General features: G+C 69.3%; 101 protein-coding genes and 3 pseudogenes (1 of these 104 cut by a window edge). 52 read left to right on the top strand and 52 right to left on the bottom strand.

Annotated features, from left to right (window positions below; genetic code table 11):
- Positions 1 to 654: the 5' portion of a GNAT family N-acetyltransferase gene (locus tag ACZ6SA_RS36760; protein WP_465833426.1), read on the bottom strand. It extends 93 nt beyond the left edge of the window; only the first 654 of its 747 coding nucleotides appear in the window; it begins with the start codon at positions 652 to 654; its stop codon lies off the left edge, out of view.
- Between the two features lie 248 nt (positions 655 to 902).
- Here ACZ6SA_RS36760 and ACZ6SA_RS36755 point away from each other — a divergent pair, with 248 nt between their 5' ends.
- The 4 genes from ACZ6SA_RS36755 to ACZ6SA_RS36740 all read left to right on the top strand — a co-directional run bounded on the left by ACZ6SA_RS36755 (position 903) and on the right by ACZ6SA_RS36740 (position 5,215).
- Entirely contained in the window at positions 903 to 2,105 is a 1,203-nt protein-coding gene (locus tag ACZ6SA_RS36755) for a M20/M25/M40 family metallo-hydrolase (RefSeq protein ID WP_465833424.1), read from the top strand.
- Between the two features lie 125 nt (positions 2,106 to 2,230).
- On the top strand, positions 2,231 to 2,674 hold the full coding sequence (locus ACZ6SA_RS36750; protein ID WP_465833422.1) for an Rrf2 family transcriptional regulator: 444 nt from the start codon (positions 2,231 to 2,233) through the stop codon (positions 2,672 to 2,674).
- 92 nt (positions 2,675 to 2,766) lie between these two features.
- Positions 2,767 to 4,224: an MFS transporter gene (locus ACZ6SA_RS36745; protein WP_465833420.1), complete on the top strand. Its 1,458-nt coding sequence runs from the start codon at positions 2,767 to 2,769 to the stop codon at positions 4,222 to 4,224.
- A gap of 595 nt (positions 4,225 to 4,819) precedes the next feature.
- Positions 4,820 to 5,215, top strand: a complete 396-nt coding sequence (locus tag ACZ6SA_RS36740) for a spore-associated protein A (RefSeq protein WP_465833418.1) — start codon at positions 4,820 to 4,822, stop codon at positions 5,213 to 5,215.
- A 297-nt stretch (positions 5,216 to 5,512) separates the two neighbouring features.
- Here ACZ6SA_RS36740 and ACZ6SA_RS36735 read toward each other — a convergent pair whose 3' ends face one another.
- Positions 5,513 to 6,106, bottom strand: coding sequence for a TetR/AcrR family transcriptional regulator (locus ACZ6SA_RS36735; RefSeq protein ID WP_465833416.1), 594 nt, complete (start codon positions 6,104 to 6,106; stop codon positions 5,513 to 5,515).
- A gap of 95 nt (positions 6,107 to 6,201) precedes the next feature.
- Here ACZ6SA_RS36735 and ACZ6SA_RS36730 point away from each other — a divergent pair, with 95 nt between their 5' ends.
- From ACZ6SA_RS36730 to nadE, 3 genes are all read left to right on the top strand, one after another.
- Complete coding sequence (locus ACZ6SA_RS36730; RefSeq protein WP_465833414.1) at positions 6,202 to 7,089, top strand: SDR family oxidoreductase; 888 nt, start codon at positions 6,202 to 6,204, stop codon at positions 7,087 to 7,089.
- Positions 7,090 to 7,120: 31 nt separating this feature from the next.
- The gene (locus ACZ6SA_RS36725) at positions 7,121 to 7,849 is read left to right on the top strand and encodes a GlxA family transcriptional regulator (RefSeq protein ID WP_465833412.1); all 729 of its coding nucleotides are present in this window, start codon (positions 7,121 to 7,123) and stop codon (positions 7,847 to 7,849) included.
- A 175-nt stretch (positions 7,850 to 8,024) separates the two neighbouring features.
- Complete coding sequence (gene nadE, locus ACZ6SA_RS36720; protein ID WP_465833409.1) at positions 8,025 to 8,855, top strand: ammonia-dependent NAD(+) synthetase; 831 nt, start codon at positions 8,025 to 8,027, stop codon at positions 8,853 to 8,855.
- Here nadE and ACZ6SA_RS36715 read toward each other — a convergent pair.
- Positions 8,810 to 9,337 carry a hypothetical protein gene (locus tag ACZ6SA_RS36715; RefSeq protein ID WP_465833407.1) on the bottom strand — a complete coding sequence of 176 codons (528 nt, stop codon included), beginning with the start codon at positions 9,335 to 9,337 and terminating at the stop codon, positions 8,810 to 8,812. The two genes, nadE and ACZ6SA_RS36715, sit on opposite strands and share 46 nt — an antisense overlap.
- A 544-nt stretch (positions 9,338 to 9,881) precedes the next feature.
- On the opposite strand from ACZ6SA_RS36715, the gene ACZ6SA_RS36710 reads away from it, so the two are divergent.
- Positions 9,882 to 10,532 carry a hypothetical protein gene (locus ACZ6SA_RS36710; RefSeq protein ID WP_347648720.1) on the top strand — a complete coding sequence of 217 codons (651 nt, stop codon included), beginning with the start codon at positions 9,882 to 9,884 and terminating at the stop codon, positions 10,530 to 10,532.
- A 2-nt stretch (positions 10,533 to 10,534) separates the two neighbouring features.
- Here the strand turns inward: ACZ6SA_RS36710 and ACZ6SA_RS36705 are convergent, their stop codons facing one another.
- On the bottom strand, positions 10,535 to 11,176 hold the full coding sequence (locus ACZ6SA_RS36705; protein ID WP_347648719.1) for a TetR/AcrR family transcriptional regulator: 642 nt from the start codon (positions 11,174 to 11,176) through the stop codon (positions 10,535 to 10,537).
- Positions 11,177 to 11,242: 66 nt separating this feature from the next.
- Here ACZ6SA_RS36705 and ACZ6SA_RS36700 point away from each other — a divergent pair, with 66 nt between their 5' ends.
- The 3 genes from ACZ6SA_RS36700 (at position 11,243) to ACZ6SA_RS36690 (ending at position 13,307) form a co-directional block, all read left to right on the top strand.
- Entirely contained in the window at positions 11,243 to 11,896 is a 654-nt protein-coding gene (locus ACZ6SA_RS36700; protein ID WP_347648718.1) for a hypothetical protein, read from the top strand.
- Positions 11,897 to 11,911: 15 nt separating this feature from the next.
- The gene (locus ACZ6SA_RS36695) at positions 11,912 to 12,739 is read left to right on the top strand and encodes an NmrA family NAD(P)-binding protein (RefSeq protein ID WP_347648717.1); all 828 of its coding nucleotides are present in this window, start codon (positions 11,912 to 11,914) and stop codon (positions 12,737 to 12,739) included.
- 79 nt (positions 12,740 to 12,818) lie between these two features.
- Positions 12,819 to 13,307 (top strand): nitroreductase family deazaflavin-dependent oxidoreductase, encoded by a 489-nt coding sequence (locus ACZ6SA_RS36690; protein ID WP_347648716.1) that lies wholly within the window; start codon positions 12,819 to 12,821, stop codon positions 13,305 to 13,307.
- Positions 13,308 to 13,499: 192 nt separating this feature from the next.
- Here ACZ6SA_RS36690 and ACZ6SA_RS36685 read toward each other — a convergent pair whose 3' ends face one another.
- The 4 genes from ACZ6SA_RS36685 to ACZ6SA_RS36670 all read right to left on the bottom strand — a co-directional run bounded on the left by ACZ6SA_RS36685 (position 13,500) and on the right by ACZ6SA_RS36670 (position 18,465).
- Entirely contained in the window at positions 13,500 to 14,753 is a 1,254-nt protein-coding gene (locus tag ACZ6SA_RS36685; RefSeq protein WP_465833404.1) for a glycoside hydrolase family protein, read from the bottom strand.
- 42 nt (positions 14,754 to 14,795) lie between these two features.
- On the bottom strand, positions 14,796 to 16,472 hold the full coding sequence (locus ACZ6SA_RS36680; protein ID WP_347648714.1) for an extracellular solute-binding protein: 1,677 nt from the start codon (positions 16,470 to 16,472) through the stop codon (positions 14,796 to 14,798).
- A gap of 65 nt (positions 16,473 to 16,537) precedes the next feature.
- On the bottom strand, positions 16,538 to 17,425 hold the full coding sequence (locus tag ACZ6SA_RS36675; RefSeq protein ID WP_347648713.1) for a carbohydrate ABC transporter permease: 888 nt from the start codon (positions 17,423 to 17,425) through the stop codon (positions 16,538 to 16,540).
- Positions 17,425 to 18,465 carry an ABC transporter permease gene (locus tag ACZ6SA_RS36670; RefSeq protein ID WP_347648712.1) on the bottom strand — a complete coding sequence of 347 codons (1,041 nt, stop codon included), beginning with the start codon at positions 18,463 to 18,465 and terminating at the stop codon, positions 17,425 to 17,427. The genes ACZ6SA_RS36675 and ACZ6SA_RS36670 overlap by 1 nt, the downstream gene beginning before the upstream one ends.
- A gap of 94 nt (positions 18,466 to 18,559) precedes the next feature.
- Between ACZ6SA_RS36670 and ACZ6SA_RS36665 the strand changes: the two genes are divergently transcribed.
- From ACZ6SA_RS36665 to ACZ6SA_RS36655, 3 genes are all read left to right on the top strand, one after another.
- Entirely contained in the window at positions 18,560 to 19,585 is a 1,026-nt protein-coding gene (locus ACZ6SA_RS36665; RefSeq protein ID WP_465833401.1) for a glycoside hydrolase family protein, read from the top strand.
- An 8-nt stretch (positions 19,586 to 19,593) separates the two neighbouring features.
- Entirely contained in the window at positions 19,594 to 20,598 is a 1,005-nt protein-coding gene (locus ACZ6SA_RS36660; RefSeq protein WP_465833399.1) for a LacI family DNA-binding transcriptional regulator, read from the top strand.
- Positions 20,599 to 20,764: 166 nt separating this feature from the next.
- The gene (locus ACZ6SA_RS36655) at positions 20,765 to 22,111 is read left to right on the top strand and encodes an HAD-IIIA family hydrolase (RefSeq protein ID WP_465833397.1); all 1,347 of its coding nucleotides are present in this window, start codon (positions 20,765 to 20,767) and stop codon (positions 22,109 to 22,111) included.
- 155 nt (positions 22,112 to 22,266) lie between these two features.
- Here ACZ6SA_RS36655 and ACZ6SA_RS36650 read toward each other — a convergent pair whose 3' ends face one another.
- The 6 genes from ACZ6SA_RS36650 to ACZ6SA_RS36625 all read right to left on the bottom strand — a co-directional run bounded on the left by ACZ6SA_RS36650 (position 22,267) and on the right by ACZ6SA_RS36625 (position 31,446).
- Positions 22,267 to 25,749: a lectin gene (locus tag ACZ6SA_RS36650; RefSeq protein ID WP_465833395.1), complete on the bottom strand. Its 3,483-nt coding sequence runs from the start codon at positions 25,747 to 25,749 to the stop codon at positions 22,267 to 22,269.
- 253 nt (positions 25,750 to 26,002) lie between these two features.
- Positions 26,003 to 26,836 (bottom strand): sugar phosphate isomerase/epimerase family protein, encoded by an 834-nt coding sequence (locus ACZ6SA_RS36645; protein ID WP_347648707.1) that lies wholly within the window; start codon positions 26,834 to 26,836, stop codon positions 26,003 to 26,005.
- A 38-nt stretch (positions 26,837 to 26,874) separates the two neighbouring features.
- A complete protein-coding gene (locus ACZ6SA_RS36640) occupies positions 26,875 to 28,071 on the bottom strand; it encodes an ABC transporter substrate-binding protein (protein ID WP_347648706.1) in 1,197 nt (398 codons plus the stop codon).
- Positions 28,058 to 29,008 (bottom strand): ABC transporter permease, encoded by a 951-nt coding sequence (locus tag ACZ6SA_RS36635; protein WP_347648705.1) that lies wholly within the window; start codon positions 29,006 to 29,008, stop codon positions 28,058 to 28,060. The genes ACZ6SA_RS36640 and ACZ6SA_RS36635 overlap by 14 nt, the downstream gene beginning before the upstream one ends.
- The gene (locus ACZ6SA_RS36630) at positions 29,005 to 30,006 is read right to left on the bottom strand and encodes an ABC transporter permease (RefSeq protein WP_465833392.1); all 1,002 of its coding nucleotides are present in this window, start codon (positions 30,004 to 30,006) and stop codon (positions 29,005 to 29,007) included. Before ACZ6SA_RS36630 ends, ACZ6SA_RS36635 begins: the two co-directional genes overlap by 4 nt.
- Positions 30,007 to 31,446 (bottom strand): sugar ABC transporter ATP-binding protein, encoded by a 1,440-nt coding sequence (locus tag ACZ6SA_RS36625; RefSeq protein WP_465833390.1) that lies wholly within the window; start codon positions 31,444 to 31,446, stop codon positions 30,007 to 30,009.
- 390 nt (positions 31,447 to 31,836) lie between these two features.
- Here ACZ6SA_RS36625 and ACZ6SA_RS36620 point away from each other — a divergent pair, with 390 nt between their 5' ends.
- The 6 genes from ACZ6SA_RS36620 to eboE are packed head-to-tail and all read left to right on the top strand — an operon-like array spanning position 31,837 to position 37,102.
- Positions 31,837 to 32,970 carry an inositol-3-phosphate synthase gene (locus ACZ6SA_RS36620; RefSeq protein ID WP_347648702.1) on the top strand — a complete coding sequence of 378 codons (1,134 nt, stop codon included), beginning with the start codon at positions 31,837 to 31,839 and terminating at the stop codon, positions 32,968 to 32,970.
- Positions 32,967 to 33,812, top strand: coding sequence for an SCO3242 family prenyltransferase (locus ACZ6SA_RS36615; RefSeq protein WP_347648701.1), 846 nt, complete (start codon positions 32,967 to 32,969; stop codon positions 33,810 to 33,812). Before ACZ6SA_RS36620 ends, ACZ6SA_RS36615 begins: the two co-directional genes overlap by 4 nt.
- A complete protein-coding gene (locus ACZ6SA_RS36610) occupies positions 33,809 to 34,675 on the top strand; it encodes a sugar phosphate isomerase/epimerase family protein (RefSeq protein ID WP_347648700.1) in 867 nt (288 codons plus the stop codon). Before ACZ6SA_RS36615 ends, ACZ6SA_RS36610 begins: the two co-directional genes overlap by 4 nt.
- Entirely contained in the window at positions 34,620 to 35,126 is a 507-nt protein-coding gene (locus ACZ6SA_RS36605; protein WP_347648699.1) for an EboA domain-containing protein, read from the top strand. Before ACZ6SA_RS36610 ends, ACZ6SA_RS36605 begins: the two co-directional genes overlap by 56 nt.
- Positions 35,127 to 35,984, top strand: a complete 858-nt coding sequence (locus ACZ6SA_RS36600; RefSeq protein WP_347648698.1) for a TatD family hydrolase — start codon at positions 35,127 to 35,129, stop codon at positions 35,982 to 35,984.
- A 2-nt stretch (positions 35,985 to 35,986) separates the two neighbouring features.
- Positions 35,987 to 37,102, top strand: coding sequence for a metabolite traffic protein EboE (eboE, locus tag ACZ6SA_RS36595; protein ID WP_465833386.1), 1,116 nt, complete (start codon positions 35,987 to 35,989; stop codon positions 37,100 to 37,102).
- 32 nt (positions 37,103 to 37,134) lie between these two features.
- On the opposite strand, the gene ACZ6SA_RS36590 is transcribed toward eboE, so the two are convergent.
- A complete protein-coding gene (locus ACZ6SA_RS36590; RefSeq protein ID WP_465833384.1) occupies positions 37,135 to 38,319 on the bottom strand; it encodes an RNA-guided endonuclease InsQ/TnpB family protein in 1,185 nt (394 codons plus the stop codon).
- 181 nt (positions 38,320 to 38,500) lie between these two features.
- Here ACZ6SA_RS36590 and ACZ6SA_RS36585 point away from each other — a divergent pair, with 181 nt between their 5' ends.
- On the top strand, positions 38,501 to 39,835 hold the full coding sequence (locus tag ACZ6SA_RS36585) for an alkaline phosphatase family protein (RefSeq protein WP_347648695.1): 1,335 nt from the start codon (positions 38,501 to 38,503) through the stop codon (positions 39,833 to 39,835).
- A gap of 89 nt (positions 39,836 to 39,924) precedes the next feature.
- Here the strand turns inward: ACZ6SA_RS36585 and ACZ6SA_RS36580 are convergent, their stop codons facing one another.
- The 3 genes from ACZ6SA_RS36580 to ACZ6SA_RS36570 all read right to left on the bottom strand — a co-directional run bounded on the left by ACZ6SA_RS36580 (position 39,925) and on the right by ACZ6SA_RS36570 (position 46,985).
- The gene (locus ACZ6SA_RS36580) at positions 39,925 to 41,673 is read right to left on the bottom strand and encodes a ThuA domain-containing protein (RefSeq protein WP_347648694.1); all 1,749 of its coding nucleotides are present in this window, start codon (positions 41,671 to 41,673) and stop codon (positions 39,925 to 39,927) included.
- A gap of 11 nt (positions 41,674 to 41,684) precedes the next feature.
- Positions 41,685 to 44,504, bottom strand: coding sequence for a carbohydrate-binding protein (locus ACZ6SA_RS36575; RefSeq protein ID WP_347648693.1), 2,820 nt, complete (start codon positions 44,502 to 44,504; stop codon positions 41,685 to 41,687).
- A gap of 123 nt (positions 44,505 to 44,627) precedes the next feature.
- Complete coding sequence (locus tag ACZ6SA_RS36570; protein ID WP_465833381.1) at positions 44,628 to 46,985, bottom strand: RICIN domain-containing protein; 2,358 nt, start codon at positions 46,983 to 46,985, stop codon at positions 44,628 to 44,630.
- 378 nt (positions 46,986 to 47,363) lie between these two features.
- On the opposite strand from ACZ6SA_RS36570, the gene ACZ6SA_RS36565 reads away from it, so the two are divergent.
- The 3 genes from ACZ6SA_RS36565 to ACZ6SA_RS36555 all read left to right on the top strand — a co-directional run bounded on the left by ACZ6SA_RS36565 (position 47,364) and on the right by ACZ6SA_RS36555 (position 50,565).
- Positions 47,364 to 48,104 carry a FadR/GntR family transcriptional regulator gene (locus ACZ6SA_RS36565; protein ID WP_347623412.1) on the top strand — a complete coding sequence of 247 codons (741 nt, stop codon included), beginning with the start codon at positions 47,364 to 47,366 and terminating at the stop codon, positions 48,102 to 48,104.
- A gap of 450 nt (positions 48,105 to 48,554) precedes the next feature.
- Positions 48,555 to 49,886, top strand: a complete 1,332-nt coding sequence (locus ACZ6SA_RS36560) for an RICIN domain-containing protein (protein ID WP_465833378.1) — start codon at positions 48,555 to 48,557, stop codon at positions 49,884 to 49,886.
- A gap of 115 nt (positions 49,887 to 50,001) precedes the next feature.
- Positions 50,002 to 50,565 carry a DJ-1/PfpI family protein gene (locus ACZ6SA_RS36555; RefSeq protein ID WP_347648690.1) on the top strand — a complete coding sequence of 188 codons (564 nt, stop codon included), beginning with the start codon at positions 50,002 to 50,004 and terminating at the stop codon, positions 50,563 to 50,565.
- Positions 50,566 to 50,725: 160 nt separating this feature from the next.
- Here ACZ6SA_RS36555 and ACZ6SA_RS36550 read toward each other — a convergent pair whose 3' ends face one another.
- The 5 genes from ACZ6SA_RS36550 to ACZ6SA_RS36530 form a co-directional block, all read right to left on the bottom strand.
- The gene (locus ACZ6SA_RS36550; RefSeq protein WP_465833375.1) at positions 50,726 to 51,124 is read right to left on the bottom strand and encodes a DMT family transporter; all 399 of its coding nucleotides are present in this window, start codon (positions 51,122 to 51,124) and stop codon (positions 50,726 to 50,728) included.
- Positions 51,125 to 51,164: 40 nt separating this feature from the next.
- Positions 51,165 to 51,485, bottom strand: a complete 321-nt coding sequence (locus ACZ6SA_RS36545; RefSeq protein WP_465833373.1) for a DMT family transporter — start codon at positions 51,483 to 51,485, stop codon at positions 51,165 to 51,167.
- Positions 51,482 to 52,012, bottom strand: a complete 531-nt coding sequence (locus ACZ6SA_RS36540) for a nucleoside deaminase (protein WP_347648687.1) — start codon at positions 52,010 to 52,012, stop codon at positions 51,482 to 51,484. Before ACZ6SA_RS36540 ends, ACZ6SA_RS36545 begins: the two co-directional genes overlap by 4 nt.
- On the bottom strand, positions 52,009 to 52,644 hold the full coding sequence (locus ACZ6SA_RS36535) for a DsbA family oxidoreductase (protein ID WP_465833371.1): 636 nt from the start codon (positions 52,642 to 52,644) through the stop codon (positions 52,009 to 52,011). The genes ACZ6SA_RS36540 and ACZ6SA_RS36535 overlap by 4 nt, the downstream gene beginning before the upstream one ends.
- A gap of 82 nt (positions 52,645 to 52,726) precedes the next feature.
- A complete protein-coding gene (locus ACZ6SA_RS36530) occupies positions 52,727 to 53,161 on the bottom strand; it encodes a MarR family winged helix-turn-helix transcriptional regulator (RefSeq protein WP_347648685.1) in 435 nt (144 codons plus the stop codon).
- Positions 53,162 to 53,351: 190 nt separating this feature from the next.
- Between ACZ6SA_RS36530 and ACZ6SA_RS36525 the strand changes: the two genes are divergently transcribed.
- The 3 genes from ACZ6SA_RS36525 (at position 53,352) to ACZ6SA_RS36515 (ending at position 55,856) form a co-directional block, all read left to right on the top strand.
- Positions 53,352 to 53,930, top strand: a complete 579-nt coding sequence (locus tag ACZ6SA_RS36525; protein ID WP_347648684.1) for a hypothetical protein — start codon at positions 53,352 to 53,354, stop codon at positions 53,928 to 53,930.
- 249 nt (positions 53,931 to 54,179) lie between these two features.
- Positions 54,180 to 55,016, top strand: a complete 837-nt coding sequence (locus ACZ6SA_RS36520; protein WP_465833368.1) for an alpha/beta fold hydrolase — start codon at positions 54,180 to 54,182, stop codon at positions 55,014 to 55,016.
- Between the two features lie 138 nt (positions 55,017 to 55,154).
- Positions 55,155 to 55,856 (top strand): TetR/AcrR family transcriptional regulator, encoded by a 702-nt coding sequence (locus tag ACZ6SA_RS36515; protein WP_465833366.1) that lies wholly within the window; start codon positions 55,155 to 55,157, stop codon positions 55,854 to 55,856.
- A 40-nt stretch (positions 55,857 to 55,896) separates the two neighbouring features.
- On the opposite strand, the gene ACZ6SA_RS36510 is transcribed toward ACZ6SA_RS36515, so the two are convergent.
- The 9 genes and pseudogenes from ACZ6SA_RS36510 to ACZ6SA_RS36470 all read right to left on the bottom strand — a co-directional run bounded on the left by ACZ6SA_RS36510 (position 55,897) and on the right by ACZ6SA_RS36470 (position 67,810).
- Positions 55,897 to 58,074, bottom strand: coding sequence for a xanthine dehydrogenase family protein molybdopterin-binding subunit (locus ACZ6SA_RS36510; protein WP_465833364.1), 2,178 nt, complete (start codon positions 58,072 to 58,074; stop codon positions 55,897 to 55,899).
- Positions 58,071 to 59,054, bottom strand: coding sequence for an FAD binding domain-containing protein (locus tag ACZ6SA_RS36505; RefSeq protein WP_465833362.1), 984 nt, complete (start codon positions 59,052 to 59,054; stop codon positions 58,071 to 58,073). Before ACZ6SA_RS36505 ends, ACZ6SA_RS36510 begins: the two co-directional genes overlap by 4 nt.
- On the bottom strand, positions 59,051 to 59,515 hold the full coding sequence (locus ACZ6SA_RS36500; RefSeq protein WP_443155866.1) for a (2Fe-2S)-binding protein: 465 nt from the start codon (positions 59,513 to 59,515) through the stop codon (positions 59,051 to 59,053). The genes ACZ6SA_RS36505 and ACZ6SA_RS36500 overlap by 4 nt, the downstream gene beginning before the upstream one ends.
- Before the next feature lie 246 nt (positions 59,516 to 59,761).
- Positions 59,762 to 60,025, bottom strand: a pseudogene (locus ACZ6SA_RS36495) (Dabb family protein); the annotation flags it as partial.
- A 229-nt stretch (positions 60,026 to 60,254) separates the two neighbouring features.
- The gene (locus tag ACZ6SA_RS36490) at positions 60,255 to 62,366 is read right to left on the bottom strand and encodes an FtsX-like permease family protein (protein ID WP_465833360.1); all 2,112 of its coding nucleotides are present in this window, start codon (positions 62,364 to 62,366) and stop codon (positions 60,255 to 60,257) included.
- Positions 62,363 to 65,533: an FtsX-like permease family protein gene (locus ACZ6SA_RS36485; RefSeq protein ID WP_465833358.1), complete on the bottom strand. Its 3,171-nt coding sequence runs from the start codon at positions 65,531 to 65,533 to the stop codon at positions 62,363 to 62,365. The genes ACZ6SA_RS36490 and ACZ6SA_RS36485 overlap by 4 nt, the downstream gene beginning before the upstream one ends.
- A gap of 16 nt (positions 65,534 to 65,549) precedes the next feature.
- On the bottom strand, positions 65,550 to 66,266 hold the full coding sequence (locus tag ACZ6SA_RS36480) for an ABC transporter ATP-binding protein (protein WP_465833356.1): 717 nt from the start codon (positions 66,264 to 66,266) through the stop codon (positions 65,550 to 65,552).
- A 20-nt stretch (positions 66,267 to 66,286) separates the two neighbouring features.
- Positions 66,287 to 67,219: an ABC transporter ATP-binding protein gene (locus tag ACZ6SA_RS36475; RefSeq protein WP_347648675.1), complete on the bottom strand. Its 933-nt coding sequence runs from the start codon at positions 67,217 to 67,219 to the stop codon at positions 66,287 to 66,289.
- A 72-nt stretch (positions 67,220 to 67,291) separates the two neighbouring features.
- Positions 67,292 to 67,810, bottom strand: a complete 519-nt coding sequence (locus ACZ6SA_RS36470) for a MarR family winged helix-turn-helix transcriptional regulator (protein WP_347648674.1) — start codon at positions 67,808 to 67,810, stop codon at positions 67,292 to 67,294.
- Positions 67,811 to 68,053: 243 nt separating this feature from the next.
- Between ACZ6SA_RS36470 and ACZ6SA_RS36465 the strand changes: the two genes are divergently transcribed.
- The 3 genes from ACZ6SA_RS36465 to ACZ6SA_RS36455 all read left to right on the top strand — a co-directional run bounded on the left by ACZ6SA_RS36465 (position 68,054) and on the right by ACZ6SA_RS36455 (position 71,390).
- On the top strand, positions 68,054 to 69,607 hold the full coding sequence (locus ACZ6SA_RS36465; protein ID WP_465833353.1) for an extracellular catalytic domain type 1 short-chain-length polyhydroxyalkanoate depolymerase: 1,554 nt from the start codon (positions 68,054 to 68,056) through the stop codon (positions 69,605 to 69,607).
- A gap of 292 nt (positions 69,608 to 69,899) precedes the next feature.
- Positions 69,900 to 70,364, top strand: coding sequence for a cupin domain-containing protein (locus ACZ6SA_RS36460; RefSeq protein WP_347648672.1), 465 nt, complete (start codon positions 69,900 to 69,902; stop codon positions 70,362 to 70,364).
- A gap of 333 nt (positions 70,365 to 70,697) precedes the next feature.
- Positions 70,698 to 71,390 (top strand): hypothetical protein, encoded by a 693-nt coding sequence (locus tag ACZ6SA_RS36455; protein WP_465833351.1) that lies wholly within the window; start codon positions 70,698 to 70,700, stop codon positions 71,388 to 71,390.
- A 415-nt stretch (positions 71,391 to 71,805) separates the two neighbouring features.
- On the opposite strand, the gene ACZ6SA_RS36450 is transcribed toward ACZ6SA_RS36455, so the two are convergent.
- From ACZ6SA_RS36450 to ACZ6SA_RS36420, 7 genes are all read right to left on the bottom strand, one after another.
- Entirely contained in the window at positions 71,806 to 72,201 is a 396-nt protein-coding gene (locus ACZ6SA_RS36450) for a dihydrofolate reductase family protein (protein WP_465833349.1), read from the bottom strand.
- A 217-nt stretch (positions 72,202 to 72,418) separates the two neighbouring features.
- Positions 72,419 to 74,596, bottom strand: coding sequence for an NHL repeat-containing protein (locus ACZ6SA_RS36445; RefSeq protein ID WP_465833347.1), 2,178 nt, complete (start codon positions 74,594 to 74,596; stop codon positions 72,419 to 72,421).
- Between the two features lie 121 nt (positions 74,597 to 74,717).
- Complete coding sequence (locus tag ACZ6SA_RS36440; protein WP_465833539.1) at positions 74,718 to 75,251, bottom strand: alpha/beta hydrolase; 534 nt, start codon at positions 75,249 to 75,251, stop codon at positions 74,718 to 74,720.
- Between the two features lie 69 nt (positions 75,252 to 75,320).
- A complete protein-coding gene (locus tag ACZ6SA_RS36435) occupies positions 75,321 to 75,932 on the bottom strand; it encodes a GOLPH3/VPS74 family protein (RefSeq protein WP_465833536.1) in 612 nt (203 codons plus the stop codon).
- A 54-nt stretch (positions 75,933 to 75,986) separates the two neighbouring features.
- Positions 75,987 to 76,376 carry a hypothetical protein gene (locus ACZ6SA_RS36430; protein WP_465833345.1) on the bottom strand — a complete coding sequence of 130 codons (390 nt, stop codon included), beginning with the start codon at positions 76,374 to 76,376 and terminating at the stop codon, positions 75,987 to 75,989.
- A complete protein-coding gene (locus ACZ6SA_RS36425; RefSeq protein ID WP_465833343.1) occupies positions 76,306 to 76,518 on the bottom strand; it encodes a MerR family DNA-binding transcriptional regulator in 213 nt (70 codons plus the stop codon). The genes ACZ6SA_RS36430 and ACZ6SA_RS36425 overlap by 71 nt, the downstream gene beginning before the upstream one ends.
- A 121-nt stretch (positions 76,519 to 76,639) precedes the next feature.
- Positions 76,640 to 77,458 carry a GNAT family N-acetyltransferase gene (locus ACZ6SA_RS36420; RefSeq protein ID WP_465833341.1) on the bottom strand — a complete coding sequence of 273 codons (819 nt, stop codon included), beginning with the start codon at positions 77,456 to 77,458 and terminating at the stop codon, positions 76,640 to 76,642.
- 217 nt (positions 77,459 to 77,675) lie between these two features.
- Here ACZ6SA_RS36420 and ACZ6SA_RS36415 point away from each other — a divergent pair, with 217 nt between their 5' ends.
- The 3 genes from ACZ6SA_RS36415 (at position 77,676) to ACZ6SA_RS36405 (ending at position 79,248) form a co-directional block, all read left to right on the top strand.
- Complete coding sequence (locus tag ACZ6SA_RS36415; protein WP_465833339.1) at positions 77,676 to 78,299, top strand: hypothetical protein; 624 nt, start codon at positions 77,676 to 77,678, stop codon at positions 78,297 to 78,299.
- A gap of 130 nt (positions 78,300 to 78,429) precedes the next feature.
- Entirely contained in the window at positions 78,430 to 78,840 is a 411-nt protein-coding gene (locus ACZ6SA_RS36410) for a hypothetical protein (protein WP_465833337.1), read from the top strand.
- Positions 78,841 to 78,888: 48 nt separating this feature from the next.
- Positions 78,889 to 79,248 carry a hypothetical protein gene (locus tag ACZ6SA_RS36405; protein ID WP_465833335.1) on the top strand — a complete coding sequence of 120 codons (360 nt, stop codon included), beginning with the start codon at positions 78,889 to 78,891 and terminating at the stop codon, positions 79,246 to 79,248.
- Positions 79,249 to 79,342: 94 nt separating this feature from the next.
- Here ACZ6SA_RS36405 and ACZ6SA_RS36400 read toward each other — a convergent pair whose 3' ends face one another.
- Positions 79,343 to 79,723 (bottom strand): winged helix-turn-helix transcriptional regulator, encoded by a 381-nt coding sequence (locus ACZ6SA_RS36400; RefSeq protein ID WP_347650786.1) that lies wholly within the window; start codon positions 79,721 to 79,723, stop codon positions 79,343 to 79,345.
- Between the two features lie 81 nt (positions 79,724 to 79,804).
- On the opposite strand from ACZ6SA_RS36400, the gene ACZ6SA_RS36395 reads away from it, so the two are divergent.
- The 5 genes from ACZ6SA_RS36395 to ACZ6SA_RS36375 all read left to right on the top strand — a co-directional run bounded on the left by ACZ6SA_RS36395 (position 79,805) and on the right by ACZ6SA_RS36375 (position 82,923).
- A complete protein-coding gene (locus ACZ6SA_RS36395) occupies positions 79,805 to 80,215 on the top strand; it encodes a RidA family protein (RefSeq protein WP_465833333.1) in 411 nt (136 codons plus the stop codon).
- A gap of 331 nt (positions 80,216 to 80,546) precedes the next feature.
- Entirely contained in the window at positions 80,547 to 80,789 is a 243-nt protein-coding gene (locus ACZ6SA_RS36390; RefSeq protein ID WP_347650788.1) for a hypothetical protein, read from the top strand.
- Positions 80,790 to 80,853: 64 nt separating this feature from the next.
- Positions 80,854 to 81,450, top strand: a complete 597-nt coding sequence (locus ACZ6SA_RS36385) for a TetR/AcrR family transcriptional regulator (RefSeq protein ID WP_347650789.1) — start codon at positions 80,854 to 80,856, stop codon at positions 81,448 to 81,450.
- Positions 81,447 to 82,625: an FAD-dependent monooxygenase gene (locus tag ACZ6SA_RS36380; protein WP_465833330.1), complete on the top strand. Its 1,179-nt coding sequence runs from the start codon at positions 81,447 to 81,449 to the stop codon at positions 82,623 to 82,625. Before ACZ6SA_RS36385 ends, ACZ6SA_RS36380 begins: the two co-directional genes overlap by 4 nt.
- A 112-nt stretch (positions 82,626 to 82,737) precedes the next feature.
- On the top strand, positions 82,738 to 82,923 hold the full coding sequence (locus ACZ6SA_RS36375) for a PNPOx family protein (RefSeq protein WP_465833328.1): 186 nt from the start codon (positions 82,738 to 82,740) through the stop codon (positions 82,921 to 82,923).
- A 6-nt stretch (positions 82,924 to 82,929) separates the two neighbouring features.
- Here ACZ6SA_RS36375 and ACZ6SA_RS36370 read toward each other — a convergent pair whose 3' ends face one another.
- The 3 genes and pseudogenes from ACZ6SA_RS36370 to ACZ6SA_RS36360 all read right to left on the bottom strand — a co-directional run bounded on the left by ACZ6SA_RS36370 (position 82,930) and on the right by ACZ6SA_RS36360 (position 85,310).
- On the bottom strand, positions 82,930 to 83,997 hold the full coding sequence (locus tag ACZ6SA_RS36370) for an ABC transporter permease (protein WP_465833559.1): 1,068 nt from the start codon (positions 83,995 to 83,997) through the stop codon (positions 82,930 to 82,932).
- A 58-nt stretch (positions 83,998 to 84,055) separates the two neighbouring features.
- Positions 84,056 to 84,226, bottom strand: a pseudogene (locus tag ACZ6SA_RS36365) (sporulation protein); the annotation flags it as partial.
- Positions 84,227 to 84,431: 205 nt separating this feature from the next.
- The gene (locus tag ACZ6SA_RS36360) at positions 84,432 to 85,310 is read right to left on the bottom strand and encodes an ion transporter (protein ID WP_465833326.1); all 879 of its coding nucleotides are present in this window, start codon (positions 85,308 to 85,310) and stop codon (positions 84,432 to 84,434) included.
- 368 nt (positions 85,311 to 85,678) lie between these two features.
- Between ACZ6SA_RS36360 and ACZ6SA_RS36355 the strand changes: the two genes are divergently transcribed.
- The 5 genes from ACZ6SA_RS36355 to ACZ6SA_RS36335 all read left to right on the top strand — a co-directional run bounded on the left by ACZ6SA_RS36355 (position 85,679) and on the right by ACZ6SA_RS36335 (position 90,411).
- Entirely contained in the window at positions 85,679 to 87,058 is a 1,380-nt protein-coding gene (locus ACZ6SA_RS36355; RefSeq protein WP_347650793.1) for a hemolysin family protein, read from the top strand.
- The gene (locus ACZ6SA_RS36350; RefSeq protein WP_347650795.1) at positions 87,055 to 88,068 is read left to right on the top strand and encodes a hemolysin family protein; all 1,014 of its coding nucleotides are present in this window, start codon (positions 87,055 to 87,057) and stop codon (positions 88,066 to 88,068) included. The genes ACZ6SA_RS36355 and ACZ6SA_RS36350 overlap by 4 nt, the downstream gene beginning before the upstream one ends.
- 323 nt (positions 88,069 to 88,391) lie before the next feature.
- Positions 88,392 to 88,742 (top strand): hypothetical protein, encoded by a 351-nt coding sequence (locus ACZ6SA_RS36345; protein WP_465833323.1) that lies wholly within the window; start codon positions 88,392 to 88,394, stop codon positions 88,740 to 88,742.
- Between the two features lie 455 nt (positions 88,743 to 89,197).
- Positions 89,198 to 89,824, top strand: coding sequence for a ClpP family protease (locus ACZ6SA_RS36340; protein WP_347650798.1), 627 nt, complete (start codon positions 89,198 to 89,200; stop codon positions 89,822 to 89,824).
- A complete protein-coding gene (locus ACZ6SA_RS36335; RefSeq protein ID WP_185101837.1) occupies positions 89,821 to 90,411 on the top strand; it encodes a ClpP family protease in 591 nt (196 codons plus the stop codon). Before ACZ6SA_RS36340 ends, ACZ6SA_RS36335 begins: the two co-directional genes overlap by 4 nt.
- 27 nt (positions 90,412 to 90,438) lie before the next feature.
- Here ACZ6SA_RS36335 and ACZ6SA_RS36330 read toward each other — a convergent pair whose 3' ends face one another.
- The 6 genes from ACZ6SA_RS36330 to ACZ6SA_RS36305 form a co-directional block, all read right to left on the bottom strand.
- Positions 90,439 to 90,792, bottom strand: a complete 354-nt coding sequence (locus ACZ6SA_RS36330; RefSeq protein WP_347650799.1) for a helix-turn-helix domain-containing protein — start codon at positions 90,790 to 90,792, stop codon at positions 90,439 to 90,441.
- Between the two features lie 386 nt (positions 90,793 to 91,178).
- Positions 91,179 to 94,595, bottom strand: a complete 3,417-nt coding sequence (locus tag ACZ6SA_RS36325) for an alginate lyase family protein (RefSeq protein WP_465833320.1) — start codon at positions 94,593 to 94,595, stop codon at positions 91,179 to 91,181.
- Between the two features lie 102 nt (positions 94,596 to 94,697).
- A complete protein-coding gene (locus tag ACZ6SA_RS36320) occupies positions 94,698 to 96,320 on the bottom strand; it encodes an extracellular solute-binding protein (protein ID WP_347650803.1) in 1,623 nt (540 codons plus the stop codon).
- A 33-nt stretch (positions 96,321 to 96,353) separates the two neighbouring features.
- A complete protein-coding gene (locus ACZ6SA_RS36315; protein WP_347650804.1) occupies positions 96,354 to 97,325 on the bottom strand; it encodes a carbohydrate ABC transporter permease in 972 nt (323 codons plus the stop codon).
- Positions 97,322 to 98,233: an ABC transporter permease gene (locus tag ACZ6SA_RS36310; protein ID WP_347650805.1), complete on the bottom strand. Its 912-nt coding sequence runs from the start codon at positions 98,231 to 98,233 to the stop codon at positions 97,322 to 97,324. Before ACZ6SA_RS36310 ends, ACZ6SA_RS36315 begins: the two co-directional genes overlap by 4 nt.
- Complete coding sequence (locus tag ACZ6SA_RS36305) at positions 98,226 to 99,515, bottom strand: polysaccharide pyruvyl transferase family protein (protein ID WP_347650806.1); 1,290 nt, start codon at positions 99,513 to 99,515, stop codon at positions 98,226 to 98,228. Before ACZ6SA_RS36305 ends, ACZ6SA_RS36310 begins: the two co-directional genes overlap by 8 nt.
- 79 nt (positions 99,516 to 99,594) lie before the next feature.
- On the opposite strand from ACZ6SA_RS36305, the gene ACZ6SA_RS36300 reads away from it, so the two are divergent.
- Positions 99,595 to 100,596, top strand: coding sequence for a LacI family DNA-binding transcriptional regulator (locus tag ACZ6SA_RS36300; protein ID WP_347650807.1), 1,002 nt, complete (start codon positions 99,595 to 99,597; stop codon positions 100,594 to 100,596).
- Between the two features lie 130 nt (positions 100,597 to 100,726).
- Here ACZ6SA_RS36300 and ACZ6SA_RS36295 read toward each other — a convergent pair whose 3' ends face one another.
- From ACZ6SA_RS36295 to ACZ6SA_RS36285, 3 genes are read right to left on the bottom strand one after another with little or no spacing between them, the layout of a single operon-like run.
- A complete protein-coding gene (locus ACZ6SA_RS36295) occupies positions 100,727 to 101,218 on the bottom strand; it encodes an SRPBCC family protein (protein ID WP_465833316.1) in 492 nt (163 codons plus the stop codon).
- Positions 101,215 to 101,865, bottom strand: a complete 651-nt coding sequence (locus ACZ6SA_RS36290; protein WP_347650809.1) for an SRPBCC domain-containing protein — start codon at positions 101,863 to 101,865, stop codon at positions 101,215 to 101,217. The genes ACZ6SA_RS36295 and ACZ6SA_RS36290 overlap by 4 nt, the downstream gene beginning before the upstream one ends.
- A gap of 34 nt (positions 101,866 to 101,899) precedes the next feature.
- Positions 101,900 to 102,277, bottom strand: coding sequence for an ArsR/SmtB family transcription factor (locus ACZ6SA_RS36285; RefSeq protein WP_347650810.1), 378 nt, complete (start codon positions 102,275 to 102,277; stop codon positions 101,900 to 101,902).
- 558 nt (positions 102,278 to 102,835) lie between these two features.
- Here ACZ6SA_RS36285 and ACZ6SA_RS36280 point away from each other — a divergent pair.
- The 8 genes and pseudogenes from ACZ6SA_RS36280 to ACZ6SA_RS36245 form a co-directional block, all read left to right on the top strand.
- A pseudogene (locus ACZ6SA_RS36280) lies at positions 102,836 to 102,979 on the top strand (IS256 family transposase); the annotation flags it as partial.
- Positions 102,979 to 103,335: a hypothetical protein gene (locus ACZ6SA_RS36275; RefSeq protein ID WP_465833557.1), complete on the top strand. Its 357-nt coding sequence runs from the start codon at positions 102,979 to 102,981 to the stop codon at positions 103,333 to 103,335. The pseudogene ACZ6SA_RS36280 and the gene ACZ6SA_RS36275, both read left to right, overlap by 1 nt.
- A 255-nt stretch (positions 103,336 to 103,590) precedes the next feature.
- Complete coding sequence (locus ACZ6SA_RS36270) at positions 103,591 to 105,123, top strand: TIGR02677 family protein (RefSeq protein ID WP_465833313.1); 1,533 nt, start codon at positions 103,591 to 103,593, stop codon at positions 105,121 to 105,123.
- Positions 105,120 to 106,271: a TIGR02678 family protein gene (locus ACZ6SA_RS36265; RefSeq protein WP_465833311.1), complete on the top strand. Its 1,152-nt coding sequence runs from the start codon at positions 105,120 to 105,122 to the stop codon at positions 106,269 to 106,271. The genes ACZ6SA_RS36270 and ACZ6SA_RS36265 overlap by 4 nt, the downstream gene beginning before the upstream one ends.
- Complete coding sequence (locus ACZ6SA_RS36260; RefSeq protein ID WP_465833309.1) at positions 106,271 to 110,401, top strand: TIGR02680 family protein; 4,131 nt, start codon at positions 106,271 to 106,273, stop codon at positions 110,399 to 110,401. The genes ACZ6SA_RS36265 and ACZ6SA_RS36260 overlap by 1 nt, the downstream gene beginning before the upstream one ends.
- Entirely contained in the window at positions 110,398 to 111,681 is a 1,284-nt protein-coding gene (locus ACZ6SA_RS36255) for a TIGR02679 family protein (RefSeq protein WP_465833307.1), read from the top strand. The genes ACZ6SA_RS36260 and ACZ6SA_RS36255 overlap by 4 nt, the downstream gene beginning before the upstream one ends.
- Before the next feature lie 17 nt (positions 111,682 to 111,698).
- Complete coding sequence (locus tag ACZ6SA_RS36250) at positions 111,699 to 112,112, top strand: hypothetical protein (protein WP_465833305.1); 414 nt, start codon at positions 111,699 to 111,701, stop codon at positions 112,110 to 112,112.
- Positions 112,109 to 112,927, top strand: a complete 819-nt coding sequence (locus ACZ6SA_RS36245; protein ID WP_465833303.1) for a hypothetical protein — start codon at positions 112,109 to 112,111, stop codon at positions 112,925 to 112,927. The genes ACZ6SA_RS36250 and ACZ6SA_RS36245 overlap by 4 nt, the downstream gene beginning before the upstream one ends.
- The last annotated feature ends 513 nt before the right edge of the window (positions 112,928 to 113,440 follow it).

Raw genomic sequence — 113,440 nt, 5'->3', positions numbered from 1 at the left:
TACGGCTGCCAGATCGGTGCGCACCCGTGCCGCGTGGAGCGGGTCTCGCTTGGCGAGGGCGGTGAAGTCGGACGGGATCGGCAACCAGATCCGGTCGCCGTCGGGGACAGGGCGGGCCCAGTCGCCCAGGTCAGCGGGGGGATCCTGGGCGGGTACGCGGGCTCCCGGAGCGATGCCGAGATCCCAGTCGACGAGGAGGCGGTCGGAGCCGTCGTCGTAGAAGCCGCCGTGGAACCAGCGTGCGACCGCGCCCAGCACATCCAGGTTGAAGTGCGCGTTACGCGCGATCAGGGGGTCGTAGGTCCAACGCATCCGGGTGACGCCCCAGCCCAGCGCGACCTCGCGCTGGGCCGACTTGAGCGCCCGGCCCAGGCCGCAACCCTGGTGGCTGGGGTGGACCACGGCCGCCTGGGAGTAGTGGTAGGAGCTGGTCCCGTCGGTGGCCTGGAAGCCGAAGGCGAAGGCGATGACGCGGTCGCCGTCACGCGCGCCGACGACGGAGCCGCCGTTGTCGCGCAGGGCGGTGAGCAGCCGCGGGCTGGCGCCCTGGCGCAGGTCGGTGTAGCCGAACACGTCCCGGTAGAGCGTGGTCGCCTGACCGAGCTCGTCCGGGGTGGTGAGGGTCCTGACCACGGGCGTTGTGGTTGACGTCATGAGGACGGGGTGCTCCTGCAGCGAACGAGGGTGATGTCGGGGATTCGTACCTTAAAGTCGCATCTAGAGTAGGTATCAAGATGCCGTCAATGCTGTCAATGTTGTCTGAGCTGCGAATAATCGCGAAATAGACGCTGAAGCCACACCCCAGCCGGGCCATCGCGACGGATATACGTCACGTATCATGCTCTGCAACGCAGGGGCGGCCCGCGCCGGGTCGCCTGCCCTCCAACCCCCGAGGACAGCAGATGATCAGCGTCGGATCCCCCCACGACGGTGCGGCGGGCACCCCGGTCACCGGGCTTCGTGAGGCGGCCCGGGCGCGCGCGGCGGAGATGGCGGAACGGGTGCGCCGCTACGTGGAGCACGAGACCCCCACCGGCGACGCCGAGGCGCTCAACGCGCTCGCCGACCTGCTGGTGGCCCGCTACACCGAGCTCGGCGGCGTCGCCCGCCGGGTCGCCGAGCCCACCGGCGACCACGTCACGGCCGACTTCCCCGGCTCCCCCGGACGAGCGGACGAGGCTCCGCTGCTGTTCATCGGCCACCACGACACCGTGTGGCCGAAAGGCCATCTGGCAGGGCCGATGCCGTGGCAGGTGACGGAGTCGGCCGAGCACGGCACCCTCGCGCACGGGCCCGGCGCCTTCGACATGAAGAGCGGCCTGGTGGTCATGGAGACGGCCCTGGAAGTGGCCGCGCGCACCGGCGTCCGGCACCGGCCGGTACGCGTGGTCGTGGTGGCCGACGAGGAGATCGGCTCCCCCACGTCCAGCGCCCTGGTCAGGGAACGCGCGGAGGGCGCGTTCGCCGCACTCGGCTTCGAGTCCCCGCACCCCGGCGGCGCGCTCAAGCGCGGGCGGCGCGGCAGTACCCGGCTGCGGCTGAGCGTGCACGGGCGCGCGGCGCACGCCGCGCTCGACCCCGAGAAGGGGATCTCGGCGATCGACGAGCTGGTCGACCAGCTCGTCAGGGTGCGCGAGGTCGTCGGCAGGCATTCCCAAGGAGTCCTGTGCAACGTCGGCGCGCTGTCGGGCGGCGGCAAGACCAACGTGGTGGCCGAACGCGCCTCGGCCGACATCGGGCTGCGCTTCGCCGACGCCGCCGTGGAAAGCGCGGTGCTCGCCGAGCTGACCGCCCTCGCGCCGGTGCGCGAGGGGGCGCGGGTCCGGGCGGAGATCCTGTCCAGCAGGCCCACCTGGACCTCCGACGGCCCCGACGACCCCTTCAGCGCCGCCGTACGCACGGCGGGGCAGCGGCTGGGCCAGGACATCGCCGCCGAACCCGCCGCGGGGGCCGCCGACACGAACACGGCCGGCTCGCTGGGCCTGCCCACACTCGACGGGTTCGGTCCCCTCGGGGCGGGCGCGCACGCGCTGCACGAGCGGATCGTGCTGTCCACCCTGCCCGAGCGCGCGGCCCTGGTCGCGGGAATCCTCGCCGAGCTCTGACCACCTCCCCGGCACGCGCGCGGTGAGCATCCACGCCGACGCACCTTCTGGATTGACGAGCGATCAAACTGCAACTAGCCTCATTACAGTTCAATCCGCATGCAGCGGAGCGCGAAGGGGTGCGGGTGAGTCTCAGCAGCAGGAGCGCGGTCGCGATTCACGCGCTCACGATGTTGGCGCGCTGGGAACGCTCACTGACCTCCGCGGAGATCGCGGACAGCCTGGCGAGCAATCCGGTTCTCGTGCGGCGCATCCTCGGCAGCCTGCGGGACGCCGGCTTGGTATGGTCCACCGAGGGGCGTGGCGGCGGCTGGTCCCTTGCCCGCGCCCCGCGCGAGATCACGCTCCACGACGCCTACGGCGCCGTCGAGGAGGGGCCGATCCTGTCGCGGCACGCCCATCCGGCCAGCGATGCATGCGAGGTCGGGCGCCACATGCAAAACCTGCTCGAGGTGGAGTTCCGGGACGCGGAACAGGCCATGAAGGAACGGCTCGGCCGGACGACCATCGCCCACCTGGTCGAGCAGGTGCTGGCCGCCGAGCGTGAGCTCGCACCACCGAATCGCTAGCCGAGCACTGGCGGAGGCACGCCCTCCGCCCTTCTTTCTGCCCTAACTGTAACTGCTTCAGTGGCAGTATTGCCGCACGGAGGACGCGTCGCATGACACCCACGTCGACCGCAACCGAACGAACCGGCTCAGGGCCGGCCCTGCTGGCAGTGCTCCTGCCGGCGATGCTCGCCACGGTCATCGCCAGCGACATGGTCAATCTCGTGCTCCCGTCGATCGGAGCGGAGTTCGGGGCTTCCGAGGCGGAGCTCGCGTGGGTCGTCACCGGGTTTCTGCTGACGTTCTCGGTCGGCATCCCCTTCTACGGCCGCATCTCCGACCGGGTGAGCCTGCGGCGTCTCTTCGCTTTCGCCCTGCTGGCATACGCCGCCGGCAGCCTGATCTGCGCGCTCGCCCCGGATCTCCTCGTGCTCGTGCTCGGGCGGATCGTGATGGGGGTGGGCGCGGCCGCGATCCCGGTGCTCTCCATCATCGCCGTCACCAGGTTGATGCCGGAGGACAAGCGGGGGATGGGGATCGGCGTCGTTTCCGCGGCCGCGGGCATCGGCACCGCCGCCGGACCGGCTGTCGGTGGCGGGATCGGCCAGTTCCTCGGCTGGCCCGCGCTGTTCTGGCTCATGCTCGCGGTCGCGTGCGTGCTGCTTCCCGTGACGCTGCGGGTGCTACCGGGCGGGGCCCCGGCCGGGGCGGAGCGGTTCGATCTTCCCGGCGGCATCCTCCTGGGCCTCGGCGCCGGCCTGATCCTTTTCGGCATCACCCAGGCACAGGTCGCCGGCCTGACCGCACCCACGTCCTGGGGCAGCCTCGTGGTGGCGATCGTGGCCATCGCGCTCTTCGGGTGGCGCACCGCCCGCAGCGCGCAGCCGTTCATCCCGCCCGCGCTGTTCACCCATCAGATCTACCGGGCCGGGGTCGTCGTCGCGTTCCTCGCCATGATCATCAACCTCGGCGGCCTGGTCTTCGTGCCGCTCCTGGTGGTTGACGTCAACGGTCTCGAACCGGGGGCCGGGGCCCTGGTCATGATCCCGGCCGGGGTGGCCGTCGCCATCGTCTCTCCGTTGATCGGCCGCCTCGCCGATCGCATCGGCACCCGGCTCCTGGTGCTTACGGGCCTCGCAGCCGTCGGAGTGTTCGCGCTGTTCCTGTCGACCTTCGCGGGAGGCACGTCGGCGATCCCCGCTGGAGTCGGGATATTCGGGCTCAGCGTCGGGTTCGTCTGCGTGATGACACCGATCATCAGCGCCGTGGCAAGCGCGCTGCCGGCCGACCAGGTCGGCGCCGGCCTCGGGATCCTGCAAGGAGCCCAGTTTCTTGGCGCGGGTACCGGCCCCGCCCTGTTCGGTGTGCTGGTGACCGCAAGACAGCAGAGCGGCAGCGGCGCCATCAACCCCCTGCACTCCGGGCACGAAGGCGCTGCCTTCTCCGACGCCTTCCTGGCCATGGCCGTGGTCGTCATCCCGGCGTTGATCATCGCGTTCCGGATGCATTCCACCCCGGCGCCGGCGGGGCCACCCCGCACCGCCGACTCATCAGCGTGCCCGCCCGGATGAACGCCTTCGCCGCCATCCATGATCCACCCCGCGTGACGGACGGCTTGACCGGCCCTTCATGGAAATGGACCGGAGAACGATCACCTGGAATCATGCCGTGGATTTCAGGCTCAGGGCCGCGGCTGGGCGGGGCCTGCCGCTGCATTCGTTCGATAATTTCGCCCCAGGGCTACGGCTGACTTCTGACTCCATGCCTGACTCGCGGCCGCTCACGAGAAAACAATCCAATCATGGAGACGGCCGACGAAAGAGGAGTCCACGGCGGCGTGGCCGAATAGGTGGGCTACGCGTCCTTCGCTCAGGATGTATGGTCGGTTCTCGTCCGACGCAACGTCGATCATCTGGCCGCGCGTGAACTCGCCTAAGGTTCGGCCGCTCGGATGGGATCCTTTTCTGTTGATTGACCGTCACATGCCGGGTGTGCTAGAACCTTTTTCGCTAAATAACCAACCAGCCGACATTGGCGTGCGCTCTGTCCAGCCATTTTCCGCGAGGCCACGGTGCCATGGGACGCGCGTGTACATCAATGCCCGACCCGTCGGCAGGCGACCTGCAGAGCATCACGTTTATCGGACGATCTATCAGGAGTATTTCTGTGCGCACATGGAAGAAAGGCGCTGCGGTCGCGTTCGCGACCGTGGCGGCGCTTGCCGGAACCCTCGCCGCCGGCAGTCCGGCGATGGCGGCCTCGTCACCGGTCGCGGCCTGCGGCGGCGGTTCCTATCACGTGATCGACAAGCATGACCTGGGCCGCGCCACCGTCTACCTGATGTACAACGGTTCCACTAACTGCGTGGTCACCTGGAAGGACAGCCCCAATAACACCTACGTCGACGCCGTCATCAGGGTGGGAGATGTGTGGCGCAACGACCCGGGCCACTACTCGACTTACGCCGGCCCCGTGAAAATGTCTGCGGCCGGCAAATGCATCAGGTGGGGCGGCGATTACGGTAGCACGCAGTACACCTCGCCATGGGAGCACTGCGGCTGACGCCGATCCGGGCTGCGGCCGGCCGCGGAGGGCGAGATCTCTCCCGGCCCCAACGCACCCGGCAGGGCCGGCCTCCCGAGGGAAACCGGCCCTCTCGGATCTCCCGGCGACAAGGAGTCTGCTGCGCCCGACCAACTATCCTGAAGTACGTCGAAAAGCCGACGTACTTCACCATGCACTTGATGTCAGCTCAGCTTCTCGCGCGGACCGCGACTTCCCTTCACGGCGGGGCGGGCAACACGATCGTCGGCGTGCTCGTCCGCGGCCAGATGCGGGGACCCGGCTGCTGCATTCGTCTCAGTGGCGGTCCACGCGGAAACCCCTCTCCAGGGCTGTCAGGGTCTTGTCCAGCAAGTCGCCCAGCGGCTCCGCGTAGTTCGTGGTGTGCCAGTGCCGGAGCGTCCCGATTATCCCGCCGTACAGTGCCCCGCACATGATCTGAACCTCCAGATCATGTACGGGACGGCCCATCTGCCTGGCGAGATAATCCGCAACCGCCGAGGTGTCGCTGAAGAACCGATGAGCCACCGCCGCCTGGACGGACGGCACCTCCATCAGGTAACGCACCCTCCGCCGGTCGACCGTGTCACCGGCCGAGGTGGCGACGAACAACGCGACCGTACGGCGTAGCGCCTCGATCATCGGGCGGCCCTCGGCTGACAGCTCTCGCAGTTCGCTGACCAGACCCTCGTCGGGACCGGACAGGATGATCCCTTCCTTGGTGCCGAAGTAGCGGTAGACCGAGCTTGGTGAAACGTCGGCCGCCGCCGCGACCTGCTCGATCGTGACGGCGGCGAAACCATGCTCGTCGAACAGGTCCAGCGCCACCGCCTGGACATGGCGCATCGCTGCTCGACGCTTCCGCTCTCGCAGCCGGGGCTCCTCAGACATGGCAACAGCCTAGCCGAAATTTGGGAGTGACTTTCAGATGACAGTTACATGCACTACAGTAAAAGTGAGAGTCACTGTCACGAGCAGGAGGCGCCATGAAGGATCTAGCAGGCCGAACCGTGTTCATCACCGGAGGCGCCCAAGGCATCGGGCTCGGCATGGCCCGCGCGTTCGCCAGGGCAGGCGCCCGTCTCGCGCTGGCCGACCTCGATGAGGAGCGACTGCAGTCGGCGAAGCGGGAACTGCTGGCGCTCGCGGGCGACGGTTCGGCCGTGGCGGTCTTCCCGCTCGACGTCCGCGATCGGGACGCGTTCACCCGCGTCGTCGACGCCGCGGAGAACCGGCTCGGCCCGATCGCCGTGCTCTGCAACAACGCCGGGCTCGGCTTCCTCACACCGATCAGGGCTCTGCGCTACGAGCAGTGGGACCATGTGCTTGACGTCAACCTCGGCGGCGTGATCAACGGCGTGCAGACCGTGCTGCCACGCATGCTGGACCGAAGCGGGCCGGGGCACATCGTCAACACCGCCTCCGGGGCAGGGCTGATCGCCACCACCAACGTCACGTACGTGACGTCGAAATTCGCCGTGGTCGGCATGTCGGAGTCGCTGCGAATCCAGCCAGAGCTCATAGCGAACGGCATCGGGGTGACGGTCGTGTGCCCAGGACTCGTGCGAACGAACGTCACCCTCAACAGCGCTCGAGCCGAGGAGCGGCAGGACCCGTCCGCCGAGGAGGGGCACGCCCTTCTCCAACGCTACGGGCTCGACCCGGACGTGGTCGGGGACCAGGTGCTGGAGGCGATTCTGGCGGACAAGCTGTACGTGCACACCGACCGCTACGTGGCACCGCTGATCGAGGAGCGCATGCGGTCACTCATGGAGGCGCTGCCGGCCGAAACCGAGCGAGACCGGGAACTGGCACCGCTGCTGCGGGCCCGGCTGGCCGCTCAGAGCGAGCGGGTCCAGGTACACGACGGCTGATCAGACATGTTGTGAAGTGCGGGGGTGGGTGATGCGCGATGTCATCGACGTGCCCGGCGGCGGGTACCGGGTGTGGCTGGCCTCGGCCGGTGGGCGTGATGTGCGGACCTCGTGCGGGATGCGCATGGGGGTGGATGTGGATGTGGCGGATGTCGCGGGTCCGTTGGACACGCTCATGGTGGCCGGAGGGCTGAGTCGCCGGCGGGCGATGCTGGAGCGTGAGCTGGTCGAGCATGTCCGGCGTCTGTCGCATCAGGCCAGGCGGGTGGGGGCGATGTGCACGGGCGCGTTCGTGCTGGCCGAGGGCGGCCTGCTGGACGGGCGTCACGTCACCACGCACTGGCGTTTTCGCGAGGAGCTGGCCGCCGCCTATCCCGCCGTCACGGTCGAGGCTGATGCGATCTTCGTCCAGGACCCGCCGATCGTGACCGCGGCGGGCGTGAGCGCCGGGGTGGATCTGGCCTTGTCCCTCATCGAGCAGGACCACGGGGCGGAGCTCGCGCCCGCCCGACTGGCCACCAGCACCCGCACCTTCACCCGGATCTTCAGCCGCGAAGTCGGGCTCAGCCCCGGCAAGGACGTCGAACGCGCCCGCGTCGAAGCCGCCCGCCTGCTGCTGGAAACCACAACCGAGGGCCTGGAAGTCGTGGCCCGTCACAGCGGGTTCGGCACCGAAGAAACCATGCGCCGCGCCTTCATGCGGCAGATCGGCGTCCCACCCGGCGCCCACCGTCGGCGCTCCCGCCCGATCCCGGCATGAGGTGCGTGTTCGCTGTGGATCCGGAGCCGGTCGGTGCATCCGCGGTCGGGTGTCAGGTGATAACCGTCGTGACGCTGGGCGGGGGCGCCGCCCACGAGAACATCCCCTTGTGGCCCGTGATCGCGCCGCAGCGGCCCATGCGGGCCATGCCCACGAGTCCAGACGGAGGAGCACCATGACCGACCAGGTTTCCATGTCCCTGCAGCAGGAGATCGCCCGAGATCTCCAGGTGAGCGCGTCCTTTGATGTACGGCAGGAGATCGAGCGCCGTGTGGCTTTCCTCACCGACCAGTTGATCTCCACGAGACGGAGCTCGTTGGTCCTGAGCATCAGCGGCGGTCTGGACTCCATGACCGCAGGCCGGCTGTGTCAGCTCGCGGTCGAGCGGGTCCGGTACGCCGGGCGCGACTCGACCTTTCTGGCGATGCGGCTGCCGTACGGAGTCCAGGCTGATGAGCAGGATGCACAGCTCGCCCTCGAGTTCATCCAGCCCGACCGGGTGCTGACCGTCGATGTGCAGCCCGCCAGTGACGCAGCGCTGGAGGCGGTGCTGGCCGGCGGCATGGTGTTCCGGGACGCGCACCACCAGGACTTCCTGCACGGCAACATCAAGGCCCGGCAGCGCATGATTGCTCAATACGCGGTGGCGGGAGCACACGAAGGCTTGGTGGCGGGCACCGATCACGCTGCCGAGGCGGTCTCTGGCTTCTTCACCAAGTTCGGCGATGGCGCGGCCGATGTGGTCCCGCTCACCGGCCTCACCAAGCGCCGCGTACGGGCCATGTCACAGGCGCTCGGTGCGCCGCCCACGCTGATCGACAAGACCCCGACCGCAGACCTGGAGACGCTGAACCCGGGCAGGCCCGATGAGGAGGTGCTCGGCGTCACCTACGACGACATCGACGATTTTCTGGAAGGCAAGCCGGTCGATGAGGCCACTTTCGAGGTCATCGTCCGCCGCTACGAGCTCACCGAGCACAAGAGACAGTTGCCAACCGCCCCCTGATCTCTCGCCGCCGTGGGCTCCTCCCCCGTCAACGCAGGGATCCGGTACGGACGGCGTTCAACTCGATCCCGTGCCACCACTTGGTCGTTGATCAATAACGTCGCCTCGCGCGAGTTCGCCGCCGCGACGCTGACGAACGAATCGGGGTAGGTCGGCTCCGGCGAGTGCTGGTTCGTGTCCTTGTAGTACGTCTGTGGCTTGACCGCTATGTCGGAGGTGAAGGTCTGCACCGACTGGCTGGAGGGCAGGTGGTACATCTCGGTGTTGTTCATCGAGCTCGACGATGCGCCCTGGAGGACGTACGAGTTCAGCACCAGCTGAATCGGCCACTTCGAGGAGTCGTTAAGCATGAAGAAGTTCCGCATCACCACCACGTTGAAGGCGGACGCCAGCACGGGGATGATCAGCGACCAGTAGGAGTCGAGCAGTCCGAACGCCTTCACCACCAGGTAGTTCGGAATGATGTCGGCCCTGAAGATCATTGTGAGCAGGACCCAGATAGAGGGCCGGCCGGACCCCCAGGACCTGCCGGGTCCTGGTGAGCGCGTAGGCGAGGGTTGCGGTGACGGCCAATGACAGCGCGGTACCGACCAGCGCGATCAGAATCGAGACGATCAACGTCTCGGGGTTCGCCATCACGTTGACGCTGCCGGCCCCAACTGCTGGAACAGGTCGGCCAAGGCTCCGTACACATCGAAGCGCCAACCGCGCCCAGGACCACGCGGCACAACTGGAACTGCTCAATGCAGCCGACTGTCGTCGGTGGCCATCGGGGGGGTTCCACCGGGTTCGGAAACAGCGCGGTTGGCCGGCGATCACAACCACCTCGACCAAGCGCGGCCGGCGGACCATGCTTTTCGGCTCGACGCGGACGCACGACGACCGCTGGATCACACTCCGCCTGAATCGTGCGCTCCATCCACGACCGCCTGCGCAGAACCATCCACCGACGTCCGTTATGGTCGCCCGCCGACCTTACCTGTGTAATATTCAATAGAGGAGACGTAAAATCAATAGGAGGTGGCGATGGCCATCACTACCTTGGCGGCCACGAGCGGTGTCGGGTTCGTTCTGATGCTGATCGTCCTCAACTTCGCCTACATCCGTGTCGGTCTCCCGGCGCCGGCAGCGGGTCAGTCAATGGAGGTGATCACCGACTCCCTCGCCACGATCGGCGGCCGCCTCAAGAGGCTCTCCGTGGTCGTGCCCGTCGCCTGGGCGTTCACCACGACCTTCGCCGCCGGGCTGCTGTCGACGTTGTGGCGCGGCGACATGGAGACAGATGCATGGGCCCTGGTCGGCTTCGCGGGCGTCCTGATGCAGAACGTCGTCTTCACCACGGCGGAGGCCCTCAGGTTCGGGATGACCTCGGCCGCCGTCCATGACCGCGGCTCGGTAATGGGCCTGTGGAGGCTGACCGATGCGCTGATCTGCTTCAACCAGATCTTCCTGGCCACTGCGATACTGGGCTTCACCGTCGCCGGAACGAGCCTCGGGATCATCCCCGCCTGGCACACCTGGCTGGGATATCTGACCGCCGGACTGATGATCGTCTTCTCCTCGCTGACTCCGTACACCATCGGCGGCGCCAGCCGCTTCGCGCTGGCCGGCTTGATCGCCGCGTTCGGGTGGGGGGCCTGGATCCTCTCCTACAGCATCGCCCTGCTGAGCATCTGATCTCATGGGGTGCCGGTCGGACGGCTCAGCAGTTCGCGGGCCAGCGCCTCACCCCACCAGCACTCGATCCGGTCGGGCGACCAGGAGCGTTCGACGCGGAGGGTGGTGTAGACGTCGATGTTGCACAGGGCGGCGTAGATGTCGATGGCGGTGGGGACGTCCAGGCCGCGGCGGAGCGTGCCGTCCGGCCAGGAGGAGAACACCTGAGTGCGGTGCTCGCCGACCTGCCTCCGGCTCCGCAGATAGAAGTCCGCGAAATCGGGCTCGGTACGGCCCGCGTCACGTATCAGAACGATGAGATCGCCCGCGCGCTCGAAAAGACGCCGGTCGTAGCCGGCCATCGCGGCCAGATGCCGCCGGGGGTCAGAGGTGGCCTCCAGTTCGTCGATCATCTGGGGCACGCCCGCGGCCAGGTCCGCGGCGTCGGCCAGCGCCCAGACCAGCCCCGCCTTGTTCTGGTACGCCGCGTACACGGTCGGAACGGCGACCCCCGCCTCCCGGGCGACGTCGCGCACGGTGGTCGCCGCCCATCCCTGGGACAGGAACAGCCGGCGCGCGGCGTCGGCGATCTCCGCTCGCGTCTGCTTCGCCTGCGCCACGCGGCGCAGTGAGTTGTAGCGGCGCCGCCCTGTCTCGTTCTCCATGATTGCACCCCGTCTTTCCGTGACTTATATTCAATATATGCTTCGTCAACTCAACTGGTGGTCACCGTGACCACCACCAGTCTGGCGGGTGTCGCAGGCATCGGATTCGTCCTGCTCGCGATCATCATCAACGTCATCTACGTCCGCGCCGGACTCCCGCAGCCCACCTCCGGCCAATCCCTGGACGCGGTCACCGACGCGCTGGCCGGCGTCGGCAAGCGGATCAACGCGCCCTCGGTCTTCGTCCCGGCCTCCTGGCTGTTCACCACCGTGTTCGCCGCCGGGCTGCTCGCGGCGCTCTGGCGAGGCGATCAGACCGGCGGCAACGCCTGGGCCCTGGTCGGCTTCGCGGGCGTCCTCATGCAGAACGCCACCTTCATGGTGGTCGAATCGCTGCGGTTCGGGGCGGCCGCGGCCGCCCGGCATCACCGCGGCTCGGTGGCCGGACTGTGGGCGTTCGGCAACGTCCTGTTCGGGTTCAACCAGGTCTTCCTGGCCATCGCGGTGCTCGGCTTCACCGCCGCCGGAGCGAGCCTCGCGTTCATCCCCTCCTGGCACGCGTGGCTGGGCTGGATCAGCGCGGCCCTGCTGTTCATCTCCTCCACGGCCGCCCCGTACAACGCCGACGGCACCAACCGCATCGCGGTGACCGGCCTGCTCGGCTGGCTCGGCTGGGCCGCCTGGATCGTCGCCTACAGCATCGCCCTGCTGAACATCTGAGGAAGGAACAGGAACGTGATACTTGTAACCGGGGCCACCGGCCGGATAGGCGGCCGGGTCGTTCACGAACTGACCGCGGCAGGCGCCACCGTGCGGGCGCTCACCAGACGTCCCGACGAGGTTCAGCTGCCCGGCGGTGCCGTGGCCATGCTCGGCGATCTCCGGGTGGCGGCGTCCGTCGAGCCGGCGTTCGAGGGTGTGGATGTGGCCTACCTGCTCCCCGTGCCCGGGTGGCCCGTCGCCGACCTGCTGGCGCTCGCGCGCGAGGCCGGCGTACGCCGGATCGTCCTGCTGTCCTCTGCGACGCTCCCCGGCGGGCCCAGCCTGATCGAGCGGCAGCATCGAGCCAATGAGGACGCCGTACGCGCCTCCGGCATGCTCTGCACGTTCGTCCGGCCGACCGCGTTCATGGCCAACGACCTGTCATGGGCGCCCTCGATCCGTGCCGGGGACACGGTGTACAACGCCTTCCCTGACGCCTCGCTGGCACCGGTCGACGAACACGACATCGCCGCGGTTGTCGCCGCCGCGTTGCTGGACGACGACCGCGCGGGCCACACGTACGAACTGTCCGGGCCGGAACCCCTGACCACCGTCGAACGGGTTGAGATCCTCGGCGAGGTTCTCGGGCGGCCCCTCCGCTTCGCCGAGCTGTCTCCGGAGGAACTCCGTACAGCCCTCGTCGCCCACCATCCACCCGCGGTCGCGGATGCCATGATCGGCGTTCTGGCCGCCGCCTCCGGCACGACCGCCCCGATCCTCCCGGGGGTACACCAGGCCACCGGCGGCCCGCCGAACACGTATGCCGAGTGGGCCGGCAGACACGCTGATCGCTTCCGGTGAAGCCGAAGCGAGCAGACGACGATGCCGATGGCCGCTCTGTAAGCCGCCCCCATGACACGACCGATGAAAGGTGCATGACATGGCCGCCAGCCACTCCGGCAGGGCCGCCGGGCCGACAAAACCGTACCCTGCGGGCCGGATCGTCCGGGCGGGCAACACGATCGTCGGTGTGCTCATCCGCGCGGGCCTGATCCCCCGTGGCTATCTCCTGACCACCCGGGGCCGCAAGAGCGGCCGCCTGCGCACCCAGCCGGTGGCACTCGTCGAACACGAGGGCAGGCGCTGGTTGGTCGCCCCCTATGGGGCGGTTTCCTGGGTGCTCAACGCTCGCGCCGCCGGAAAGGTGATCTTGCGCCGCCGGTTCACCACACGCGCCTACACCATCCGGGAACTCGCGCCCATGGAGGCCGGACCCGTCCTGAAGCGCTATGTGGGCTTCTCGGCCCCCGCCCGACCGTATTTCCAGGCCACCAGGGACTCTCCGGTGGAGGACTTCATCGCCGAGGCCGGCCGCCACCCGGTGTTCGAGCTCACCCCGCTCGACGGCGACCCCTGGTCGGCCATGTGACGTCTGGGGCCTGTCCGGCTCGGGCAGGCGTCGCAGGCACGTGCCCGGCGGCGGTGCGTGCCGAACAGGGTCCGGCACCAGGTCCCTCTTCTCATATGGGGAGCTGAGATCTGGCCCTGGTCGGTGCGGGAGACCGAAGACGAGATACACGACGATGGACGGTCCTGCCAGGCTCGCCGCCGTCGTGTGACATCACCGTTGCGGCTCGCGCCTGAAGGTGACGTTCGCGCTGTAGCTGAACCCACCACCTCGGACCGTGTTCGCGTAGACCGCGACGTCGCTGACCGGCAGCTGGGCGTTGGTGGCGTTCACGCCGACCGCGGGACGGGTCGACCCGTCGACCAGCGTGATGTCGTTGCCCATGATGTCGACCGTTTCGTTCGGATTCGGGCTGATCGACTTCACATAGACGCCGCCCCAGCTCGACCTGATCGTGTTCTCTCGGATGACGACCCGGGAGGTGTTCATCGGTCCGATCGCGTCCCACTTCGCGTTCTCGATCAGGTTGCGTTCGATCCATATGTCGCTGTGCACCGCGTCGGGGGCGCCGGTGTGCGAGCCGATGATCTTGCCCCAGCCCGGATAGTCCTGCGATGCACCGCAGTAGTTGTCGGTGATCCGGATGTCGGTGGTCGGAGTGTTGTCGGCGACTCCGCCCCAGGTGGTGCCGGCGGTCGCCACGTCGAGTTGGACCGCCTCACCGTGCCACAGCCCGGCCGTCGGCGCCTCGACCCAGCCTTCGAGCCGGCATTCGCTGACGGTCGCGGTACGGACGGCGTTCAACTCGATCCCGTGCCACCACTTGACGTTGCGTACGGTGACCCCGGACAGCTCGACGTGGTGCGTGTGTTCGAAGGTGATCGCGTTCATCGGCGGCGCGGCCGTCGCCCGAGCGCGATCATCACCGGCCGCGTTCCGAACGAAGTGCGCCGTCGGGTCCCAAATGCCGCCCTCCACCCGGATGTTGCCGGGCGCCTGGTAGCCGGTGCAGTCGTCGCGAACGTCGTTGATCAATAACGTCGCCTCACGCGAGTTCACCGCCGCGACACTGACGAACGAATCGGGGTAGGTCGGCTCCGGCGAGTGCTGGTTCGTGTCCTTGTAGTACGTCTGTGGCTTGACCGCCATGTCGGAGGTGAAGGTCGCACCGTGCGCCCGCAGCGTGGTGTTCCCGCCGATCACCAGGGGCCGCTTCAGCACGTGGACGCCCGTCGGGGCGACCACGACGCAACGCCCACCGGCGTCACGTTGCAGGCTCCGGTCGCCGCGGGCGGCAAGGTCGAGCAGTCGGCGCAGCTTGCGGACGCTGTCCGACTCACCCGCGACCGACGGATTCTGGCCGCGCCCGCTCGATGCGGCCTGCGCCGCCGAGGCGCCGCCGGCCGTCAACACCGCGGCGCCGCTCAGCACACCGGCTGTAAGCGCGGCCCGTCGACTCACTGTCATGTCGTTTCCCTTCTGAGGTGAAAGAGGTGGAGAGAGTGAGGGTCAACTCCCCTTCAGCCGCACTTCGAACTCGCGGCGAATCTGGTCGCCTCCCTGGCTGCGCCAGGCCTGGCGGTACTTCTCGATGTCGCTCAGCGGCCGGGAGCCGACCACGATCTGATTGACGTAGGTGGCGAAGAGTTGATCGAGCTGGGCGCCGCGCGCGTCCTGGGTGTCCGACTGAAGTCCTTCGACCGGGCTGGCGACCGACTGGCGGACCATCTGGGAGTTGGTCTCCACACACTCCTTGGCGGTCGGGAAGATCCAGCTCTGCGGTGTCAGTCCGTAGCCGATGGCTCCCTTGTCCGCATCGAGGTTGGTGCCCTCGACCGCGACCGGCTCCCCATCGGCCCCACGGGTGAAGTAGTCGCGGTCGGCTCCCCAGCCCTGGTAGTACCACTCTTCGCTGCCCACGGGTCCGCGCCGCCAGTTGAACAGCCGGAGGATCTCGGCCAGTCGATCCTTGTCCTCGGCGGCCTTGGCCGAGATCGCGTTGATGCCGAAGACTCCTGCCGACTTCCGGAAGACCGCCTTGCTCGACCCGTCATGACCAGGAGGAATGAACGCGGCGAAGGCCCCGTCCAGCTTGGCGACCACCTTGCCGTACTGGGAGTTCGGGCGGTGGAAGTTCGCTGCCGAGTCCACCGCCATGCCGACCTGGCCCTGTACGACGAAGGCCCGGTAACGGTCGGTCTGGCTTCCCAGCGCCAGCGCGTCCGGATGCATTCCGCCGTTCTTCCACAGCTTGACCAGCCAGCCGATCGCCGCCTCGAACTGCGGAGTCTCGATGGCGTGGGTGAGCGTGCCGCCCTCGTACCTCCAGTTGTTGGGTACGCCGAACATGCCGTAGGCCAGTTCAAGGGCCATCCCTGGAAATGCCGTCAGCCCCCAGGTCTTCTTGGACCCCTCCGGGTTCCCCTTCGTCATCGCGACCAGGAGCTCGGCCGTCTCGTCGGCGTCGGCCGGCGGCTTGGCGAAGCCGAGCTTCTCCGCCCAGTCCTTGCGGTACCGGAACTCGAGCAGCTCGACGGGCACGTCGATCGGCACGCCCCACAACCCGCCGTTGATGGTGCAGGCCTGCCACTGCTCGGTACGGACGTTGGCCAGGTTGGGGAATTCCAGCACCTTGTCGCCGGACAGGGTTTCGCTCAGATCGGCGAACGCGCCCTGCTTGATGGCCTTCAGGCAGCCCGCGGAGAAGGTCAGCTGCACGACCTCGGGAAGATCGCCTCCGGCCAGCATGGTGGCGAACTTCGCGTCGTAGTTGCCGGCCGACACCTCCGTCACCTTGAAGTCGATGCCGAGACGTTCGTTGAGCCCCTGCCACCACCGATTGTCGGCGAGCGGGGTCGCCGGTGGACCCCAGGTCAGGTGGAAATGCCGGACGGCGCCGCCGCGGCCCGGTATCTCGGCAACGGTCCTGGTCAGCTTCTTCGGCATCGAGGGATAGGCCGTCGGGACGCCGGGCACGTCCGGAACGACGGCCCCGGGATACACCGGCGGTGCGACGTACGTCGGCGGCGGCGCCGCGGCCTTCTTCGTGCCGGACGAATTCGCGCCACCGGATCCGCAGCCGGTCAGGGCCGCCCCGACGGCGCCGAGCCCGAGGCCGAGTACGGCCCGCCGGCTCATCGTGGGGACGCCGCCTGCGGCGCGCGGAAACGTGAACTGTGCGGACATGCTGAACTCCCAACCCCTTGGTCAAGGGCGTGAACTGGTGAAAGGTGGCAGTGGCGCCGCGCGGGTCAGCCCTTGATGGCGCCGGTCAGCACACCCTTGGTGAAGTACTTCTGCAGGAACGGGTAGACGATCAGGATCGGGACCGTGGCCATCACCACAACGGCCATCTGCACCGACTGGCTGGAGGGCAGGTTGTACATCTCGGTGTTGTTCATCGAGCTCATCGACGCGCCCTGGAGGACGTACGAGTTCAGCACCAGCTGAATCGGCCACTTCGAGGAGTCGTTGAGGTAGAGCATCGCGTTGAAGAACGAGTTCCAGTACGACACCGCGTAGAACAGGCCGATCACCGCCAGCACCGCCTTGGACAGCGGCAGCACGATCTTGATGAAGATGCTCAACTCCCCGGCGCCGTCCATCCGCGCGGCCTCGAAGAGTTCCCGCGGCAACTGCATGAAGAAGTTCCGCATCACCACCACGTTGAAGGCCGACGCCAGCACGGGGATGATCAGCGACCAGTAGGAGTCGAGCAGTCCGAACGCCTTCACCACCAGGTAATTCGGAATGATTCCTGCACTGAAGATCATCGTGAGCAGGACCAGATAGAGGGCCGGCCGGACCCCCGGGACCTGCCGGGTCCTGGTGAGCGCGTAGGCGAGGGTTGCGGTGACGGCCAATGACAGCGCGGTACCGACCAGCGTGATCAGAATCGAGACGATCAACGACCGCTGCACGATTCCACCCTTGAAGATCGTGCTGTACGCCGAGAAGCTCCACTCGCTCGGGATCAGCCCGGCTGTCGTGGTGGCCTCCGGGCTGGCGAACGAGTTCAGGATCACGTACGCCAAGGGATAGATCATGATCAGCAGGATCAGAGCGATCAGGATCCCCTTGGTCGTCGTCACGACACGGTTCGGCGGTTCGACCCAGACCGGCCGACGGGATGACGTCATCAGAACAGTCCTTCACTGCCGGCGCGGCGCGCGATCCGATTCGCGGCGACGATCAACAGGGTGCCGATGGCGCCTTTGAGTAGGCCGGCGGCCGCGCCGCTACCCCAATCGCCGCCGAGCACACCGCGGAAATAGACGAATGTGTCCAGCACCTGCGCCGCTTCGGCTCCGACGGAGGGCTGTTGCAACAGGATCTGCTCGAAACCGACGGACAGAACGTTGCCCAGTCTGAGGATGAGCAGCAGCACCATCACGGGCAGGATCCCCGGAAGGGTGATGTGCCAGGTGCGTCGCAGGGATCCCGCCCCGTCCACCGCAGCCGACTCGTACAACTGGGTGGGAATCGACGCTATGGCGGCGAAGAAGATGATCGTTCCCCACCCCACGTCCTTCCAGATCACCTGTGAGGTCAGCAGAATCTTGAACGTCTCGGCGTTCGCCATCACGTTGACGCTGCCGAACCCCAACTGCTGGAACAGGTCGGCCAAGGCGCCCGCACCGCCCAGAACCTGTTGCCAGACGGCGATCACGATCACCCAGGACAAGAAGTGCGGCAGGTAGACGACGGTCTGCACCATGCGCTTCACCCGCTCGCTGAGCAGCGAGTTGAGCAGCAGGGCCAGCAGGATCGGAGCGGGAAACGCGAACGCGATCTGCAGAAACGAAATGACCAAAGTGTTGCGGACGGTACTGGCGAATTCCGGATCGCCGAACAGCTTGGCGAAGTTGTCCAGTCCGGACCACGTCGAGCCGCTCAGCCCCAGGAACGGCGAGTAGTCCATGAAGGCGATCGAGACGCCGGCCAAGGGAACGTAGTGAAACGCCAGGAAGTAGAGCATGCCCGGCAACAGCAGGAGATAGATCACCTTGTGCTGTCGCAGTGCATGCGCAAGTCGTCGCATCCGTCCGGAGGGCGGGGATGACTGCGAGCCCGGACGGCTCAAGGTCGTCGCGTCGGGATGAGTGACGACGACCTCACGGCCCGTCGTGTCCCTCCTCTGAACGGACGTCACGGCATCATCCTCTGTCTCGACCACCACGAACTTCAACGTTACAGTTGGCACGTTAACACCGGCGGGACGAGCCGTAAATAACAGTTTCGGCAAGACGGAGGCGTACGTGACAGGTCGGGCCGTGGTCGAAGTCGTTCGACAGAGCGGAGTGCAGGACGAGCGCGCGTTGCAGCAGGCACTGGACGAAGTGGCCGAGTCCGCCGGTGGGCGGGTGATCGTCGGTCCCGGGGAGTGGCAGCTCCGCGAGGCGCCGTTGCGGGTGCACGCCGGCACTCGTCTGACGCTCACGCCCGCGACGCGCGTCGTGCGGACAGGAGCGATCCAGACCATGTTGATCAACGGTCCCTACGGCGCCGGACGAACCGTCGGCGCTCATGACGGCCCCGGAAACATCATGGTCGAGGGCGGCATCTGGGATGTGAACGGCTTCGAGAATCCCCGGCCGTCCTTCGGCATGGTGTTCAACCATGCACGGGATGTTCAGGTTCGTGATCTCGAGATCCGGAACATGCCCGAGTGGCACGCCATCGAGACGAACTCGACCTACAACGTGACGATCTCCGGATGTCGCTTCGTCACCGGCATCGCTCGCGAACCGCACGCCTACCAGACCGAGGCGGTCAGCCTCGACCTGGCCGCACCGGGGTTGACGGCGTGGGGTGCCGAGGACAACACCCACAGCAGCCACGTCCGCGTGATCGACAACTTCTGCTCCGGCTATCCGACCTTCGTCGGCTGTCACACGGGGCATCCGAGCCTCCAGCACAGTTCGGTCGTGATCGCGAACAACACCGCCACCGACCTGTCGTGCTGGGCGGTCAACCTGACGAACACCAGCGCGGCTTCGATCACTGCGAACACCTTCTCCGGTACCGCCGCAGGAATCCGGATCAGGACCGGCGGTGACCGGCAGGTGACAGACGTCGCGATCACCGGCAACGTGGTGGCCTGCACCAGCGGACCCGCGGTCCACCTGGACGCCGCCGTCGGCGGGGAGATCGCGGCGACCGTCGTCAGCGGCAATTCGCTCAGCTCTCCGACGCTGCCGATCATCGAGCGAAGTGGCACAATAGATGCCGTGCTGGGGCCCAACGCGGGATACTTGTACGCCAAGGATGGCGAGCCGATGGCGAGCCGGGGCGTCTGATGCCGAGGATGTCCAGCGGTCCGACCCTCAAAGGGCTGGCGGCGATCATCGGCATCAGTCCGACCGCGGTCAGCATGGCCCTGAACGGTCGCCCTGGGGTGAGTGACGAGCTTCGGGAGCGCGTGCGAGCGGTTGCCGAAGAGCAGGGCTACCGTCCGAACTTCGCCGCACGCGCGCTCCGGGTCGAGCGCTCCAACATGCTCGGACTGATCAGCCGTAACCTGAGCAACCCCGGCTACCTGCGCCTGATCGACGGCTTCAGCGGTGCTGCCGAGGAGCGCGGCTACCAGGTCCTGGTCGGCACCTCGGATCTTGACCGGTCGCGCGAGACCAGCATGATCAAGGCCATGGCGAACCGGCAGCTCGACGGGCTGGCGATCGCGCCGATCGACGGCGAGGCCGTGCTGGCGACCTGGCGGGGCGAATCCGATCGTCCCGTGGTGCTGGTCAACTCGGCGCGCAGCGCGAGGTCATCGGCTGTGATGAGCATCCGCGGTAACGCGGCTCAAGCGGTCCGGTCGGCCGTTGACCATCTTCTCGAGCTCGGGCATCGCCGGATCGGCCTGCTCACCAATCCGGGGCTGTCGTCGGCATCGGAACGGGTGTCCTTGTTCCGCCGGCTGATGAAGGCCGCGGGGCTTCCGTCTCGGGTCATCTCCGGCAGCACTGCCGACGAAACGGTCGAGCGAGTGGTTCGCGCACTCTCCAGAGAGGATCGTCCGACCGCCATCATGACCGACAGCGACCTGCTGGCGCACCATGTCTACGATGCCGCGATCGAAGCCGGGCTCCGGATTCCCCGCGACCTCAGCGTCGTCGGTCATGACGATCTTCCGACATCGCACCTGCTCGGCCCGGCACTGACGACGATCGCGGTCGATCGCTTCGAGATCGGACGGCAGGCGGCGACGATGCTGATCGGCGCCCTGAACGGGGAAGAGATCGAGAGGCCTCATCGGGAGCTTCCCGTCGAGCTCAAGGTACGAAAGTCAACGGCCCAGCCGGCCGGGTGATCTCACCGGCTCGATCCGGTGCCAGGAGAGAGCCGGCCATCAGCACGTCCGGCTTGCTCTCACCGGACAGACCATTCCCCACTGCACCAGCCAGTGCCGACCGACGTCACGCCACGGACGCCGGCTGTTCGAGTCACGCGCCGGCACGACAGGAGAAGCATCCTCGATGCGCATCGCCCATATCACCGACATACACCTCCGAAGCCATATCCCTGGACACTCCACACTGCCGGTCCGGCGTAGTCGTACGGCTCCCGAGTTGCTGGCAGCCGCGCTCGACGACGCCCGCCGTCGTGGCGCCCATCTGATCGTGATCACCGGTGACGTGGTGGACGTTCCGGGATACCTGTTCGAACGCGAGCGTGATGCCGCCCGGGACCGGCTGGTCTGGCAACGGGTACGAGCGGACTATCGCCTCGTGCGACGGATGCTGGACGATTGCGGCATCGAGTGGATCGCCGTTCCCGGCAATCACGACAGCTATCGCATCCACGCCGAGGAACTGGGATCCGGACCATTCGTCCGTGACGTCGGAGGGCTACGCTTCGTCAGCTTCTGGGATCGCGAGTCGACCGGCAACGTGCCTCGTCGCACGCTGACCGAACGGGAGCGGTTCGACTCGTCCTTGCTCGACCCGGACACACGTCCGCAGGTCCATCTGCAGCATTTCGTCATCACGCCACGGTTGGACGAGGGCTATCCGCACACCTACGCGGAAGGTGAGGAGCTCCAGCAGCGGACCAGCGACTCCGGCCGGGTCGTGCTGTCCCTGTCCGGGCACTACCATCCGGGGGCCGAGCCGACCACGATCGGGTCGGCCACCTTCAGTGTCACGCCGGCACTTGTCGAGCACCCCCACCCGTACCGGATCTTCGACATCGCGCTCGACGGCGATCGAGCCGGCACCGTCCGGCATGCACAGGTCGATCTCGCAGGTGACGCACCCGCCCGGAAGGCGGTGTTCCTCGATCGAGACGGCTGCATCAACACGCTTGCGACCTACAGGCACGGCCCAGAGGCGATGCACCTGCTTCCGGCTGCCGCACCCGCGCTCCGGCTCCTGCGTGACCACGGTTACGCCCTGATCGTCGTGACGAATCAGTCCTGCGTCGGCCTCGGTTACGCGGAGCCGGCAACCCTGGACGAAGTGCATGATCGAATGTCTGAGCTGCTGGCCGACGAAGGCGTCACCCTCGATGCGATCTACAGCAGTCCGGTAGCCGGGGAACGTGCCGTTTCCGATCGGTACAACGTGGGTGACGCACCGAAGCCCAGCCCGGCCATGATCAGACGTGCGGCTGCCGAGCTGAACCTCGACCTGCCCAAGAGCTATCTGATCGGCGACCGGTCATCGGACATCGCGGCCGCACAGGCCGCCGGCGTCCGGCCGATTCTGGTTCGCACCGGCGACGGGCGGGCCGCAGAGCAAGCCTGGGGCGGCACTCCTGCCTGCTCCGTCGTCGATGATCTTGTAGCCGCGGCAGTCGAGGTGGTCGGCGGCCGACGATCTTGACGTGGGAGCACGCAGAAGAACGGCATGTTCACGTTCGGAGACACGCCGCCGGCGCCGGGCACGGCCGTCAGCCCTCTGAGGCCGCTTGATCGCGCAGGACGCTGGAGCCGGCCGGCGAAGGCGGGCCGGCTCCAGGGGGCGGGCGTCACATGGGATCAGACGCGGGTCCACTTCTGGTTGTTCGCGCCGTTACATGACCAGATGTGCACTGTGGTGCCGTTGGCGGTGCCGGCGCCGCTGACGTCCAGGCACTTGTTCGCCCCGACCGCGGTGATGCTGCCGTCGGCGTCGATGCGCCACTTCTGGTTGTCCTGGCCGTTGCAGTCCCAGATGATCACCGCGGTGCCGTCCGCCGTCCCGGCCCCGTTCACGTCCAGGCACTTGCCGCCATAAACCCGCAGCTCACCCGCGCTGGTCGAAGTCCACTGCTGGTTGGCCTGCCCGTTGCAGTCCCATATCTGCGCCTGCGCGCCGTTGGCCTGGGAAGCGCCGTTGACGTCCAGGCACCGGCCCGACCCCGCGCCCCGCAGCGCGCTCGTGCTGCCGGGGGACGAGCCGTCACCGTGCCCGACGCCCCTGCCGTTGAAGGTGATGGAGTCCACGTCGAACGAGTTCGCCGACGGCGCCTTGAACACGACGTGGACGTCGCGGGTCCCACCGGGGTCGGTGACCTGCACCGCGGGCAGCGACACGTAGGTGTTCCATCCCCCGGTCGCCGGTACGGGGCTGGAGGCGAGGAGGGGCCCGGTCGGCGAGTCGGCGTGCAGCTCGATGGACGCCCCGGTGTTGGACGGTGCCGAGACGCGGAAGGACACCGTGTCGATCCCGGACAGGTTGACCGGGCTGAAGGAGATCCAGTCATTGTTGGAGATGTCGCCGATGCGCCTACCGCCTTCGGCTCCGGACTCGTCGATGACGCGGATTCCGGACGAGCCGGTGAAGTGCTCGGCCTGCTTGTGTTTCGGCTGCAGGGTGAGGCCGGTGGAGCCCTTCAGGCCGCCGCTGTCGGTGTAGTCGGCGGACAGGACGTAGTAGACGTTGGAGGCCTCGTCATGGCCGGAGGCGGTGGTCGTGACCGTCCCGGAGCAACCGGTGTACTGGCCGGTGTCGTGGGCGTGCTGGTCATGGCCCAGTGCTGTGGTCACGTTGACCTTGCTGCAGTCGGCGGCGCCGTCCTCGGGGTCGGTGGCGTTCACCGCGTAGTCCACCTCGTCGCCGAAGTCGATGAAGCCGCCGTCGGGTGGTGCCGAGAAGGTCACCTCGGGGCGGGTGTTGCCGACGACGATCGGCAACGTGACGCTGCCGGTCTTCCCGCCGGAGTCCCGTACGGTCAGCCTGGCCGTGTAGGTCCCGTTGGCGGTGTAGGTGTGGGAGGGGTTGGCGCCGGCAGAGGTCCCGCCGTCGCCGAACTCCCACGCGTAGGTGATCGCGTCGCCGTCGGGGTCGGACGAACCGGCCGAGGAGAACGCCACCGTCAGCGGCGCCGTGCCCGAGTCGGGGTTGGCGCTCGCCTTGGCCAGGGGCGCGCGGTTCCCGGCCACGTAGTCGATCCGGTAGACGCTGTCGTCGGTGTTCGCGTGGCCGAAGCCGTTGCCCCAGTCGGCCATGTACAGGGCGCCGTCCGGACCGAACTTCATGTCGATCGGCGCATGCGGGGCCAGCTGTGCCGCCAGGGGGTTGATCTTCAGAAGGTTGCCCGAGGAGTCCAGCGGGAGTTCCTTGACGAAGTTGCGGCTCCATTCGTAGAGGAACGGCGTGCCGTCGAAATACTCGGGGAACTTGCGGTCGGAGTCGCTGGCGTCGTCGTAGCGGTAGAAGGGGCCGCCCATCGGGGCGGCGCCGCCGCAGCAGTCGATCTCGGGGAACTCGGCCGAGGCGTGGTAGTCGTACCACACGGTCGCGGGCTTGGCCGCGGGCAGATCGGTCAGGCCGGTGTTGTTGGGCGAGTCGTTGACCGGCGCCGAGCAGTTGAACTTCGCGCCGGAGGTGTTGGTGGCGAAGTTGTAGTCGTTGAACGGGATGTTGTCACCGACGCAGTACGGCCAGCCGTAGAAGCCAGGCTCCTTGATCAGGTTCCACTCGACGGTGCCCTCCGGACCGCGGTTGGGGTTCGCCGCGCCGGCGTCTGGGCCATAGTCACCCAGCGAGATCCACCCCGTCACCTGGTCGACCGAGAAGCGGAACGGGTTGCGGAAGCCCATCGCGTAGATCTCCGGCCGCGTCCTGGCGGTGCCGGGCGCGAACAGGTTGCCGGACGGAATCGTGTACGTGCCATCGGATTCGGGGTGGATACGCAGGATCTTGCCGCGCAGGTCATCGGTGTTGGCCGAGGACCGCTGGGCGTCGTAATGTTCCCGGCCCTGCCGCTCGTCGATCGGGCTGTAGCCGCTGGACCCGTTCGGATTGGTGTCGTCACCCGGGCCGATGTACAGGTTCCCGCCCGGACCGAACGCGAGGTAGCCGCCGGTGTGGCCGGGCTCGTCGACGTGGCGGTACGCCGGAACCTCGATCAACTTCTTCTCACTCGACAGGTCGAGGCTGGTGCCGTCGAAGGTGAACCTCGACACCCGGTTGACCTCGCCGCCGCCGGACGGCGAGTAGTTGACGTAGATCCAGCCGTTGGTCGTGAAGTCCGGATCCAGCGCCAGCCCGATGCCGCCGTCCTCGCCGCCGTCGTACACCGAGAGGGTGGCGATGACGCGCGTGCCCCCGCCGTCGGTGGGGATCAGGTTGACCTTGCCCGAGCGCGAGATGTAGAAGACCCTGCCGTCGGCGGCCACGTCGAGTTCCATCGGCTGGTCCGGCGCGCCGTCGAGGGTCACCTTCTGGTACCGGTCCGCGACGGTGCCGCCGCAGTCGCCCGGCGCCGCGCCCGCCGCCCACTTCACCCCGCCCAGCAGGTGCTGCTGGAAGAGCGACTCAGCATAGGAGGACGTCTGGTGGCCCATCGCGGTGGCCCACACCCGGCCGCCCTCCGGGTTGTGGCACCAGGAGATCGGGTGGTCGGCGCCCATCGCGTTCGGCCCCGCGTCATAGGTGGTCTCGTCCGCGGTCACCAGGACGTGCACCGAGCCCCGCATGTTCTTGTCGAAGTTGTACCACTCCTCCGGGCGCACCCACCGGTCCGGCAGCCCCTCCGTGGAGGGGTGGGCCTTGTCGGCCACCTTGGCGGTGCCCTGCAGGATCGCCGAATGAGCGGTCATGTGGGCGCCGGCCAGGACGACCTGGTCCCACCAGGGAAACTGCGACTCGATGTTCATGTCGGTGGCGTTGTGGATCGCGACGACGCCGTGGCCACTGCGCACGTAGGCCTGGAAGGCCTGACGCTGGGCGTCGTTGTCCCACACCATGCCGCTGGTCTGGAACATGATCACCGCGTCGTAGGTGTTCAGCGTCGTGGTCGTGAAGACGGCGGAGTCCTCGCTGTGATCGAGCTCGAAGTCGTGGTCGATCGCCAGCTGCTCGAACATCGCGACGCCCGCGGGGATGGAGTCATGCCGGTAGGCGCCGCTCGCCGTCTCGGTGAACAGCAGCACCCTGAACTGAGGTTCGGCCGCGTGCGCCACGTGCGGGGACAACGACATCACGAGCCCCGATAAGGCTGCGACCAGGGCGGTGAACAGGCGTGATCTTCGCATGAAGGATCTCCTGAGGGGGTGTCGGCAGCGGTCCGAGCCGGAGGGCTACGAGGGAGGACATGCGTCGTCTCGGCTCGCAAACGTACCCTTAAGCATGCTTATTTAGGGCTTTGATTCTCATCTTTTCGCATCTACTCCGCAGGCGCTTGGGCGGCGATCGGGAAACCGACAGGTGGAAGGCAGTGACGGCGATCCCGAAGCCGTCTCGATGCCCCCGTCTCGGCGGGATAAGTATGAAACTTTCAGCTCGCTGTCAGAGGGCGCGTAGGTAGGCGAGGCCGTCCACGGCCAGCGCGTCCTGGCTCTCCGCGAGGGGCCGCCAGATGGAGGCCGCGGTGGCGATGCTCAGGTTGTGCGCGGTGAACGACTCGATGACGAGCGGCCCCTGATAGCCGGTGTCGCGCAGGGCCCGGACGAAGCCCGGCCAGTCGAAACGGTCGGCCCCCGGCGTGCCGCGGTCGGTGCCGCACACCTGCACGTGCGCGATGCGGTCCGCCGCGTCCCGCACCGCCTGGGCGGGATCCTTCTCCTCGATGTTCATGTGGTAGACGTCGAGTGCCAGGTGGCAGTCCTCGGGCAACGCCTCGAGCGCCTGCTCGACGGTGTTGAGAAGGCTGGTCTCGTACCGGTTGAGCGGCTCGACCGCGAGTTTCACCCCGCGCTCGGCCGCATGGTCCAGAACGGGCCGCAGATGCTCGCGCAACTCGGCGTAGACCCTCCCGCGTTCGTCCGGCGAGAGCCGCCACGTACGGCCGACCGAGGCGTACGCCGGCCCTCCGATCACCGGGGAGCCGACGGCCACCGCCACGTCGACGCAGTGCCGCAGATAGTCCTGGGTGTCGCGGACGGTCTCCGGGGAGGCGGCCACGAGCTCCCGCCCCGGCGGCATGACCAGCACCACGGACGCGGCCAGCCCGTGTTCGGCCAGCACCGCCGCGGCCCTGTCCGGGTTCCAGTCGCCGGGTCGCTCGACCGGCAGCTCGATGACGTCGAAACCCCACCGGGCGATGCGGGGCGCGAGCCGCGCCAGGTCGTCGTCGGTCAGCGGGGAGACCCAGACCCAGGTGTTCACTCCGATGGAGAACATGGCGTACCTCTTCGTCGTCGGTTCGCGAAAGGAGCCGATCAGCTCTTCTTCCCGCCCCAGACCTCGGGGAAGCCGGGCAGGTCCTCACAACCGCACAGCGCGTAGTGCAGCGGCGGCATGTCGGGCTTGAGGTAGGCCGACAGGTTCTCGCTGGTGACCTTCGGCTGCGGCAGGTTCCACATCTCGGGCACCTCCTCGCCCTTGAGGATCTTCAGAGCGGCGATGATCGGGGTCCGCCACTGGTAGGTCGGGTACGTGGGCGCGACGGCGGTGAGGTCGGCGTCCTTCCACTTCTGCAGGAAGTCCTGCTGGTCCTCCCCGTTGATCGGCGGCACCGGCAGGCCGGCGTCCTCGAACGCCTCGATCGCGGCCACCGCCGTGGCACCGGCGTCCATCCAGACGCCGTCGATCTTGCCGTGCCGCTGGATGTAGTCGCTGACGATGCTCTTGGTCCTGGCGGCGTCACCGTCGGTGAACTCCACCCCCACCACCTGGAGGCGGCTCTTGTCGAACACCACCTTCGCCGCCGACCAGCGGGTCTCCAGGACGTCGACACCGGGCAGGATGCGCAGCGCCAGCACCTTCCCGCCCGCCGGCACCTTCTCGGCCAGGAACTCGGCGGCGTCGGCGCCGAAGGCGTAGCCGCCGATGGGCTTGATGAACGTCACCGGGCAGTCGGTCTCCACACCCCGGTCGAACACGATGACCGGCACCTTCGCGCAGGCGGCCGTCACGGCGGGGGTGAGCGTCGCCGTGGTGTTCGGCGAGACGATCAGGGCGTCGCAGCCCTTGGCCTGCAGCTCGGCGATGTCCGAGATCTGCTTGTCGTCCTTGCCCTCGGCATCCAGCGCGGTGAACTCCTCGATCTCCTCGTGCAGGCCCGCCTCCGCCTGCATCGTCTTCCACCCGACCTGGCGCCAGGGGTTGTTGACCGCCGCGTTGGAGAAGCACAGGTGGTACGGCCCGTCCTTCTTGTACTGTGCCGTGTCGATCATCTTCGGGTCGATGGCCTGCTCCCAGGGCTTGGCCGCGGGGCCCTGAGGCGTCTGGGAACGCATGGCCAGCTGGGCGTCGAAGTCCGCCTGCACGAAGAACTTCGACTGCGCTCCTGTGCCCGAGTTCCCGGCGCTCGTGGCGGGCGGCGCGGGTCGGGTGGTGTCCGTCGGCTTGTCGGTGGTGCAGCCGGCGAGGACGAGCACGGCTGACAGGGCGATTGCGGCCTCAAGGCGCGGCATGAGCGTCTCCTCTTCGGGGGGTGGACTTCCAGGGAAGTCGGATGGCTCCCGCCGCGACCGCGGCGATGATGATGACGCCCTGGACGGTGGACTCCAGCGCCCCCGAGATTCCGTACAGGTTGAGCAGGGTGAACAGCGCCTCCAGCGTGACGGCCCCGGCCATGGCGGCCGGCACGGAGCCGCGGCCGCCGCCGAGCACCACGCCGCCGAGAACGACCGCCGTGATGGCGGAGAACTCCAGTCCCTGGCCCGCCTGCGCCGAGACCCCGGCGAAGCCGCCGAGCAGGATCGCCGCGACGGCCGCGGACAGGCCGGAGAGCATGAAGGCGAGGATCCTGACCCGGTCGACCCGGACCCCGGACAGTGCCGCGGCACGCTCGTTGTCACCGGTGGCCATGAGGGTCCGGCCGAAGTCGGCGCGCATGAGCCAGATCGCCGCCCCGCCCACGGCCAGCAGGATCAGCACCGACCACGGCAGCGGCCCGAGGGCGCCGCGGCCGAACATCCGGAAGCCCTCCGACAGCGCGCCGCGTGGCGCGCCACCGGTCCAGAGGAAGACCGCGCCGCTGAGGACGAGCAGCATGCCGAGCGTCACGATGAACGACGGCACCCGCAGCTTGGTGGTGCCCACGCCGTTGACCAGCCCGACGAGCAGCCCGACGACGACCAGCAGGGCGAGGACCGGCCAGGTGGCGGACTCGTCGCCGTCGATGAGCCGCGCGGCGATCACCACCTCGGCCGTCACCAGCGAGCCGACCGACAGGTCGAACTCGCCGGAGACGATGACGAAGTACTGTCCCGCGGCGAGGATCACCAGCGGCGCGGCCCGCTTGAGGAACGCCAGGAACCCGGCGGGTTCCAGGAAGTGGGGATTGGCGACCGCGATCGCGGCCAGCAGCACCACGAGGACCGCGAGGATGGGTAGTGCGCGCTTCATGCCGACCGCCTCGCTCGGCGCCGGGCGTAGACGGCCACCGCGATGACGATGACCACGCCGCGGACCACGTCCTTGACGAAGGAGTTGACCTCGAGCTGGTTGAAGAGGGTGTCCAGGACGGCCAGCAGCAGGACCCCGCCCACGGTTCCGGCGACCCCGCCCTTGCCTCCGGCCAGCGCGGTCCCGCCGAGCACGACCGCGGCGATGGACTCCAGGTCATAGCCGCCATCGGTGCCCACCGTGGGCGCCCCCGCCCCGAGTCTGGCGGCCAGCAGCAGACCCGCGATGCCGGCGCAGACCGAGCACAGCACGTGGGTGATCACGATGACGCGGGCCGTACGGATCCCGGACAGCCGGGCGACCTCCTCGTCGCCGCCCACCGCGTAGATCCGGTATCCCAGCCGGGTCCTGCTCAGCAGGAACCAGGCCGCGACGGCCACGCCTGCCCAGAGCATGGCGGAGACGGGTACCGGCCCGACGCGGGAGTACCCGAGAAGCTGGAACGACTCGGGCACCCTGCCCGCCGGGCCGTCGTACAGGTGGTCGACGATGCCCTTGATGATCAGAGCGACGCCGAGTGTGGCGATGAAGGCGTGGACCTGGAGCCTGGTGATGACCAGCCCGTTGACCAGCCCCACGAGCGAGCTGATGACCAGCACCGCGGCGACCGCCGGCCCGATGTTGCCGTCCTGGCCCGCCATGATCTCCGCCGCGACCAGCGAGGACAGGCTGATCAGGTACGCCACGGACAGGTCGAGCGACCCGGCCAGGATCGCCAGCGTCTGCCCGATCGCCACGATGCCGAGTGCGGCGGACCGCTGCTGGATCCCGACGATGCTTTCCATGGTGAGGAACTGGCCGCCGTCGAGCGCGACGAGGGCCCAGCCGACCGCGACCAGGCCGAGCAGCGCGAGGAACACGACCTGCGAGGGTTCGCGCAGGTGAGCCGCCAGACCGCCGTGCGCCTGGCCGCGGCGGGCGCGCGTGAGCAGGTGCATTCATGCCACCTCTCCCGCGGCCAGGCGCATGATGGCCTCCTCGGAGGCCCCGGCCGGCAGCGCGCCCGCGACACGGCCGTCGCGCAGGACGACCACCCGATCGCTCATGCCGATGAGCTCGGGCAGTTCGGAAGAGATCATCATGATGGCCATGCCGTCGTTCGCCAGTTCGCGCATCAGGTCGTGGATGGCGGCCTTGGCCCCGACGTCGACTCCCCGGGTCGGCTCGTCGAACAGCAGCACCCGGGGCGCCATCGTCATCCATTTGACGAGCACGACCTTCTGCTGGTTGCCGCCGGACAGGTAGCGGACCTCCTGGTCCTGGCGCGCGGGCGAGAGGCGTACCCGTTCGAGCAGGTCGCGGACGCCGTCGCGGTTGCGTGGGCCCACCGCGCGGGCGACGAGCAGGACGTTGTCGCGCACGGACTGGCGCAGCGCGAGCCCTTCGGCCTTGCGGTCCTCGGTCACGAGCCCGATGCCCATGGCCACGGCTTCCCGGACCGAGCGCGGGCGCTTCGGGATCATCTCGCCCGTGGTGAACGGCTCCGCCCCGAAGATCGCTTTGGCGAGCTCCGATCTGCCGGATCCCTGCAGGCCCGCGATGCCGACGATCTCCCCGGCACGCAGTTCCAGGTCTATGTCGTGGAGCTTGTGGTTGCCGGCCGCGCGCAGGCTGAGCCGTACCTCGCCGGCACCTTCCGAGCGGGGCGGGAAGTAGGTGCCGAGGTCACGGCCCACCATCAGGCGGATCAACGCGTCGGGGGTCACCTCGCCGATCGGGAGCGTGGTGACGCGCGAGCCGTCCTTGAGCACGGTGACCCGGTCGGCGAGATCGAACACCTCGCGTAATCGGTGGGAGATGTACACGACGGCGACGCCGCGTTCCCTCAACCGCCCGATCAGCCGGTAGAGCAACTCGACCTCGTGCTCAGCGAGCGCCGCGCTGGGCTCGTCCATGACGACGAGCCGCGCGTTCACCGACAACGCCTTGACGATCTCGACGATCTGCTGCTGGGCGACCGACAGGCGCTTGACGGCGTCGCGGGGGCCGAAGGGATCCTCGCCCAGCTCGCCGAGGAGCCGCGCGGTCGCCTCCTCCATGGCGGCGCGGTCGACCAGGCCGCGTCTGACGGGCTCGCGCCCGAGGAACACGTTCTCAGCGACGGTGCGCTCGGGCAGCAGGTTGAACTCCTGGTAGATGATCGCGATGCCGGAGCGCTGCGCCTCGAGCGGATGGCCGAAGGAGACGGGCCGGCCGTCGATCTCGATCGTGCCCTCGTCCGGCGTGTGAACCCCGCAGATGATTTTCATCAGGGTGGATTTGCCCGCGCCGTTCTCGCCGACGACGGCGTGAACCTCGCCGGCCGTCACATCGAGGTCCACCCCGGACAGCACCCGCACGCCGAGGAAGCTCTTGCCGATGCCGCGCATGCTCAGCATCCGGTCAGCCTCCCCGCCCCCGGTGACCCCCGGGCGTGCACGGCAGGCAGCGAGGAGTAGGCGCCGTCCCTGCTCGGGGGCCATCGGCAGGTTTCAGGCCCATATCCGTCATGTTGCGGGATGCTAAGCGGGCTTATGTCGATGGTCAAGCAAAAGTCGGCCGCCAGCGCGACATAATTATGGAGCCGCGACGGGTGGCGTCCCCATGAAGAGCGGGTGTCGAGTACGCCCGACACGGCGGACCGGCGGCGATGGCCGTGGGCGGCAGATGATAAGACAGCAATAAGCCTACTTATGCTTGACCATCGACAAAAATAGCTTTTACCATCGCGGAGACTTACCTACTGGATGCCTTCGCATGCGGGGTAGTCCCGGCACGATGGAGCTTTCATGGACAAGCTCGGTGTGTGGCTTATCGGGGCACGAGGATCCGTGGCGACCACTGCCATCGTGGGCGCCGCGGCCATCAAGGCGGGAGCGGCGTCCCCCCGTGGATGCGTGAGCGAGTCCGCCGGCTTCCCCGGGCGGCTGGTTCCGCTGACCGACCTGATCTTCGGCGGCCATGACGTCGCCGGGACCTCCTTACGCAAGCGCGCCGAACAGCTGGGCAGAGCAGAGGTCATATCGCCGGACTTACCGGGATTGCTCGCGCCCGATCTGGACGCCGCCGACGCCGAGATCCGGCCGGGCTACGTCCCCGGTGACGGCGGCCGGGCCGCGACCCGGCTGATCGACGACATCGCCGGCTTCCGCGCCCGGCACGGGCTGGCCCGGGTGGTCGTCGTCAACGTGTCGTCGACCGAACCCCCGGCGGATCCGCGCCCCGAGTTCGGAAGGCTGGCCGATCTCGAGGAGCGGCTCGCCGTAGGGGACGACGTCCTGCCGCCGAGTTCGCTGTACGCCTATGCGGCGTTCCACGCGGGGTGCGGCTATGTGGAGTTCACCCCCTCCACCGGGCCGACCCTGCCCGCCCTGGCGGAACTCGCCGCCCAGCGGCGCGTGCCGTACGCGGGACGCGATGGAAAGACCGGCGAGACCCTGGTCAAGAGCGCCCTGGCGCCCATGTTCGCCGACCGGGCGCTGCGCGTCCGCTCCTGGTCCGGGCTCAACCTGCTCGGCGGCGGCGACGGGGCGACACTCGCCGATCCTGCCGCCAGGTCCAGCAAGCGGCTCTCCAAGGACCAGGTCGTCGCGCAGGTCCTGGGAGGACCCGTGGAGGGTGAGACGCACATCGACTACGTCCCGGACCTCGGAGAGTGGAAGACCGCCTGGGACCACGTGAGCTTCGAGGGCTTTCTCGGCGTCCGGATGACGCTGCAGTTCACCTGGCAGGGCTGCGATTCGGCGCTGGCCGCTCCGCTCGTCCTGGACCTGGCCCGGCTGGTCGCCCGCGCGCACGAGAAGGGGCGGCACGGCGTCCAGCCCGAGCTCGGGTACTTCTTCAAGAGCCCGCTGGGGACGGGCGAGCACGCCCTGGCGGCCCAGTACGCCCGGCTGCGCGCCTTCGCCGAGGAGCTGTCATGAGGGCGCTGCTCGAACTGGTCCGCGCGCCCGCCGCGCTGTCGGTGCCGGGGGACACCATGGCGGGAGCCGCCGCCGCGGGGCGGCGCCCGGCACCCGGCCTGGCCCTGGCGTCGGTGCTCGTGTACTGGTCGGGAATGGCGCTCAACGACTGGGCGGACCGTGAGGCGGACGCCGTCGAGCGTCCCGAGCGCCCGATCCCGTCGGGCCGGGTCCGCCCGGGCGTCGCGCTCGGGCTCGCGGCCGCCCTGACCGGCGCGGGCCTGTCCACCGCCGCCCTCGCCGGCGGCCGTCGCGGTCTCGCCGTCGCCGGCCTGCTGGCCGGCGCGGTGTGGGCCTACGACCTGCGCCTCAAACGGACGGTGGCGGGACCGGCGGCGATGGCGGCCTGCCGCGTGCTCGACGTGCTTCTGGGCGCGGGCGAGCAGGCGAGGTCCGCGGTGCCGGCAGCGCTGGCGATAGGCGCGCACACCTACGGGATCAGCGTCCTCGGCCGCGCCGAGGTGACGGGGGCGACCCGCGGGACCGCCGAGCGCGCGCTCGTGGCCAGCACCGTGGCGGCCGGGCTCGCGGCCGCCTCGTGCGTGCGGGGCGGAGCCACCGCCCGGACCGGAGCGGGCGTCCTCATCGCCGGCTATCTCGCCTCCACCCTTCCGGTCCAGGCCGGGTTACGGACCCTTCCCGACCCCGAGAACGTGCGGCAGGCCGTCCGCCTGAGCATTCTCGGCCTGATCCCGCTCCAGGCGGCGGCGGTCGCCGGTGGCGGACGGTTCGCGATGGCGGGCGCGCTGCTGTGTTCGCTCCCCGTGGGAAGGTGGCTCTCATCCCGGCTGGCGACATCGTGAGGTGGGCCTACTGCACCAACGGCTTCTCCGGCCACCGGCTTCCCGAGGCGCTCGCGGTCCTGGCCGACCTGGGGTACACCGGTGCGGCCATCACGCTCGACCACGGTCATCTCGACCCCCACTCCCCCGGGCTGGCCGCGGAGGTGTCCAGGATCGCCGGGATCCTCGATCGCCTCGGCCTCGCTGCCGTCGTCGAGACGGGCGGGCGCTACACCCTCGATCCCCTGCGCAAACACCATCCGACCCTCATCAGCGACGGCGCCGGGCGCAGAGCGGAGTTTCTCATCACGGCGATGCGCGTCGCCGCCGACCTGGGCGCTCCCGTGGTGCACCTGTGGAGCGGCGTCCGGCCCGACGGCGTGCCGGAGGAGGAGGCGTACACGCGGCTGGCCCGCCAGTGCGCACGACTGCTCGACGAGGCCGATCAGGTGGGCGTCACGCTGGGATTCGAACCCGAACCCGGGATGCTCGTCGCCGACCTGGACGGCTTCGAGCGGCTGCGCGCGATGCTCGGCGCCCCTACCCGGTTCGGTCTCACCCTCGACATCGGGCACTGTCACTGCATCGAGCGGGAGGACCTGGACACCTGTGTCCGGCGGGCGCTGCCGTACGCCGTGCACGTGCAGATCGAGGACATGCGCCGGGGGGTCCACGAGCACCTGGAATTCGGCGAGGGTGAGATCGACTTCGCGCCGGTGCTCGCCGCTCTGCACGGCTACCCGGGTTTGGTGGCCGTGGAGCTGGCCCGGCACAGCCATGCGGCCCCGCAGGTCGCCCGCCGATCGATCGACTTCTTGAGGAGGGCACATGAAGGAGCCGGCACAGGAGTGGCTGGCCCAGGCCGCCCGGCAGGTCAAAGCTGACCCGCAGGCGATCCACCGGCTCTTTCCGCAGGCCGAACGGCGGGGCGGCCCGGGCGCCCGGCACGCGCTGCTCGGCGCGCTGCGCGGCCGCCACGCGGTGATCCGGAGCCTGTACGAGGCCGGCGACAGCGGTGAGCGGCTGGCGATTCTGACCGTCCTGCACGAGCTCGACCTGGAAGGCACGGCGGTCGCGCTGGTGGAGGACGCGCTTCGCAGCAATGACGCGCGGCTGGTCGCCGCGGCCCTCGGCCCGTACGGCTCGGCGTGGCTGGGCGACCACTCCTTCCGGCAAGGGGTGCTCAAGTGCGTCTTCATGTCGATCCCCCTGGTGGCGGTGGCCGAGCTGGACCGCCGTTTCGACGCCGAGCTGGCCCGGATGTTGTCGGAGTACGCGGCGGAGTTGCGGGCGGCCGGCCGGCCCGTCCCGCGCGACGTCCTGGAGAGGATCTGAATGCGCATCTTCGACCCCCACGTCCACATGACCTCCCGGACCACCGACGACTACCAGCGCATGCACGCCGCGGGGGTCCGGGCCGTCGTCGAACCCGCCTTCTGGCTGGGGCAGCCCCGTACCCATGTGGGCAGCTTCCTCGACTACTTCGACGCGCTGCTCGGCTGGGAGCCCTATCGCGCCGCGCAGTACGGCATCCGCCACCACTGCGCGCTCGCGCTCAACCCGAAGGAGGCGAACGATCCGCGATGCGCGGCGGTGCTGGCCGAGTTGCCGCGATACCTGCTGAAGGACTCCGTCGTCGCGGTCGGCGAGGTCGGCTACGACTCGATGACGGCAGAGGAGGAACGGGCGTTCGAGGCGCAGCTCGCCCTGGCACAGGAGAATGATCTTCCGGTACTCGTGCACACCCCGCATCGGGACAAGGCCGGGGGCACCCGCCGGACGCTCGACGTGGTGCGGGCGGCCGGGACGCCCCCCGCGCGGGTGCTCATCGACCACCTCAACGAGGTGACCGTCGGCATGGTCGCGGACTCGGGCTGCTGGATGGGGTTCTCCATCTACCCGGACACCAAGATGGACCCGGACCGGATGGTGACCCTGCTCAAGGAGTACGGCACGGACAGGATGCTGGTGAACTCGGCCGCCGACTGGGGGCGCAGCGATCCGCTGAAGACGCGCGAGGTGGCCGACGTCATGCTCGCGGCCGGCTTCGGCGAGGACGACGTGGATCGGGTGCTGTGGCGCAATCCGGTCGCCTTCTACGGGCAGAGTGGCCGGCTTGACCTCGAGAGCGGCCCCGTAGCAGGCCCTGTAGCCGGCCCTGACTACGCCGGCAACACGATCAAGCGGGGCTGAGCATGCGGCTGCGCCATGCGGGCGGCTCGACGGTGCACCTGTCCTACTGCACCAATGTCCACGCCGCGGAGGATCTCCCCGGCATCCACGGTCAGCTGTCCGGCGTCGCGGCGCGGGTCAGGCGCCTGCTCGGCGTCGAACGGCTCGGGCTCGGGCTGTGGCTGTCCCGGCACGCCGCCGCGGACCTCACCGCCCGGCCCGGGGAACTCGCGGCGCTGCGCGAGCGGCTGACCGCGCTCGGGCTGGAGGTCGTGACCCTCAACGGGTTCCCCTACCGCGGCTTCCACGACGAGATCGTGAAGTACCGCGTCTACACCCCTGACTGGGCCGACGCGGAGCGGCTGCGCCACACGCTCGGGCTCGCCGGGATCCTCGCCTCGCTGCTGCCGGACGACGTCACCGAGGGCACGATCTCGACCCTGCCTCTCGCCTGGCGGACCGGGTGGACGAGAGAGAAGGCGGCGGCGGTGATGGCCAATCTCGACGCGGTCGCCGAGGGCCTGCGCGCGCTGGCCGGCCGTACCGGCAAGGTGATCCGGCTGGGCTTCGAGCCGGAGCCCGGCTGCATCGTCGAGACGACGTCCCAGGCGGGCGCCCTGCTGAGTGACGTGGACCACGACCACCTCGGTCTCTGTCTGGACGCCTGCCACATGGCCGTGGGTTTCGAGGAGCCTGACGCGGGCGCCGCCTGCGGGTTGCCGATCGTGAAGCTCCAGGCGTCGTGCGCGTTGGTGGCGCCGCCGCGGGCGCAGCGGGCCCTGGCCGCGTTCGACGAGCCCCGCTTCCTCCACCAGACGCGCTCGGCCAGCGGATACACCGACGACCTGGGCGAGGCCCTGGCCGGTGGCCTGCCCGCGGACGAGAGCTGGCGGGTGCACTTCCACGTCCCGCTGCACGACGCGCCGCCCCCTCCGCTCGCCACCAGCGCCCCCTACCTGCGGGACCTGCTGGAGGCACTCCTCGGCAGGGAGCGTCCGCTGACCAGGCACGTCGAGGTGGAGACCTACACGTGGAACGTGCTTCCCGGCGCGCCGGCCGACATCGCGCACGGCATCGCCGCCGAGCTCCACTGGATGCGGGCGCAGCTGGCCGCCCTCGGGCTGAAGGAGACGTGGTGACTCCTCCGCTCCCTGAAGGGAGCGGCTTCTCGCTAAGCCGCTTGCGCAGCCTGGCGAAGGGCAAGCCCTGCCCTCACGATGTTGACCGCCGCGTTGACGTCGGCGTGCGCGGTATGACCGCACGCCGTGCAGGCGAACGCGGCTTGGGTGACGCGGTTCTCCTTCGCGCTGTGCCCGCAGCGGGCGCAGGTGCGGGAGGTGCCGGCGGGGTTCACCGCGATCAGCTCTCGACCGGCGCTTTCAGCCTTGTACGCGAGGATCGTCAGGAACACCCCCCAACCCGCGTCCAGAATGCTCCGGTTGAGGCCGGACTTGGCCGCGACGTTGCGGCCGAGGGCTTCGATCGTGCCCGCCGCCGAGCGGGTCATGTGCGCGATCCGCAGGTCCTCGTGCACGATCACATCATAGGCGCGGACCAGGGCGAGCGCGGCCTTGTGCGCGCCGTCCAGACGTTGCCTGCGCACCCTGGCGTGCAGCGCGGCCACGCGGGCCACCGCCTTACGCCGCCGCTTGGAGCCCCGTTCCTTCCGGGCCAGAACCCGCTGCGCGTCCGCCAGCCGGTCAGCGGACGCGGCCAGGTGACGGGGGTTGCTCAGATGCTGTCCGTCGCTGGTCGTGACGAGGGACGCCACGCCCATGTCGATCCCCGCGACCGCGCCGGTGGCGGGCAGCGGTCCGGCGGGCACGTCGTCGCACGACAGCACCACGAACCACCGGCTGCCTTCCCGCTTCACCGCGATCGTCTTCACCCGGCCCTTGACCGCGCGGTGCCGGTGGACGCGGACATGCCCGACCCCCTGAAGGCGCACGTAGGTGACGGTCGGGTGCTCGGGCTGGGAGTCCCACCGGCAGCCGTCGCCGTCCTTCGGCCACTCGACCGTGTCGAACCGGCCGCGCCCCTTGAACCGCGGAAAGCCCGGCGCGCGACCCTCGCCGACCCGCTTGAAGAACGCGCGAAACGCCTTGTCGAGCCGTCGCAGCGTGGCCTGCTGGTAAGAGAACGACCAACGCCCCTGCCCGTCCGCATCATCGGCGCGGATGTGTTTCAGCTCGGCCGACTGCTCGCCGTACCGGACACTCACCCCCGCCCTGGCATAGGCGGTACGGCGGTGCTCCAAAGCGGCGTTGTACAGCGTGCGGTGATCCTCCACACACGCCGCCAGCGCCGCCGCCTGCCGGGCGGTGGGGCGCAGCAGGAACTTGAACGACCTGCGCACACCCCACCCCCCCATCACGTTCGGTAACAACACCGCCACGATATCGGCTGGCGCCGACAAAACCAGGAAGGACATCCGTGATGCGCGGACCCGACAAGTCAGGGCACGCTCGGGCCTTGACGGCCCTCCCGCTCCCGATTCACCCGTCGCCCCAAGACGACGGTCCCCTCGGGAGACTCTGATGGCACCGCTGATCGTGATCAATGTGGTCGGGCTCACCCCGCGCCTTCTCGCGCACATGCCGAACGTGGCGAAGGTGGGCTCGGCGGCCGCGCTGCGGCCCGTGCTGCCCGCCGTCACCTGCTCGATGCAGGCCACCCTGCTGACCGGTTCGATGCCCCGCGACCACGGCATCGTGGGAAACGGGTGGTATTTCCGGGATCTCGGCGAGGTGCTGCTGTGGCGCCAGCACAACGCGCTCATCCAGGGCGACCAGCTGTGGACCGCCGCGACCGGCCTGCGCACCGCCAACGTCTGCTGGTGGTACGCGATGGGCGCGCCGACCGACCTGCTCGTCACCCCGCGTCCCGTCTACCACGCCGACGGCCGCAAGTCTCCCGACTGCTACACCCGCCCGCCCGCACTCCACGACGACCTCGAGGCCGCGCTGGGGCCGTTCCCCCTGTTCACCTACTGGGGACCCAACGCGGGGATCGCCTCCTCCGAATGGATCATCGCCGCGGCCCGCCGCATCCTGGCCCGCGAACGGCCGGATCTGCTGCTGGTCTACGTGCCGCACCTCGACTACGACCTCCAGCGGTACGGCCCCGCCGGTCCCGAGGCGATCGCGGCCGCCCGCGCCGTCGACGCCGCGCTGGCTCCGCTCCTGGCCGAGGACGCCGAGGTGGTCGTGCTCTCCGAATACGGCATCACCCCGGTGTCCCGCCCGGTGGACGTCAACCGGGCGCTGCGCACCGCTGGTCTCCTGGAGGTCTACGTCCAGGCCGGGATGGAGTACCTCGACCCGTGGACGTCCCGGGCCTTCGCCGTCGCCGACCACCAGGTGGCCCACGTGTACGTGCGCGACCCCGGCGACCTCGACCGCACCCGGGCCGTCATCGCCGAACTGGCCGGCGTGGACGAGGTGCTCGACCAGGCGGGGAAGGCGAAGTACGGGCTCGACCACGAGCGCGCCGGCGAGCTCGTCGCGGTGGCGGAGCCCGACGCCTGGTTCACCTATTACTACTGGCTCTCCGACGACCGCGCTCCGGATTTCGCCAGGCTCGTGGACATCCACCGCAAACCCGGCTACGACCCCGCCGAGTTGTTCATGGACCCGCGCGATCCGTTCGTCAAGCTGCGCGCGGGGGCGGCGCTCGCCAGGAAGAAGCTGGGGTTCCGGTACACGATGCGGGTGGTGCCGCTCGACCCGGCTCCGGTGCGGGGCAGCCATGGCCGGCTGCCGGATCTCCCCGACGACGGACCGCTGATCATCGCTCCCTTCGACCGTGACTCGTACGAGGCGACCGAGGTCAAGGGAGTCCTGGCCTCCCTGGCCGCCCGGGCAGGACGCTGACCGCGCACCGGCACCGCGGTCGCGGTCGCTGCGCCCCGTGGCTCGCGCGGCCCCGGTCGAAGGGCCGCGCGAGGGTGTGGCCGAGAGCCTCAGACGCGGGTCCAGCGCTGGTTGGCTCCTCCGGTGCAGGCCCAGATGCGCGCCCTGGTGCCGTTGGCGGTGCCGCTGACGTCCAGGCACTTGTTCGCCCCGACCGCGGTGATGCTGCCGTCGGCGTTGACGCGCCACTTCTGGTTGTCCTGGCCGTTGCAGTCCCAGATGATCACCGCAGTGCCGTCCGCCGTCCCGGCCCCGTTCACGTCCAGGCACTTGCCGCCATAAACCCGCAGCTCACCCGCGCTGGTCGAAGTCCACTGCTGGTTCGCCTGGCCATGGCAGTCCCAGATCTGCGCCTGCGCGCCGTTGGCCCGCGAGGCGCCGCTGACGTCCAGGCACCGGTTCGACCCCGCACCCCGCAGCACGCTCGTGCCGCCCGGCGTGCCGGCCAGTTCCTTGATGCGGATGTTGCGGAAGGACACCACGTCTCCGGACCCGTGGTTCTGGATGCCGATGTGGCCCTGCTGGAGCGAGCGGACCGGATCCGTGTTGGTGAAATCGTTGATTCTGCTGCCGTTCAGGAACACCTGCAGCCGCTCACCCTCCACCAGCAGCTCGTAGGTGTTCCACTCCCCCGGAGGGTTCAGCGCCGCGTCGCGGGCGGCGAGGTCGGCGGCCTGGATACCGTAGATCGCCCCGGTCGTCCTGTCCGCGGTGTCGGTCGCGTCGATCTGCACCTCGTATCCGGTGTCGAGCGCCGCGTCGGGGTCGCCGGTGGCCGGGAACCCGACGATCACGCCGGAGTTGGAGTCGCCGGTCATCTTCCAGTCGAGCTTGAGGGAGTAGGAGCTGAACTCCTTGGAGTCGTACCACAACATCCCCATGCCGCCCTGGGAGGTCAGCGTGGCGTCACTGTTGGCGAACGACCCCGGCCCCGCCTGCGACCAGCCCGTCGTCGAGCCGTTGTACAACGTCGTGTACCCGGTCTCCGGGCGGCAGTCGGCGTTGGCGGCCCCGGCCGCGTACCGGATTCCGCCGAGCAGCAGCGTGCGGAAGCTCGGATCGGCGTACGACTCCTGGGTGTGTCCCAGGCCGGTGTAGAACGCGCGGCCCGAGGACTGTGGCCGGCACCACGTGATCGGGTGATCGCCCATGCCGCCGCCGCTGTAGCTGCCCTCGTCCAGGCTCTGCAGCACCCGGACGTTCGGGCGCGGGTTGGAGCGGTAGTTGTACCACTCGTCGGTGCGTGACCAGGCCGCCCCGAGGTGGGCGGTCGCGGCGTGTGCCCGGTCCTCGTTCCGTACGGTGGCCTGCTGGATCGCCGGGTGGTTGCTGAACCAAGCTCCCATGAGCTGCCCGTAGTACGGCCAGTCGTACTCGGTGTCCGCGGCCGCATGCACCCCGACGTAACCGCCTCCGCCGTTCACGTACGTCTGGAAGGCGGCCTGCTGGGTGTCGTTCAGCACGTCACCGGTCGTGTTGAGGAACACCACCGCCTGGTACTGGGCCAGGTTGGCCGCGCTGAAGGCGCCCGAGTCCTCCGTCGCGTCGACGGCGAAGTCGTCGGCGGCCCCCAGGTCGCGGATGGCCTGGATCCCGGTGGGGATCGAGTCGTGCCGGAACCCGGCCGTCTTGGAGAACACCAGCACCTTGAAGGCGGCGGCCTGGGCGGGGATGGCGGGGATCACCGTCGCGGCGGCGATGATCGCCACCACCGCCACGGACAGCCGTCGCAGCACGGAGGGCGTTCGGTCGCTCCCCGCGGTGCGCCCGGGCGCGGAGGGGGTCGGATGTCGCAGCATGGTTGTCCCTTTCAGAGGCGGGTCCAGCGCTGGTTGGTTCCTCCTGTGCAGGTCCAGATGCGCGCCCTGGTGCCGTTGGCGGTGCCGCTGACGTCCAGGCACTTGTTCGCCCCGACCGCGGTGATGCTGCCGTCGGCGTTGACGCGCCACTTCTGGTTGTCCTGGCCGTTGCAGTCCCAGATGATCACCGCGGTGCCGTCCGCCGTCCCGGCCCCGTTCACGTCCAGGCACTTGGTGCCGTAGACGCGCAGCTCACCCGCGCTGGTCGAGGTCCACTGCTGGTTGGCCTGCCCGTTGCAGTCCCAGATCTGCGCCTGCGCGCCGTTGGCCTGCGAGGCGCCGTTGACGTCCAGGCACCGGCCCGACCCCACACCCTCCAAGGCACTCGTGCTTCCCGAGGGCGGGGTGCCGGTGTCGAGGGTGAAGGCGTCCACGTCGAACAGGTAACCCTGTCCGGTCGGACCGCGGAAGACCAGATACAGCGTCGTCGTGCCGGCCGGCGCGCCACTGAGGTTCGCCGAGACGTCGGTGAAGGTGTCCCAGCCGCCGGTGCTCGCCACGTCCGCCGTTCCCAGCAGCGTGCCCGTCGCCGAGCCCGCCCGCACCTCGATCCTGCCGCCCGCACCGGCCGAGGACACCCGGGCCGTGATGCTCGTCGCGTTCGCCAGGTTGTACGGCTGGAAGGAGATCCAGTCGCCGTCGTCGGTGAAGCCGACCGTCTCGCCGCCTTCCGCGGTGGCGTGCTCGGCCGTCTGGATGCCCTGCTGGGCGCCGAAGTGCTCAGCCTGCCGGTGCCGCGGCTGGAGCGTACGGGCGCTGGTGGAGGTCAGATCGCCCTTGTCGGTGTAGGAGGCCTCGAAGACGCCGTAGATGTTGGCCGCGGCGTCGTGCTCACCGTCGACCGGCACCGCGATGGAGCCCGAACAGCCGGTCCTGGAGGTGATCTGGTGGCGGTGGCTGTCGTGGCCGAGGAAGTAGGCGACGGTGACCTCGTCGCAGTCGATCGTGCCGTCCTCCGGGTCGCTGACGGTGACCTGGAAGGGCACGGTGTCTCCGAAGGAGAACAGTTGCCCGTCGGCAGGGGTGGTGAGGCTGACCGTCGGCGCGGTGTTGCCGACGGTCACGATCACGCTCGCCGTGCCGGTGAGACCCTGCGGATCCCGGACCGTGAGCGTCACCGTGTAGGTGCCGTTCGTGGTGTAGGTCTTGCTCGGATTCGCCGCCGTGGAGGTGGTGCCGTCACCGAAGTCCCACGAGAAGCTCAGCGCGCCGCCCTCCGGATCCGAGCTGCCCGCCGAGGAGAAGGTCACCGCCAGCGGAGCCGGTCCCGACGTCTTGTCGGCGGACACCTTGGCGATCGGATTGCGGTCGGCGCTGCCGATGTACTCGATGCGGTACAGCGCCTGGTTGTTGTTCCCGGTGCCGTAGTCGAGGACGTACAGGGCCCCGTCGGGGCCGAAGGCCATGTCCATCACCTGCGTCCCCGACCAGGGGAACGCCGAGATCTCCCCGTAGGCGCCGTCCGACCTGACCTCGATCGCCTTGATCCACCGCCGGCCGTACTCACCGGCGAAATACCGCCCGTCGAGCGCCTGGGGGAACTTGACGGCCGAATTCAGGTTGGGGTCGTAACGGTAGACCGGGCCACCCATCGGCGACTCCGACCCGGAGCCGAACTCCGGCGGGCTTCCGGCGTCCCCCGCGTACCGGATCCAGGCCGGCTTCGCCGGGGGCAGCGCGGTCAGGCCGGTGTTGCGGAAGGAGTTGTTGGCGGGGCCGCCCGCGCAGTCGTACTTCGGACCGGTGCTGTTGGTGGCGAAGTTCCACTCGTTGTAGGTCTCGCTGGTGGTGTTCGTGCCCGTGCAGTACGGCCATCCGTAGTTGCCGGGCCCGGTGATGCGATCGAACTCCACCTGCCCGCTCGGCCCGCGGCTGGAGTTGGTCACGCCCGCGTCGGGCCCGTAGTCGCCGAGATAGACGACGCCGGTCGCCTTGTCCACGCTCATCCGGAACGGGTTGCGGAAGCCCATCGCGTAGATCTCCGGCCGGGTCTTCGCCGTCCCCGGCGGGAACAGGTTGCCGCCGGGGATCGTGTAGCTGCCGTCGGGCTGCGGTTTGATGCGCAGGAGCTTGCCACGCAGGTCGTTGGTGTTGGCGGACGAGCGCTGGGCGTCGTACTGCGGGTTGCGGTTGGTCCGCTCGTCCAGCGGGGAGTAGCCGCTCGACTCGAACGGGTTGGTGTCGTCGCCGGTGGTCAGGTACAGGTTGCCGGCGGCGTCGAAGTCGATGTCCCCGCCCACGTGGCAGCACTGGCCACGGTCGTTCTGCACCCGGAGGACCACCTTCTCGCTGCTCATGTCGAGGGTGCCGTCCGTCTTGAGGGTGAACCGGGACAGGTAGAGCTCGCCCTTCCACTGGTCGAACTGGTCCTGCGTGCCGGTGCTCGGCGCATCGCCGTTCGGCGTGCTCAGCCGCGGGGAGTAGTAGAGCCAGAGGTGCCGGTTCGACGCGAAGCCGGGGTCGACCGCCACTCCCTGGAGGCCCTCCTCGTCGTGGGTGTAGACGTTGAGCCTGCCGGCCACCGTCGTGTCGCCGTCGACGTCGGTGACCCGGACCGTGCCGTCGCGCGCCGTGTGCACCACCGACCGGTTCGGCATCACGGCCAGCGACATCGCCTCACCCAGTTCCGCGCCACCCGACGCGAGGGACACCTGCTGGTAGTCGGACGCCGGGATGTCGAGGGCGTTCGCAGGGCAGGCGTTGAGCGCGAGCGCTCCGGGCATGATGAGCGCCATCGTGGTCAGCAGGGTGAGCCACGGACGTCGGGACATGAGTGTTCCCTCCTGCAGCAGGAAGACCGGTCAGGGCGAGGTGCCCGGGATTCTGCTCCGTGGCCGGAGGAGTGCCCCCTCCGGCCACGTCGGGAGACGAGGATCGTCGTCAGGCGGACGGTGTCAGGGGCTGGTCCACTTCTGGTTGGCGCCGCCGTGACAGCTCCAGATGTGCACTTCGGTGCCGTTGGCGGTGCCGGCGCCGCTGACGTCGAGGCACTTGTTCGCCCCGACCGCGGTGATGCTGCCGTCGGCGTTGACGCGCCACTTCTGGTTGTCCTGGCCGTTGCAGTCCCAGATGATCACCGCGGTGCCGTCCGCCGTGCCCGCCGCGTTCACGTCCAGGCACTTGGTGCCGTAGACGCGCAGCTCACCGGCGCTGGTCGAGGTCCACTGCTGGTTGGGCTGCCCGTTGCAGTCCCAGATCTGCGCCTGCGCGCCGTTGGCCTGGGAAGCGCCGTTGACGTCCAGGCAGCGGCCCGACCCCACCCCCTTGTACGCGCTCGTGCTCCCCGGAGGCCGGTCCTGGGGCCCGGCGGACGCCATCACGGCCTGGGCGCCGGCCGGCCAGGCGCCGTTGGTGACGGTGACGTTGTTGTTCACCACGTTGCCGCGGTCGCCGTTGGTGACGTTGGTGCTGCCGTTGGTCGACCAGTTGCCGGTGACGGTGAAGTCGCCCATGTTCTCGCCGTACCAGTAGTTGGCGGTGGCCCAGGTGCCGGTGTTCGACAGCACGTTGTTCCTGACGGTGTAGTGCCGCGAGCCCTCGTCGAAGTAGATGCCGAACCAGCCGTTGGTGCGCAGGCAGTGGTTGTCGCTGATCACCGCGCCCGGGTTCCACGACAGCGTGTAGATGCAGCCGCCGTCGGTCATCTGCTGCATGACGTCGTGCACGTAGTTGCCGATGAGCCGGTTGCCGGAGGCGGTGGTGGCCGTGGTGTAGCGCGGCTGGAAGTCGTACAGGCCGCGGTCGGCGTAGTGGGTGCTGCCGCCCGGCTCGTTGGCGCCCCAGCCGTACCCGATCGACATGCCGGTGTACGGCATGTTGTAGACCTCGTTGTGGGACACGTCGGTGCCGGTGACGTAGGTGGTCAGGACCGAGACGACGCCCCGGTGGTCCAGGCCGAGGTCGTGGATGGTGTTGTCGCTGACGGTGATGTTCCGGTTGACCATCCGCTGGTCACTCGGGTGGTGCGCGTCGGCGCGCACGCCGCCGACCACGATGCCGCCGGCCGAGCTACGGGCGATCTCCGACCGGGTGACCGTGATGTCGGCCGCGCCCAGGCCGACACCGCTGGCGTGCGCGTTGGCGTCGTTGCCGATGCCGATGGCCGTCTGTCCCAGGTTGACGAAGCGCGAGTCGGTGAAGGTGACGGTGTTCGCCGCGGAGACCTGCACGGCGGCCGGCATCTGGTGCCAGTTCGGCCGGGTCGCCTCGAACTGCCTGCAGCCCTGGTGGCAGGAGGTGAAGGCGGGCCAGTTCCAGTTGCCCGCTATGTAGGCGCCGGTCTGCTGGTCCACGTAGCCCTGGTCGCCGCTGGGGCCGAGCCAGCTCGTACCGGTGAAGGTGACCCCGCTGAACGCGATGTGGTGCGCGGGCGCGTCGTAGGTTCCCCCGACGTGCACCAGCGACTGGAGCACCGGCAGCTCCACGCTGGCGTTACCCATGTTCTGCCCGGCGAGCGGGATGTAGGACAGGGCGCCCGTCGCCGGGTCGAGGTACCACTCCCCCGGCGAGTCGAGGAACTCGTAGGCGTTGACCAGATAGAGCGGGCCGGCCCGGTGCGGGCTGGTGAAGGTGTCGTACCCGAAGTTGTTGTTGTTCCAGGCGGGCTGCCGCATCGTGATGAGGTTTCCGCTGATGCTCCGCACCGGCGCGTACCGGTCGGTGAACGAGCCGACGCTCTCCATCTCGACCCGGCCCTGGTTGGCGAGGTTGTTCAGGTAGCTCAGCGCACCGCTGGTGAAGCTCATTCCGGTGCTGCTCGCGGTGAAGTCGGACCGGTTGACGGCGGTGCGCGCCCGGGTGGCGAGCGCGCCGTCGACGTACAGCTGCCGGGGGTCGATCCCGGCGCCGACGTTGGCGCGCCAGATGTTCTTTCCCGAGTCCGCCACGGTCCATCCGGTGACCGCCCTGGCTCCGCTGATGACCGGGACGGCCCCCTCCGCGGCCTGCCATCTGACGGAGTAGCCGTTGTTCCCGGAGTCGGCGGCGGTCAGCCTGAGCGGCGCGGACAGCCGATACACCCCGCCCGCCAGTTCCACGACGATGTCACCGGACATCCCGGCGTTCAGCGAACGTACCGCCGCCTGCGCCGCGGCCGGCGAGCACGGCTGGGCGGAGGTGCAGGCGGTGCCGGTGCCGGCGGGGGACGCGTGCAGGGTCGTGGTGGCCGCGACGGCCGGGGTGGCGGAGGCGACGAGGGCGGACGCCGCGGCAAGCGCGGCGGTGACGACGCCGATCAGGATCGGTCTCAGCATCGTGACGGATGGACGTAAGGGCACAGTTGTTCCTTCGGGGGTAGGCGTATGGCCAGGTCACACCCTGATCCTCAGACAGGTGACGCCTTCGCGGGGTGGAGCGGGCGGGGACCGCCGGCCTCGCTCCTAATTACCTTCGGATCAGGGATACCCGTCAAGCCCTTAAGCCTGCTCATTTCGCGGTTAAGGCACTGATCGCATGGCCATGGTGAGCTTGTTCATGCGTTCATCAGCAGTAATGCCTGCGACCGCGCAGATCCGCGCCGACAACCCTCGAATGAACCGTTCATATGTGTCGTACTCATCGGACACCACTCGTGGCGGAGAGGGTCGGCTCATCCGTCATACTTTTGCAGGGAACGGCGAGGAGGAAGCACGGTGACCGACACCCCGCGCGAAAGCGGATACCGGCCGGGTTACGAGGTGGCCGCCGAGCAGGTGCTGGAATTGATCGTCGAGCTCGGCCTGCGTCCGGGCGACCGCATGCCGACCGAGAACGAGCTGGCCCGGCAACTGGGCACCAGCCGCACCGTGGTGCGCGAGGCGGTGAAGATACTCTCCGCGCTCGGCCGCGTACGCGCCCAGAAGGGCCGCGGCCTCTACGTGGCCGACGACGAGGGGATGCTGGGCACCGGGCGCTGGGGCTCCTTCTTCCTCCCGACCGACCTCGACCACGTCTACATGCTGTTCGAGTTTCGCCGGGCGCAGGAGATGGAGACCAGCCGACTGGCCGCCCGCCGCGCCACCCCTGCCGAGCTGAGGGCCATCGAAGAAGGGGCCGGCCTGTGCCGCCACGGCTTCGAGACCGGACGCGAGGAGCTGTTCAACGAGGGCGACGACGCCTTCCACACCGCCATCGCCACGGCCTCGCACAACATGTTCCTCCAGGTCGCCGTGCGGGAGGCCCGTAGGCTGCAGGCGCAGTCGAGCCTCATCGGCCTGCGCGGCTCGGTGGGCGGGCACGCCGCCAAGGCCGTCGAGGAGCACGACGCCATCTACCAGGCCATCCGCGCCGGCGATCCGGAAGCGGCTGCCCAGTCCGCGGCCACGCACATCGACAACACCCTCGACGACTACCGCAGGGAGATCCAACAGCGCCTTTTCTTCTCGTCCCACTGATCCGGCCGTCTCTGACCGGTTCGGCCTGGCACTCGGAACGACGTGAAAGTTTCATCGCGATGGATCGGCGGTGGGCGCGGCCGCCTGTCCTGGTCAGGCGGAAGAGCGAACGAGGGCTCTCGGGCGAGAGCCCTCGTTGTCGAGGGTGCCGGCCCTTGACAGGTCCTGTCACAGCCATATTTGCTCCTCTACGCCATCCCCATCGACCGCCCCAAAGAAGGAGAAGCGAGTACGGCGGCGTCCAGTTAACGCTAACATCATAAAATCCAGGCCCATTGTGCCGAATACGCGACGGCGCCGGTTCCCGATCGGCCGAAAATGGCGCGCGCCCGGTCGGTCCGGTATCACCGGACAAGAGAGCAGAAACTCCGGCCGCCCACGCCCTCAAGGTGACAGCAGTGGCTTCCCTTTCACGTGTGTCACCACGAGACCAGCAAAGGAATGTGCGTGATGTCGAGGCTCAGGTTACTTTTCACAGCTGTCGCGTCGGCGGCACTGCTCATCGTTCCGGCCACGGGGCAGACGGCGCTGGGCGACAGCGCGGCCCCGTCACCCGCTGAACAGAGCGCCCTCGCGCCCACCGCGGGATGCGGCGCAACCCCGACGCTGACCAGCGGAACTCATTCGATCACCACGAGCGGCAAGAACCGCAACTACATCCTGAGGATTCCAGACAACTACACCAACACAACCCCCTACCGGTTGATCTTTGGATTTCACTGGAACGGCGGCACCGCCAACGATGTCGACTCGGGCGGAACCAGCGGCTATCCGTGGTCCTACTACGGGCTCAGAGCGTTGTCGGACAACACCGCGATCTTCGTCGCACCCCAGGGCCTGAACAACGGCTGGGCCAACTCGGGCGGTGAGGACGTCACCTTCGTCGACGACATGATCCGGGAGATCGAGGCGGACCTCTGCGTGGACACCTCACAACGCTTCGCCCTGGGCTTCAGCTACGGCGGCGGCATGAGCTACGCGCTCGCATGCGCCCGGGCGACGGTCTTCCGCGCGGTGGCGGTTTACGCCGGCGCGCAGCTCAGCGGGTGCAGCGGCGGCACGGAGCCCGTCGCGTACATCGGACTGCACGGCCTCAGGGATCCGGTGCTCAACATCTCAGCGGGCCGGTCGCTCCGCGACAGGTTCGTCAGGAACAACGGTTGCACGCCCCAGAACCCGCCGGAGCCCGCGCAGGGCAGCCTGACGCACATCGTCACCTATTACTCGGGATGCCGGACCGGGTATCCGGTCGCGTGGGCGGCGTTCGACGCGGGCCACACCCCCGGTCCCGTTGACGGGAGGCCGGGCGACTTCGAACCCGGCGAGAACTCCTGGACCAGACCGGTGGTCTGGGAGTTCTTCACGCAGCTGGGAGACGGCGACCCGAACCCGCCGGACACGAGCGCGCTGCGGGGTGCGGGGTCGGGCCGGTGCCTGGACGTCAACGGCGCCTCGCAGGCCAACGGCGCGCAGGCGCAGATCTGGGACTGCAACGGGCAGGCCAACCAGCAGTGGACCTCGACCAGCGCGGGTGAACTGCGGGTTTATGGCGGCAAGTGCCTGGACGTGAACGGGGCCGGGACGGCGGACGGCACCGCGGTGATCATCTGGGACTGCAACGGCCAGGACAACCAGAAGTGGCGCGTCAACGCCGACGGCAGCATCACCGCGGCCGGGGCGAACAAGTGCCTGGACGTCAGCGGCGCCGGCACCGCCAACGGCACCAGGCTGCAGATCTGGAGCTGCCACGGCGGCGCCAACCAGAAGTGGACCCGCTCCTGACCAACCTGCGACAGCCGGCCACGCGCCATCGCCACACGGGCGAGGCTTCCGGCGGCGGTCTGCCCTATCCGCTCCATGCTGATCAAGATCCACCGTGGGAGAAGAGGAGTGAGTCATGGCCCGAGTGCTCGTCCTGACCGGCGATGCGGCGGAAGAGCTGGACTCCATGTACCCCGTCTTCCGGCTCCGGGAAGGTGGCCATGAGGCCATCGTGGCCGCCCTCACCACGCGTGCGGTGAAGCTGGTGGTCCACGACTTCGAGCCGGGCTGGGACGCCTACACCGAGAGGCCCGGCCACCGGTTGCCGGTGGATCTCGCATTCGCCGACGTGCGCCCCGAGGACTACCAGGCGCTGGTGATCCCGGGCGGCCGCGCGCCGGAGTACATCCGCACCGATCCCGACGTCGCCCGCATCGTGCACCACTTCTTCGAACGCGGCTTGCCGGTGGGCACGATTTGCCACGGCCCGCAGGTGCCCGCCGCGCTCGGCCTGCTGCGCGGCCGTACCACGGCGGCGTTCCCGCCGCTGAGGGCCGACATGGAGATGGCTGGTGCGACCTTCGTGGACGCCCCCGACGTGGTGGACGGCGCGATGGTCTCCTGCCGTGGCTGGCCGGACCTGCCTGAGTGGTCACGTGCCTTCATGCGCGTGCTGGAGGGCGCGAACGTGTCGTTGTAGGTCGACACGCCGCAAGCACGACCGGCCCTGGCGCTCCACGCCGCACAGACGCGGCGCGGCCGACAGGGCCGCCGTGCGCCCGTATCCAGCGATCGCTGGATACGGGCAGGATGGTTTCTTGCTGGACGGTCACGGCACCGCGAGGGCCGCGTGGTGTGGTTCAGGTCATCGCCCGGGCTCGTTCGAGCTTGGGGCTGTCGGCGAGCTTGAGCCAGACGACTCCGGCGACGATCACGGCCAGCCAGAAGCCCTTGACGGGCGTGAGCGTTTCGTTGAAGAAGACCGGTCCGAGGAGCGCTGCTCCGATGGCACCGATGCCGGCCCAGACGGCGTAGCCGATGCCGACGTCGATCCCCTTCAGGGCGACGCTGAGGAAGAACAGCGTGAACAGGAAGAAGACGATCGCGACGATCGACCAGGCAGGGTTGGTGAAGCCTTGGCTGCCGTTGACGCTGAGGGCGTAGCCAACCTCGAAGGCTCCGGCCAGGAGCAGTGCCACCCAGGGGCCGGCCTTCTTCTCCGTGTCGGGCGGGGTGAGGGCCTGGAATGCGGTGGTCATGGGGATTCGTGTCCTTTCGCGGTGCTCGGAGGAGCAGGGGTCAGGCGGTTCCGGCGAGGTTGAGGCCGACGACTCCGGCGATCACGACGGCAATGCCGAGGAGCTTCTTCCAGGTCAGGCGCTGGGAGAGGAGGAGGGCGCCGATGATGACGATCCCAACGCCTGCCAGGGAGGTCCACAGGGCGTAGCCGATGCCGACGTCGAAGGTCAGCAGGGCGAGGCTGAGGAAGAAGGTGGCGATCGCGCCGCTGACGAGGGTGCCGATGGTCCACGACAGTTTCGTGAAGCCCTGCGCCTTGCCCGCCGCGATGCCGACGGCGACCTCGAAGATGACGGCGATGCCCAGGTAGAGCCAGCTCATGACGGTGTTCCTCTCGATTCACTTTCCGGACGCGCGGGCGCGTTCCCGGCAGGGTGGTTGCTGTCGAGGTAGCGGGTGAACGGCTCGTCGCCGCGCGCAACGGGCAGCGGGCGCAGCAGTTCGGCCCGGTGCTCATCGGTGATGCCGAACGCTGGATAGCTGGCCCGGTAGTCGAAGCCGAAGGCGGCGACCTCATCGCGATCGACGGCAACGTAGATCGCCTCAACGCCGCGGTCGACCGCGTACCGGTAGCACAGCCCGCACGGCTCCCCGGTAGCCAGCAGCACGGTGCCGGCCAGGCTGTCGAGACCGTGGGTGGTCATGGCGTCGCGCATCGCGACGACCTCGGCGTGCGCGGTCGGGTCGCCGGTCTCCCGGACCCGGTTGACTCCGAACTCCGAGATCACCTCCCCTCCGGCCTCCACGAGGACGCCGACGAAGGGCAGCCCACCGGCCGCAACGTGGGTGACGCAGGCCTCGACGGCCAGGTCCATGACCGGTTCCAGGTCGGACGCGGACACGATCATGACCGGTCCTCCGCCTGCGGAGCGCGGTGTCCTGCCTCCTGCGCGGCGAGCTGGTCGACGACCTTCTTCAACCGGGTCGCCGACGGCACCCCGCGCAGGACCTGCCCCCCGATGACGACGCCGGGCACCGCGTCGATCCCGACGACGTTCACGGCATAGTCCTGATCTTCGCGCTGGCGGATCCGGCGCTCCTCGCTGTGAAGTGCCTGTAGGGCCTCAGCGCGGTCGAGGCCGGCCGAGGTGGCGACGTCGAGGATCACGTCGTCCTCGCCGATGTTCCGGTCCTCCTGGAAGAAGGCCTGGAACATCGCCTCGGTGTAGGCCTCGGCCCTGCCCCGTTCCTGGGCGAGCTGCAGCACCATGAACGCCTTCTCGGTACGGGGCTGCGGCGAGACCGAGGGCAGCGTCATCGGCACGCCGACACGCTCTGCCATCGGGTACACCGCGTCCTTCCACACCCGCGGCAGGTACTCGTCTTCCGGCCGCAAGGTGGGCACCGGGTCAGGGCGCAGCTCGAACGGGCGAATCGTCACCTCCACATCGCGCTCACGCCTGAGCTCTTCGATCGCCGGCTCGACGAGGAAGCAGAAGGGGCAGACGTAGTCGACGAACACATCGACCTGGGTGGTCATGGCACGATCCTTTCTCAGATTATTGTCTGTACATGCAGATATATGCGCAGAGAGCGGGACGTCGCAGTCCCGCTCCGCGGCGTCACGGTCCGACGAGCGCGCCCACCTCGGCGAGGGCGCCGGCGACGAGACGTGCGTCCAGGTGGGGGAAGTGGATGGCGGGCTTGCTCAGCAACTCCTGGACGCGAGCCTCGTAGGAGTCGCGGACCTCCGCCAGCAACGTCTCCGCACGCTCGTCGATGACGGCGTAGACGCCCCGGCCGTCGTCCGGGCAGACGTCACGGCGAGCGAGGCCCTTTGCCTCCAGCCGGCTGACCAGGCGCGTGGTCGAGCTGGGATTCAGGCCGACTCGCTGGGCGAGGTCGTTGACCCGCAACTCCTTGTCCGACGCCTGACTCAGGAAGGTCAGCGCCCGGAACTCGGTCAGCCCGAGCCGGTAGGTATCGGCAAGCCACTTGTCCAGACTCGCGTCCACCGCGGAGGCGAACACCGCCACTTGCGACCAGGCGGCACTCACACTGCCTCCGCGGGAGGCATGCGATCCAGATAGCTGCATGTGCATGCAATTAAGTTACCACAGGCCGGCCGCGAGTCAAGCCAGGCCAGGGAGCGCTCCGTCAGCAAACGCCCTCTGATCCCGTCGGGCAGACGAGACGTCCCCGCTATCGTGCACGAACGGAAGGAAAGCCGGACCGGGAGTGAAACCAGTGAGCAGAAAGCAGGCGACCGACCCGACAACTCTCCGAAGCGCCACGAATGATCACCTCGCAAGCACGGTGGGAGCATGGGCCGGCGGGGCTACCTCTGTCGAGGGGTTTCTCCGGCGGGTCGTCGCCGATCTTGACCGGATGCCGATGTTGCGCGTTCACCATGCCGAATTCCAGCATTACGGCTCTGGATACGCGTCCTACGTCGATGTCTTCATCACCAAGCGCGACGGATCGATGCGCCGTTCCGAGAGCGGCCGGACAGAAGTTGAAGGGCTGCCCCTGGCGCTGTGTCGGCTCGCTCCGCTGGCAGCACTCTTCAAGCCCGACATTCATTCATCGGGGCCTGGCGGCGCCGGCAGTCGCGGCCTGCCGGATCTGTCGCTGGTCACGGATACAGCTCTTCCGGGATGGGAGGAGGAGTTTCGGCAGATCGGCCAGGTGCTCGATCGACACGATATCGCCCTGCTCGGTTCCCAGGTCCTCAGCCTGCCGTTAGAGGCCGGGCTTCGGGTGGAGACAATTCTTGGGAGCCCGCCGTACCGCGTGTTCGATGCCTGGTTTCACTGGATGGATTGATACATCGAGAATGGCCCGACCGGCCGGCGCGTGACCTGCGTCCCGTCCTTCTGCGAGCTCCTCGGCCCGGCCTTTCCCGCCGACGCTGGCTTCGCGAGGCCCGCGCGATGCGTGCAGTATGGATCACACGGCCTGCTCCGCCCGGCGCCAACGATCTCGTAGGGATCGCCGTCGCCGACGCGGTCTTCGAGGCCATCGTTCACCCGATCCCCATGAGCCTTGGCGCAGGCGTCACCCCAGGGAGCATCCATGTCCACGCTGGTGTTGGTTCACGGTTTCTGGCACGGCTCCTGGTGCTGGAGCGAAGTCGTTCCCCATCTGGCGGCGGCCGGGCGCCCGGCCGTCGCGGTGGACATGGCAGGACACGGGCTGCATGCCCGCCGTCCTCGGTGGTTCACCGGACAGCAGTACAACCGCGAGGCGGTCGGCACCGAGGTTTCGCCCCTGGCGGACGTGAGTCTCGACGCTGCGGCCGAGTTGCTGACTTCGCAGATCAAGCGGATCGGCGGTGGCGAGCCGGTCACGGTGGTCGCCCACAGCGCGGCCGGTCCGGTGCTGACGCGAACGGCCCAGGAGACACCCGGGCTGGTGGCGCACGCGGTGTACCTCACCGCGTACATGCCGGCGTCAGGCGTGTCCGCGGCGGCGTACACGCGGCTTCCGGAGGCCGCCGATGACCGTGTCGCGCCGTTGTTGCAGGGCGACCCGGCCAGGACGGGCGCGCTGCGGCTCGACCTCGCCACGGACGACGCGGCCTACCGGCGGCGGCTGTACGAAGCGTTCTACGGTGACGTGGACCCGGTCCTGGCCGACGCCGCCACCGGCCTGCTGACGCCCGACGGCCCGATCGGCATCATGCTGGGTACGACCACCCTGACTCGTGACGGCTGGGGATCCGTGCGGCGCACGTACATCACCTGCACGCGGGACATGGCCGTCCGGCCGTCCCTGCAGGCGAGGTTCATCGCCGAGGCCGACGCGGCGTTTCCCGACAACCCGATCTCCGTCGTCGCGCTCGACGCCTCCCACTCCCCCTTCCTCTCCATGCCCGGCGAGCTGGCCGACGTCATCATCCCGCTCGGCTGACAGGAAGCCGTCTGCACCCGCTGCGGCACCCACCGCGCGCCGATGTGACGGCGGGCGTAGGCACAATGACCTTCCGGAGGTTCGTGGGGGTTCCGATGACGAAAATTGCTGATACCGATATTCTGTTATCGTTGTTACATGGCTGATCGGGAAGAGGTTCGCCAGCGCATCATCGACGCCACGACCGAGCTGCTGCGGGACAAGGGCCGCGAAGGAGTGACGACGCGCACCGTCAGCGCGGCGGCCGGCGTGCAGGCGCCCACGCTCTACCGCCTGTTCACCGACATGAACGGGCTGCTCGAAGCGGTCGCGGCCGACGGGTTCGCGCGCTACCTCGCCCGCAAGCACAGCCAGGCGCTCTCCGACGACCCCGTGGACGATTTGCGCCGCGGCTGGGACACCCATGTCGGCTTCGGCCTGGAGAACCCGGAGCAGTATCTGCTCATGTACGGCCGGCCGACCCCGGGGTCCCGCAGGCGCAGCACCGAGCAGGCGATGGCGCGGCTGCGCCTGCTGGTCGAACGCATCGCCGTCGCGGGCCGGCTCTCCGCCGGTGTCGAGACGGCCATGGACATCGTCCACTCGGCGGGCGTCGGCCTCACGCTCAACCTCATCGGCACCCCTCCCGAGGAGCGCGATCCCGCCCTGTCCGGCCGCCTGCGCGAGGCCGTCCTCGCTGCGATCACCACGGACGTCCCGGCCGGCCAGCCGAGCGTGGCCCGGCGGGCCGTGGGACTGAAGGCCGTCCTCGGCGAGGTGCCGGACCTGTACACGCCGGGCGAGCGGGCCCTGCTGAACGAGCTTCTCGACCGGGCCGCGAGCCACGCCCCGGCCCGCTGAGGTCGCGGGCGACGGGTGCGGGCACGCGGGCTCGCAGAGGTCAGAGCAGCTTGTCCCGGGTGAAGGGGACGTCCCTGAGACGCCGGCCGATGGCGTGGTAGATCGCGTTGCCGACGGCCGCGGGAACACCGGTTCCGGGCGTCTCGCCGAATCCGCGGATCCCGGTCAGCCCGGCGTCCGGCTCCGGCCGGTCCACGAACAACGCCTCCACCGACGGCGTGTCCGCGCAGACCGGAACCAGGTAGGTGGACAGGTTCGGGTTGACGACCCGCGCGGTGTTCGGGTCCACCATCGTGTGCTCCATCAGCGCGAAGCCGATCCCCCACGTCACACCGCCGATGACCTGCCCGCGCGCGGTCCGGCGATTGAGCACCCGGCCCAGGTCGTGCGCGGTCACCACCCGGGTCACGCGCACCCTGCCCAGCCTCGGGTGGATCCGTACCTCCAGGAACACCGCGCCGAACGAGTGCCCGGCCGTGTTCCTCTTGCTTCCGGTCACCTCGACGGGGTTGCCGTGGCGGGTCATGACGTCGCGGTAGGTGTCCCTGCGGTCGCGGTCGCCCCGGGCGTACAGGCGGCCGTCCTCGGTCACGACCTCGTCAGCCGGCACGCCGTGCAGCGGGGAGCGCGGGTCGGCGACGGCGAGCGCGATCACGGCGTTCCGCGCGCTCGCCGCCGCTTCGGCCGTCGGGGCGGCCATGCTGGGCATCGTGGACGACCCCGCCGACAGGGAAGCGTCGGGGTAGGCGGTGTCGCCGAGCAGCGTCGTGACGTGGTCGAGCGGCATGCCGAGCCCTTCGGCGACGATCTGGGTGAGCACGGTGTAGGTGCCGGTGCCGATCTCCTGGGTGGCGGTCCGCAGGGTCGCGCGCCCGTCGGCGCCGATGGTGAGCCTGGCCTGGGACGGGATGGCGCCGTGGGTGTGGGTCTCGGTGGCCATGCCCCAGCCGACGTACTCGTCCCCGTCCCTGGTGGTGCCCGGTTTGGGGTTGCGCCGGGCCCAGCCGAACGCCTCGGCCGCGGCCCGGTAGCACTCCAGCAGTCGCTTGTCGGCGTAAGGCGTGGGGGGCTCGGTCTGCTGGTCGACCTCGGTGTGGTTGCGTATCCGGAGCTCCACCGGGTCGATGCCGAGCTCGTAGCTCAGCTCGTCCATGGCGGTCTCGAGGCCGAAGTGAGCGGTCGTCTCCGGCGAGCGCATGTAGCTCGACGTCGGCAGGTCGAGCCGCACACCAAGCTGCCGTACGTGCACGTTCGGGCAGGCGTACAGGCGCACCGTGGAGTCGCTGCCGTTGTAGATGTTCTCCTCGACGCGGGTCACCTGAGCCGTCGAGGTGCTGACGATGGCGGTCAGCGCGCCCTCGCGGTCGGCCCCCAGCCGGAGGTGGTGGCGGTACTCGGCGCGGTGACCGTTGGAGGTGAACATCTGCGCGCGCGACAGCACCAGCTTCACGGGCCGGCCGCAGAGTTGCGCCGCCGCCGCGGTGAGCAGCGTGTGCGGATAGATGGGGGCCTTGGCGCCGAACCCGCCGCCCAGGTAGGGAGAGATGACCCTGACGCTTTCCTGAGGCTTGTCGAACGCGGTCGCCACGGCGTCACGGGCGAGGACCACGCCCTGCGTGCTCTCGTACAGGGTCAGCGTGCCGCCCTCCCAGACGGCGGTGGTGGTGTGCGGCTCGATCGGGTTGTGGTGCTGCATCGGGCTGCTGTAGCTCTGGTCGATGCGTACCGCGGCCTGTTCGAGTGCCGCGGCGGCATCGCCGCGGGCGAGCTCGTTGGGCCTGTCGCGGAACTTCTCCGGCAGGAACGCCTCGTCGAGCACGTCCGCCATCCGCGCGACCGGATCCTCCGCCCGATAGCGCGCCTTCACCAGGTTGGCGGCCTCCTGTGCCTGCTCCAGGGTCTGGGCCACGACGTACGCGACGGGCTGCCCGTGGTGGTGCACCCGCGTGTCCTGCAGGGGGATATAACGCCTGTTGTACGGGAAGTTCGGCAGGTTCAGCCTCGGCATGTCGGCGTGGGTGTAGACCGCGACGACGCCGGGATGCGCCAGCGCCGCCCTGCTGTCGATCTCCAGGACCTCGCCGCGGGCGATCGTGCTCATCACCAGAGCGCCGTGCAGCGCACCGGGCACCACCTGGTCCGCGGCGTAGCGGGCCGCGCCGGTGACCTTCGCCCGGCCGTCCACCCGCGCCACGCCCTGCCCCACCAGCCCGCTCATCGAAGCCCTCCCAGCTCGCTGAGGATGCTCACCAGCGCCCGCTGGACGAGCTCGACCTTGAACCTGTTCCCCTCGTACGGCTTCGCGTCCCTGACCAGGAGCCGGCCCGCCTCGTTGATCGCCTGCCCGGTGAGCGGCCGGCCCCGCAGCGCCGCCTCGGCGCGGGTGTCCCGCCACGGGCGGGTGCCCACGCCGCCGAACGCCAGCCGTACGTCCCGTACCACGCCGCCCCTCGTCCGCAGCGCGGCCGCCACCGACACCACCGCGAACTCGAACGTGGCCCGGTCGCGCAGCTTCAGGTAGCGCGACTGCCTGGTGAGGGCCGTGCGCGGCACGTCCACCCTGGTGATCAGCTCGCCTGGGCGCATCGTGGTCTCCCGGTCCGGGGTGGACCCGGGGAGGAGGTAGAAACCGGCGATGGGGACGGCGCGCTCGCCGCCGGGACCGAGCAGGTGCACGGTCGCGTCCAGGGCGGTCAGCGCCACCGCCAGGTCCGACGGGTGCGTGGCGATGCAGTGCTCGCTGCCTCCCAGGATCGCGTGTCCCCGGTTCTGCCCGGTGATCGCCGGGCAGCCACTGCCCGGCACCCGCTTGTTGCAGGGTGAGGCCGCGTCGCGGAAGTACCCGCACCTGGTGCGCTGCAGCAGGTTTCCGCCGATCGAGGCCATGTTGCGGACCTGCGGGGACGCCGAGGCCAGCAGCGCCTCCGACAACATCGGGAACTCCCGCCGCACTCCGGGGTGCTCGGCGACCTGCCGCATCCGGGCCGCCCCGCCTATCCGCAGCGAGCCGGAGCCGACGGCGATCGTGCCGAGGTCCAGCCGGTTGACGTCGATGAGGTGGTCGTGGGCCTCCGCGCCGTCGCGCATCAGGTTCAGCAGGTCCGTGCCGCCTGCCACGAACGTCGAGTTGGGGGTGTTCGCGGCCGTCCGTACCGCCTCGGCCGGATCGCGGGCGACGGTGTAACCGAAGGCCCTCATCGCCGCACCTCCTTCGCGGCGTCGGCGACGGCGGCGACGATGTTCTGGTACGCCGCGCACCGGCACAGGTTCCCGCTCATCCACTCGCGGATCTCCGCCTCCGAACCGGCATGCCCCTCGTTGATGCAGGCCACGGCGGACATGATCTGGCCGGGAGTACACGCGCCGCACTGGAAGGCGTCGTTCCGGATGAACGCCTCCTGCACCGGATGCAGGTCCTCTCCCCGCGCCAGCCCCTCCACCGTGGTGATCTCGGCTCCCTGCCGCATCACCGCCAGCGTCAGGCACGACTTGACCCGCTCGCCGTCGACCAGCACCGTGCACGCTCCGCACTCGCCCCGGTCACAGCCCTTCTTGGTGCCGGTCAGGCCGAGCCGCTCCCGCAACGTGTCCAGCAGCGTCACCCTCGGCTCCAGGACGACCTTGCGCAGCCGCCCGTTGATCGTCATCGCGACTTCCATCGACGCCCCGAGGGCGACGGCGTACGCCTGAGCGGTGGCGGTCCGGGCGGCCGCGGCGGCGGGAGCGGCGACGCCCGTCCCGGCCACGGCCGCTCCCGCCGCGCTCACCGCGACGGCCTTGAGCACCGCACGGCGGGTGTGCACGGGTCTGTCGCCGTCGTCGTCCGCAGGCGCGTCCAGCAGGCGCTGACGCACCTCGGCGATCTTCGCGCCCGTCTCCGGATCCGGGTCGTCGGTGAGGTCGAACGAGGTGGACGCGGCGAGCAGCGGCTGCACGACCCGATGGGCGTGCCGGCTGGCAGGGTGCGTCAGGAACTCGCCATAGGCGGCCAGGTCCTCGACGACGAAGACGGCGCCCCACTCGTACTCGCCGCTGTGGTCACGGCCGACCAGGAAGGACGTCACCGACGGGACGTTCCGTCCCTGGTCGCGCAGGCTTTCGAGGGCTTTCGTCCGTTGTTCCGGTGGCGCCTTCGCTTCGAAGGTGAATCTGCTGCCGTGGTAGATCATCATGCTCCTTCTCCGTACGGACCGGCTCTGCGACAGGCGAAAGCCCGGTCATGGCCCCGCGAGCTCCTCCGGACGGATGTCCGGCCGCACGCCGGCGACCGTGGTGGTGACCGGATGGCATGTAAGCAACGGCAACGTTATTTCGTTATCGAGGATTCAGTCAAGGCGTGCTAACGTTGTTTTGTTAGCGACGATAAGACCGCGCTCCCGGCCCGACCAGCCGGCCGGCTCAGCTGTCGCCCGCGCGGAGCACCTCGCTCAGCCGTCGTCGGCGGCGTAGCGCCGACTCGACGGGCACCACGACGGCGACCGCCGCCAGGAACACGACAGCCACCAGTGCGGGCCCCCACCACGGCAACGCCGGGGCCGGATCGGCACCGGTGAGCAGGCCCAGGGCGAGCGAGCCGAACGTCAGGCGGGCGAGCAGCGCCCCGAGCAGCGGACCGCCCACAACGGCGACCACCACCGGCGGCAGCAGTTCCCCCGCCGCGACCCAGCGGGCCTCCCGGGGCCGCAGCCCGAGGGTGCGCAGCCGGGTCAGGGTCCGCCACCGCTCCGGCGCGCCGGCCGCCGTGCCGAGAGCGAGTCCCAGCAGGCCCAGAACCGGCAGGGTTACCGCCGAGACCCACGCCAACCGCAGCAGTCCCGAGGCCAGCGGCCCATCCGCGGTCCCGTGGCCGACAGCGGCACCAAGGGTGAGCGCGTACGAGGCCAGGGCCACGGAGGTCACGAGCACCACCAGCGGGAGCACCCGGGCCGAGGTCGCCGCCGCCCTCGCGGCCCCGAACACCGCCAGCGGCCGGCGCGAGCCCAGAAGCCGCTTGAGCACGAAGCGCGTCCCGAGGGGCAGGGCCCGCGCCAGCATGAGCGCGCCCGCGAGCGCGCAGAGGGCGGGCGCGCTCGCGGGCAGCACCCCGCCGCCGATCCCCCGCTGGTACAGAGCGACGAGGGCGCCGGACGCGGCCACCAGCACCCCGATCTCAAGTGCGGCCCGCCGCAGCCGTACGGTGTTACGCACCCACCGCCGGGCACTCCGGTTGGCCGGCACGCGGCGATCCCGGGTGGCGCGGGCGGCGGTGAGCGTGCCGAACGCGGGCCCGGCGGCGACGGCGGTGACCACCACGGGAGCCGTCCACTCCCAGGAGACCCCCGGCGCGACGGCCCGGGCCAGGCCGAGCCCAGCCGCCGTGGCCAGCAGCGCCATCACGGCGGATTCGAGCAGCAGCTCGCCACCGATCGCCGGTAGCGACATCCCTCTCTGCCGGGCGGCTGCCAGGGCGGGGGCGCGGCGGCGTACCAGCAGGTCGGCGGCGAGCAGCAGGACCAGGACCGCGGCGGCGAGCAGGGTGACGAGCAGGACGGACGCCTGCGCGGACGCGGCGTCGACCTGGGCGCTCACGTTCCGCAACACCCCGTCGAGCCGGGTCTCCCACTTCAGCGAGCCGTCCCGGGCGCCGGAGGAGCCGGAGGCCGCCTTGAGCGCGACCACCCTCGCGGTGACCGACGGGACCGCGTCCCAGGTGAGCCGGGCCGCGTCGGGCGTGAACCAGGCGGTACGCCGCAACTCGTCCTGTCCGAAGGCGAGCCGGGCGTCGGGCAGCGAGTCGCGGGACAGCAGCCCGGCGAAGCGGGTGCTTCCCGTGCCGTCCGCGCCGGCGACGGGACTCAGCAGCGCGGGGATGAGCCGCCAGGCGGGATCGGCGCTGTCCCGAGGCCGGAAGATGCCGCTGACCTGAACCTTCTTGACGTTCCCCTGGTCGTCGGCCAGCGGGATGCGGGCGCCGGGACGGAGCTGGAGAGCGGCGGCGTCCGCCTCCGACAGGCCCACCTGCACCGGCCAGGGCGGCGCGCCGTAGGGAACCGACGCCGTCTCGGAGCCGGTGGGCCGGGGCGGGCCGCCGACGATCCAGGTCACGCCGGGCCCGCCGTCGCGGGCCACGTAAGCGAGCTGGAACGTGCGCAGCACGCTGCCATCGGTGATCTTGAGGGTGGGGCTGGTGACGGTGGCGACGGGTGGATGCAGGGCGGCGCGCAGGCCGGGGCCGAGCTCGTCCGTCGCCCTGGCCCGGAAGTCGTCGACGCCCTCGGCGAGGCGGGGGTGCCGGACGCGGCTGCCGCTCGGCCCGCCGTCGTCTTCCATGCGGGCGTGGACCCGGAGGTCGCCGCCGTCCCCGCGTACCGCGTCCCGTACGGCGGTGTCGGCGGTCGCGGACAGTAACGGCGGTATCGCGCAGGCGAGCAACGTGACGACCGCCACCACGACGGCGGCCAGGAGCAACGGCCCGGCGTCCGCGCGGGCGCGGCCGGCGACGCTGGGCCAGTGCGGTGCCGGGATTTTCACGACGCCACCCGCAGGTACGCGGCATCGGCGAGCCGGGCCTGGACGGCGACCACCGCGCTCACCGCCAGCGCGCACCCGGCCGGCAGCCCGGTGAGCAGGGCGGCCTCGGCGGCCCACGGCCAGACGGGCAGGACCTCGGGAACGGGAGCGGCGCCGGTGTCGGAGCGGACGAGCAGCGGCGCGACGACGCGGGTGGCCAGCGCGCCGATGACCGCGCCCGCCGCGAGCAGCGGCAGCAGGATGCCGACGTGCTGGCCGAGCAGCACGGTACGGATCTCGCGCCGGGTCATCCCGAGACCCCGCAGGCGCGCCACCTCGACCGCGCGGGCCCGCAGATCGAACGTCACGTGCAGGACGATCCCGGCGATCATCAGCAGGACCGCGGCCGGTACGAGCAGCCGGAGCACGGCCGGCAGCCCGGCCTGCAGCGGGCCGCCGGTGAGCCGGGCGGTCTCGGACGCGCGCGTGGTGACGCTGCCGAGGCGGAGATCGGCCGCATCGCCCGTGGCGGGACGGCCGACCCACCACGCGTCCACGGGCACGTCGAAGTCGCCGCTGACGGCGAGAGCGCGGGAGAGGGCGTCGAAGTCGGCCAGGATGGCCGCGGCGCCCGGAGCGGACGGCACGGCCGGCAGCACCTCGGCCACGCTGACCTGTACGGGGGTGAGGCCGACGGTGAGGTCGAGCCGGGAGCCGCGCCGGGCGCCCACCTCGTCGGCGAAGCGGGCGGAGACGGCGACGGGCACCGGTCCCGGGGCCAAGAAGGCGGTGGCGACCAGGTTCCTGGCGGCGTCCGGCCGGCCCTTCAGCGCGACGGTCGTGGCCATCCTCAGCTCGGTGCCGGCGGAGGTGCCGGTCAGGGCGACGGCAGGATTGCCGAGCTGCCCGGGGGCCGGACCGGCTGAGGTGGCGGTCCAGTGCGAGGCTGCGGAGCCTGTTCCCGCCACGGTGAGCGTCACGGCGACACGGCTGTCCCCCGCCGGGGGTTCCGCCAGGGGATCGGAGTGGCCGGTGCCCACGTTCCCCGTCGCGATCGCGAACGGAAGGGACACCGCGACCAGCTGAAGCCCTTCGGCCGTCGCGCAGTCCGGCAGCGGATGTGCTTCGCCGTCGAGCGGAACGGGCTCACCGGTGCACGGGGTACGCAGACCTGTCGCGTCCTGGAGCAGCAGCCGGGGCGTCACGGTGAGCGGCGTCGCACCGGTCGCCTTCCCGGTCAGGGAGAGCGCGGCTCCGGCCGGGACGGGAACGCCGGCGGCGCGCGCCGGCGGCGCGAGGCCGCCACCCACGGCGTTCCAGGTGCGGCCGTCGTCCAGCCGCCCGCGCAGCAGCGCCTCGGCACGAGTGGTGTCCACGGCGATCAGCCGCGGCGGGTCACCGGCCCTGCCGAGCCACTGCCCGACCGCGATGCCACGATCGGTGGCCGGGCTCACCTCTCCCCCGGTGGCCGCGCCGACCACCCTGCCCTGCCCGGCGGCGGGCGGGGCGGTGAGGGTGAGCACGAGATCGGTGCCGACGGACAGATCAGCCTGGTCCTGCTGGGAGCGCTGCCACGTGGCGTCGAACCCGATCCCGTACGTGGCCGCCGCGCAGCCCAGCCCGATCAGCAGCCCCGCCGCGACCGCCTGCGGCCTGCGGGCGGCCTCGAACGCGGCCAGCGGAACCATCAGCCCGCGCGCCCGGCCGGCCAGCCGTTCCACGACGCGCAACGCGGGCCACACCAGGCGCAACGCCACCGCGGACCCGGCGATGAGCAGCAGCGCTGGAGCGAGCACCCGTACGGCGTCGATGGGCGACCCCGAACCTGCAGGCTGGTCGCGCAACTGCCACCAGCCGACGGCGGCGAGCGCCACGAGCAGCACGTCGGCGCCGGATCGGGCGAGCAGCTCCCGCCGCCCGCGCAAACCTCCGGAGGAGGTCCGCAGCGAGGGCACGACGAGCACCGCCGCCAGCGCCAGCGCGCCGCCGGCGACGGACAGCACCTGTACGGCGTTCACGCAGAAAGGCGTGGCGAGCCCGGCCCCGGCCATGGGCGGCAGCCGGGTCAGCCCGGCGTGCAGGGCGGACGAGGCCGGGATCGCGACCGCGGTGGCGATCCCGGCGAGGGCGCCGGCCTCGACGAGCGCGGCGCCGGCGAGCCGGCCGCGGCCGACGCCCAGCGCGGACAGCAGGGCGGTCTCGTCGTTGCGCACACCGGCGCTGAGCCGGCCGGCGAGGGCGAGGGCGGTCGCGGTCAGGACGAGTCCGATGGCGGCGACGGCGAGCACGGCCGCCGTGGTGACCCGCTGCTGTTCGTGGGCGGCCAGCAGGGTCGAGGGAAGTCGGGAGGCGACGCGCTGGATCCGTACCCGGTCGCCGAGGGTCTGCCCCAGCCGGCGGTCGGCGCCGAGCACGGTCTGGATGACGGTGTCGAGATCGCGGGCGGCGGGGGCGGACAGGTCGGGGTGGGCGCCGATCTCCAGCCGGTCGAGGGTGGAGCCGCCGCCGAGCAGGTCGGCGAGGTCGACGATGAACGGCCCGTACGCGTGAACCGGCTGTGCGGAGCGGCCGTCGTGGTAGGCCGGATCGTACCCGGCGGCGGCGAGGGGGTCACGCTCCCAGCCCGTGCCCGGCAGCGGTCGCACGACTCCGACCACGCTCACCTCGACGCCCCGGTCGGGATCGTCGGCCAGCTCTCTGCCGAGGCGGACCCGCCTGCCGACGGTCAGGCCGAGCTGCCGCGCGGTGCTTTCCAGGACAACCGCCTCCGCCGGCGCGGCACCCGCCCGCGGCAGGCGTCCGGCGGCCAGTCGGGTGCGGGCCTGCAGGTCCTCCACCCCCGACAGGTACGCCACGGCCGGAACACCGGCGCTGGGCAGCGACCGCATCACGGACGACGCGCGCGCGGCCGTCGTCGTCGCGAACGGGGCGAGCGCCGAGGTCAGCACGGCGCGGGTGTCGTCGGCGACGGATCTCGCGTGCTCGCCGCGAATGGTCACGGTGTAGGCGGTGACGTCGATCTGGTCGGAGGCGGCGCGAGAGGCGGCGGTCTCCAGCGCCTGCTCGGCGGTACGGGTGAGCAGGAGGGCGCAGGTGCCCACCAGCGTGGGGCCGACCACGGCGACGGCCAGGAGGGCTGCCAGCAACGGCCATTGCGCACGGGCTCGCCGGGCGACCAGCCTCAGCACGGACGGCTCTCGCTGATCACGAATCGCCCCGACCGTTGGAGCCTCCGTCGGGCCGCCCGTCAGAGCGTGAGCCGGGATGCTCGTCGAGATGCCCGTCGTTGATGCGGATCACCCGATCCGCCAGCGCGAGCATCGTCGGATCATGCGTGGAGACGAACGCCGTCACCCCCTCGGACTCCACCACCCCGCGCAGCAGCGCCATCACCGACAGACCGGTCTCGGCGTCCAGCTGCCCAGTCGGCTCGTCCGCGATCAGCAGCCGTGGCGAGGCGGCCAGCGCCCGGGCGATCGCCACCCGCTGCTGCTGCCCGCCGGACAGCTCGGCGGGTAACTGCTCGGCATGGGCGGCCAGTCCGACCAGTTCCAGCAGCAGCGCGACCCGCCGCTCACGCTCCGCCGGCGGTACGCGGGCCAGCCGCAGCGGGGCGCCCACGTTCTCCGCGGCCGACAACACCGGGATCAGGCCGAAGGTCTGGAAGACGTACGAGACCTTCTCCCGCCGTAACAGGGACAGGCCGTCCTCGTCGAGGGCGGTGACGTCCGTTCCGTCCACGAGGACCGTGCCGGAGTCCGGGCGGTCCAGGCCGCCGATGATGTTGAGCAGCGTGGTCTTGCCGGAGCCGGACCGCCCGACGAGGGCGGTCATGGTGCCGGCCGCGAGCTCGAACGTCACGTCCCGCAGCGCGTGCACGGCGGTCGCCCCGCTGCCGAACCGGCGATGAACGCCACGCACACGGACCAGGGGGCCGCCGTTCATCCGGCCCCGCCGCCGTCGGGGCGGATCGCCACGTGGTCGGCCTCCAGCACCAGCCGGACCCTTCGCGTCAACGCCAGCGCCTCCCGGTAGTCGCGCGGCACCTGGATCCGCCCCGCACGGTCCATCACCGCGTACTCCTCGGCGATCACCTGCTGGGCGCCGTCGTCTCCGGTGGCGGTGCGCCGCAACACCTCGCTGCTCGTGCGCCCGTCGCGGATCGCCACCGTCCGCTCCACCTGCCCGCTGACCGCGGGATCGTGGGTCACGATGACGACGGTGACGCCCAGCTGCCGGTTGACCTCCCGCAGCAGCCCGAACACGGCGGCCGACGTAGCGCTGTCCAGTTCACCGGTCGGCTCGTCGGCCAGCAGCACCCTGGGCTCGTTGGCGAGGGCCACCGCGATGGCCACCCGCATCTGCTGCCCGCCGGACAGCTGCGCGGGCCGCCGCTCGGCGCAGTCGGCGACGCCGAGCAGGTCCAGCAGCTCGGCAGCACGCCTGCGGCGTATCCGGCCAGGAGTGCGGGCCGCTGTCATCGGCAGGTCGACCATCTGCCGTGCGGTCAGGTACGGGATGAGGTTGGCGGCCGTCTGCTGGCGTACGAATCCCACGGTGTGCCGCCGATACCGGACACGATCGGCCCGCGACATGTCCAGCAGATTCCACCGATCGACGCGCACGCGCCCGGCGGTGGGAGCGTCGACCCCGGCCAGGATGGACAGCAACGTCGACTTCCCCGACCCGGACGCGCCGACGACGGCCACCATCTCCCCGCTGTCCACGACCAGGTCCAGCCCCTGCAGTGCCTGCACCTCGACCGACCCGGACTGGTAGATCCGCACCAGGCTCTCGCACACGATCAGCGCGTCTCGTCCGAACTCCGGCGCCTTCGCAGGTGGCTGCGGCAGGGATAAGGGCGCGATGGACATCCCCTCCTCCGCCCGGCACGGCTCTGCTTCAGGGCCAGACTCTATCGTCCTCGCAAATCGGGCCCAAGACCCTTACGGCCAGGGCGACGGTGGCGGCTTCCGCGAGCGAAGGACCGGGGTCAGGGCCCGCGTGTCCGGGTGGAGGGCTCGGGCGCACAGCGTGAGGGTTTCCGCGAGCGTCGTGCGGTCGGGGTCGTCGATCTCGGCGAGCATGACGGCTTCGATGCCGTCGAGGGAGCGGTCGCATCGCCGGAGGGTGCTCAGGCCTTTCGGGGTGAGGCGGGTGCGCAGGGCGCGGCCGCCACGGGGATGCGGGTCGCGGCGGATCAGGCCGCGTTGTTCGAGATCGCGGATGACCAGGTTCATCGCCTGCGGGGTGACGAAGGCGATGCGGGCCAGGTCGGCCGAGGACGGGGCGTCGCGCAGGCGCAGCTCGCTGAGCGCCATGTATTCGGTGGTCGTCATGCCGTGCCGGGCGAGCGCTTCATCCAGGCAGGCGCGGATGCGGCGTTCCAGCCGGAACACCAGGTAGCTCACATGGGGCGGCGGTGCGTCCGGCGCAGCGGCCGCGGGGACACCCGGATCGGTCACCAGGAGACGATATCTCGTCCTGTCAGAACGGGCCCAGATGTAAGTTTCACCCCATTATCAAGGACCTTGATAACAAGCTACTTGATAACCAGGGAGAACGGCTCCCTGCCAGGTGAACCGGCGGACCAGCGCACCGCGCGTGCATTGACGGCGGATTGCGGCCCTTCTATTTTCCAGCGACCGGTGTCAATACGCGGCGGACCGACCCACGGCGCGCCGCAGATCTGGAGAGGAGGAGCGCGAATGACCCGATGGATACGGGTGCTGGCCAGTGCCTGCGCCGCGGCGCTCTTAGCCGTCATGACCGTGGCACTCGGATCGCCGGCCGTCGCCGCCAGCCTGGTGGAGGTGACCGGCTTCGGCAACAACCCGGGCAACATGCGGATGCACGTCTACGTGCCGGACTCGCACCCGACCTCGCCGGCGATCGTGGTTGCGATGCATGGCTGCGGCGGCTCCGGTCCCGGCTTCCACCAGGGCAGCGAGTTCGCCTCGCTGGCGGATCGATACGGCTTCGTCGTCATCTACCCGACCGCCACCCAGTCGGCGGGGTTCGGCAACTGCTTCGACACCTGGTCGGACGCGGCCAAACAGCGCGGCGGCGGCAGCGATCCGGACTCGATCCTCTCGATGATCGACTACGTCGAACGGACCTACCGTGGAGACCCGAACCGGGTCTACGCCACCGGAAGCTCGTCCGGCGGCATGATGACCCAGCACATGCTCGCCGTCCATCCGGACGTGTTCAAGGCAGGGGCCTCCTTCATGGGTGTGCCCTTCAACTGCTTCGCCGGCGCCTCCGACTATCCACCTGGAAGCAGCAGGTGCACCGGCGGGAGCATGGACCGATCACCCCAGCAGTGGGGCGATGCGGTCCGCCAGGCGTACCCGGGATATTCCGGCCCCCGCCCGCGCATGCAGCTGTGGCACGGCACCAGCGACACCCTCGTGCCCTACTCGCTGCTGCGCGAGTCGATCGAGCAGTGGACCGATGTGTTCGGGCTGAGCCAGACCCCGACCAGCACCGACACCCCGCAGGCGAACTGGAACCGCAGCCGGTACGCCAGTTCGTCCGGCGCCGTGCAGGTGGAGGCGTACAGCGTCCAGGGCGCCGGGCATGCTCTTCCGCAGGGCGGCATGGCCCTCTACGCCATCCAGTTCTTCGGCTTGACCACCAGTTCGACCGACACCACGCCGCCGACCGCCCCGGCCGGACTCACCGCCTCGGGCACCACCGCAACCGGCACCAGCCTGGCCTGGACGGCCTCCACCGACGACACCGGCGTGACCGGCTATCAGATCCTGCGCGCTCCCGGCGCGGCGGGCGGCACGTTCACCCAGGTCGGCACCTCGGCCACGACCTCGTTCACCGACACGGGCCTGACCGCGAACACCACCTACCGCTACCAGGTCCGGGCGCGCGATGCCGCCGGTAACGTCTCACCGGTCTCCGACACCGTCCAGATCACCACCCAGGCAGGCACGACCGGTGCCTGCTCCGCCACCCCGACCGTGCAGTCCCAGTGGGGGAACGGGTATGTGATCCAGCCGCTGACCATCACCAACACCAGCACCTCGACGATCACCAGCTGGACCGTCACCTTCACCCTGCCGGCCGGGCACACCCTGACCGGCTCGTGGAACGCCACCGTCACCAGCAGCGGCCAGACCGTCACGGTCAGAAGTGTCAGCCACAACGGCACGCTCGCGCCGGGAGCCGGCACCACCAGCTTCGGCTTCCAAGCGAGCAGGCCCAACGGCAACACCGCCCTGCCGTCCGGCTACGCCTGCGCCTGACCATCACCGCGCTTCCCTGATCACGGCCCCGTCGTCGACAGGTGGGACCGGGCCGTGATCGAGGGATCCGCGCCGGTGGGAGAACCGGCCGCGTACCGCGGCCAGGGCCACTCGGTGCGCCCCATGCCGCGTCGCTCATCGAGTCGCCCGAGCACACATGCCTGCGCCGAGCCGGGCTCCACACCCTGCCTTGTAGTTTATATTTCAACTTGTTAATGTCTAGATAGCTGGCTGATCATGCGGCCATGGCCGCGTCCAGCGCGCTGACGTACCCGCTATGAAAGGTTTTCGGATGAGCATCGCTCTCGTGCGGAACCCCGGCGACGGTCCGGCCTTCCGCTACTACAACACCGGGGTCGAGCAGGTCGTGTCGACCGACGAGACGAGTGGAGCGATCACCGTCTCACGTCTGAACATGCCGCGCGCCGACGCGCCGCCCCTGCACACCCACAGTCGCGAGGACGAGAGCTGGGTGATCCTTTCCGGACGCGTCCGGTTCTGGATCGGATCGACGTCGCTCGCCACGTGCGACGTGTACGACGCCGAACCCGGCGCCTTCATCTACGGACCCCGGTCAGTGCCCCACACGCTCCAGCCGATCACGGAGACCGCGGAGATCCTTCAGATCAACAACCCCGGAGCCGTAGAGGGCTACTTCAGGGCGATCGGCCCCGCTGACGCGCGCGCCGACGAAGAGCACGCCGACCTCCTGGCGCGGTACGGAGTAGCGCTCCTCGACCATCCACCTTCTGTCTAGTCGGCTGGTTCTCCGGCGCGCTCCGCGCGGCAAGCCCGGTTGCGACATGTGGCAGCGTTCCCCGCGCGGAGCGCGCATGGCGGGCCGTCGTATGACTTGACCTTGGCGGGAGCTCGCGCCGGGATCGGATTGGGACCATCTCGGCGAGCAGGACGAGCGGGATGAGTGACGGAGGCGGCGGCCCCTGGGCTCGCCATTACGGCGGGTGCTCTGTGAGAGCCAAACCGAAATAGTTCGATATCTCGATTTGGCGACTTTCTGTCACTCGTCGCCGCCAGGGTGGCAAGCTTCAGAAAGAACCGCAGTCCTGATCAATCGATTGGGGTCCTGTCTGTGTCTTATCAAGGCAATGCGCCAAGCGATCGCCAGCGCCTTCCGGCCGGCAACGAAACCCGCAAGCGACACTCGGACACGGTGCGTGCCGCTTGGATCAGCGCCACCGCTGCGCTCGGGGCTGCCGTTATCACTGTGGCGGGTGCGTTGGTAACGGGGTATCTCAACATTGACGCCAACCCCGGGGCGGACGGGACGACCGTCAAGGCTGCCACAAGTACGGTTACGGTGAGCATCCCTGTCACGATCACTGAGACGGAGAAGACGCAAGAAGTCCAAGAATCAGACAATCCTGCACTGTTCAACCCTGATCAGGACGCGAAATACAGCAAGCGCATGAGCGTTCCGCTCCTTTCGGGCGGCTCCCGTAGTTACATATCTCTGGGTAGAGGCGTGATCGATAGCGTCGCCGCTGGTTCTGATCTCTCGTATGGGAGGTATGGTGACGGGTTTCGCATGGATACCGAGTATCTCGGCATGATGTTCAGCACGAACATTTCACCTTCTGATCCAGTGACCAGAACAATGTGCCAGGATGCCATCGAAACCAGTCCAATCGGTACGTCGATCACAACGTTCAAGAAGAACGATCGCATCTGTGTAGGCGGCAGCGGGGAAGTGGCTCTTATCCAAGTACTTGCAGCGCCTGACCAGAAAGGCACCCTGCAGATGCAGCTCGTCGTTTGGGACTGAGTGCCTGCTCAAGCGATCGTTTGTGACGGGACTTCCGCCCGAAGGTGTAGCGGGGTCGTCGATCAAGCGGTCGGCCAGGCCTTTCCCATCACTCAATACCGGGATATCACGCTGAATCCGCGCCCCATAGGGCGCCGGGCGTAGTTGTCTGCAAGAGGCGCTCCACCCGCCGCCTCGCCACGCAGCGGCCTGCCGGGCCCGGGATGCGAAACCGCAGAAAGGCCTTGACAGCCCCCTGGCGGCGAAGGTCTTGACGGCGGCGCCGGTCAGGGCGTCGATCAGGCCGACCGTACGAGCGGCGGCCACGTTGTGAACGGCCGCTCGTCGGCCAGGCGGTCCATCGGGATGGGAGTGCCGGCCAGGGTGGCGTAGGCCGACCGGCCTGCTCTCCCAGCTGTTGAGCGCGGCAAACATGTCAGACATGCAGGGTGGGCCGGTAGATGAGCTCTTGGATGTGGCCGTCGAGCGTCCGGCTCTCGAGCAGCTCCAGGTCGAAATCGCCCACGCCCGAGAGGATCGGGCTGATCCCGGTCCGTCCGGAGATGACAGGGAAGATCGTCACTTGCAGGCGGTCGACAACGCCGGCGGCCATCAGCGCCCGGTTCAGCGACAGGCTGGCCTGCGAGCGCAGCGGCACGTCCGACTCCTCCTTGAGCCGGGCGACGATGTCCACGACGTCACCGCTCACGATGGTCGCGTCCAGCAGCTCGGGGCCCTGCTTGCTCCAATAGCCGCCCCAGTCGGCGCCCTCGGCGTAGGAACCGTAGCCGTCGAGGGTGGAGAAGACGTCCCAGGTGTAGGTAGCGGTCATGACGCTGTCCTCAGGTGCGGTTGAACGGGTGTGTGGTTTCAGACTGGAGACCACGGCGAAACTCATCGCCGTACGAGCAGAAGTGATCGACCTGACGGGTCAAGGCGGAGCGCCCGCAGACCCGTCGGTCCACACGTCAAGCATGGTGATCCGTACGAACCACATGAAGGCGGCGTCACGGCCCACCCACCCGCGTAGGCCGTGAACGCCTCCCGTGTCAGGGCTTGGCCGCGGCGCTGACGATGCGGCCGGCTTCCTCCTTGGTGATGAGGCGGGCGGCCACCAGTTCGGCCGACTTCTTGGCGACGTGGGCGATGAGCTGGGGCCCGGTGTGCTTCTCGTCCTCGATGAGGTCCTCGATCGTGCAGCCGTCGGGGCGATAGCGGTTCGTCACCCCGGTGTCGCGGCCCTTGACGGTGACCATCGGGGTCAGGTCGGAGGCCTTGCAGGCGTCCGCCGGAGGGGTGTAGCGGAGCAGGCGGGCGCCGCCCTGTACGGAGCCGAGGGCGTCCTTGGTGCCGCTGCGGAACCAGATGTTGCCTGAGCCGTCCTGCGCGCCCCGGTAGAGGCCGGACTCGACGGCGGTCGTGAACGTCTTCGACAGCGGGTCGATGCGGAACACCTTCCCGTCGAGGGAGGCGTAGACGTGCTCGTCGGGGTTGACGTGCAGCTCGTCAGAGACGCCGGTGTATCCGGCGGGGAGCTTGACCCGCTTGACCACGCGGGCCGTGGCCGGGTCCATGATGAACACCGTGCCGTCGGCGAGGCCCCAGAGCAGCCCGTCGGAGCCCTTGACCAGCGCGGTGATCGACTTCGCGCCGGGCACCGGCGTGTGCTCCGATCGCTTCTCGCCCGAGGCCAGGTCGTAGGTGAACACCTTGGCGTCCGTCGCCTTGGGCGTGGTGCCGCCGCCGCCGTAGATCGACGTGCCGCCCCACAGGGTGTCCCCGAGCACGGCCAGCGAGGTGACGCCCTGGTCGGCGACGGGGGCGCGCCGTACCGTGTGCTCGCCTGAAGTCTCGTCGTAGACGGTGAGCGCGCCGCCCCAGAGGCCGTAGTCGGGGGTGCTGCCGATGTAGACCTCGCTCCCGGCGGCGGCGAACGCCACGGGCCGGTTCTGGCCGTCGCCGATCAGGCGGAACAGCTCACGCGGGTTCGTGCCCGTGACGAACGGCCGGGCCGGGTCGTAGTGCATGATCGCGCCGTTGGGATAGGTGCCCAGGTAGAGCTTGCCGTCCTTCCAGAACCACCCGTCGGTCTGCGCGGCCCGGCCGAGCTGGGTCACCTTGCCGGTGTCCGGGTCGAGGACCGCGACGTTGCCGTTGATGTAGAGGTTGGTGTAGATCCGGCCGTCCGGCCCGGCAGTGACATTGTTGATGTCGATGGGCTGGTACGGGAACGGCAGCTTGAAGCGCTGGGACGCGCCGGTGCTCGGGTCGTAGGAGAACGCGTCGCCGTTGTAGTTGCCGATCGCCGCGTAGAGCGTGCCGTCGACGAAGCCCCAGCCCACCCCGGCACCGCCCGAGGCCACCCCCGGCACCGCTTCCGGCCGGTCGGCGGCCAGGTCGTAGCGCCACAGCTCGGTGCCCGAGGTGAAGTAGACGTAGCCGCCCTCGGCGACCTTGGTCGTGCCGCGCGAGCTCATCGCGAACCCGTCGGCCAGCACCTCCCCCGAGTCGGGGTCGAGCACGAGCGCCTGCCCCTTGCTGCGCTTGACGAACAGCTTGCCCGCCACCAGGTTCAGGTCGTACGGATAGCTCGGATCGCCGCGCAGCGCCTCGGGCCAGATGTCCCGCTTCTCCCCCGTGGCCAGGTCCAGCCGGATCAGGTGCCCCGCCGAGCCGACCGCCGCCCACAGCAGTTGCCGGTCGGTGTCGACCGCGACGTCCGGCGTGTACTGCTGGCCCTCGACCATCACTCCGAGGTCGCGGAACCCTTGACCCGGGGTGTACGAGAACGCCTTGGCCCCCGGATACGTCCCCCCGTAGACCTTGCCGTCCTCACCGGCCTGCAGCCCGTAGGCGTACAACTCCCCCGGCACGACCTGCCCCAGATCGGTGGCCTGCTCCTGGCCCGGCTTGAAGGAGTACAGGTGGCCGTTGGGGTAGGTCCCGGCATAGACGGTCCCGTCGGCGGCCTGGGTGATGCCCCACCCGCCGGACGAGCCGGGCAACTCCACGGTGTCCCTCAGTTCGCGGGTCACCGGATCGACTTCGGCGACGACCCCTGGCGTACCCATCTGGACGCTGAAAACGGCGGGCCGCCCGTCCTGGCCGGTGCCGAAGTACCCCTCGAAGACGGTGAGCGCGGTCGACTGGACGCCGAAGTCGGTCACGGTTCCTTGGGCTGGGGAGGCGGCTAAGAGAGTGGACAGCAGGACGGAGAGGACACGCATGGGTTGCACTCCTGGGAGATTACGGTCTTGAGTGGAACTGCTTCCTTCGGGCTCGTATCGGCTTCATATGAGATAACGGGCCAGACCGTAAAAAGTCAACAATCACGCCGACCCCTAGACGTCATCCACTTCGACTCCCCTGCTCCCGCAGCACGCCCGTCTCTGCCGGGATGGTCGGATCCGTGAACGAGGGGGTTTCGGTGGCGTGCTCGGCGTTCCCATCGAGCGGCGTCCACGACTCGTACGTGGTCCGCTCCAGGGGCAGGGGTTTGCCTGCCGCGACGACGGTCTGTGCGGGCCGGTCGCCGCCGAGCGGGAAGTCGATGACCGGGCGGTCCACTTCCTCCGTGCCGTAGGGGAAGACGCCGTGGACGCTCTCGTTGTCGACGGCGATCAGGCTCGTGTTCGGCAACCCTGTGCCGGCTGCCCAGCCCTGCTCGTACGGCGTCATCGCATCGAGTTCGCTCTGCAGGACGATGGTCTCGTAGTTTGTCGTCGGACGGAGCTCCGGAGTGTACTTCTGGACGGCGGTGCTGTAGGAAAGCCCTGAGGTGTACGGCCCTCCGGGTGCGTGATGACCGTGGTGTGGTGTTCGGGGTCCGAAGCATCGATGTTGTGGCCTGTGAGATGCGAACGTCCCACGTGACCTCGGGATCCGGATTCAGCCAGTCCCGCGGCACCTTGATGGTCGCGCACCGGACGTTGGACCGGAGCGCACATCTCGCTAACCGCGCGGCAGCACAGCCGCGGCGATGATGACATTGTTGACGATGGTCGCGGTGACGGTGCGAGCGACAGCCTCCGCGGCAGCGCCCGCTCCCCAGTTCCCGTTCTTGAGCTCTTCGGCGCGGGCGATCACCGCAGAGGTCCACGGGATGTCGCGGTCGAACTGCGGCAGGGTTCCGCTCCCGTAGATGAGCGCGGCGAGCGCCGCGACGCGGGCCGTCGGCTCCGCACCGTCGACGAGCACGGCGCGAACGTCGGTGAGCAGGCTGTCGCGGCGCCCGCTGTCGCCTCCCTCAAGCACCTGGGCGTTGAACAGGCCGAGCGCCTTGCGCGTGCTCCGCCGGAGCTCCCCGCGCCCGACGAGTCGATCCAGCAGCGGTTCACGCAGGGTCGGCCCCATCGCGGCAAGGACGGTCTGCACTCCCCGAGGCCTGTCGGCGACGTACTCCCAACTGGCACGGAGGAGGTGATCCGAGGGCGGGTTGTCAGCGACGGCCTCCACTGTCACGGTTCCCATCCGTCCGGTGCCGCTCCGGACGTGGCCCCCGCGCGCGAGGTCGGCGAGCACCGCCCCCGCGAGCACGTAATAGAGCGTGCTCTCCCCGGCGATGCTCCCGGCGCCGGACGGCCTGGCTTCAGCAAAAACCGTGTTCCAGGAACACGGTCAAGCTCCGCGGGGAGCGCGTCCCTCGTCCGCCTGTCCGCTCTGCTCCCGAAGGGCGCTCACCTGGTCGTTCGCGAGGGTGTTGGCACGGACGAGCACGTCCAACTGGGCCGGGTTGTACAGATCCACCACGCTGTCCACGATCGTCCGCGCCGTGACGTGCGGGCTCTTGGACAGGTGCGCAGCAGGATCGCTCAACCACGGATAGTCGATGAAATGCCGCGCGAGAGTCCGAGCGAGCCTCTCGACCAGGCGCTGCCGCGTGTCCTCATCCGCGTCGGCCGGCAATCGATCGATGTCGGCGCCGACGCCGTCGGTGTCAGCCTCCACCATCTTCTGAACGTCCGCCAAGGCGTCCTGGTCGTATAGTTGCGCGTAGATGTGGATCATCGAACTGTCCACCTCCGACAGTCGAGATGCCACCGTTGTACCGGCGCTCGGGCTCGTCGAGCAGTCCGAGACGGTGGTAGTGGCGGATCGTGTTCACTGTCGTTCCCGCCAGTCCGGCGAGCTCGCGCGTGCTCCACGGCATGTCATGTCCCTCCCGCGCTCACAACACACATAAGGACCCCTCAACGCCAGTTCGGCATCCCCTATGCCACGGCCGACACCGGCGGGCGGGGTTCCACGGGCCCGCGGGGGTGTGCGCGCGGTCAGCCCATCGAGATGAGGATGGGCGCGACGTATCGCCCGCGGTCGCCCGGATGCCGGTGGGCGCCGTAGACCATCGTCGGCAGGGCCGCGGGTCCCTCAGCGGGCCCCAGCCCGGTGAGCCACGGACGCAGGCCCGGGTAGGCGTCCAGCAGGTCGATCCGCACATCGCGGTCGGCGCCGTGAACGGCGGCCAGGATGAGCTCGCGGGCGGCTTCCTCAGAAGGCGCGACCACGGGGCCGATGACACGATGAGGGCCGGCGTTCCAGGCCACGGCGAAGCCGCCGTCGGTGACGATCGTGCGCTCGGCCATGGCCAGCAGCGCCGTCAGCGCCTTGCTCCGGTCGGCCCCGGTGGCCTCGGCGTCCAGGTCGAGGAGCGCGGCGTGGTCGTCCGGTGTGGCCACGCGGACCGCGGACGTCCACGCCGCCCCCTGCATCGGCCCCATGGCGATCGTCAGGCTACCCGTCGGCCGGAAGCCCAGCCGCTCGTATACGGGGCGTCCGAAGCGGGTCGCGGTCAGCTCCACGGTGCGGTCCCCGGCGACCTCCAGGGCATGCTCCACCAGCCGGGTGCCGAGCCCTTGCCTGCCGTACCTGCCGGCGACCAGCATCATGCCGACGCCGGCCAGCGTGTCGCCGTAACGGGTCACCACGACGCACCCGGCTAAGCCGTCGCCGTCGGCCGCGTCGACACCGTAGACCTCGCCCGCCTCGAACATCAACCGCCATTTGGCCTCGTCGGTGGACCAGTCGCGATCGCCTTCTAGCCGCCGGCACAGGGGCAGGTGCTCGGGACCGAGAAGTCGAATATCGCTCATAGACGCGGATTCTGGCACACGCCAGGATTGTCGTTGATCTTCGAGATGCTGCGGCAGCGTGCATCGCCGGGACGGGCGCTCCGCTGCTCGCTGTCGTCGAATGCGTCAACCAAGCCATGGCCGGCTTGTTGTGCGAAGGAGAGCCGACGCATGGCGGCATGGTGAGGTCAGTCCGGTGGTGGTGGTCGCGGTTCTCATGGTCTGGAGAGGTGATGTGGTGTTAGAGGGTGTGGACGAGGTGCCGTGGGGGCGGCTCGGGTACTGGCCTGGAGGTTCGGCCGCGGTGCCCGGCCTGCTGCGGGAGCTCGCGGCGGTGCCGCCGGGGTCGTCGGAGGAGTCGCCGGTGTGGCGGCTGCGGGACGGGCTGTTCCAAGGAATGAGCACGCCCGGCGAGGTGTACGACGCGGCCCCGTACCTGGTGCCGTACCTGCTGGAAGTCGTGAAGATCGCGCGGCAGCCCCACCGAGGACTGGTCGTGGACCTGATGACCGACATCGCGTTGGCTCAGCCGCACCGTGACGTGTCCTGGGATCCCGCCGCCGGACCCGAGCCCGACCACGCGGCGCTCGCACGGGCGGCCATGACCGCCGACGTCGACACGATCGCGCGGTGGCTGAACGATGCCTCCCCGAAGATCGTGGCGGGGACGGCGCGCTTGCTCGCTCTCTTGCCCGAGGCCGCAACGAGGAGTTTGCCCGCGTTGCGCGCGCGGGCCGAGAAGGGGGTGAGGCCGGCAGGCGATGCCGGAGCGGTGACCTGTGTGTCACGGCCAGGCCACTGCCCGGATGGGGAGGGCGGAGGCCCGCCTCAGAACTGCTCGCGGTGCAGGCACTGGGCATGATGGGCCCAGTGGCCTCCGCAGCCGTACCCCGCGCTGGAAGCCATCGCTCACGGCCGTGCCCGGGTGACAGAACGCGCCGTCCGGGCCGACGAGCGCTACCAGCGCGCCGCCCAGCGTGCGCTGTCCATCGTTGACAAGCAGCCTCCCTCGAGCACCCGACCGGGTCAGTGAGCACTTCGAGCGGCTCACGTTCGCGCAGCCGGGCCGCCGCCGATCTCTGACCGACGCGGTGCTGGGCCGCAGGACACCTCGCGTGGTCGCCAGCACCGTCGTCTGCGTCACCTCCCACGAGGACGACCGCCGGGCGTGGGTGAACGAGAACTTCGGGATGGTCGGGCAGCTGCCCGTCTACCGTGCCATGCTCGACCGCGGCCATGCCGCCGGCCCGCAGGACACGGTGGTCATCGGCGACGAGACCGTCATCGAACGCCAGATCCGCCAGTTGTTCGACGCCGGCGCGACCGAGCTCTTGGCGGTGACCCTCGGATCCGAGGAGGAACAGGCCCGGACCACCGCGCTTCTGGCCGATCTGGCCGGATAGACCGCCGGACCACCTCACCGGTCCTCGGCAGCTGTCTCGCCGGACGCGGTGTACCACTGGGAGCAGGACGCACTGGTCGTCGCCCGTAACCGGGGCATGTTGCCCACCGCCGCCTCGCGGGCCATCTTCTCGATGGCCCACGACGCGATGCCCGAGCACCGCGACCGGCTGGCCGCGGGCGGCACGCTGCTGGACATCAGCAGTTGCGTCGGCGGAGCCCTGCTGACGATGTTCCCTGAGCTGCGCGCAGTCGGTGTCGAGCGAGCCGGCGACCTTGTCAAGGAACTGCGAGAGCGGGCCGACTGCGGCAGCACGCCGCCTACTACATGCTGCGCCTTCCGCAACCGCTACGACCAGACCCCGATCGGCTACGCCGCGACCGCCGCTCGAGAAGCAGACGTCGCTTGAGTGTGCCGGGCCGGCGCCGAAGGCGCTTGAGCCGTTGCGAACGACGGTGCCCTGCCGCCACCCGCCCGCCCTTCTTCCTGCCCGTCCTCCCGAATCACCCGAGCTCAGATGCCTGGTGTTCGCGTGCGTCGAAGTTGTCGCGGGCGCGTTCGATGGCGGGCATGTGTCGTGTGGCCCAGTCCAGCAGGACGTCGACGGGGTGACGCAGGGTCTTGCCCAGGGGGGTGATCCGGTAGGTGACCGCCACCGGGCGGGTGGAGGTGACCTGGCGTTCGACCACGCCGTTGCGTTCGAGCCGCCGGAGGGTGGCGGTCAGTGACTTCTGGGTGACCGCAGGAAGGGCGCGACGCAGCTCGTTGAAGCGGCAGGGGCGTTCGCACAGCTCGTTGAGAACGCTGAGCGACCACTTGTCGAGCACCTGGTCGAGAAGTTCGCGGTGTGTGGTGCCGATGCGGATCTCATCGCCGGTATCCATGCCGAAACCTGGTCTCGTTGAAGTGTCCTTCTGACACTAAGTATCTTATCGATACCTCAGGCGAGAAGGAGCCACACAACCATGACCGTTCAGTACCTCACGCCCGAAGACATGCTTCAGCCCACCCCGTACCATCACGTGGCCGTGGGCACCGGGACCCGGCACGTGCACGTCAGCGGTCAGGTCGCCCGCCGGCCCGACGGCGCCCCCGTGGCTCCCGGGGATCTGGCCGGCCAGGTTGCCCACGCCCTCCGCAACACCGCCAAGGGCCTGGCCGGCGCAGGAGCCACCTTCCAGGACGTGCTGCGCCTGACGTTCTACGTCACCCGGTGGAGCCCGGACAAGATCGGCGACTTCATGGCCGGCGTGGAGGCCGTCGCCGGCGAGATCGGGCTTGAGCTGCCGATACCTCCGGCGTCCCTCATCGGCGTCGACCGCCTGTTCGAGGACGACGTCCTCGTCGAAGTCGAAGCCACCGCGCTTCTCGACTGACCTCGACCTCGTACACCTCCCATCCGCTGGACACGTGCCGGGTCGCCGGCAGGCTCAGCGGCCCGGCACGTCGGCGCGCAGCCGCTGGAGAACGGGCACCACGATGGCTCAGGGACGCACCTTCAAACGCTGTTCCTGCCGGGACAGCGACGGCAGGACGCGCGGGCAGCGATGCCCCAAGCTGCGCCCCAGCGGCGGGTGGAGCTAGCGGCACGGCATCTGGCACTACCAGATCGAACTCCCGCCCACCCCGGACGGTAAGCGGCGCGAGCCGCCGCGTCGCGGCGGGTTCGACTGGTACGGCTCGTCCCCCGACAGCAGCTAACTACTCGTGTCCGTCCTCACCGAGGCCCAGTCGCCCACGTCCACGCCGCGCCGGAGGGCGGGCCCGTGTGCGCTGCGCGGTTTCAAGGGCGCCGACGTGGTGGAGTCCGAGGGGGTACGGCTGGCGGCCTCGGTGTCGCTGTTCCTGGCGGCCGGCAAGGTGAGCGACCACGTGGCGGACGGGGACGGCGTGTACGCCCGCCGCCCGGTGGCCGCCGGCGCCACCCGCCTGGCGGGCCGTCGCCCGTGAGGCGGTCCCGTTCCCGCGCGCAGCGGTACGGCGGCGACTGCCGGGCGCGTGCTAAATTGGCCGCATGACCAACTTGGCCGAACGACCAAATTCGGCGCGTGGCGACCGGCGGCGCGAGCAACTGGTGGAGACCGGCCTCGCGCTCCTGAGCGAGCACGGGTGGCCCGGCGTCACGGCGCGCGCCGTGGCCGAGCGCGCCGGCACCAATCCCGGCCTGATCCACTACCACTTCGGCGGCCTGCCCGGCCTGCACGCGGCGATCTTCCGGCGCGGCACCGACCTTCTCGTCAAACCGCTCGTCGACGAGTTGCTGGCCGCCGGGGACGAGCGGGCCGCGCTGGACTCGATCCGCACCCTGCTGCCGCGGACCACCGACGACGAGCCCGCGTCCCGGCTGGCCGCCGAGCTGATCATCGGCGCGACCCGCGACGCCGTGCTCGGCGCCGTGCTCCGCGACGAGCTCCGCCAGGTCCGGCAGCAGATCGCCGACCAGCTGCGCGCGCTCCACCCGGGCTGGTCGGCCGGCCAGGCGCTCGGGGTCGCCACGCTGACCGTTGCCGCGATCGACGGGCTGATGCTGCACTGCATGATCGACGGCGACCTGCCCACCAGCGAGGCGCTGGACGTGGCGGAGCGCCTGCTCCCCGAGGAGGAGACATGAGAGTCCTCATCAGCGGGGCCGGGATCGCCGGGCTCACGCTGGCCTACTGGCTGCGACGTCGCGGCATTGAGCCGGTGGTCGTGGAGCACGCGCCCCACGGCCGCCTGGGCGGCTACGGCGTCGACTTCTTCGGCACCGGCTACGACGTGGCCGCCCGCATGGGCATCCTCGACCGGCTGACCCCGCACCGGCTGCCCGTCGACTCGGTCGAGTTCGTCGACGCCTCCGGCCGGTCCTCGTCCCGGTTGTCGGCCGGCCTGCTGGAGCGGGTCATCCGGGGGCCGCACCTGCCGCTGATGCACACCACACTGGAAGGCGCCCTGATCGACGCCGTCGCCGGCGAGGTGGAGATCCGCTTCGCCGACAGCGTCGCCGAGGTCCGCGACACCGGCGACGCGGTCGAGATCGGCTTCGCCGGTGGCGCCGGCGGGCGGTTCGACCTGCTCGTGGGGGCCGACGGCATCCACTCGCGGACGCGGGAGCTCGTGTTCGGCGCGGAGTCGCGGTTCGTCCGCCCTCTCGGCACCCGCCTGGCCTCTTACCCGGTGCCCGACCGCTACGGCTGGGGCCGCGTGCGCGCCCACTACACCGAGCCCGGCCGCCAGGTCGTCGTCTATCCCGGCGGCGAGCCCGGCACGCTGGTCGCCCTGCTGCTGTTCCGCTCGCCGCAGGGCGGGAGCGTTCCGCGTGACCAGCGGACAGGCCTGCTGCGGGAGCGCTTCGCCGGGGCGGGCTGGCTCACTCCGTCGCTGCTGGCCGACGCGCCCGCCGGGGAGTCGATCTTCATGGATGCGATGGCCCAGGTCGTCATGCCCGCCTGGCACCGTGGCCGGGTCGTCCTGATCGGCGACGCTTGCGGCTGCATGACCATGGTGTCGGCCCAGGGCGTGTCCATGGCGATGGCCGGGGCGTACGCGCTGGCCGAGGCGCTGGCGGCCGAGCCGGGCCACGAGCGCGCGTTCGCCCGGTACGAGGCCCGGATGCGACCCGAGGTGCGGCGACGCCAGCGCAACGCGCTCCTGTTCGCCCGCATGCTGCTGCCCTCCGGCCGGGCCGGGCTGGCCGTGCAGGGCCTGGCCAACCGGATCATCACCCGACAGACGTTCGCGCCCGTGCTGCGCAGGCAGTTCGGCGCGGGGAGCATCCTGCCGCCCGCGACAACAGGAGGAAGCTGAGATCAGAGATCGTCAGAAGGCCGCACCGCCGACCGGGCTGCGCCGCAAACTGTGGCGCCTGCCCAGCCCGCTCCACCGGCCGGGCCTGGGCGCCCTGCTGGGCCGCCGTATCATGCTGCTCACCCACACCGGCAGGGTTTCCGGCCTGCCCCGCCAGTCCGTCATCGAGGTCGTCGAGCACGGCTACGTGGCCGCCTCCGGGTTCGACGTCAAGGCCGCAACGTCATGGCCTCCCCGAGGTGACGAACGCGCTGGAGGCATGGCCGAGGAACCTCGCAAGCAGCCCAGGAGGATGTGAAGACCGTCAGCCCTCCCGCAGGTCACGCCGCTGGAAGGCGACGGTCCCCACCGACAGGAGCACTGACGTGAGCGCGCCGAGCCACAGCAACGGACCGACATCCAAGGGCTGGCTCAGCGCCTGCGGGACGTGTGCGAAGGGCGACAGGTTCCTGACCCGGTCGTCCAGTTGGAGTAGCTCGCCGAGCTGGCCGAGCAGGGCGAAGGCCACCAAGGCCGCCCACGCCAGAGCGGTCAGGCGGGACAACAACCCGAACAGGAGCATCGCGATGCCCGCCAGGGTCCACGTAGCCGGCACCTGGACCAGCGCCGCACCGAGCAGGCGCATGGCCTGACGGGCCGGCTCGCCGATCCGCAGGCCGTGTGCGAGCCCGGCCGCCAGTCCGCCCGCGGTGATGATCACAACGCTGCCGCCGAGGGCCATGCCCAGATGGCTCAGGGCCCATCGCCAGCGGACCACGGCCGTGGCCAGGACCGGCTCTGCCCGCAGAGCCGACTCCTCACCCTGCAGTCTCAGCGTCGCCTGCACCGCATAACCGCCGGCAACCAGGCCCATCAGGCTCAGCTCGGCGGCCAGGAACGTGTCGGTCAACGCGCTCGCGCCGCCGACCTGATGAAGTATCGCGGCCAGTTGCGGGTTGTCACCGACGATGTCGCCGACGCTGTAGGCCAGGGCGCCGAACAGCAGCCCCACGACCACGAAGCCGATCCCCCAGCCGAGCAGGCCGCCGCGCTGCAACCGCCATGCCAGCGCCAGCGGGCTCGCGAGATACGCGGCGGCGTCGGGCTTGCCCGGCCGCGCCGGCACGAGTCCGGCGCCGAGGTCGCGCCGCCTGGCAAGCAGCGCCGCCGCGGCAACCAGCGCCAGCCCGGTGACGACGAACAAGGCGAGCACCCACCAGCGCTCGCCGGCGAACGCCCGCACCCGCTGCGCCCAGCCCAGCGGGGACAGCCACGCTAGCGCTTCCACCTTGGCAGCGTCGCCGAGCGCGCGCAGGAGGAAGGCCAGGCCGAGCGCCGCGGCGGCGAGGGCGTTGGTGGTTCGCGCATGAGTGGTGAGCTGGGCGGGGGTCATGGTGCTGGGCGGGCGGGTAGAACTCGATCTCCTGGTAGAACGGCAGCTCCTGGTGCACGTCGTACAGGTGACCGGTTTCCAGGTCGGCGGACCTGAAGTGGAAGCCGAGGTCCAGCATCGCCTGCAGGATGCGCAGTTGAGAGGGCAGCGGCTCGACCGCGACCTCGTCCAGGTCGCCCTTGTCGACGGCCTTGGCGATGGCCAGCTCGGTGCGCACGCCCAGTGCCATGCCGGTCAGGCGCTGGCCGCCGATCTCGCTGATCGGGATCAAGGCGAGGGCCGGGTTCCGGCGGTGAGGTGAATCTTCCCTGGGGGTTGCCCCGAAAGGAGGTGGTTGAGCCGGAAGTACGACGTTTGCTCTCGAGGTCGGTGCCTGGGGGCGGTCCTGGTGGCCATGACCGTGCCCGTAGCGGGAGCGCTGTCGGCGGTGGCGGTCAGGTGGGGCTGGTGGCTGGTGGTGGGTGACCGCCGTTGGCCGGTGATGCTTTGCTGATTGGTTTCGCCGCGGCGCCGGTGGAAGAGGCGGAGGCGGGAGGTTCGCGCGTAAGTAGTTGATCCAGTTTGGCGTTCACGGCGGCCAGTTCCTGCTTGACCTCCTGCAGTTCTGCCTGGGTCTGCGCTTCGACCGGGGATGGCTCGTTCTCGTGCATGGCGTTGACCACGACTGCGATGAAGAGGTTCAGCGCAACGAAGGTGGACATCAGGATGTAGACGATGAAGAAGATCCACCCCCACGGCTTGTGGTCCATCACCTCCTTCGCGATGGTGCCCCACTCGTCACCGGTCATGATCTGGAACAGGGTGAACAGCGAGCGCGGCAACGCGTCGAAACGCTCGGGCACGACCTCGCCGAACAGGATGGTGGCGATCACTGCCGCGATGTAGATCATCAGAGCGAGCAGGCCGATGATGGAGGCCATCCCGGGCACTGCGGCCAGCAGAGTGCCGACCACACGCCGCATGCTCGGCACCGCCGACACCAGTCGCAGTGCCCGCAGGATTCGCAGAGCGCGCAGCACCGAGGCCGGGCCGGAGGCGGGCACCAGCGCGATGGCGACGATGACGGTGTCGAACCAGTTCCACGGGTCGGTGAAGAAGGTGCGGCGATAGGCATACAACCGGGCGGCGATCTCGGTGGCGAAGACGGCCAGCGCGATCCGGTCGACGGCGTGCAGCACGCCGCCGGCGCGCTCCATCAGATAGGAACTGGTCTCCATGCCGATGGTGACGCTGTTGATCACGATGATGGCAATGATCGTCCGCTGTACGAGCCGGTGTTCCAGGACGGCGCGAACGCGTTGTTGTCCCGTCAACTGCGGTAGCTCCCCTGCTCTAAGGACCACGATCCATGATCATCGTAGGCGTGGGTGGCAGGGGCCGATAGCGGGGTAGCCGTGAGGCATCGACACATCCGGCACTTTGCGGACTCCTCACCCGTTACCTGGGATGATGTGCCCCGGTTGTGGCTGGCGTGCGCCGATCAGCTGACGTCCATCCAGCGCAGGCGGGCGGGCCTGCCCGCCTGCACCGCTCACATCGGTCGCCCGCTGGTCAAGGACACGAAGGGAATGGTGGTGGCGTCCGTGTCAACGGACCCGAGCAGGCCGATCACGTACAGCTTCCGCGCGCGCGGGCAGCGATGCCCGGCCCGTGAGCGACGGCAATGCCGGAGGTGGGAGCGATGAGCGTGGCGCTCGGCCTGCTGGCCATCCTCCTGCTCACGTTGGCTACCGGCTACTTCGTCGCGCAGGAGTTCGCCTACGTCAGCGCCGACCGGATTGCCCTGTCACAGCAGGCCGCCGCAGGCGACAAGAAGGCAGTCAAGGCCGTTGAGGTGATGGAGCGGCTGTCGTTCATGTTGTCCGGCGCGCAGCTAGGCATCACCGTCACCGCGCTGGTGGTCGGCTTCATCGCCAGACCCGCTCTGGCCGAGATCATCGCCCCCGCGCTGACGGCGTTCGGCATGCCGCAAGGAGCGGTGGATGCGGTGGCGCTGGTGATCGGCTTCGCCCTGGCCACCATCATCCAGATGGTGCTCGGCGAGCTGGCCCCCAAGAACCTTGCCCTGGCCCGGCCCGAGCCCCTGGCCCGGGCGCTGGCCTCCTCCACCTTGATCTATCTCAAGGTCGCCGGGCCTGTCATCAAGCTTTTCGACACCGCGGCCAACAAGCTGCTGCGAGCCGTCGGCATCGAACCGGTCGAAGAGCTGCACCACGGCGCAACCCTGGAAGAGCTCGGCCACATCATCGGCGAGTCCGAGGCCCACGGCCACCTGCCCGGCAGCCAGGCCGACGTACTGGAACGCGCCCTGGCCTTCTCCGAGCACACCGCCGAAGAAGTCATGGTGCCGCGCGTGGAGGTGATCGCCGTCGCCGCCTCGGCCACCGTCGCCGAGCTGGACGAGCTCGTCGCCACGCATGGCCACACCCACTACCCGGTGCTCGGCGCCACTCTGAACGATGTGGTGGGGGTGGTCAGCCTGCGCGATGTAGCCGCCGTACCGCCCGCGGAGGCGGCCACCACCCGCATGGCCGAAATCACCCGTCACGTGCTGATCGTGCCGTTCTCGGTGTCCCTGCCGGATCTAGCCGGCCAGCTGCACGACCGAGGTGAGGAAGTGGCCTGCGTGGTCGACGAGCACGGCGGCCTGGCCGGCCTGGTCACCTGGGAAGATGTGGCCGAAGAACTGGTGGGTGAGATCGCCGACGAGAACGACGCCGAGGCGCCGCGCGTGCTCCGGCGCGGCGACGAATGGGAGCTGGACGCCGCCTTGCGCATCGACGAGATCGCTTTGGAGACCGATCTGCACCTGCCGGACGAAGACGAGTACGACACTCTTGCCGGGCTCATCCTGCACCGGCTCGGCCGCTTCGCCGTCCCCGGCGACGTCATCACCGCCGATCTTCCGGCAACCCTCGATCCCCACGCGCCCACACAAACGCGGATCGAAGTGTTGACGCTGGACAGACACGTCCCTGAACGCGTCCGCCTCACCCCCCATCGGCCCGACAGCCCTGATCCCAACGGTCGAGACGGCCACGATGGCGAGGAGCAGCCGTGAACCTGTCCATCGGCCTGGCTCTGACCCTTGTCTTGCTGGTCGGCAACGGCTTCTTCGTCGCGGCCGAGTTCGCTCTGGTCGCCGCCAAGCGCCACCGATTGGAGAAGGCCGCCGCCCAGGGCAGCAGGGCCGCCGCTGCGGCACTGTCAGGGATCAAGGAACTGTCGCTGATGCTGGCCGGCGCCCAGCTCGGCATCACGCTGTGCTCGCTCGGCCTGGGCGTGGTCTCCGAACCGCTGATCGCCGGGACGCTCACCCCGCTCTTCCACGCCGTCGGACTCCCGGAGGCCGCCGCGCATGCGGTCGCGTTCGTCATCGCGCTGGCCATCGTGACATTCCTGCACATGGTGCTGGGCGAGATGGCGCCGAAATCCTGGGCGATCGCCCACCCCGAACGCTCGGCGACCCTGCTGGCGCTGCCGTTCCGCGGCTTCACCCTGCTCGTGCGCCCGCTGATCAGCGTTCTGAACGCCGTCAGCAACGGGCTCCTGCGGCTGGTCAAGGTGCACCCGCGCGAGGAAGGCGCCAACCCGCGCACCCCGGAGCAACTGCAGCACCTGGTAGCCGAATCCCGCCGGCTCGGCCTGATCGAAGCCGACGATCACGCCGTGCTCAGCCAGGCCCTGCGCGCCCCAGGCGCCGACATCACCGCGCTGATCATTCCGCCGGAGCGGATCGACACGGTGCCCGCCACCGCCACCAGCCAAGAGGTGATCGATGCCTGCCTGCGCGTCCAACGCTCACGCCTGATCGTCGGCACCCCCACCGACCCGGTAGGCGTCGTGCACATTCGGGACGCCTACCTCGCACGCCGCCGCGACACCGCCACCGCTGCCGGGGGCCTCGCCTACCGAATCCCCACTCTGCCCGCTGTCGCCTCCGTCTCCGACGCGGTCACCCAACTGCGCGCCGCCCGTAGCCAGATCGCCCTCATCCGCGCCGACGACGGCACCACCGCAGGCATCGTCAGCCTCGACGACCTGCTCACCACCCTGCTCGTTCCCACGTGAGCACGCGCTGCCCTGCCGCCATGCGCCTGTCCCCAACTGACGGAAGCGAGATCAGAACGCCAGCAGACTCATAGCGTTCAACAACCACGCCAGCACGGCGGGAAGGCAGGTCAGCACCCGCCCGGATCCACCCTCAAGGCAGGTTCAACGACGGAGCCTGCCTCCACAGTGATGACCCCTAAGCCACCGCTTGCCGGGCTCGTCCAAACCCGACGCCACCGACGCCGCGGACGAGATCAGCGGCAGCTTGGCGGCGGCGTGGAACAACGCGGCCGCCCCTGCGGCCCCGCTTGCCGGCACCCCGGGAATCGCCGGTGCCGTCCGTGGCAGGACAGCCAGGAGCCGACCTGCTTCCGGGTGCCTGCTGCCCCGACTCCTTCATGGAGGTCGCCGCCCATCATGTCCAGCAGGACATACCGAGCGTCAATTACCCCATAGCGGTCAAGCGCCGCAAGCGCGTAGTCGACCGCCCGCCACACCCGATCCCCTTCAACCTCCGCATCCAGCCACCAGCGGGCATGCGGCCCCAACAGAGGAAGGTCACGCACCGCCTGCCACAACACCTCGGCATCACCGCGCTCAGCCACGACCTCTACAACACTGAGCCGTCCGGCAGGGGACGCCTCAGCCGCAGCCCGCAACAGTTCGGGGAGCCGATCAACCATCCTGCGTGAGCCCGGTACGAGATCCTCGATCCGCCACCGCCGCAGCAGCTCCGGCACCTCCTCCGCCGGGGCTGTAGCGATCCGGTGCAGTACCTCAGCCGCGCTCAAGTCCCTGGTGATCGGCAGCGGCAACCCCTCCGCCAGCTCTTTGCGAGCGTGTTCGCCTAGCTCCGTGACCACCAACCGGTCGTCGACTGCTGCGCGCATGCGCCTGCCTGGGCATCAAGCTGATCCACTCCACCCCGCACCGCCCGCGGGGCAAGGGCAAGATCGAAAGGTTTTGGCGCTTCTGGTAATCGCCGCGCGAGGCCGGACAAGCTGGAGGCGGGCCGGCAGCCGGACCGCGCTCCCCGAACCGGCCGGTAACCGCGTTGTCCCTGCTCAGGAGCTCTCGCTGCTCAGAGCAGATCTGCCCCAGGCAGATCGTGTCGACGCCGGTCCGGATCGCCTCGCAAGATGGACGCATGAGCGAAGAATCGAAACTTCCGCTATTCAACCCACAAATGAGACGCGAACTCTATGAGCAGCGTGTTCTCGTTCTCGACGGCCCTCTCGACGACGAAAATGGCACACTGCTGGCCACCCAGCTGATGGCACTCGCCACGCAGGATGCGTCGTCCGATATCGCCTTGTGGATTCATTCCCCAGGTGGCTCGGTCCCGTCGATGCTTGCGATCCGCGACATCATGTGCCTCATTCCCTGTGACGTATCGACCCTCGTCCTGGGGATCGCTTACAGTGCCGGGCAGTTCTTGCTGTCCTCGGGGGCCCGTGGGAAGCGCCGCGCTCTACCGCACTCACGAGTCCTGATGCACCAGGGCTCGGCGGGAATCGGTGGCACCGCGGTCGACATCGAACTGCAGGCCGGCGACCTTCGGCATACGCGCGACACGGTGCTCGGTCTGATTGCCGAGGACACAGGTCAGCCTGTCGAGCGCATATTCGAGGATTCGCTGCACGATCGTTGGTACACGGCACAGGAAGCACTGGACTACGGCTTCATCGACGCCATCGTGCAGAACTTCGACGAAATCGCGCCACAAAACCGCCCACGGCTCGGATTCGGCATCACCCAAGGAGTCGGCCAGTGACCACATATACGATCCCGAACGTCATCGCCTCGAACCCTCGTGGCGAGCGGATCATGGATGTCTACTCGCACCTGCTCACCGAGCGGATCGTCTACCTGGGCACCGCAATCGACGCGGGCGTCGCGAATGCTCTCATCGCGCAGCTGATTTTTCTGGAATCAGACAACCCCGAGGCGGAGATCCAGTTTTATATCAACTGCGAAGGCGGAGACCCGAGCGCGATGCTCGCGATCTACGACACTATGCGCCATATCCGCCCGCGGGTTTCGACGACCTGTGTGGGACAGGCCGTCGCGGTGGGTGCCGTACTTCTCGCCGCGGGCGCCGAAGGCAAACGTGCCGCTCTCCCACACGCACGGATCATCCTGCACCAGCCGGCAGCCCAGGGGCGCGGAGCGATCCCCGATCTCATCCTGCAGGCCGACGAGGTCGTACGTGTCCGGGCGGACATCGAGCGCATACTTTCACGGCACACCGGCCAGACGGTCGAGACCCTGCGCGCCGACACCGATCACGATCGCGTGTTCACCGCTACCGCGGCCTTGGAGTACGGGCTCCTCGATCAGATCATCGAGGAGCGTTCATAGGCCCGTGGACAACCCCGGCAAGCCGCGCTACGCGGCCAGAGCATACGCCGCCGAGCAGGTGGCACCTCTCGACGCGCCCTGCTGAGCAGGCCGCAAACTCTCGGCAACGGCAAGGGTCAGATCGACCAGGGTCACATCCAGCGCGCCGGCGACCGCGGCGATCATTTCGCTCGACGGCTCCTTGACGCCTCGTTCGATCTCGGAGAGATATTGCGGCGAGACTCCGGCGCGGCTTGCCGTCTCGCTCAACTTCTCGCCCCGCTCATGGCGAAGCCCTCTCAAGCACTCACCGAGCACCTGCCGCCACAGCGGCTCGCGAGCCGGAGACGGCTCGGGGGCGGTCCGATTGATCGCTAGACGCGACGGCATGGATGAGGCCATACCTCACCATAGGTCGATGGCGCGTTCGAGTTCTGCCGGCTTCGCGCAGAGCAGAACGTCTCCGCTTACCCATGCCCAGCCTCAGGCCATTCGCGCGCTCACCGAGCGGTCGTCGTGGCGGCGACCACTCGGTGAAGCCGAAGACCAGCCACGTGAGCACCGCTTGCGCAGGTGGTGTTCCTTCATTCTGACCGGCGCGGCAAAGTCCTGCAGCTCCTGAGCGCCCAGCCCTGGCGGGCCTGGAGAGGAAGCGAACTGGCCGCCATCCTCGGCATCGAGAACGTCAACGGCTTCCGCGGCCAACTATCCCAATGGTCCCACCAGGGCTACGTCAACAAGATCTACGGGCCATGCCCGCCACGACTCAAGCCTTAGTCAGCAGGCTCTCAGTCGTGGTGGTCCCAGCGGTTGCCGGCGCCGGGGGCACTTGGCCGCAGGTGCTCCCGCCCTCCGCAGAACCCAGCGACAGTGACGTTCTCGAACGAGCTCTCCGTGGATGCGTAGAGCCCGACGCCGCCGCTGCGGACAACGGTGTCGCGGCCCTTCAGGACCTGAACGCCGTTCAACGTCACGGTGATGCGGTCGCCGTGAATCGCCGCACCCAGTCGCACGGGACCTGTCAACGGGTTGCTGATGGATGCCGTGGCCACTGTGACGGGACCCGACGCGTGAGCCTCGCGGATGATGCTCGCGTACTGGGTTCCGTTGCTCGTCTTGCCGACGTGGATCCGATATCCGTACGCGTCCGTGGTGTCTCGCAGCGAGATTCCTGCGTTACCGACGGATCCGTCGATCGTGACCGTGGTCTCCACGACATAGTCGCACGCCTCGGAGAAGCGCGCCGGCAGTGTCGAGTCGGCCAGTACGTGCGCCCGGCCACCGGCAGGCGTGAGGCGCAACTTGCCCGAGGCGACGGACACGGACCCTGTTATTCCTCGCCAACCGGCCTGATCGAGCCCTTCCCTGATCACGATGTTGTCGAAGGTCGCGGCCCGCCGATGGGTGAAGGCGGCGGCACCACCCGTCGGCAGCTGTCCGTCGTCCGCGGAGATCGACGTATCGCCGACTTTGGCGCTCAGATGCTTCCCGATCGCGGATACGACCAGCTTGTGCGGGACGTTGGCGCCGCTCGGCAGTGCGGTCTCCGCGAGAACCGTGGTCGTCGAGTTGTATATCTTCACGAGCTTCAGCGTCGCTCCCGACGTGGAGTTGAGCACTTCGGCCCGGTAGTAGTTGCGGGAATCGTGGTAGCGGAACGCGAGACCGGTACGGGCCGTCGTCTGGCCGCGTGCCCCGGGAACGATGTCCGCGGCCATGACCACGTCATCGGGTACGTCCTGCAGCGCCGCGAACGACACCATGTCCGCAGTCGAGGTCTGTGCCAGCTGTGTGTCCGGCTGTGCGCCGGTCAGCGCCCAGGTCCCCTGGACCGGCGTCCAGCCGCCGAAGGATCCGTTGAAGTCATGGACGGTGCGGTCCAGGCCGGCATCGTCGAACTCGTCGTCGAGCACGGGTGCCGGGGCAAAGTGTTCCTCGAGTGACACGGTGATGAGGTCGCCCGCGCGGGTGAAGGTGACCGGGGTGTCGTTGACCGTCACCGCGTTCGCGTTCGGCGCGTTGATGGAGAGCGTGCCGGTGAACGGGTCCCCAAGCGAGATCCGGGCGGTCGCGCCGCGCAGTTCCACACTGGCATCGGACACCGGCGCGGATGCGCTGATGACGGTGTTGCCTTGGTCGATCAGCGACGACCCTCTGGTCAGCGCGTACCTGGTGAGCCCGCCACCCGAAGCACGCTCGAGGTAGGCGGTCTCGGCGTTGGTCGTGGCGGCCCCGAACGCCCTCGACGAGGGAGTCGCCTCGCGCGAAAGGTAGAAGCGTCCGGTCGCGTCCGGCAGGGCGATCTCCATCGCCGTCGCCACGGAGTGACTCACCCCGGGCATGGCGATGCGCTTCGCCGTCACCGAGGGCGCCGCGCCGGCCCTGCCGGGAACCACGACCGTGTCCAGTCCCGTCGGCCCGGTGGAGGACCAGTCGTACGACAGGTAGTCGACGTCGGTGAGTACCTGCTCGCCGACGCGTACGGCGCCCTTCTTGTGGACCTTGGGGGTTACCGCGGCGCCGGCCGTCGCCACCGGGATGAGCTGCACGCCGGCGACGGGTGCGGCTCCGGGCACGGTGTCGAACCCGACCGTGGCGACCTTCGTCGTCCGATTGACGGTCACCGGATCACCGGGGAAGTGCCAGAGCTGCCGGTATTTGTGCGCGGCGGTGTCACCGGTGAGGTCGTCGGAGACCACCCAGAAGCCGGGCTTGACGAAGTAGACCGCGCGATCGTGCGCGACCGGCCGGTAGCCCATCGCCGCACCTCGGTAGATGTCGAGGCCCGCGTTCGAGCGCCACAGCGACGTTGTGCGGGGGACGCCGGCGGTCTGCGAGCGTCCGTCGACCTCGATGGTGTTGTGCGCTTCGGTGGTACGGCGCATCCAGTCGTTCGTCGGAGTCGCGCTGTAGTCCCCCACCCCGGGGTCGACGATCAGCGGACGCCCGTACGCCGCCATCACCAGGCTGAGGTCGTCCGGATGCCGATGCGAGGCGGTGTAACTGGAATTCTGGTTGTTGATCAGCATGTACCGGGCATCGGCGTCCCACCCGGAACGCTGAACCGCGAAGCTGATCGGAAACACCGTGGACGACAGCGTCGGGGCGGTCCCCTCCGTTCGGCCGGAGGCGACCCAGGTGAAATCGGGCCAGGAGTTGCGTACACCGCTCCTGCGAATGGCCGACGTACCCGCGTAGTTGTTCGGCGTGTCGCCGATCGCCGCGGGTTCGAGATTCGGCTGACGGGTCGCGAACAGCGAATCCGCGATCCAGTCGGCCCCCTGGACGAGCGAATCAGGAACGGTTCGCCCGTTGGCATCCGCGACTGCTATGACGGAGTTGAGCATATCCGCCACGTATGCCTGATAGTTGAACGCCGGCTCGCGGTACACACCGTCGCCCTTCACGTGCGCGCGCAGGAACCGCTCGGCCGAGCGCACCGCGAACCACTCCCAGCCAGACGATGACGAGAACTCGGGCAGAAACACGGCTGCCGCGTGGACGGAGCGGGCCATCGACATGTACCAGTTGTTTCCGACATGTATCTGCATCACGCCGGCGAGGTAGTCCGTCGTGGCGTGCACGCCGGACAGGTACGCCACGAGATCGCTCGCGTCGATGCCAGGATCGGTCCGGAACACGGAAAACGCGCCGACCAGCTGGGCGAGCCGCTTGGCTGCCGACAGGTTGCGGCCCTGCGGCCAGCTCTGATTGTCGGCGAAGAAGTCCAGCGAGATGTCCATCCACGCCGCCGCGTACGCCGCACGCTTCGCCGGGTCGCCCTCGGACACGTAGGCGTAGGTCAGTTTGGGCATGAACGTGAAGTCGCTCATCAAGGTCTGCGCGCTGCCCGGGGTGGTCTGCGTCCCGCCCCAGAGGTCCTGCCAGTCGATGTCGATCCGCTGCTCGGCGCTGTTGTAGAAGTCGCGGGTCTCGGCGCCGAACCGGAAGATCCCCGCCGCGAGCTCGTCGGGGCCCGAGTCGCCACCGCCCAGGCCCTCGGCCGGAGCCGGGTAGTGGACGTCGGCGCGGCCCGCGTAATACACCTTGAGCTCGCTCGCGGCGCCCTGTTCATCACCGGCGGCCAGCTTGGCCGCCACCGCGCCGAGCCCCGGGCGCGTCAGGTCGAGCAGCCCGCCGAGATCCGACATGTCGGCGACGGCGGCACTGCCCGGCGACAGAAACGCCGCCACCAGAGCCGGCACGACCGCCGCACGGACCCGACCACGCGTGTACCAACGTAACTTGCTCCGTCTCACCACTGTCCTCTCCCTGATGCCGTGAGAGTGTCAGCCGAGTCCAGCGCGTCAACCACCCGCCTGCTCCTCGAACTCGGCCTTGATCTTGTTGCCCACCCGGTCCATGAACTTCGTGATGGCCGGCTGCCACGCCGAGACGGGCTTGTTCCCCAGCTGGATCTCCAGCAGCACCGAGTCGAGTTCCTGCTGCTCGCTGGCAGCCTTGCTGGCGGCGGTCTCCGAGTACAGCCCGAGGGTCGGGTCCGCGACGGCGAGCGGGACGCCGGCGACCTGGTGGTCGTGCTGGTCCTGCACGGCCTGGCGGTTGCCCGGCTCGTAGATGACGGGCGCTGCCTCGGCGAGGTACCGCACCGGCAGGAATATCTGGCTGCGCCCGCCCTCGGTGAGGGTCGGGTCGGAGCCGTTGCGGTTGAACGTCTGGCCCTCGACGCCGTACCGGAGGGCCAGGTACTCGCTGCTGCCGAAGGGTGCGCACAACCAGTCGAGGACCTTGAGGATCTGCTTGATCCGGTCGGCGTTGTCGGTCTTGGCGATGGCGGTGAAGCTGGACAGGGTCGGACCGGGCGTGCGTACCTGCGTCCCTGTGCCGTCGCGGGTGGGCGAGAGCATGCCGGTCAGGCGGAAGTCGGGGACGTCTTTCGCCTGGCCGTAAAACTTGCCCCACCCGGCGTACCCGCCGATGGTGAACGAGGTCGTGCCGGCCAGCATCCACCCGTTGCGCTTGGTGTTGGGCGCGCCCGCGTGGTCGGGATGCATCACCCCCGACTTCACCAGCTCGACGGTGTCCTCGAGGGCCTGCGTGAACTGCGGTGTCGTCCCGGAGTGGGTGAAGACGCCACCTTCGACCTGCCAGGCGCCGGCGCCGCCGGGCCAGTTGCCGGTGATCCCGTTCATCTCAAGGATCGTGGTGAACGGGATCTGCCCGAACGCCCACCGACCGGCCCGCTCGTCGGTCAGCGCGCCCGCCATCTGCTTGAACTCGTCCCACGACTTGGGCTGGAGGCCAAGTCCTGCCTTGGCCAGCAGGTCGGCCCGGGTGTACAGCACAGTGCCGATCCGCGCCCGCGGCACGGGGATGCCCCAGATCCGCCCGTCGTAGACGGTGCCGCGCCAGGCATCGGTGGGCAGGGCGGCGAGGTTCGGATAGGCGAGGACCGCGTCCCCGGACAGGTACTCGGTGAGGTCGGTGAACGTCGCCTTCAGCATGGCCGGCATCTGCTGGACAACGCCCTGGACAGCCACTATGTCGGGCAGATCGCCACCGGCGATGGTCGTGGCGACCTTGCTCTTGTAGTCCGCCGAGGCGACGTACGTGATCTTCAGTTCGGTGCCGACTTTGTCGTTGAGGTTCTGCCAGTAGGGGTTCGAGCCGAGCGCGGGGGCGATCGGGTCGTAGGTGTACGTCAGTGCCGTGACGGCTTCGCCCCGCACCGGTTGTGATGCGGCGCTGGAGGTGGCCGGGTAGGTGAAGTATCCCGGCGACACCCCGGCCGGCTCGGCGGCCAGGTCGGGCGTGACCGCGGTGACGGGCTTGTAGGTGGGCAGCTTGAGCGACCCGGTCGAGATGTTCGGCGAACTCGGGCTGCCGTCGCCGCAGGCCCCGAGCAGCGGGGCCAGCCCCGTTGCCGCGCCGAGTGCCAGGACGTGGCGGCGGCTGAAGGTGGGTGCCACGACGTCTCCTTTCCACATCGTGTGGACGACCGGTCAGCCCTTGACGGCGCCGACCATGAGTCCCTTGGCGAAGTGCTTCTGGATGAAGGGGTAGATGAACAGGATGGGCAGGACGGAGATGACAAGAATCGCCATCTGGATGGAGATTTGTGGTGGCAGGTTCTCCAGGTTCGAGCTGAGCTGGTCGGACCCGATCGGGGTGTTGTTGACGACGTAGGTGCGCAGCACCAGTTGCAGCGGCCACTTTTCCGACGACTGGAGGTACAACATCGCGGAGAAGAAGGCGTTCCAGTACGCCACTGCGTAGAACAGCCCGATCACGGCGACGACCGCCTTCGACAGTGGCAGGACGATCCGCAGCAGGATGCGCGTCTCCCCGGCACCGTCTATATAGGCGCTTTCCCGCAGCTCGCCTGGGATTCCCTGGAAGAACGCGCGCATGACGATGACGTTGAACGCGTTCACCAGCACCGGCAGGATCAGTGCCAGGTAGTTGTCCAGCAGGCCGAGCTGTTTGACCGTCAGATACATCGGGATGATGCCCGGGTTGAACAGCAGGGTGAACACCGTCATCAGCAGGATCGGCTTGTGCAGCAACGAACCTGGCCGCGACAGCGCGTACGCCAGAGCGATCGTGGAGACGAGGCTGAGTGCCGTGCCGACCGCGGTGATGCCGGCGCTCACCAGCAGCGCGCGGGTGACGATTCCTCCGGACAGGACGGCCCGGTAGGAGTCCAGCGTCGGTTCGTTCGTCCACAGCACGAAGCCGCCCGCCCTGTTGATCTCCTCCGGGGAGGCGATGCTGGTGATGAGCACCGCCCAGAACGGCACCAGAACCGCCAGGCAGCCCAGGCCGAGCACGAGTCCCCGCGCACCGAACCCCAGCTTGCTGGGCTCGCCCATCCAGACCGGACGCTGGCTGCGGCCCGAGCGTGGCCGCCGCGGCCCTGCGCCCGCGGCGGGGCGCGCCACGGACACCGCGGTCGGCACAGGTCGGCTCGTCACTTGGCGTACACCCCCTGCTCGCCCAGGGCGTGGGCCAACCGGTTGGCGCCGAGCACGAGCGCGACGCCGACCATGCCTTTGATCAGCCCCACCGCGGCCGCGGTGCCCCAGTCGCCGCCGACGATCCCGTGGTTGTAGACGTAGGTGTCGAGTACTTCGCCGGCACCGGCGCCGACCTGTGCCTGCTGCAGGATGATCTGCTCGAACCCGACGGACAGCGAGTCACCGAGCCGCAGAATCAGCAGCAGGACGATCACCGGGCGGATGTAGGGCAGGGTCACGTGCCACAGGCGGCGAGCTGCCGAGGCGCCGTCCACCACCGCGGCCTCCATCTGCGCCGGATCCACTCTGGACAGCGCGGCGAGGAAGATGATTGTCGACCAGCCGGTGTCCTTCCAGATCACCTGTGATGTGATCATGAGTTTGAACAACTCGGGCACGCCGACGATGTGGAACGTGGACAGGTCGGCCGAGCGCAGCCAGGCGTTGAGCATCCCGCCGTTGCCGAACATCTGCTGGAACAGGGCGACCACGATGACCCAGGACAGGAAGTGCGGCATGTAGAGGATCGACTGGGTGAGGCGTTTGAGCCGTTCGCTGATGGTCGCGTTCAGGATCAACGCGAGGCAGATCGGCAGCGGGAACACGAAGACCACCTGGATCAGCGTGATGATCAGTGTGTTGACGAGCGCGTTGAGGAACACCGGGTCGCCGGTGAGCACCGGCTCGAAGTTGTCCAGCCCGACGTACGGGCTGTGCCAGATTCCGAGGAACGGCTGGAAGTCCTGGAACGCGATGATGTTCCCGCCGAGCGGCAGATAGTGGAACAGCAGCAGCGCCGTGACCCCGGGAAGCGCCAGCAGCAGCAGGACCCGGTCGCGCCGCCAGCGGTCGCGCAGGCTACGCATCGCCGGTCTCCACCGGTGCGGGCACGCCGATGGGCCGGCCCGCGACGCAGGCTCGCACCGCCGCGCGCAGCCGGTCGTCGGCATTGGCCGCGACCCTCCTGCTCCGGGCGACCGCGGGCGCCGGGTCGGTGGCGATGTCGGTGACCGCCGCGACGACCGTCGCCGCGGCACGATGGTCGAGCTCGATCACCAGGTCTGGGGCGCCGAGGTCGGCGAACATCTGAGATTTCGTGGTCTCGGTCGGCTGCCGAAGGTAGACGGTCGGGATCGCATGTCGTGCGGCCAGGATCGGCGAATGACACTCCATGCTGACCACCAGCGACGAGACGGCGTAGACCCCGGTCGCCTCCTCCAGCGGCCAGTACCGGTCCAGGAGCCGGACCTGACCGAGCGTCTGTGGACTGAGCAGGCCGGGAAGCTGCTCGTGAGCGAGCTCTACGGCATAGCTCATCTCGGGCACCACGACGGCCGGCAGGCCGCTGACGCGTACCCAGGTCTCGATCGCCGCCGCCAGCACCGCCAGGTCGTGCGTCACGGTGGCTCGGTTGACCGCGTCGCGCCGCATCTGCTCGCGGGTCGGTTCCGTGCCGTAGATCTTCGCATAGGGGGCGTAGCGCAGCCGCGGAACAAAGCAGGCGAACCGACCGGGCTGCAGGCCGAAACCCTCCAGCAGGCGAGCGGCAGCGACGGCGTCAGTGTGGTCGAACGTGAACGTGCCATCCGGCCCGAAGGCGAGGTCGGGCCCGGTTATCTTCTGGCCGCGCAGGGTGGCCAGAGTCAGCGTTTCGCGGCAGTACACGAAGTCGGCGTTGTCGAAACGGTCCTTGACGTCGTCTTCGAGATAGGACGGTGGGAGCAGATCGACCATCTGTGCCAGCTCCGGCAGCGTCGCCATGGTCGGTGGGCACAGCGGATCCACGGTGACCCCGAAGTACCCGTACGGGCGGCCCACGTGCTCGCGCCACCAATCGATCTCGGCGCTCTGGAAGGCGTCGGCGCCCGATCCGTGCACCAGGACGTCCGCGCCGTCGATGGCGGCGGCCAACTCCGGGGTGCTCGGCCCGTCCCCGCCGAGAGTGCCGTCGACGACGCGCAGGTCGGGAAACGCGTGCCGCAGCATGGATCGTTCGCGCTCCTCCAGCCGCACCGGCCAGAGGATGACCTCGGCCTCGGGGGCGAACCGCTGAAACGCCCGTACCACGCCAGGAGAGTGAGCCACGTCGCCGATGTTCACCGTCGCCCAGGAGGACCGCAGGAGGACGGTGCGACGTGTCGATGTCATAGATACTCCTTGTTGACGTAACGTTAATTCAAAATAGGGATGGTGAGACGTTACGTCAAGAACCGAGTAGGCTTTTGCCATGGCAACGCAACGTGACGTCGCACGGGCGGCTGGGGTGTCACTCGCCGTGGTGTCGGCAGTGGTCAACGGCACGAGCCACACCCGGATGAAGGAATCCACCCGCACCCGGGTGCTCCAGGCGATGCAGCAACTGGGCTACCAGCCGAACCAGACGGCGCGCTCGCTGCGGCTCAACCAGACCGACATGATCGCGATGATCCTCAACAAGCTCGACAACCCGGTCTACGGACCGCTGCGGTACGGGGTCTACGAGGCGGCGGCGGAGCACGGCGCGACGGTCCTGCTGGGCGATGCCGAGACGATGCGCTCCGGCAGCCAGTTCCTGACCCGGCTGCTCAGCCAGGGCACGGTCGATGGCATCCTGATCCGCGGCGAAGGGCTGCTGGACGACGACGTGATGGCCGAACTCAGCTCCCACCCCAAGCCGATCCTCATCCTGGAACATGCACTGGACCATCCCTGGATCGACATAGACGATCGCCGCGCAGGCGAGATCGCTACCCGGTTCCTGGTCAACCTCCACCACCGCCACATCGTCTTCGTCGGGGGTTCCGGATACATCTCCCAGCAGCGCTACCTGGGCTACCAGCAGGCGATGGACGCCGCCGGGCTGACACCGGCCCCACACCTGGCGACCGGGTTCGGTGAGCAGGCCGGCGCCGACGGGCTCCGGCAGGCCATGCAGGCGACGACCGCGCCGACCGCCATCGTCGTCAACAACATCATGAGCGCGGTCGGGGTCCTGGCCGCCGCACGCGACCTCGGCATCACCATCCCCGACCAGCTGTCGGTGGTCGGCATCCACGACGTCGACCTGATGCAGCACCTGCGCCCGGCCGTCACCGCAGTCCGGATGCCCATGTACCAACTCGGCCGGGCCGGCGTCGAGGCGCTTTACGACCTGATCGCGAGGCGGCCAAGCGCAGGCGGTGTCATCACCGACCCCGAACCCGAACTGGTGATCCGTGACTCAGCGACTGCGCGCGTCCCGCCCGGATGAGAGGCGCTCACTAGGAGCCCGGACGTGAGAATGCAAGTGCTCGATGATGGCCAGACCAAAAGATTCCGTGACGGGACGCTCCAAGCATCGGGCCATCGCGTTGGGGATTCTCGTCGCTGACTGCGACAGATCAGTTCGTCCCTTGGCGGACGTCCGTCCCGTGTTCGGCGAATGCCTTGAAGTCCTGCATGTGCTGTCGCGACTGCTTGCGGAAGGAGCCGGGCATCAAAAGCCCCACCAGCCGCATCAGCAACCCGTCGAACCGAAACTCACTCTCGCTCTCCCACAGCGTCGTGTCCGGACCGGCTTCGAACAGCCGGTCGCGCTGGGCCTGCCACATGCCCTCGGCGTCAATCTCGCGTTCGTAGTGCACGACGACCGAGCTGGGCACTGCATGCAGGTCCGCGGGCTCCAGGCGCGTGATGGTCTCGGTGGCCTCCATCCGCTGCTTGCCCATCTGGAACACAACGCGCGAGGTGGCGCCGACCTGGCCATGCGCCCCGGTCACCGGCTCGTGCAGCACCAGGCCCCGCAGCCACTTCGGCGTCTGCGCGGGGTCCGCGATCAGCTGGAGCACCTCGTCGCGAGGCAGCGCGATCTCGATCGAGGTGGTGTACTTCATCGCGCGTCCCCTGTGGGCAGGTAGAACGCGGTAGTGGCCTCGACCGCGGCCGCGACGTGGTCCGGTTCGCCGCCGCCGGCCAGGTGGGCCTCGCCCCAGGCGGCGGCGCTGCGCCGGCTGAACTCGTGTCCGGCGGGCGATGCCCGGAACTCCTCGTGGTCAAGAACCTCGCCGTCGCCCAGGAACCTGGCGAGGGTGAGGAGGTGCAGGTCCCAGCCGACGCCGCCGGCACCGGGGCCGTAGGTGGGAAACATGGGCTCTCCGACGGCCGCGGCGTGGACCAGCTCGAACTCGGTGTCCCCGGCCGAGCCAGGAGACAGGCGCACCTCGACCTCGCTCGTGCCTGGCCACTCGTCGGCCCCGGGCCCGAACATCCAGGACACCCGCAGCAGGCGCGGCGGCTCGCAACGGAGGATCTCACCGTGCTCGCCGCCGTCCAGCTCGAATGCCCCGCCAAGGCGCAGGTCGCCGGTGACCGGCTTCATCCAGCGGCTCAGTCGCTCAGGGCTGGTGATGGCGTCCCACACGTCGTCGAGGTGCGCGTCGTAGCGACGCCTCAGCTCCATGGTGTAGGCCTCACCGGCGGGCAGGCTCGCCGTGCCCATCTTCCGGCGGGCGGCGGCCAGTTCGTCGAGTACATCCTTCATCGTCATGCTCCGTCCGTTAGGGAATTCCTCGTGCCTACGCTTCTTCGCCGGGCCTGGGCGGCTGGCCGGGCTCGTCGTCGGCGGGCTTCCGGGTAGCACGCCTGCCCCGGGCGAGCTCAGTCTCCAGTGCGTCGAGTCGCTGGTCCCAGAACCTGCGAAACCGGTCCAACCACGCGTCAACCTCGCTCAGCGGCCCGGCCTCTACGGCGTAGAACCGGCGAGCCCCCTCAGCCCGGACCGACGCGAACCCGTTCTCACGCAGAACGCGCAGATGCTGCGAGACAGCCGGCTGAGACAGTGCGAACTCGGCCCGGATCACGTCTGTGATCGCGCCAGAGGTCTGCTCACCGTCGGCGAGCAGTTCCAGAATGCGCCGGCGCACCGGGTCGCCGAGGATGTCGAACGCGTGCACGACCCAGGATCATACCAGGAATAACTTATATAAGTCAGCGCTGGCACTTTCGGCGTCACCCCTGGTGTCGAAGCCCATCGACATCCGATTCGCACCATCGATGCCGGTGTCGAACGAGACCGACATCCGGTGTCAGCTGAGACCGCCGTAATCACGCGAGAGAGCTGTCTCCGATCCGCACGCGCAGTGCTGCTGCGTCGACGCAGGACGCATGAGGATCAAGCAGCGACGATTCAGCAGGTATCGCATACCCCTGCTATTGAGCAGTGGCCGGTCTGGGGTGACGTGGGCCAGGGCCTGCCGACCCAGCCCCTGTCCATCAGTTCCAAGCCTTCACAGGCTTCTCGAGCACACGGCCGAACAACACACCGAAGCGACGCTGCTGTACCTCAAGACGCGACGTGAGGACATCGTCGGTCATGAGAGGCGAGCCGAGCGGTTGCGTCCACGGGAGTGGTGTACGAGTTTGGCCTGGTCACAGGCGTGGCGTCGTGAAATGAAGACGGCCATCGAGTGATCCTTCGAGTAGCTAGATCAAGATCGAAGGAGAACCAGTCGATGGCCGCAGACAACAGTGTGATGCCTGCTCAGTGGCTCGCGAAGCAGATCGAGACCGACGACCCTGACATGTTGCGATCCATGGTGAAGACCATGGCCGAAGCGTTGATGTCGGCCGAGGCCGACAACCTGTGCGGCGCGTCATGCGCGCCGCCGGCCTGGGTCCCGCTCCGCGACGTCATCCGACGCGGGGCGAGTGGACCAGCTTCCTCAAAGCCCAAGCCGACGGCCTACTCGCCACCGACCTGTTCCACGTCGACACGATCGGACTGCAACGGCTCTACGCCCTGTTCGTGATCGAGGTACGCACCCGCACGGTCCACATCCTCGGCGTCACCGCCCACCCCACCGCAGCCTGTACCACCCAGCAGGCCCGACAGTTGCTCTGGCACCTCGGAGAGCACGCCACCCAGTTCACCCACCTCGTCCGCGACCGGGACGCGAAGTTCACCGCCGCCTTCGCCGGCGAAGGCATCACCATCACGAATCCCCCCGCGTAGCCCCAACTGCAACCCGCACGCCGAGCGCTTCATACGTTCGCTACGCGAGGAGTGCACCGACCGGATCCTGCTGTACGAGCACGCACGGAGCACGTTGCCGTCAAGCGCGTCGCGCCTACGTTCTGTCCAACGAGCGGCCCTGACCTCGCATGGCTGCCACGGGTGACGTGCCCGCGCGGCAAGATTTTCCTCATCCCCTCGGGTCAATCCCCCACATGGGACGCGGCGCCCCCTTTGGGCAGGGAAACTGTCGGTATGGCTTTCCCGCCTCACGACCATCAGCCCTTCGCTCACCTGAGCGCGCCCAACGCGGCCTTCTACCGGGAGATCCTGCGTTCCTTCGCGCGCGCGAAGGAACGCTTCATCGTCCATCTGCGGCCCGAGGACGTGGCGGCGGAGCTGCGGCGGGACAACGACGACGCTCTCGCGCAGGCGCTGGACAAGCTCCGGGAATGGGGCAACCTGCGGGCCGACGCCGACACCGGCAGGGTCACGAGCGTGGAGGACTTCCACCGCAAGCGGTACCTGTTCCAGCTCACGCACGCGGGGCAGGCTGCCGAGCAGGCGATCGCGTTCTACGAGGATGCCATCGGGAAGCGCGGGGCGCTGCAGTCGGTGGCGTTGGGAGACATCGCCGAGCAGTTGCAGTCGCTGGCCGCCCTGGCTCGTGATCCGGATCCCGACCCGGCGCGCGTACACCTGCTGCTGCTGTCCCTGTCCGATCGGTTCTCGTCGCTGGCCGACAACGCGCAGGCGTTCATGGCCTCGTTGCGGCGCGCGATCGACTTCTCCGACGGTGACGTGGCGGGGTTCGTCGCCTACAAGGAACGGCTGATCGACTACATCAACCGGTTCATCGCCGACCTCGCCAACTCCGGCGCGCGGATCGCCACACTCCTGGACGAACTGGAGAAATGCGACCATGATCGGCTGCTGCGGCTGGCCGCGCGACGGGAGGCCGCCGACGCGGTGCCCGACGAGGAGGACGCGGCGGAGGCGTACGGGAGAGCCGAGGAAGCGGCGTTCGCCTCCTGGTCCAATCGCTGGAGGGGACTCCAGGACTGGTTCGTCTCCACGGGCGCCGGTCGTCCGTCGCAGGCGCGGTTGCTGCGCCAGGCGGCGATCACGGCGATCAAGCAGCTCATCGATGCGGTCGGGCTGCTCAACGAGCGGCGATCCGGGCGTTCCGATCGGTCCGCGGACTTCCGGGCGCTGGCGCGCTGGTTCGCCGAGGCGCCCGACGAGGAGGCGGCGCATCGGTTGTGGCGGGCGGCGTTCGGGTTGACCCCGGCCCGGCACCTGACGGTGACAGCCGCGACCCTGGACGAATGGCGCGAGGTCGGGTCCGGGGCTCCCTGGTCGGAGGCCCCGCCGATCAGGATCTCGCCGCAACTTCGCCGTACCGGCTCCTATGAGCGGCGCGGCAGGCCCAACAAGGTGGCCGACCGCTCCCAGGCACGTAGGCTGCTGCTGGAGCAGGCCGAGCGGGAGGCGAGCGAGACGGCCGCCGCCCGGGCGGCGCTGCGGACCGGCGGCCCGGTCCTGCTGTCGGAGCTGGACGTGCTCGATCCGCGGGCGTTCCGGCTGTTCCTGGGGCTGCTCGGCGACGCGCTGTCCGCCCGCCGCCCCGGGGAGACGGAGGTGAAGACGGTGAGCGCCGACGGCTCGATGGAGGTGCGCCTGACGCTGGTCCCTGACGGGGGCCAGGTGGAGATTCTCACGCAGGACGGTGTGCTCACCGGACCTGAGCACGTGATAGAGATCACGGACCTGATGGCGGCGCGATGATCTCTGGCGAGGAGCGGGCCCAGCGGCAGGCCGCGCTGCGCGCGCTGCTGGCCAGGCCGCTGCTGACCGCCGAACGTGACCCCGAGGCGCTGGTGCTGGTGCGCCGGCACGTGACCGAGCTGCGCGGCTGGCTCTCGCGTGAGACCGGCTGGCGGCTGACCGTGGACTCGGGTGCGGCGCGGCTGTTCAAGACCTCCCCTGACACGCGGGATGCGACCCATCCAGCGCGGGGCAAGGCGGGAGAGCCATACGGTCGGCGCCGCTATGTGCTGATCTGCCTGGCTCTGGCGACGCTCGAACGGGCGGACGCGCAGACCACGCTCGGCCGGCTGGCCGAGGAGGTGCTGTCGTCCGCGGCCGAACCCGAGCTGGACTTCGACTTCACCCTCGACAGCCGCGCCGAGCGGGCCGACCTGGTGGCCGTGGTGCGCACACTGCTGGACTGGGGAGTGCTGCGCAGGGTCGCGGGCGACGAGGACGCCTACCTGTCCGCGACCGGCGACGTGCTGTACGACGTGCGCAGGCCGGTGCTGGCCGCGCTGCTCACCGGCACGCGGGGCCCGTCCACGATCACCACGGTCTCGTTCGAGGACCGGCTCGCCGAGCTGACGGCCGAGCCTGTCGCCGACACCGACGACCTGCGCAACCAGGCTCTGCGTCGCAGGCTGACCCGCAAGCTGCTGGAGGACCCGGTGATCTATTTCGCTGACCTCGACGAGGCCGAGCGCGCCTACCTGGCCTCGCAGCGGCATGCCATCGTCCGCCGGCTGGAGGAGGCGACCGGGCTGGTGGCCGAGGTGCGCGCGGAGGGCATCGCGATGGTCGATCCCGATGACGAGCTGACCGACGTCCGCATGCCGGAGCAGCGTACCGACGGTCACGTGACGCTGCTGGTCGCCGAGCAGCTGGCCGCCCACGGCGAGCTGACGATGGACGAGCTGAAGTCCTTCGTCCGGCGGGCGGCCCGTGAGCACGCCTCCTTCTGGCGCAAGGGCGTGACGGAGCCGGGAGCCGAGGACGGGCTGCTGTCAGGGGCGCTTGCCAAGCTCACGGCGCTGCGGCTGGTCCGCGTCAGCGAGAACACCGCCATGGGCCTGCCCGCCATCGCTCGATACGCCCTGGACGAACCCGTCGTCAAAGGACAATGATGCCGCCCTCTCCAATCTCCGAACGCTGGAAGCCGCTGCGCGCCGGGCTTGTCGACCTGTTCTACTACGACGTGGAGGAGTTCCACTTCCACGACGGTCGCCTGCTGCTGCGCGGCAACAACGGCACCGGCAAGTCCAAGGTGCTGGCCCTGACGCTGCCGTTCCTGCTCGACGGGGAGCTGGCCCCGCATCGGGTCGAACCGGACGGCGACCGGCAGAAGCGCATGGAGTGGAACCTGCTGCTGGGCGGCAAGCACCCGCATCCCGAGCGGCTGGGCTACGCGTGGATGGAGTTCGGCCGCCGTGCGGCGGACGGTTCGGAGGAGTTCCGTACGATCGGGTGCGGGCTGAAGGCGGTCAAGGACCGCGGCATCGTCCGGCACTGGTTCTTCCTCACCCCGCAACGCGTCGGCGCGGAGCTCCATCTGCTCTCTTCCACCGGAGTGGTGCTCACCCGGGAGAAGCTGCGTGCCGCCGTCGAAGGCCGCGGCATGGTGTACGACCGGGCCGCCGACTATCGCAGGGCCGTGGACGAGGCTCTGTTCGGGCTCGGCGAGCACCGTTACGAGGCCTTGGTGAACCTCCTCATCCAGTTGCGCCAGCCACAGTTGTCCAAGAAGCCGGATGAGAAGCTGCTGTCCCGCGCCCTCACCGAGGCGCTGCCGCCGCTCAGTCCCGCTCTGATCGCCACGGTCGCCGAGGCGTTTCGCGGCCTGGACGAGGAGCGGGACGCCCTGCGCGGGCTGGCGGAGGCGCGCGAGGCGGCGGCGGGCTTCCTGGTCCATTACCGCCGGTACGCCGCCATCGCGGCCAGGCGCAAGGCCGCCGTACCGCGACTGGCACACAGCCGCTACGAGCATCTGGGCCGTGACCTCGGCGAGGCCGAGGGCCGCCACGCCGCGGCGGAGGCGGAGTTGGCGGCGGCCCAGCAGATGCTGGAAGAGCTGGAGGCACAGCGGACCCTGCTGGAGGCGCGCCGCGATACCCTCCGGCAGAGCCCGGAGATGCGTGACGCGGAACGGCTCAAGCGGACCGGCCAGGAAGCCGAGCGGCTGTCCGACCACGCCCGCCGCTGCGCGCGGGAACGTGACCGCCTCACAGGCGAAGCACAGCGCCGCGAACAGCGCGCCCGCACGGCCCGGGACAAGGCCGACGCGGCAGGCCGCGACCTCGGCCGGGTGAGAGACCTGACCATGTCGGCCGCCCGTGCGGCGCGATGCGAGCCCGAGACCGCCCGCATCGCACCGTCCGAGCCCGATCACCTCATCACCGCCGACCAAGCCGAGCTGGCACGGATCAGGCGTGCCGCGGAGGAGCTGGCGGACCGCCAGGAACAGGCGATCGGCGAGCTGGAGCGGCTCATCGACGGCGTGCGGCAGGCTCAGGAGCGGACGAGGTCCGCGCGGGCCGAGGTGGAACGGCTGACCGCGGAGAGGCAGGCCGTCGCCGAGCGCGTCGCCGACGCGGAGGAGGCGGTGAGCGGGGCGGTCGCCGGGCTCGTCCAGGACTACACCCTCTACCTGGCCGGTCTTGTCGAACTGCGGCTGGACGACCCCGATGAGGTGATCGCGGCGCTGGAGTCCTGGGCCGCCTCCACCGACGGCCCCAACCCGGCCGCCAGCGCCGTGGGCGACGCGGCCAGAACGGCCACCGACGCCCTCGGCCGGTTGGGCGCGGAGCTGGACTCCGGGCTGGCGGAGGCGACGCAGGCCGCCGCGGACCTGTCGGAGGAGATCGTGCGGCTGGAGGCAGGCGGCCACGAGCCGCCGCCTCCACCTCACACGCGCGACCCCGCCACCCGCCTCGGCCGCCCCGGCGCGCCCCTGTGGAAGGTGGTGGACTTCGCCGGCGCCCTGCCTGCCGACCATCGGGCCGGGCTGGAGGCGGCGCTGGAGGCCGCCGGGATCCTGGATGCCTGGGTGACGCCGGACGGGACGTTGCTGGCCGAGGACGACACCGTCGTCGTGGCCGGCGAGCCGCTGACCGGCCCGTCCTGCGCCGCCGTCCTGCGGCCGGCCGTGGACCGGGCCGATCCACAGGCCGCGGCGCTGGCCGACGGGGCCGTGGAGGCCGTGCTGTCGGGGATCGGGCTCGGATCCGGCCACGGTGGCCGGGCGTGGGTGGCGGTGGACGGCCGGTGGGCTAACGGCGTACTCACCGGATCGTGGCACAAAGTTGAAGCCCGCTACATCGGCGAGGGCGCCAGAGAGGAAGCGCGGCGGACCCGGCTGGCGACGCTTCGCAGGGAGCTGGACCACGCGAATCGGCGGATCGACGACCTGCGCGGCCGGCTTGAGTCGCTCGCCGCGCGCCGGGACAGGCTGGCCGCGGAGCACCACGGCCTGCCTCCGGACGCCGGTTTGCGGGAGGCGCACGTCAAGCGCGCCACCGCGTACGAACGGCGGGACGAGATCGACGTCTTGCACGCCGCGGCGGCCCGGCTACTTCGCGACCGGCAGGACGAGCTCCGGGACGCCGGCATCCGGGCCGGGGAGTTCGCCGCGGACGTCGGCCTGCCCGCTGATCTCGGCCCGCTCGGCGAGGTCAAGGCCGCACTCACGCGCTACCGGCTGGCCCTGGCCCAGTTGTGGCCCGCCGTACATGCCTGGCGCGACGCGTGCGAGAGCGCCGCGGACGCCGAAGAGGAGCTCGGCCGGACGAAGGAGCAACTCGACGATGCCACCGAACTGGCCGCGAAGGCAGGCGAGGAGGCAGACGTCGCGGCCGAGGCGTACCGCACCCTGGCCGCGACCGCCGGCGCCGCGGTCGAGGAGCTGTTCAGCCGGCTCGACCAGGTGGAGCGCGAGCTGAACGAGCGTGCCGTCGCTGAGCGCACCACTCGCCGACGCGAGCAGAAGGCCCTGCAAGAGCGCGGCAAGGCCGAGGGCGAGCGCGACAACCTGCGCAAACAGATCGAGGAGGCGGCCACGGCACGCGACGCCGCCGTACGCGAGTTCCAGTCGTTCGCCGCCACCGGCCTGCTGAAGGTCGCGCTCGCTGACCTGGACGTGCCTGACACGGGCGGCGAATGGGCGGCGACGCCCGCCGTGCTCCTGGCCAGGACGGTCAACGCCGAGCTCGATGCCGTGGACGACGGCGACGGCCCCTGGGATCGGGTGCAGAAGAAGGTCGCCGAGGAGCACAAGTTGCTGTCGGACGCCATGGCGAGGCACGGGCACTCCGTCGGGCTGACCCTGCGCGACGGCCTCATGATCGTGGACGTGATCTTCCAGGGCCGTACCAGGGACATGCCCGAGCTGGCCGGGGCGCTGGCCGAAGAGACCGAGCAGCGCTCTCAGCTCCTGTCGGCCAAAGAACGCGAGATCCTTGAGAACCACCTGCTCAACGAGGTCGCCGGCACGCTGCATGAGCTGATCGCCGCGGCCGAGTCCGAGGTCCAGGAGATGAACGCCGAGTTGGAGTCCCGCCCCACCTCCACGGGCATGCGGCTGCGCCTGATCTGGAAGACGGCCAGGAACGCCCCCGACGGGCTCGACCGGGTCAGGGGCAAGCTCCGCCAGACCGTGGACGCCTGGTCCACCGCCGACAGGTCCGCCGTCGGCGCGTTCCTGCAGGAGCGGATCGCCCGCGAACACGCCGACAATCCAGCCGCGGGCTGGACCGAGGCATTGACCAGGGCGCTGGACTATCGCACCTGGCACGAGTTCGCGATCCAGCGGCTCCAGGACGGGCAGTGGCGAGCCGCGACCGGTCCCGCCTCCGGCGGCGAGCGGGTGCTGGCGGCATCGATGCCGCTGTTCGCCGCCGCCTCGGCCCACTACAAGTCCGCGGGCAACCCGCACGCGCCGCGCCTGGTCGCGCTGGACGAGGCGTTCGCCGGGGTGGACGACGACTCCCGGGCCAAGTGCCTCGGCCTGCTGGCCACGTTCGACATGGACGTGGTCATGACCAGCGAGCGCGAGTGGGGCTGCTACCCGCAGGTCCCCGGCCTGGCGATCTGCCAGCTGTCGCGCCGTGACGGCATCGACGCCGTGCTGGTGACGCCCTGGCGGTGGGACGGGCGCGAACGGCGGCGGGTGGAACGTCCTGTGGCCACCGTGCCCGCGCCCGCATCCCCTGTGCGGCAGGACGGCTTGTTCGGCATGAACGAGGACGGTGTGCCCGGTTGAGCGGCGGCGACATGGACGGCTCCGTGACAGGCGGCGGGGCGAGCGCAAGGCTGGTGCGGCTGCTGGGCGGCGATGAGATCGCCTGGCTGGTCGACCGGGCACGCCACCGTCTGGAGCAGGGCAGGTCACTGACCGGGACGGTGACGCTCACGGCCGCGACCCCGGCCCAGCGCCGGGCGGCCGAGGCGCTGCTCGGCCGCCGCGCGGGAGCCGGTTCCTCGCTGTCGGTCTCCTTGGACGAGGTGGACCGCATCTTGCGAGCCAGTGGTGTCACCGCGGACGGGCTGCGCGAAGCCGTCGTCCGGCTGCGCGGCCCGATCCGGGACCTGTCCGGCGAGCAGGCTGCGCGGACGGCAGCCTGGCAACGGGCTTTCACCAGGCTCGACGCGCTCGTCGCCGACCGGCCCGAGCTGTCCGGGTGGCGATCGTGGCTGGAGTCCACCGGCCTGGTCAGAAGGCTCGCCGCCACGGCCGGAGAAGCACGTACCCTGCTCGACCGGCTGAGCGCCGTGCTGGAGCGGCTGCCGTCGCTGGGCACGCCCCTCGGCAGGTTGGCCGCCGAGACCTGTGGCGACGCACACGGTCTGGACGAAGGACGCCCGCTCGCGACCCTCGCCCTGTCCGCGGCACGCGCCCTGTCCGGCCAGCCGTACGCGGGCGAAAGCGGCGCGGACGCCCGCCGCTCGGCCTGGGCCGCGGTCGGCGTGCACCTCGACGACCTGTCCTCTCTCGTGCTCTGCCTGGGGCTGCCAGGTGACGACCGCTCCCCCACCGGACGTATGCTCAGCGCCGCCAGAGCGGCGGGCGAGCCGTGCGTGCTGACCCTGCGCCAGCTCCGCCGGCATGAGTCCCCCTTTCCTGCCGGCCTGGTCAGGATCTGTGAGAACCCCGTGGTGGTGGCCGCGGCGGCCGACGAGCTCGGAGCCTCCTGCCCGCCCCTGGTATGCGGGGGCGGCCGGCCTTCGACGGCCGTCTGGCGGCTGCTGGACCTCCTCGCGGCCGGCGGCGCGACGTTCGCCTACCACGGCGACTTCGACTGGGGCGGGATCGCCATCGCGTCCTCGGTCCACGAACGGCTCGGGGGGTTTCAACCGTGGCGCTTCGACGCCGCCTCCTACCAAGCCGTGCCCTCGTCGGCGCCGCTGTCCGGTCAGGCCCGCCCGACCCCCTGGGACCCAGGGCTCACCGTGGCGATGGAGCGACGCGGCGTACGCGTCGAGGAGGAACTCGTGCTCGCCGAGTTGATCGCCGACCTGACCCCGAGGCCCATGGTCAGATAATTTCAGCCACTCAGCACGTGTTCCCCGATCCGCGCGGCAGGAAGGCATCGGATGCCCGCACCAGTGACGAAGGCCCGGCGCGCAGACTCGCGGGCTCCAAGAAGAAACGGTGCCGTCATGGACATCATCGAGCAGGCCGCGCCCTCAAGGAACGGCTGATCGCCTTCGCCCTTTCGCCTCGCTTCACCCATGAGCTCGACGACGCCTTCGAGCGGAGTCACCCAGACGACCTCGCCGACAGCGAGGTGGTCGCGAGCATGATCGTCGATCACTTCGTCCTGCAGCAGCGGCTGGCCGCCGGCGACACGGTGATCGACCGCTTCCTGCGCACGCATCCACGCCTGAGCCGGCAGGAGCGGCAGATGCTGCTCGGCTGGCGGGACGTGGTCGAAGGCGTCTTCGAGGTCCGGGAAAGGACAAGGACGCCGTGATCCTTTTCAACCTCGTGGACGAGCTCACCTACCGTGTCCGGTCCAACATGGGCAAATCCGCCTTCCGCCCCATCAGGAAGGGCATGTACCTCATCTGCCGCCTGGTGCCGCTCGGCGAGGACTGGCTGGTCAGCGCGAACATCAGCCTCTTCCCCGCCGACGCCCGCGACCAGCTCCTCACCCAGGCTGCGGAGATCGGCCTGCACAATCCGAAGCTGGTCTTCCGCAACCCGGACAAGCTCGCCACCGCCCGCCGGATACTCGCCGAACAACGAGAGGTCTTCCTCGGGCTGTACGGTGCCGAATACATCGCGGTCCCCACAGAGGACGTGACCGCGCGACACGACGCCTTCATGCGAGCCTGCATGGACCGCGCCCAGCCCGGCGCCACCTCGCACGTGCCCAGCTTGACCCTTCCAGGCGAGATGCTGGACGCGGAAACGGTGGCCATCCACTTCGACCCGGAAACAGGCATCAGTTTCTACCTCGACTTCGGCCTCCTCCAGGAACTCTTCGCCAACCCGAGCCTGATCAACCGGCGCCGCTACCGCGAAACCCTGACCTCCTACCTGCGCGGCGACGACATCTCACCGGCGGCCATCAGACTCCTGGCTGACCGCAACCCGGACAACGCTGGCGTCGTCTTCGGCAAGCTACTCAAGAAGAAGGGTTTCTCCTGGCCGGAGCACGGAGAGACACTGCTACGCCGGTACAAGTCCCGCTACTTCGAAGAGCCCCAACTGCCCACCACCGTCCCGGTCAGCGCCGCCATGACGGAACACCTGCGGACTCTCGATCACCAGACGCCGATCTGATCGATCATGCGGGTTCCCGCGTGGGGCGGGAGAAGTCAGTTAGTTATCCGCCCAAGACACCAACCACGGCCATCCGGAGCGGCTGGCGTTCTACTATCATCTGTCGCAGCGCCAGACCGTCGATTCCCGTGCGTGAGGCGTGCGCCGTGAGGCGGATCCGGCCCTCCACGGCCGAAGCCCGGCCTCATTGTCGCTCGGAACGAAACGGTCCACTGTCTCTGTTGGAGCACCCGCATCTGAAGAGCGGAGACACCTTTCGTTCTCCCATCAGAGTGATGGCGTTGGGCAGGGCAAACAGCGATCAAGAGATACGTGGCGGAAGTTCATTATTGCGTAACTGATGTACATCGAGTGGCAGCTATATATGCCCCATCACTGGACATAGCGGACCCCCAAAAAGGGCCCCGCTCTCCTAAAGGAGGTTGTCACTTCAGGTGTGTAAAGATCGTTTCTGATGGCTTGAGGCCGGTCTTTACCGGATGCGGCCTGGATAGGCGATGTCGAGTTCGATGA

The organism is Nonomuraea sp. NPDC049378, assembly GCF_055586745.1.
The sequence above is the reverse complement of the archived record's forward strand: the minus strand, read 5'-3'. Positions and strand labels throughout refer to the sequence as shown.

Bases quoted from the DNA above. Each gene is read 5' to 3' on its own strand.
- ACZ6SA_RS36460 (WP_347648672.1), top strand. From the start codon at position 69,900: ATGAGCATCGCTCTCGTGCGGAACCCCGGCGACGGTCCGGCCTTCCGC.
- ACZ6SA_RS36300 (WP_347650807.1), top strand. From the start codon at position 99,595: ATGGCAACGCAACGTGACGTCGCACGGGCGGCTGGGGTGTCACTCGCC.
- ACZ6SA_RS36755 (WP_465833424.1), top strand. From the start codon at position 903: ATGATCAGCGTCGGATCCCCCCACGACGGTGCGGCGGGCACCCCGGTC.
- ACZ6SA_RS36655 (WP_465833397.1), top strand. From the start codon at position 20,765: ATGCGCATCGCCCATATCACCGACATACACCTCCGAAGCCATATCCCT.
- ACZ6SA_RS36545 (WP_465833373.1), bottom strand. From the start codon at position 51,485: ATGAGCTGGCTCTACCTGGGCATCGCCGTCATCTTCGAGGTCGCCGTC.
- ACZ6SA_RS36620 (WP_347648702.1), top strand. From the start codon at position 31,837: ATGGACAAGCTCGGTGTGTGGCTTATCGGGGCACGAGGATCCGTGGCG.
- ACZ6SA_RS36290 (WP_347650809.1), bottom strand. From the start codon at position 101,865: ATGAAGGATGTACTCGACGAACTGGCCGCCGCCCGCCGGAAGATGGGC.
- ACZ6SA_RS36295 (WP_465833316.1), bottom strand. From the start codon at position 101,218: ATGAAGTACACCACCTCGATCGAGATCGCGCTGCCTCGCGACGAGGTG.
- ACZ6SA_RS36400 (WP_347650786.1), bottom strand. From the start codon at position 79,723: ATGGATACCGGCGATGAGATCCGCATCGGCACCACACACCGCGAACTT.
- eboE (WP_465833386.1), top strand. From the start codon at position 35,987: ATGCGGCTGCGCCATGCGGGCGGCTCGACGGTGCACCTGTCCTACTGC.
- ACZ6SA_RS36445 (WP_465833347.1), bottom strand. From the start codon at position 74,596: ATGCGTGTCCTCTCCGTCCTGCTGTCCACTCTCTTAGCCGCCTCCCCA.
- ACZ6SA_RS36625 (WP_465833390.1), bottom strand. From the start codon at position 31,446: ATGCTGAGCATGCGCGGCATCGGCAAGAGCTTCCTCGGCGTGCGGGTG.
- ACZ6SA_RS36540 (WP_347648687.1), bottom strand. From the start codon at position 52,012: ATGATCGTGTCCGCGTCCGACCTGGAACCGGTCATGGACCTGGCCGTC.
- ACZ6SA_RS36355 (WP_347650793.1), top strand. From the start codon at position 85,679: ATGAGCGTGGCGCTCGGCCTGCTGGCCATCCTCCTGCTCACGTTGGCT.
- ACZ6SA_RS36735 (WP_465833416.1), bottom strand. From the start codon at position 6,106: ATGTCTGAGGAGCCCCGGCTGCGAGAGCGGAAGCGTCGAGCAGCGATG.
- ACZ6SA_RS36395 (WP_465833333.1), top strand. From the start codon at position 79,805: ATGACCGTTCAGTACCTCACGCCCGAAGACATGCTTCAGCCCACCCCG.
- ACZ6SA_RS36680 (WP_347648714.1), bottom strand. From the start codon at position 16,472: ATGTCCGCACAGTTCACGTTTCCGCGCGCCGCAGGCGGCGTCCCCACG.
- ACZ6SA_RS36340 (WP_347650798.1), top strand. From the start codon at position 89,198: ATGAGCGAAGAATCGAAACTTCCGCTATTCAACCCACAAATGAGACGC.
- ACZ6SA_RS36630 (WP_465833392.1), bottom strand. From the start codon at position 30,006: ATGCACCTGCTCACGCGCGCCCGCCGCGGCCAGGCGCACGGCGGTCTG.
- ACZ6SA_RS36515 (WP_465833366.1), top strand. From the start codon at position 55,155: ATGGCTGATCGGGAAGAGGTTCGCCAGCGCATCATCGACGCCACGACC.
- ACZ6SA_RS36330 (WP_347650799.1), bottom strand. From the start codon at position 90,792: ATGGCCTCATCCATGCCGTCGCGTCTAGCGATCAATCGGACCGCCCCC.
- ACZ6SA_RS36475 (WP_347648675.1), bottom strand. From the start codon at position 67,219: ATGTCCATCGCGCCCTTATCCCTGCCGCAGCCACCTGCGAAGGCGCCG.
- ACZ6SA_RS36380 (WP_465833330.1), top strand. From the start codon at position 81,447: ATGAGAGTCCTCATCAGCGGGGCCGGGATCGCCGGGCTCACGCTGGCC.
- ACZ6SA_RS36535 (WP_465833371.1), bottom strand. From the start codon at position 52,644: ATGACCACCCAGGTCGATGTGTTCGTCGACTACGTCTGCCCCTTCTGC.
- ACZ6SA_RS36305 (WP_347650806.1), bottom strand. From the start codon at position 99,515: ATGACATCGACACGTCGCACCGTCCTCCTGCGGTCCTCCTGGGCGACG.
- ACZ6SA_RS36420 (WP_465833341.1), bottom strand. From the start codon at position 77,458: ATGAGCGATATTCGACTTCTCGGTCCCGAGCACCTGCCCCTGTGCCGG.
- ACZ6SA_RS36725 (WP_465833412.1), top strand. From the start codon at position 7,121: ATGCGCGATGTCATCGACGTGCCCGGCGGCGGGTACCGGGTGTGGCTG.
- ACZ6SA_RS36520 (WP_465833368.1), top strand. From the start codon at position 54,180: ATGTCCACGCTGGTGTTGGTTCACGGTTTCTGGCACGGCTCCTGGTGC.
- ACZ6SA_RS36675 (WP_347648713.1), bottom strand. From the start codon at position 17,425: ATGACGTCATCCCGTCGGCCGGTCTGGGTCGAACCGCCGAACCGTGTC.
- ACZ6SA_RS36275 (WP_465833557.1), top strand. From the start codon at position 102,979: ATGCGCGCCGCCGGCCTGGGTCCCGCTCCGCGACGTCATCCGACGCGG.
- ACZ6SA_RS36650 (WP_465833395.1), bottom strand. From the start codon at position 25,749: ATGCGAAGATCACGCCTGTTCACCGCCCTGGTCGCAGCCTTATCGGGG.
- ACZ6SA_RS36640 (WP_347648706.1), bottom strand. From the start codon at position 28,071: ATGCCGCGCCTTGAGGCCGCAATCGCCCTGTCAGCCGTGCTCGTCCTC.
- ACZ6SA_RS36705 (WP_347648719.1), bottom strand. From the start codon at position 11,176: ATGGAGAACGAGACAGGGCGGCGCCGCTACAACTCACTGCGCCGCGTG.
- ACZ6SA_RS36370 (WP_465833559.1), bottom strand. From the start codon at position 83,997: ATGACCCCCGCCCAGCTCACCACTCATGCGCGAACCACCAACGCCCTC.
- ACZ6SA_RS36645 (WP_347648707.1), bottom strand. From the start codon at position 26,836: ATGTTCTCCATCGGAGTGAACACCTGGGTCTGGGTCTCCCCGCTGACC.
- ACZ6SA_RS36500 (WP_443155866.1), bottom strand. From the start codon at position 59,515: ATGGAAGTCGCGATGACGATCAACGGGCGGCTGCGCAAGGTCGTCCTG.
- ACZ6SA_RS36730 (WP_465833414.1), top strand. From the start codon at position 6,202: ATGAAGGATCTAGCAGGCCGAACCGTGTTCATCACCGGAGGCGCCCAA.
- ACZ6SA_RS36690 (WP_347648716.1), top strand. From the start codon at position 12,819: ATGGCCGCCAGCCACTCCGGCAGGGCCGCCGGGCCGACAAAACCGTAC.
- nadE (WP_465833409.1), top strand. From the start codon at position 8,025: ATGACCGACCAGGTTTCCATGTCCCTGCAGCAGGAGATCGCCCGAGAT.
- ACZ6SA_RS36715 (WP_465833407.1), bottom strand. From the start codon at position 9,337: ATGATCTTCAGGGCCGACATCATTCCGAACTACCTGGTGGTGAAGGCG.
- ACZ6SA_RS36600 (WP_347648698.1), top strand. From the start codon at position 35,127: ATGCGCATCTTCGACCCCCACGTCCACATGACCTCCCGGACCACCGAC.
- ACZ6SA_RS36510 (WP_465833364.1), bottom strand. From the start codon at position 58,074: ATGAGCGGGCTGGTGGGGCAGGGCGTGGCGCGGGTGGACGGCCGGGCG.
- ACZ6SA_RS36635 (WP_347648705.1), bottom strand. From the start codon at position 29,008: ATGAAGCGCGCACTACCCATCCTCGCGGTCCTCGTGGTGCTGCTGGCC.
- ACZ6SA_RS36310 (WP_347650805.1), bottom strand. From the start codon at position 98,233: ATGCGTAGCCTGCGCGACCGCTGGCGGCGCGACCGGGTCCTGCTGCTG.
- ACZ6SA_RS36375 (WP_465833328.1), top strand. From the start codon at position 82,738: ATGCTGCTCACCCACACCGGCAGGGTTTCCGGCCTGCCCCGCCAGTCC.
- ACZ6SA_RS36585 (WP_347648695.1), top strand. From the start codon at position 38,501: ATGGCACCGCTGATCGTGATCAATGTGGTCGGGCTCACCCCGCGCCTT.
- ACZ6SA_RS36550 (WP_465833375.1), bottom strand. From the start codon at position 51,124: ATGACCACCGCATTCCAGGCCCTCACCCCGCCCGACACGGAGAAGAAG.
- ACZ6SA_RS36505 (WP_465833362.1), bottom strand. From the start codon at position 59,054: ATGAGGGCCTTCGGTTACACCGTCGCCCGCGATCCGGCCGAGGCGGTA.
- ACZ6SA_RS36465 (WP_465833353.1), top strand. From the start codon at position 68,054: ATGACCCGATGGATACGGGTGCTGGCCAGTGCCTGCGCCGCGGCGCTC.
- ACZ6SA_RS36605 (WP_347648699.1), top strand. From the start codon at position 34,620: ATGAAGGAGCCGGCACAGGAGTGGCTGGCCCAGGCCGCCCGGCAGGTC.
- ACZ6SA_RS36660 (WP_465833399.1), top strand. From the start codon at position 19,594: ATGTCCAGCGGTCCGACCCTCAAAGGGCTGGCGGCGATCATCGGCATC.
- ACZ6SA_RS36555 (WP_347648690.1), top strand. From the start codon at position 50,002: ATGGCCCGAGTGCTCGTCCTGACCGGCGATGCGGCGGAAGAGCTGGAC.
- ACZ6SA_RS36685 (WP_465833404.1), bottom strand. From the start codon at position 14,753: ATGACAGTGAGTCGACGGGCCGCGCTTACAGCCGGTGTGCTGAGCGGC.
- ACZ6SA_RS36745 (WP_465833420.1), top strand. From the start codon at position 2,767: ATGACACCCACGTCGACCGCAACCGAACGAACCGGCTCAGGGCCGGCC.
- ACZ6SA_RS36385 (WP_347650789.1), top strand. From the start codon at position 80,854: ATGACCAACTTGGCCGAACGACCAAATTCGGCGCGTGGCGACCGGCGG.
- ACZ6SA_RS36570 (WP_465833381.1), bottom strand. From the start codon at position 46,985: ATGCTGAGACCGATCCTGATCGGCGTCGTCACCGCCGCGCTTGCCGCG.
- ACZ6SA_RS36580 (WP_347648694.1), bottom strand. From the start codon at position 41,673: ATGCTGCGACATCCGACCCCCTCCGCGCCCGGGCGCACCGCGGGGAGC.
- ACZ6SA_RS36265 (WP_465833311.1), top strand. From the start codon at position 105,120: ATGATCTCTGGCGAGGAGCGGGCCCAGCGGCAGGCCGCGCTGCGCGCG.
- ACZ6SA_RS36430 (WP_465833345.1), bottom strand. From the start codon at position 76,376: ATGATCCACATCTACGCGCAACTATACGACCAGGACGCCTTGGCGGAC.
- ACZ6SA_RS36710 (WP_347648720.1), top strand. From the start codon at position 9,882: ATGGCCATCACTACCTTGGCGGCCACGAGCGGTGTCGGGTTCGTTCTG.
- ACZ6SA_RS36425 (WP_465833343.1), bottom strand. From the start codon at position 76,518: ATGCCGTGGAGCACGCGCGAGCTCGCCGGACTGGCGGGAACGACAGTG.
- ACZ6SA_RS36575 (WP_347648693.1), bottom strand. From the start codon at position 44,504: ATGTCCCGACGTCCGTGGCTCACCCTGCTGACCACGATGGCGCTCATC.
- ACZ6SA_RS36450 (WP_465833349.1), bottom strand. From the start codon at position 72,201: ATGACCGCTACCTACACCTGGGACGTCTTCTCCACCCTCGACGGCTAC.
- ACZ6SA_RS36560 (WP_465833378.1), top strand. From the start codon at position 48,555: ATGTCGAGGCTCAGGTTACTTTTCACAGCTGTCGCGTCGGCGGCACTG.
- ACZ6SA_RS36270 (WP_465833313.1), top strand. From the start codon at position 103,591: ATGGCTTTCCCGCCTCACGACCATCAGCCCTTCGCTCACCTGAGCGCG.
- ACZ6SA_RS36260 (WP_465833309.1), top strand. From the start codon at position 106,271: ATGCCGCCCTCTCCAATCTCCGAACGCTGGAAGCCGCTGCGCGCCGGG.
- ACZ6SA_RS36615 (WP_347648701.1), top strand. From the start codon at position 32,967: ATGAGGGCGCTGCTCGAACTGGTCCGCGCGCCCGCCGCGCTGTCGGTG.